Raw genomic sequence first — 115,343 nt, forward strand, 5'->3', positions numbered from 1 at the left:
GGCACCGTGGCACGCGCCGCACGACCGACTGTCCGTTCCGCTGTTCGCTCCCGAAAGCGGACTGCGGTGACGGCCATCGCCGTGCTGGCGATGGCCGTCTCCGCCTGCGGCTCCGACGATGACGAGCCCTCGGCCGACAAGCCCTCCACGCCGTCGACGTCCCCGACGAAGAACCCCAGAGAAGCCGCGGCGCGTGACGCCGCGCTCGCTGCATTCAGCGGGATGCGCACAGAGCAGACCAAGGCCTACGCCGAGGGCAGGGCCTCCGGCACCAAGCTCTCCTCGTACGCACGTGACAAGGCTCTGGCGAAGATCGAGAGTGAGCTCTTCCAGTACCGCCAGGCAGGTGTGAAGTTCACGGGGAAGCCGGCGAGCTCCCCGAAGGTCACGGCAGTCGACATCGAGCGCACTCCGCAGAAGGCCACTATCCAGGAGTGCTTCGACACGAAGAACTGGAAAGCGGTGAAGGACGGAAAGGACGTCACCAGCGAGAACCAGGTGCACCGGTACACGGTGACCGGCTCGGTGCGCACCATCGGCAAGAAGTGGTTCGTCGTCGACTACGACGTCGACAAGGAGCGCACGTGCTGACCCACCGGGCAGCCCCAGCCGTGGCCGGACTGGCCGCAGCCCTCCTTCTGACCTCAGCGGCGACCAGCTCCGCCGTTGACGAGCCTGCCCGGCCGAAGCCCACGGTGGCGCCGCCCACCGACTGCGGTGACATGTCGGTGTGCATCGGTGTGGGTGTCGGCGGCACCGAACCCCACCAGCCCCCCTCGGGCAGGGGCGGCGGGAAACCGGCTACGAGCGGGAGCGCGAAGCCGGGCAAGAAGCCCAAGTGCCAGATCTACAGCGGGGGCAGCACCAGCACGGGAAGCGACGCCGGCGGCAAGGAGGGCAAGGTCACCGTGCCCTGCAAGGACCCGGAGCTGGGCTCGTTCTCCGGCGGCTGCTACTACAAGCGCGCGACGCCCCAGCCCCCGGCCGGAGACCCGGCGTGGAAGGGCCACAAGCCCGGCGACGGCGCGATCTACCAGCGCAGCTGCCCGATGGGACCCACCTCGGTGCAGGGCTACGTATGGATGGACCAGCCCCCCGAAGCAGCAGCCGTCGACCCTGCCCAGCTCGCGCAGGAAGCCCTCGACAAGATGACCCTGCGCGGACCGGAGATCGGCATCACGCCCAAGCCCGGCGGCAGGGGAGTGGTCGGCATGCCGGTGTGGATGTGGACGCAGAAGTCCGCCGAAACCTATGGCCCGAACTCCGCCTCCGCCTCCGCCGGCGGTATCACCGTCACCGCGACCGCCAAGGTCTCAAAGATCGTCTGGAAGATGGGTGACGGCAGCACCGTCACCTGCCACACCGCAGGCACGCCCTACAAGGCGGCCTTCGGCAAGAAGGACTCGCCAGACTGCGGCCACCGCTACAAGCAGCCGTCCTCGACGACCTCGTCCGGCAAGTACCACGTCACCGCCACCGCCACGTGGGCCATCGACTGGGAGGGCGGCGGTCAGACCGGCCAGCTCACCGAGATCCGTGACAACGCCGTGGACATCAACGTCGCCGAGGTCCAGGTCCTCAACTAGCCCCACGTACCAGATTCCGAGAGGCACCTCCCGCCATGGACACCTCCGCCACGTCGGCTGTCCCCCGTCCGGCCAGCCCTGCCCGGCCCGACCTGCCCATCACCACGGCGCCGCCCGTCAAGCGGGAACGGCGCTGGTCAGTCGTCGCGTTGTGCGTGGTCCTGGCCGTGCTGTGCGCGCTGGGCGCCGCGGCCGCCGTCACCTCGGCCGGCGACCGCTCCAAGGTTGTGGCGATCGCTCGTGACGTGCCCGCCGGGCAGGCCCTGACCGCCGCGGACCTCACGGTTGCCGAGGTGTCCGCTGATTCTGCGCTGAGCCCCGTCCCGGCGGGCGACAAGGCCAGCATGATCGGCAAGCGGGCGGTGGTCGAGCTGCGCAAAGGGAGCCTGCTGACCGCCTCGCAGGTAGTAGCCGGCACAGGCTTGGGCGACGACAAACAGCAGGTCGGCGTGCAGATCAAACGTGGCCAAGCGCCCGCGGGAACCCTCGCGCCGGGAGACAAGGTGCTCGCGGTGACGACGCCCGTCCAGGGAGATGAGGACGCCAAGGACAGCGATGCCCCGCCCTCCACCATCGAGGCCACCGTGGTGGCGGTGTCCCGGCCGGACGCCTCCGGCACCGTCGTCGTCAACCTCGCCGTTGCCACCACCGACGGCCCGCTGCTGGCCACCCGTTCCACCGCCGGGCGCATCGCGCTGGTCCGTGAACCGCGGAGCAACTGATGCCCGTCACCGCCCTCGCCAGCGCCGCCTCCTGCGGCGTCACCAGCTCCGCGCTCGCCCTCACGCTCGCCTCCGCCCGCCCCAGCCTGCTCGCCGAGTGCGACCCCAAGGGCGGCACCCTGCGTGCCGGGTTCCTGCAGGGCCAAGTCAGCGCTGGATTCGGCCTCTACCACCTGGCCGCCGCCGAACGCGTCGGACGCGAGGCGATGGCCAACGCCTTCGCCTCCCACCTGTGGCCCGTCGACGAGGCCGGGCACCGCAAAATCCTGCCCGGCCTGACCGACCCTGCCCAGGCCGCCGCCCTCGACCGGACCTGGTCCTCGCTCTCCGACGTCCTGCACGTCCTGGCCCGCAGCGCTGGACACGACGTGTTCATCGACGCCGGCCGTCTCGCCGTCACCTCCGGGCGACTGCACCAGACCCTCACCCCCGCGCCGCTCATCCACCAGGCCGACCTGGTGCTGCTCGTGGTCCGCAACACCGAAGCGTCCCTGGCCCTGACCCGGCATCTCATCGACCCGCTGCGCGCCGAACTCGACGAGCACGGCACCGGGTCCTCCGCGCTCGGCCTGCTGGTCATCGAGCGCGACACCGCCCGCCGCGGCCGCGGCTACACCACCCACCAGATCGCCGATGCGCTCAAGACCCCGGTCATGGCGGCGCTGCCGTGGGACGCGCCGGTCGCCGACTTCATCTCCGAGGGCGGCACTCCGCCGCGCGGCTACGCCCGCAGCGACCTGCTGCGCCACGCCCGCACCGCGACCGAGCAGCTCGAAGCCGTCGCCCAACGCCGCCGCGTCCAGCAGGAGTTCCCCCAGCCGGCCAACCCCCAGGTGGCCAGCGTCCTGCAGCGGCTGGCCCAGAATCGCGGAGGACGCCGTGGCTGACACGCACCAGCGCCCCGGCGAGGCGCCCCAGGCCATGGGCCGCGACGAACTCGCCAGCCTCCTGACCGGAGCCCTCAGCCAGCGTTGCAGCCCGCACACCTCACCCGCGGCTCAATCGCACCCAGCGCCCGCCGTGCCGGCGGCCCCCGCCGGCCCCGGTGCCGTGCCGCGGCTGGCGGACCTGCCCGGCCAACTGCCCTGCGACTGGGACGTCATCGAGACCCTGCAGGGCGAGGTCTCTGCCGAACTGAGCAAACGCGACCCCGAGCGCACCCTGGAAGAGACCGACCGGCGCGCCCTGGCCCGCTCCCTGGCCACCACGGCCGTCGCAGGGTGGGCCGTCAAACACGCCGAGGGCAACACCCCGCTCTCCGAGGACGACGAGAAGCGCATCGCGACTGCCGTCTTCGACTCCATGTACCGCGGCGGCCGCCTGCAGTCCCTGCTCGACCAGGACGGCGTCGAGGACGTCATGGTCGACGGCACCACCGCGCATGTCGAGTACTTCGACAAGCCCCGGCGCACCCTGGAGCGGATCGCCGACTCCCACGACGAACTGATCGGGTGGGTCAACCGGATGGCCGGCCTGTCCGGTCACGGCGAGCGCTCCCTGACCCAGGCCACACCCATGGTCGGATTCCGGATGCCGGAGGGCTCCCGCGTCACCGCCTCTCTGCTGACCAGCCGCCCCTCCGTCGTCATCCGCAAGCACCGCATCAAGGACGACGGCACCGCCGACCTGGTCCGGTGGGGGGCCCTGAACCCCCTGGTCGAACGGTTCCTCATCACCTGCGTCCTCGCCCGCCTCAACATCCTGGTCGTCGGCGACATGGGCTCGGGCAAGACCACGCTGCTGCGCGCGCTGGGCCGACAGATCCCGCCCGCCGAACGGCTGGTGACCCTCGAATCCGACCGCGAGCTCTACCTGGACGAGCCCGGGCCCCACCCGGGGCCTGTCACCTTCGCCTTCGAGGCGCGCCAGTCCAACGGCGAGCGGCACGACGGCAAGGCCGCCGGCGAAGTCACCATCTCCGACATGTTCGCCACCGCCCTGCGCTACAACGCCTCGCGCGTCATCGTCGGCGAAGTCCGCTCCACCGAGATCGTGCCCATGCTGCAGGCGATGTCCGCCGGCGGCTCCGGGTCGATGTGCACCATGCACGTACGCCGCCCGCACGCCATCGTCAGCCGCCTGGTCCAGCTGTGCACGGAAGCGGGCATGGCCACCGAGGCCGCCCACCACCTCATCGCCTCCTCCGTCGACGTCGTGGTCTACCTCAGCTACCTCGATGAGACCGGCCTGGGAGGCAGGCGCCACCGCTTCGTCTCCCACATCTACGAGGTCCACGACGTCGTCGGGGAAGCCGGGCGTCCCACCACCACAGAGCTGTTCGCCCCCATTCCGGGCGAGCGGCGCGCCATCTTCCAGAACATGCCGACGTTCATCGACGACCTGGAACTCACCGGCCAGTTCGACCGCCGCTGGCTGGCCGACAACCCCAACGGAGCCTGGGGCGCGCCCCTGCAGACGGTGAGGCCGCGATGACCACCGATCAGCTCGCCCTGGTGGCGGCCTGCTGCGCGGTCCTGGCCGTACTGGCGGTCGCGGCCGCGGCCCGGGAAGCGCGCGGCCGCATCCCTGATCCGATCAAGCCCCCCTCCCGCCTGGCCGTGCGCGCCCGGCGCGCCAAGGCCGAACTGCCCGAGGCCTGGCGGAACCGGTGGCGCCACCTGGCCGCCGTGGCCGGCCTCGTCACATTGGGGGTGTGGGCCTACACGGGCTGGCCGGTGCACGGCCTGCTCGCCGGTGCCGCCGTCCTGGGCCTGCCGTTCGTGCTGCACCCCGGCGGCCCCGCCCAAGCCCGCATCGAACGGCTCGAGGCGCTGGGCCAGTGGCTCAACCACCTGGCGGGCGTGCACACCGCCGGCATCTCCCTGACCCAGACGATCCGCGCCTCCGCGAAGGCGGCCCCGGCCCCGATCGCCGCGAACGTGCAGGCCCTCGCCGAGCGGCTGCGCTCGGGCATGGACGCCCAGCTCGCCTTCGCGATGTTCGCCGACGAACTCGCCGACGGCGTCAGCGACCACGTCGTCCTGCTCTTCCAGTCCCACGCCGTCTACAAGGGCCCGGGCCTCTCCGACGCCCTGGAGGCGCTGGCGGTCACCATCCACCAGCAGGCCGCGGACGCCCGCGACGTCGAAGCCGACCGCGCCTCGGTCCGCAAATCCTCCCGCCAGGTATCCGTCGTGATCTGCGTCGTCGTCATCGGCTGCATGCTGAACACGGCGTGGTCGGGCTGGTACGCCTCGCCGCTCGGCCAGATCGTCCTGGCCGCGCTCGGCGCGGCCTTCGCCTGGACCTTGTCGTGGCTGCGACGCATCGCCCGCACCCAGCCCGACCCGCGTCTACTCGATCCGCTGCCCGCCCAGATGACCACCACGGGAGGCACGCGATGATCCCCATGAACGCGGTGCTGCCCGCAGCCGCCGCAGGCGTCCTCATCGGGCTCGCAGTCCGGGCGGCCTGGCCCGCCCGCCCGGACCTGGCCAGCGTCCTGGACCGACTCGATGCCCGCCACTACAGCACCCCCGTGCACGGCCACGCACCCACCGACGGCATCGGCACCCTCGCGCACAAGGTCGGCACCCGACTGCTGGAGGGATACGGCGTCCGGCTGCGCCTGCCCCTGAAGGACCTGAACCTGCTGCGCATCTCTCCAGCCGAACACCTCGGCCGACGCATCCTGTTCGCGCTCTACGGACTGCTGGCCCCGCAACTACTGCAGGCCATGCTCGCCCTGTCCGGCGCCTCGCTGCCCTTCGCGATCCCCGCCGCGATCTCCCTGGCACTGGGTGCGCTGCTGTGGCTGAGCCCCGGCCGCGACGTGAAGCGCGAGGCGGCCGCCGCCCGGCTGATCGTGCGCCACGCCGCCGCAAGCTACCTGGAGCGCGTCGCACTCGCCCGCATCGCGAACTCCGGCGCGGCGCAGGCCCTGACCCAGACCGCCGAGGTCGGCGACGGCTGGATCTTCCAGCGGATGCGCCAGGTCTTCGACCACGCCGAGCTCGCCGGCGTCACCGCCTGGGAGGCCCTGCGCCAGCTCGGCGACGAGCTGGACATCCCCGAACTCACCCGCCCCGCCGACACCCTGGCCCTGGCCGGGGACGGCGCCGCCGTCTACACCACCCTGCAGGCCCAGGCCCGCCAGCTGCGCATCGCACTGCTGAGCGACTCCAAGGCTCAGGCCAACGAAGCCTCCGCCGCGATGGTGCTGCCCGTGACCCTCGGCGTGATCCTCATGCTGGCGTTCGTCATGGTCCCCATCGTCAACACCATCCTCGCCAGCTGACACAACGACGAAGGAGAACAACGCCCATGGACATCCAGATGCTGACGGTGTGGATCCGCAGCCGCTACGAGCAGCTGCGCACCGCCCGCGACGCCGGGGCCACCAGCACCGAACTCGCCGTCATCGCCGGAGCCCTGCTCGTCGGCGCCGGGCTCCTCGTGGCCGCGCTGCGCACCAAGCTCGGCGAGAAGATCGGCATCATCAACGGCGGCTGAACCACCACAAGCAACCGGAACATCAGCGCGATGACAGCGAGGGGGAGTGGCGTGAGAGGGCGCACGGACCATCGCCGCCGGGCCGCCACAGCCCGACTGCGCGAGGACCGCGGCGTGGGCAGCGTCGAACTGGCCACCCTGGCCGTGGTGGTGCTGATGCTCGCCTTCACCACCATCCAGGTCGGCTTCTACTACCACGCCCGCAAAGTCGCCCAGTCCGCCGCACGCCAGGGCGTCGACACCGGCCGCCAGTTCGGCGCCACCCCGGGCGACGGCGTCGCCCAGGCCCAGCAGTACCTGGCCCGCTACGGCAACTCCGTCCGCGGCGCGCAGGTCTCCGACGCCGGCAGCAACACTCAGCAGATCCGCATCACCGTCACCGGCGAGGTCGCTACCCTCGTGCCGGGCCTGAAACTCCACGTCACCCAGCACGCCGACGGCCCCATCGAGCGCTGGACCAACCCATGACGCCCCGCCCGCGCGCACTGCTGCGCTGCCTGAGCGACGATGACCGGGGCAGCTACGCCCTGGAGACCGCCGTCCTGGCCCCGGTCCTCATCGCCATCCTCGGCCTGATGATCGCCTTCGGGCGGGTCACCGACGCCGAGGGCGCCGTCGACGCCGCCGCCCACGCGGCCGCCCGCGCCGCCTCCCTGGAACGCGACGCCGGCACCGCACAGACCCAGGCCCAAGCCGCGGTCACCCGCAGCCTGAACGGCGAGGGCATCACCTGCACCACCTCCGACATCGCCATCGACACCGCCGGATACGCCAGCGACGTCGGCGAGAGGGCCACCGTGACGGCGACCATCTCCTGCACCGCACGCCTGGACGACATCGCCCTGCCCGGACTGCCCGGCTCCAAGACCATCACCGCGTCCTGGACCAGCCCCATCGACACCTACAGGGCCAAAGGTGATGGGTTCACGGATTCTGAAGGGTCTTCAGGCGCGAACCCGGGGGGTGAGGGGCCGTGACACCAGAGTCAGGGGTCTTGGGTTCTCGAATTCCGCGACGAGCCCTCGGGGTTTGGGGTGGGCGGGGCGGTGATGGTGTCGGTGTCGGTGTAGCGCTGTGCCGCTTGGAAGCTGATGCCGAACAGGTCGGTGAGGCGGCGGGTGTCACCGTTGGTGGCCTGTGCTTCGTCGAGGTAGCGGTCTGTGCGGAGTTTCCTTGTGTTGAGTTTGGGGCCGAGCGAGAGGTAGATCCACCGGTATCCCACGTGCCCGTCGTTGTTGGCAGTGCGGAAGTGGATGAGCAGGTGGGGATTGGCTGTGTTGGGCCAGTGCAGCGTGCGGTGGTCGAGGTAGGTGGTCAGACGCTGGCGGACTGCTGGGGCCAGGGGAATGCACCGGTCGCCGATGGTGAGCCGTCCGTCGCGGATGTCGACCAGCTGCAGGTGCTGGAGCTGCAGGGATGTCAGCCCGTGGAAAGCGATCAGCGCCGTCACCAGGGCCCGTGCCGGATCGGAGGAGTTGAGGGCTTGCTTGATGTCGTCGGGGTTGAGCGGCACCGGGCTGCCCCGATGGGGCTTGTCGGTCTTGACCTGGGCGACAGGGTTTCTGAAGACGATCCGCCGTGCTTTGAGCAGGCGGAAGAGCGACCGCAGGGCCTGTCCTGCCTGGTCGCGGCGGAGCGGATCGTCTGGCAGGACACTCCGGACGTCCTGGGTGCTGATCTCCCGCAGCGACGCCTTGCCGCCGTTGACCCATGCGGCCAGGGAGGGCAGCATCCAGCACGTGTAGAGCTTGATCGTGGTCACGGTTCGTGGGCGCTGCCGGGGAGTGGTGGTGCTGCCCTCCAGCATGACGCGGAACCAGGTGCACAGTTCCTCGGACATCGGGCCGGGCAGGTCGGCGACTTGTCGTTCGAACCAGGTGGTCACGGCCGGAACGCGGTCATCCTCGAGCATGTCCGCATCCCCCAGGACCTCCAGCACACGTCTGATCGGGAGGTTCACCTCGGACAGGACGGCAACGTCGGAGGCGGTGATGGCGACGCCAGGGGTGTCCTGGAAGCCGAGCATGATGTTGACGCCGGTGCGGACGTTCCAGATGGTCTCGTGGGTCCAGCCGAATCGGGCCGCGCGTTGCCTTGTAAAGGCATCAACGGAGGCCGCGAGCCGCGGCTCGGCGGCCTGGGCCAGCCCGTGCATGCCCCGGTGGCGCAGGGTGCGGGTCATCTCGAAGAGCACCAACTGCCGGTAGGTGACAGGCGGCAGAGGTTCGATGGACACCGCCGTTTCGCGGGGGCGGCGCCCCAGGGGAGCCCCGTGGTGGGCGAAGAGGTCCGCGATGAACAACTGCTGTCCGTCGCGGTTGGTTTCCTCCAGCGTGGCCTGGGCGCGGGCACCGCGCACCAGGGCGGCCTGTTTGCGGCAGAGCCGGCAGACACGGTCCAGGTCGAGTACCGAGGTGTGTCCGCAGATGCGGCAGGGTCCGCTCACCCTGTACTTGCGGCACCAGGAGTTGCATCCCTTGCACCGCCACGTCATGTGACGGGTGGCGCCCCAGGCCAGGCAGTTGCGGCACGAATCCACCGGCGGGATGGCCGAGGGGTGACAGCGGGCGCACAGGCCAGAGGCGTAGTAGTAGTTGCGAGAGCCGCAGCGCAGGCACGGCGGTGGGGTAACGGGTCCGCCCGGCCAGCAGGTGAAGCAGTAGTCGACGCGGGCCATCGCCAGCGGTTGGATGCCGCAGACATGGCACATGGTCTTCCATGGCTTGCTCATGCGGGCGGCACCGTTCGGTGCTGGCCGAAGCGCGGTGCGACGACCGAGCTGACCACCGCTGTCTCCGGCTCTGGCGCGGTGCGGGCTGCGACCTTCTCCGGCTCGCGGATGAGCAGGTCGGTGGGTTCGCACTCCAGCACCGTGCAGATCACATCGAGATCGTCCAGACGGATGGTCGTCGGTGTGGTGGTCCACAGGGCCGACATCTTGCCCGTGCTGATCTCCAGGCCGGCTGCGGCCAGGCGGCGGCGCATCTCGGTGGACTTCCAGATGCCGCGCTCGGCGGCCTTCATCCGCAGGTTCCAGCGCATGGCCTCATCCGATCTCCTGGCCCAGGCGCGCGGCCACGCGGGCGTTGGCGCTGGTCCAGGCAAGTTCGATGTGTTCGTCGCGGACATGGATGTAGCGGGTCGTGGTGGACAGCCACTCATGCCCCAGCAGGTCCTGGATCGCCTTGAGGTCCACACCCCGCCCGTAGAGCGAGGACGCGCAGAAGTGCCGCAACCCGTGAGGTGTCAGCCTGCTCTTCCATTCCGGCAGCCACTGGGCGACAGCCTGTGTCAGGCCCGCGCGCAGGGCTTCAGTGCCCACCCGGGTGTGGCCGCCCGTGGGGGCGTGTCCCCGCTCGCTGGGGAACATCGGGGCCTCTGGGTCGGCGTAGTCGGGACCGTACTGGGGTCTCACCTCCGCCAGCCACCAGTCCATCAGGACGTTGACTTGCTCAATTCCCGGCGCCAGCCGCGTCTTGGGTCCTCGGCCCCGGCTGCCCTTGCCGTGGCGGACGTGGAGCTTGCCGTACTCTCCGAGATCCGGCCGCCAGTCACGGATGTCCAGCATGGCCGACTCGTTGATCCGCAGGCCGATGCGGCGCCACAGCGAGGCCGCCATGTAGTTGCGTGCCGCGGGAAGGTACTTGCGGGCCTCCGGAAGCGCCAGGCGCCAAGCATTGAACAGCCCGGTGACCTCCTCCTGCGACGGAGGCACCCGCACCGCTCCGTAGTCGGCATGGGCTGGCCGGTTGAACTCGTCGATCGGCTGGGACGGCACGTACCCGGTCCGAGTGTGGATCTCGCCCTGGTAGCGGGCCAGGAGGAAGTCGAAGAACCGGGCGATACAACGTGCCTTGCCATACACCGTGGCCCGTGCCTGGCGCCGGTCCTTGCGCAGGTAGGCCAAGTACCGGTCGGCATCCGAGGTCTCTGCGGTCCACACCGGGCGCCCGGTGTGGCGGATGAAGTCGAACAGCACAGACCGGTCATCCGCCAGCGAACGGTCGCTGATCCCGGCGCCGACCCCAGCGAGGAGGAACTGATCGATCAGCTCCTGCTCAAAATCCGCAAGCTCCTCAACCGTCCCGGCCTTCCGTACATCGGCCAACGAACGCACGACTGCCAGCGGCATGGCGGCCACCCCAGTTCAACGGAGAAGCGAATGAGGCAGGAATACCGCGGCCCTCTCAGAGATCCCGATGATTCTCCGAAATCCTGTCTCGGCCGAGTGAACTTGGGCTGGCCTGCTGACACAGCTCATCAGCGAGGTTCATACTCCGCCGAACTCGCGTCCCCTCGGACTCGCTGATGACCCCCCGCGCCTGGCTCACCCACCGCCGCACCGCACTCACCCAACGCGGCGAAGACGGCTCCATGTCTCTCTTCTTCGCCCTCACCAGCGTGGCCGTGCTCCTGGTGATGGGCCTGCTCGTCGACGGCGGCGGCGCGCTCAACGCGAGCAACCGGGCCACCTCACTCGCCCAGGAGGCCGCCCGCGCCGCCGGCCAGCAACTTGACCCCGGCCAGGCCATCGAAGGCACCGCGATCACCATCGACCCCGACGCCGCGCAGGCCGCCGCCCAGGACTACCTCGCCGCCGAAGGCGTCCAGGGCAACGTAGAGATCACGGACAACGGCAAGACCATGACCGTGACCGTGCACGACACCTACGACACATACTTCGCACAGATGGTCGGCAAGAGCTCCATCAGCGTGACCGGCACCGCGACCGCACATCTGCAGACCCAGGCTGGAGGCTGAGCCTGCCATGGCCCACCACACCCCCGCACCGCTGCGCACCCTCGGCGTCCTGCTGCGCGCGCTGCTCGGCCTCACCGCTCTGGTGGCCCTCGTCGCCGGGATCCCCGCCATGCTGCTGCTCTTCGGCAAGCAGCCCACCAACCTGCCCGGCGGCACCGAGTTCCTGACACAACAGGACGACGGCACCCTCTTCTTGACCGCCCTCACCTGCATTGGATGGGTGGCCTGGGCCGCGTTCACCTACTCCGCGCTCCTCGAACTCGTCGCCGTCGTAAGGCGGCGCTCCGCGCCGCGCATCCGGGGCCTGGGCGGCATGCAGTCCCTCGCCTCCTTCCTCATCGGCGGCATCGTGCTGCTCGCCCCGACCGCCACCACAGCGCCCGCCGTCGCTGTCACCGCCCCGCAGAGCACACCGCAGGAAGCCCCGCGGGCCCACGAACGACCAGGCGCGTCGGCCACTGGCGCGGCCGGGCCTCAGCACACGGTCACCGGACTCACCGAGACTCCGTGGGGCCTGGCCGAGCATTACCTCGGAAGCGGGCAGCGCTGGCGCGACATCGCCGTGCTCAACCCGAGCATCACCGAACTCGCGGCCGGTGACAGCTACTTGCCCCGTGGCGCAGACATCACCCTGCCCGCTGACGCCCGTGCCTCCGCCGCCGCGACCGCCCCCCAAACGTCCGCGGAGGCCGCGCCCGGGGCAAAGCCAGCAGCCGACACAGATACCGACGGCAACCATCAGACCGCTCCGCAGACAGAGGACACCCAGGGCGTCGACCCCGACACACGGGTGGTCGAATCCGGTGACACCCTGTGGAAGATCGCTGAGGACGAGCTCGGCGACGGCACGAAGTACGAGGAGATCTTCGAGGAGAACAGGGGTGCACCCCAGCCCGGCGGAACCACGCTCACCGATCCAGACGACATCCACGCGGGCCTGAAACTGGACATCCCCCACCCCGCCTCGCCCGACAAGCCATCCGACAAGGCCAAGCCGGGCACCCCGCCCGGCGGAGGCGACCGAGCCGAAACCGATCGCGAGTCCGCCAAGGACTCCGGCTCTGGGACGGGCGACAACGGAAAGCGAGATTCCTCGAAGGCTTCGCAGGAAGAGCACGACCGCGGGCAGCAGCCGCCGCCCACGAAGCCGGACACGGCCAAGCCCAAGAAGCCGACCGCCTCGCCGCCCGCCTCCACACACCCCTCGAAACCCGCCAGCCCCGCACCCACCGCCCCCAACGAGACGAAGCCGCGACCGGAGCAAACCACCTCCGCCGAGACGGACGACCCGGCGGTCGGCGCACGCGAGGTGGCAGGGGTCGGGATGCTGCTGGCGGGCTGCCTGATCGCCGCCGTGGGCGTCAAACGTTTGCTGCAGCGCCGCCGTCGGCGCCCGGGCGAGACGATCGCCATGCCTGCAGAACCCGCCCGTCTCGAGCAGGTCCTCGAGGCGAGCAGCGAACCGGGCAGCGTCGACCTGCTCGCCCGCGCGCTGCGCACTCTGGCCCACCACGCCGGCCAGCAGAACACGGCACTGCCCAGCGTGCGCGGTGCGCGGGTCACCTCCCGCACGGTCGAACTCCTCGTCGCCACCGACACGGTGACCGAGCCCTTGGCCCCGTTCACCGCGTCGGCGGACGGGCGGTGGACGCTGGATGAGGCGCACACCCTCCTGACCGCAGATCAGGCTCGCGAGGTGCCCGCTCCCTACCCGGGGCTGGTCACGCTGGGCGCCGAGCCGGACGGCAGTCATCTGCTCCTCAACCTGTCCGCCGCGCGCGTCCTGCTGCTCGACGGTGACGAAGACGCCGTCCGCGACACCGCCCGGGCCCTGGCCCTGGAAGCCGCCACCAGCATCTGGAGCGACCACGCCGAGATCCTCACCATCGGCCTGGGCACCGAGCTGCCCGGCCTGCTGCCCCAAGGCCGCCTGCGCGTCGTACCGCACCTGCGCGCCGCCCAGAGCGAGCTGGGCGAACTCCTCCTGGAGCACCACCAGGGCGGGTACGGCGGCGACGAGGAACCAGCGCCGCTGCCGTGGTTGCTGATCTGCTCCGCCGAGGCCACAGTCGACGGCGCCCGGCAGTTGGCCGATGCTCTCGCCGCCTCCCGCGACCTTCCCGTCGCCCTGGTGCTCCCTGCCAGTGGCGCTCGCGAGGCCTTCCCCGACGCCGTGTGCCTCACGGCCGGCGTGGACACACCACAGCACCTCGACCTCCTGGACAGCGACCTCGTCGTGCAGTCTCTGACGGAAGAGGACTACAGCGCTTTCCTCGACGTGCTGCAGACCGCAGAGGAGTCGGCACACCCAGCCGAGGGCCCCTGGCAGCTCGTGCCGCCTGTCACGCTCGATACACCGAGCGAGCCGAACCGCCCCTCGCCAGAGCCCCACTTCGCCGGCCTGGCGGCCGTCCCTGCGGCCGTTCCCGAGGCACCGTTCACGGCGCTGACCGCATCAACGACCCCGACCAGCACCTCGCCCGGATCTGTGCCCGCCTTCACGCCGGTCGCGGCGCACAAGAGCCTCGAGGCCGACCACGACGCCGACCCCCGCAGCACTGCCGAGGACGTCGCCGAGCTCGCACGCGAAGCTGCTGAACCCGCCGCCCCGGCGGGGGAGTCCGGTGAGCCGGTGGACCTGCACGCCCCGGAGATCCAGGTGCTCGGGCCGGTCACCGTCACCGGCATCAAGGCCTCCGGCCACGGCTTCAAGCTCGCCCTGCTCGCCGCCCTCCTCCACTTCAAGGACGGCTGCACCATCGACACCGCGCGCGAGGCCATGGACCCACGCAGCCCCTGGTCCAAACAGACCTTGCAGGTCCGCATCTCCGAGCTGCGCAACCGCCTGGGCTCCGACGCGGACGGCACCCTCTATCTGCCCAAGAACCGTGCCGGAACGTACCGGCTGTCACCCAAGGTCCGCTGCGACTGGGACCGCTTCCGACAGCTCGCGGAACGCGGCCTCGCCAAGGGCTCCGTGGCCGGCATCGCTGATCTGGAGGCCGCGCTCGGACTCGTCCGCGGCCGACCGTTCGGCGGCGCCGACATCACCTGGGCGGCCACACGCATACAGGAGATGCTCGTCCGCATCACCGACGTCGCCCACACCCTGGCTACCTGGCACCGCAGTACGCCCCGCCCTGACCTGGACGCCGCCCGTCGCGCCGTCCGCATCGGCCTGGACGTCGACGACAGCGCCGAACTCCTCTACCAGGACTGGATGCTCATCGAGGACCAGGCGGCCAACCGTGCGGGAGTCCGCACCGCCTACGAGACACTCAGGGACATCAACGCGTGGCTCGACGTCGGGATGGAACCGGAAACGGAGCGCATCTACGACACGATCATGAGCCGCAGCGCATGAGGTCTGCACGCACTCTGCGGCCACCACCGTGTTTGGGCGGCACCAAGGCTGCGACGGGAGATGGTGCTCAGGCAGATGGAAGGGCGCTGAGGGCGATCTGCCACGGGTAGGCGTCCAGATCGCTCCGCCGTGGTGGGTGTGCGGAACAAACCCGGAGGCGCTGCCTCCGTCATCCAGGAGCAGCGTCACCCCAGCCTCGCGCAGCGTGGCGACGCTGCTGGCCACGGCCTGTTCGGGCTGTTGCGGGCACGGCGGAAGATCCTCCAGTGCTTGATCCGTGCCCTGGCCAATCCCGTACACCGGAGGTCGTACTCGGCTCGCCGTCCCGACCGTTCCGGTACGCCAGAAGTCGTAGGGAGTCCTGTCCGGTAGTCGCAGTGAGGGAGCCTCAATCCACGATTGAATACTCCTTGTCCTCAGATTCAGCTATAAGGGGTGCCCTTCGTGCATATCCGTCGTATTGCTCCACTGATTGCGTCAGGCGTTGTTGTCAGCGCAGCCGTTGGTGGTCCTGCAAACGCCCTCGGTAGTATTGCTGACAGCAAGCCTTCTTCCGGAACTCCTGACACACCTAGGCCTGGAGCCGCCGGTGTCGGAGACACTCTCCACCCTGGGCTGGGAAACGGTGGTTATGCCGTACGTCACTATGCTCTGGCGCTGCGTTTTGACGAGGATTTGAAGAGCTATGCAGCGACTACCACTCTCCAGGGACGCGCTACTCAAAATCTATCGCGTTTCAACCTGGACTTGACTGACGTCAAGGTCAAGTCAGTCACCGTCAATGGTCGCAATGCACATTGGAAACGCGCTGCGCAGGAACTTCAGGTGACACCTTCGGGTCCTATTAGTGTCGGTCGGGATTTTACAGTAGAGGTCAAGGTTCAGGCGTCTGTGCCAGACGGAGAGCATGTTGGCCCCCGGGGCCACGCCATGGTGAGAAGTGAGGGTTTCATCCAGACGGGAGCCCAGCCTTCCTTCGCCCACCAGATTGCCGCATTCGCAGACCATCCCGCCCAAAAAGCCCCGGCGACCATCAGCATCACCGCGCCCTCCCGACTGAACTCCATCGCCAACGGCGAGCTGATATCGACGCGCCACGAGGGGAAATACACAGTACGCAGATTCGAAAGCCGGCAGAGCCTCGCACCTGAACTGATTCAGATCGGAGTGGGCCCTTTCACCGTGGTCAAGCGGCAGGGACCGGACGGAATCAAGTTGCGCCACGCCATCCCCAACGGCGAAGTCAATGAAACCATGCCGCAGATCGACAAGGTCGTGCCCGAGGCGATCCGGTTCGCCACGAAACGCCTCGGCCCCTTCCCGCTGCGCACCTACGGCATCTATGAAACACCATCTGGGGTGTTCAACACGGCAGCAGGCGGCGACGCGCTCGAGACACAGTCCCTGACCTTGATGACCAGCGGCCAAGAACGGGCCGACGAGCTAGTTGCGCACGAAGTCGTACACGAGTACTTCGGCAACAGCGTGTCCCCGCGCCAGTGGAGCGACCTATGGCTCAACGAGGGTCACGCCACATTCTACGATTGGCTGTGGACTCAGGAAAAGGGCGGCAAAGAACTGGATCAAGTCGCCAAGCAATGGTACGAACATGCCAGTGAACTCTTCCTTCGCAAGGAAGGACCCATTGCCGCCCCCAAACTCGATGGATTCGAGAACAAGGGAAGGGCCCCCTACGGGATGGGTGCGTACGTGGGGGGCGCGCTGTCGCTCTATGCCCTGAAAAAAGAGGTCGGCGACACCACGTTCCAACGCATCGAACGGGCGTGGGTGAAGCAGTACCGCGACGGTGTCGCGAGCACCGCTGACTTCATCCGTGTGGCTAGCCGCGTAGCTGAAAGAGACCTCAAACCTTTTCTGAATTCCTGGCTGTTCTCGGAAAAGCTTCCCGCGATGCCCGGCCATCCCGACTGGAAGACATCATGACCTGCTTGGTGCTGACGACTGCCGAATCTGCGCTGGACTCCGGGTGCAGGGCTGATTCATAGTCGCTGTGATCATGCGTCGCCGCAGGTCAGCGAAGCCCGAGCAGCGTGAGTGGAGTGGTGAAGAGTGGTTCCCGCCGGGTTCTAGGGCGATTCCCAGATGGTCGTGTCGCCTCGTAGGGCGAGCCGCAGCAGTGCGGCTACGGCTGGGTATGGATCTCGCGAGCGTCGATTCCTGGTACTCGGCCATGGCCACCTGCGTGGGCATGTTCGGGGTCTGCGGGATGCCGGGACGGGTCCAGCGGCTGACCATCTCCTTGCGGACGGCCATCCCGCCGTAGCCGAGGGCCTTGTGTCGGTCCGCCACACGCCGCAGGCAGTATTCAGCGGTCCAGCCTGCACGGGCAGCAGCTGGTTGAACAGGTGCCATTCCTCCAGGAGCACGCCCGCACCTCCCCCAAGACACAGGACTCAGTGTGGGGGACTCGGCGGCGGGCGGGGAGCGCCTTCCGGGCGGAAGGGGACGCGAGATCAGAAGGCAACGCTCATGAAGTACACACCACACCGGTCTACGAGGCGCCCGTCGTGATGGACGCCGGCGAGGTCGTCGAGGTGACGCTGGGCACCCAGCCCTTCGACACCGGCCGGCGACACCGAGTACAAGCTCTGATCCACCCGCCGTTGGGGACGGGCATCCAGCAACGCGCCCGGCCCCGGCTTCTGGAGGCGCGCCGGTCGACGCCGTTCTCGTGCACGGGGCGGCGGGGCTGGCGCCTTCACCGTTTTGCACGCCCCACGACGTCGAGTGTGTACGGGAGTTGAGGAAGTGCGGAGGCGGTTGCGGCCACGGTGATCGCCAGCGGACCGTCTCGCTGTGACCGCGAATCTCGTTGGATAGCCGTACCTCCTTCGGGCTCGAATCCTCGGCGAGGCACTCGGAGCATGGGAACGGCGGGTAGTCCGGGATCGGTCCGGTGTGTTGGCGATTCAGACCATGGTGCGGCCCAAGTGAAAAGCCCTGGCCGGAGGTTCGAGTCCTACATGGCCTTAGAGGTCGTTTTCTGCTGGTTCACAGGTGATGTTTGCTTCACGGATCTGCGCATGCCGAAGAGGGATGAATCGGTGCGTCTCTTGCAGTGGAACAGATTCTGCGGGATATGACAGGCAATCCGGGTGTCCCGTGAACCCCATGAAGTGCGCCCCCGGGCAGCTCTCTGCTGCTGCTCCAACCACAAGGGCGTGTTAGGAGCAAACAGACTCCGTCGATGAAAGCGACCTCTAAGGACGTCAGGCATCCCGCTCAGCCCGAGGGCCTCGCCAGTTGCACAGCCATCCGATCACCCGAATCAGTGGCTCCGTTGAAGATGCTCCGCAACCGTCACGAGTTCGTAGGCCGACAGAGTGGATACTGCCCGTGTCGCTTCAGAGAGAAGCCACCGTTGATGTAATTCTATGCCCAGCTTCCTGCCATCCGCTGATCAAAAAGGAGACGTCAATATGCTTCGACGACTGTGCCATCCGGCTGTCCGCAGCTGGCAGGCAAAGGCCGCCTGCGTTGGCGCAACCGCCTTATCCCTGACCGGTAGTTTCGCCGGCCTCGCGCACGCAAACGTTCCTGATGCCAGTGATGTCTACACCGGCTGCCGTAGCAGTTTTTTCGGCTTCGTTCGCGTCATCGATTACGAGGCCGGGGAGCGATGCATGTTCGTTGAAGATACAGTCACGTGGAACCGAACAGGCCCTGCTGGTCCCAAGGGTGACGCTGGAGAAACCGGTGCCACGGGGCCTGCTGGTCCCAAGGGTGACATTGGAGAAACCGGTGCCACGGGGCCTGCTGGTCCCAAGGGTGACATTGGAGAAACCGGTGCCACGGGGCCTGCTGGTCCCAAGGGTGACATTGGAGAAACCGGTGCCACGGGGCCTGCTGGTCCCAAGGGTGACACCGGAGCAACCGGCGCCACAGGCCCTGTCGGTCCTGTAATTCGGGCCACGCATTCCGGCGGTATTTCTGCGCCTGCTGGAGCGGTGGTTACCACTCCACCTCAGACTGTGAACTGCCCGTCCGGCACTGTCGTAGTCGGCGGCGGTGTACTTAACCCGAGCCGCTTGAGTAATTTCACGATCACCGAGGGGGACCCCAGCGGAAATGGATGGAAATCGGCGGTTCAGTTCACCGCAGTTGCTGGCCTATCTACCTTTACACCTTACGCCTTGTGTTCAAAGACCTCTTAACTTTCCACCACTCGTAGTGTTTTGAATCACCCAGGCTTTTGGTAGAACCTCCGAGGATTTCGATTCCGGCGGTCTATTTTCGAGGATCTCGGGTCGGCTGCCGGTAACGCAAGCGACCCTGCTCCTTAGTGCGTTTTCATCGACAGAGTCTGTTTGCTCCTAACACGTCCTTGTGGTGGAGCAGCAGCAGAGAGCTGCCCGGGGGGGGCGCACTTCATGGGGTTCACGCGAGACCTGGATTGCCTGTCTTATCCCGCAGAATCTGTTCCACTGCAAGAGACGCGCCGATTCATGCCTCTTCGGCATGCGCAGATCCGTGAACAAGCGTCACCTGTGAAGCATTGAGGCGTATGACGGGGAACAAACCAGCAGAAAGAGACCTCTTAGGAGGGCGAAGGCCGGCGAAGTCTTCGGACTGCTCGGCCCCAACGGCGAGGGGCAAGTGCACCACCGTGGAAATTCTGGAGGGCCACCGCATCCGGGACGCCGGCGAGATTTCGGTGCTGAGCGAGGATCCGGGCCAGGCGAGCCGGCACTGGCGGTCCTGGATCGGGATCGTCTTGCAGAACGAGGCCACTCCCGGCGTGGCCGAGACCATCCGGCACTTCGCCCGCTACTTTCCCAACCCGCGCGACCCCGACGAGGTCATCGAGTTGGTGGGGCTGGCCGATCCTCGCCGCGGATCCCGGCATGCGCGTGTCGTGCTGACTACCTACGAGACCGACCGGGACATCCTGCGTGCGGTGGAGGCGGGCGCGGCCGGGTATTTGCTCAAGGACGCCCCCGCGTGGGGAACTCGCCGACTCGGTGCACGCCGCCGCCCCGGGGGGGAGAGACGGTGCTTGCCCCGTCGGTCGCCGCGAAGGTCTTTTCCCGGCTGCGCGGCGGCGAGCCGGAGCGGTCCCAGTTGTCGAGCCGCGAGCTGGAGGTGCTCCGGCTGGCTGCCAAGGGGCACACCAACGCCGAGATCCGGGGGGGGCAGTTGTCATCAGCGATACCACGGTCAAGAGCATCTGCTGCGTGCTTTCGGCAAGCTCGGCGTCTCCGACCGCACCGCTGCGGTCACCAGTGCAGTACGGGCTGCTGACTCTGGGGGCCTGACCCACAGCCCTGGCCCCGGGCCGCGATCCCGGCCGGGGCACACGGGACCGCGAGATCCGCTGAGCCGACGGCTTGTGTCAGGAGGGGCCAGATGCGGCAGTCCAGCCTTCGACCATGGCCGACCGCGAGGCACCATAGTCCCCGTCCTTGAGCCGCAGCGGCAGGTCGGAGCGACGGTCGACGTCGAGCTTCCGGTAGACCCGGGTCAGATGCTGCTCCACCGTGCTCACTGTGATGTACAGCTTGCGCCCTATCTCCCGGTTCGTATGGCCCATGGCTGCGAGCGCCGCGACCCGCCGCTCGGCGTCACTGAGCGCCTCGGAGTTGCAGGCAGCGGTCTCGGACTCCGGGGCGGAGGGGTTGCCGGCTGCGTTGTGTGTGGACAGCAGCCGCTGGCACAGCTGCTCGGCACCGCAGTCCTGGGCGACCTGCATGGCGCGCCGCCCCATCATGCGCGCCCGGTTGAACTCCCCGAGGTGCTGGTCGGTCTGGCTGAGGTCGGCGAGCGCGAACGCCAGCTGCACCCGGTCGCCGGAATCCTGCAGCAGGTCGACGGCCTCGCGTAGCAGCAGAGGACGCTCCTTGAGGTCCTGGGCCGCGGCCAGCACGCGCAGGCTTATCCCCCGCGTCCGGGGGCCGTCTGCGCCCGACATTGCCAGTTGTTCGGTCACCAGCTCACGGGCCACTTCGCGCCTGCCCAGCCTGAGCTGGACCTGTGCGCTGGCGCTGCGCCAGGGGACCAGTGTGGGCAGGTCGAGGTTCCACTCACGCATCAGCTCGCCGCAGCGCTGGAAGTCTGCCAGCGCCGCCTGCAGCCGGTTGGTGGCCAAGTAGTGGTAGCCGCGGGCATGCAGGTACTTGAGGGCGAACCGGCTCCGGTACATGGCCCTGGGCACGACCTGCCGGATCAACTGGGCCACGCGCTCGTGCTTGCCCATCGCGGTCTGGGCGAGCATCAGCACCGCAAGTGGGTAGCCGATGGCCACACCCCAGCTGTTCGGGGACATCAGCCGCAACGCCTCACGGGCCCAGCGTTCGGCGGTGGGCAGGTCGCCCTGGCGCAGCGCGATCTCTGCGCGGGTTCCGCTGAGCAGCGCCTCCCAGGTGGTGGCGCTCCGGGCCCGTGCCTCGCCGAGGAAGACGTGGCACCACGGGGCCGCTCTTTTGGGTCGGTCGGCGTGGATGAGCGCGCACAGTGCGGATATCACCGAGGCCAGGGTGCCGTCGGAGAGGGTGCAGCTGGCGAGGACCTGTTCGGCCCAGGTGATGGCCTCCTCGTTGGGGCCGTCGGTGAGGACGGAATCGAGTGCGGCGCACGCGGTGAGCCCGGGGTGGTTCGGCACGGAGGCCGGCCCGACGCCCGGGGCGTCCGCCCCACGGTGCTCGGCGCACTGCGCGGCGGCCTTGCCGGCGAGCCGGTCGAGCATGGGTGAATGCCCCAGGTACAACCACGGCTGCAAACTCTGGAGATCGGCGACGAGCTGCGGATCGGAGTTGTCGACCGACTCATGGAGCCACTCCAGGACCTCTTGGGCTTCCTCGGTACGGCCCTGCCAGAGCAGGAACCGGGTCACCGTGATCGCGTCGGCGGCGTCGAGGTGGCCGGCGAGCAGGGCTTGGCGCAGCGGGGCGAGGTGTCTGCTGGCTGCCGAAGGCTGGATGCGCCACTGCAGCCGGGCGAGGGTCATGGTGAGCCGAGCCCGGTGCTGTTCGTCGGTGCAGCTGCGCTGAGCCAACTCCAGGCATTCAAGGGCGAAGTCCACCCGGTCCTCGGCCAGCGCCTCGCCGGAGGCATCTTGGAGGACGCTGATGGCCCACTGGCCCTGGATCTGTCCCGCGGCCACGAGGTGGTCGGCGACACCGGTCGCGGCGACACCGCTGTCATGCAGGAGCTGGGCGGCGCACAGATGCATCTGGACGCGGTCGTCCAGCGCCATGGTGTCCAGGATCGCGGTGTTCACCGCCGGGTGCCGGAACCGGCCCTTCTTGAGCAGTCCGGACCGGGTCAGGGTCTCCACGACCTGGGAGACCGGCTCAGGCTTTCTGCCGTTCAGTCGGCTGAGCATCGCGAGGGTCGACGACTCGCCCAGCATCGCGAGCCCTTGGGCGACCTCGATGGTGCTGCGGTCCCAGCGGTAGAGGTAGGCGAATACGGCCTGGCGGAACGACTCCCCCGTGAGCGGCTTGCTGGAAAGGGTGTCCGAGCCGCCGGACAGCCGGACCATGCTGTCTTCGGCCAGACCGCGCAGCAGCAGCGGGTTGCCGCCGCTGATGTCGTGGTAGACGGGGGCGAGCTGTCCAGCGGTCGTCTCGTCGAGGTGCTCGCCCAGCATGTCGGCGACACCGGCTTCGGACAGCGGTTGCAGGTTGATGCGCTGGCAGTTGGGCTGGCGCAGCAGTTCGGCGCGGAAGGCAGGGTGGGTGGGCTGGGAGACGGCCCACTCGTTGAGGATCACCAGCAGTCGGCCGGAGTTCAGCCGACGCAGCAGGCAGAGCAGGAGCTGCAGGGAGGGCCCGTCGGCGTACTGGACGTCGTCGATGCCGATGACCACGGTGCGGTCGGCGGAGAGGGTGAGCAGTGCCGCCCACAGGTCCCGGGCGAGGCGGGCGGCCGTCTGCTTCATGGTGGCCGCTTCGTGGTGGGGGGAGGGGATGACGTCCTCGTTCAGCAGGGTGTTCACCTGGTCGACGATGGGCGCGGGGAGTGCGGGATTGCAGAAGAGCTGTCCGACGACGCCGAGCGGAAGGTTCCGCTCGGCGTGTGAGCCGGTCGCCGTGAGCAGGAGAGCTCCGGAGTCGACGGCCTCCTCGGTGAACTTGTGCAGCAGTCTGGTCTTGCCGCTGGCCACGGCTCCGGTGACCAGCACGACCTGTGATTTGCCCTGGTCGCATCGCGCGAAAATATCCCGCAGGCGGCCCAATTCGTAACATCGCCCAGCGAGCAGCATCAAGATTCCCCATGCGAAAAAGACATTAAAATCCCCCTTGTAAGAGCGGGCCCACCGGGCCTGCCCTTGCCAAGTCTTTGCAACGTTTTAGTCCGTTGATTGCATGCGTCTAGCGAGTGATGGAGCATGCATGCGGACCTTCGCAAACTTATCTCATTGCGGGGCCGTGTAATTTGCGCCGCGTCGCCGAGGGGGAAATTAACGCAATGTAACGCACGGTTGAATTAGCGCTCCGTAGCGTAACCGTCCTGTCCGGAAGAAGGAACACAGAAGGTGGTTGCGTGATGTATCACGCAACCACCTTCTGCCGGGCGGTCAACGCTTCGCGGGTGCCGTTCCCTTGCTCCGGATGAGCGCCGCCACGGCCGATGGCGTCGAGTGCGTGAAGATGTCTGGCAGCTGGATGCGAGCCCCGCTCATTTCTTCGATCCGCTGCACGAGCAGCACCCCAAGGAGCGAATGGCCGCCGTGCGTGAAGAAGTTGCTGTCACCAGTGATATCACCCCGGCCGAGCACTTTCTGCCAGAGCGTGATGAGCTCAGCGACGAGTTCGTCCTCGTGATCCGCTGACGCGTTCGTCCCCACCTTGGTAACATCGAAGCGGCGCTGTGCTGCAATACGTGTCAATTCAGGGTAATCCACCTTCTGGCTGGCATTGGTCGGAAGCGCCTCCAGCACGACGAACTCCTGCGGCACACAAGCCCGCGGCAGCCGCTCGGCCGCGTAACTCCACAGCGACTCGGTCATCGCCTCACCCGCCGATGCCGACTCGACGAAGGCGACCAGTATCGCGTCCGCGCCGGTGTCGCCCACGACGACCACGGCGCACGCCAGCACCTCGGGATGACCGCCCAGCACAGCCTCCAGCTCGCCGAGTTCGATCCGCACCCCGCGCAGCTTGATCTGCCGGTCGGAGCGCCCCAGCACCTCCAGCGTGCCGTCGGCCAGCCAGCGCGCCCGGTCCCCGGTGCGGTAGAAGCGGCCGAGGGAGGCGTGCTCGCCGAAGCGCTCCGCCGTCAGCTCGGGCCGGTCGTGGTAGCCCGCGGCCACCCCGCCCCCGGCGACACACAGTTCCCCGGGCACCAGCAGCGGCAGCTCACGCCCCTCGGGGTCGGCCACGAACACCTGGGTGTCACGGATCGGCCGGCCGGCACTGACCCGCTCGATGGCGGGATCGTCCAGCAGCCCCGAGGTCGACCAGATCGTGGTCTCCGTCGGCCCGTAGACGTTCCGCAGCACACAGCCGGTGGCGATCAGGTCCCGCGCCAGCGCGGCCGGCAGCGGTTCGCCGCCGCACAGCACGTTCCGGCCCGCGAGCACTCCGCCTGCGGCCTCGAGCACCAGCCGCCAGGTGGTCGGCGTCGCCTGCACGGTGCGCACCTCGTGCCGCTCCAGCGTCGACGCCAGGACGGCGCCATCGGTGCGCGCCTCGTCCGGCGCCACCACCAGCCGCCCACCCGACACCAGCGGCAGGAACAGCTCCAGCGCCGAGATGTCGAAGGTGAACGTGGTCAGCCACAGCGTGCTCTGGCCCGCCGCGGCCGCCAGCTCGCCACGGAAGTGCTCGACCAGGTTGGCCAGGTTGCCATGGGTGAGCCGGGTGCCCTTGGGCAGACCGGTGGAGCCCGAGGTGTAGATCAGGTACGCCAGCTCGTCCGCCCCGGCGCCGATCTCCTCAGGTCCCGCCGCGGCTTCGCCGTCCGGCACCTCTTCGATGGCGGCCATCGGGGCGACGATCATCCCGGACGGGGCCGGCACGGTTACCCCGGGAGCATGCAGCACCGCCCGCGCCCCGGAATCCTCCAGTTGGTATGTGACCCGCCGCTCCGGGTGCTCGGGGTCGACCGGCAGATAGGCGGCGCCCGCGAGCCACACGCCGAACACCGCCGCCGCCAGCTCCGCGCTCCGCGAAGCCGCCACCGCCACCACATCGCCGGAGCCGATCCCGGCCTCGGTCAACTGCCGTGCGGTCCGAGTGGCCGCGTCCCACACCTGCGCGTACGTCACCGAGCGCTCGCCGTCCACCACCGCGACGGCCTCCGGCGCGGTACGCACCCGCTCGGCGAACGCGGCCGGCACGTCAGGTGCCCGCTCCGCAACCGGCTCCCCGGTCCGGTGCGCCGCCGCGATCACCTCGCGGTCGGTCCGGGACCAGACCGGGATCTCGCCGACCGGCCGGTCCAGGTCCTCGGCGACGGCCAGCAGCAGCGCCTCGTACCGCCACATCAGCAGCTCCACCTCGTCCCGGTCGAACGCCCCGGTGTGGTAGGCGGTCCGGATCCGGATGCCGTCCTCCGACGGCAGGATGAAGAACTCCAGGTCGAACTTGCTGAACCCGTTCTCGACCGTCAGAAAGCGCGCCGTCATCCCCTCGAAGTCGAACTCCGGCACCTCCACCCCGGGCACGTAGTTGAACACGTGCTGGAAGAGGGTGTTCCGCCACGAGCCGGCACGGTCCACCTCCAGCAGCAGCGAGTCGACCGGCACATCGGCGGCCGAGATCGAGTTCAGGAAGGCACTGCGGGCGGCCCGCACCAGCTTGCCGAAACCCTGGGCCGGATCGACCTTGGCGCGCACCGGGACCACGTTCACGTGGTAGCCGATGGCCGCCGCGTCCTGGGGCCCGCGGCTGTTGACCGGAGAGCCGACGACCAGGTCGGGACCGGCACCGTGCCGCGCCAGCAGCAGGTAGTACGCGGCCAGCAGGACGACCGCCTCCGGCGCCCGCAGATCCCTCTGCAGCCGCCGCACCACCTCCACCGCCTCTTCGGACAGCACGCGCACCACTGTGTCACCGACCAGGTCCGGGTGGTCACCCGCCTCCGAACCCAGCCACAGCCGCGGCTGCACCGCGTCGAAATCGCGCAGCTGCTTACGCCAGAACTTCAGGCTCCGCTCGGTCGGCTCGGGGTCCGAGGCGGCCGGGATGACCCCGCGCAGCGACTCCTCGACCTCGCTGCCGACAGCGAACGCCCGGTACGCGGCCGCGAACTCCATGAACAGCGTCGTCGTCGAGATGGTGTCGAACACCAAGTGGTGCAGAGCGACACAGAACACGTCCCCCCGGTCGCCGTGGAACAACCGGGCACGCAGCAGCGGCTCGCCGTCCATCGCGAACGGTGCGCCCACATACGCGGTGAGCACCGCGCCGAGCCCGTCACCCGCCTGCGCGTCCCCGGGCAGCTCCGCCTCGGTCAGCAGGACCTTCACACCCTCGGCGTCCAGCACCCGCTTGGACAGCCCGGCGCCCGCGCCGGTGAACACCGTACGCAGCACCTCGTGCCGGCGCACCAGGAAGGTCAGCGCGTCCTGCACGGCCGAGGGCAGCAGCCTGCCGTCGACCTCGAAGGCGAGACAGAGATTGTTCACCCCGGTGCCGGGCACGAAGCGCTCCAGCAGCCACAGCGCTTCCTCTTTGCGGCTCGCGGCTGTCATGGCCGCCGTCATGCGGTCCGGCCCAGCAGCTCGGTCACGGCCCGCGCGCACTCTTCGCTGCTCAGCAACTCGGCGTGGTGCACATCGAGCCGCAGCTCCTCGCCGACCAGACCGGCCCGCTCGGAGGCGGACACCAGGTTCAGACCGCTGGTCGGAGTGGACGAGCTGATCGCGGTGGACCGCTTCCAGCCCGGCCGCGGATCCAGCTGGGCACCGGCCACCAGATACCGGGCAAAGGAGTTGAACGCCTCGATCAGGCTCGCCCCGTGCTTGGGATCGATCCCCGCCTTGGCGAAGCCCTCGTCGCCGATCTTGCGGTACAGCCCGCTCACGGCCTCCAGCAGCATCTCGATGTCGTGGCCGTTCTCCGCGTACACCCGCTGAGCACCGGCGTGCATCCGGGCCACCTCCTCCGGCGAGAAGAACACGGAGAAGCGGTCGATGGCCCGCACGAACTGCGTATGCAGCGTCAGCGCGGTCGGCACCTCGGGGTCGAACATGACGATGACGGGCGCCTCGTCCTGCCACTCGGCGATCCCGTCGGCCAGCGCCCCGACGAAGGCCGCTCCCGCGCAGAAGCTCAGCACGGCGCGGACCCGGAGCTTGCTCTTGCGAACTCCGTCGAGCCAGCGCTCCAGGTACTCCTGGCCGGACACCCGGCCCGTCCCGCTCGCCGGCGGGAGGGTTTCCCAGACCGTCAGCGAGGGATCGAGCAGCGGAGCGAAATCGGCGAAACCGGCCTCGCCCCGGCCGGATATCGGGAAATCGGCGGCCAGCACGACGTCGCCGGAGCTGCCGTTGTTATGCACTCTCCATCCATCGAGATCCTGCATAACTCCCCTTTTCTCAATCGGGCACGGCTGCATAAGAATTGAGTAGCCAGGGTAAGGAAACGAAAAGAGCGCCCGGCACCCCTAGTGCGCCCCTGATGTCCCCCTACCTGCGCACGCGTGAGCCGTTATGGCCGCATCCCCGCACCTCAGGAGCGGACAAGGCGCCTGGCTAGGGGGCGTTCAGGGGAGTACTAGGGGTTGGTGCACAACATGGCTCCCCCTACCGTTGCCGCTGATTCTTTAAACGCGTTCTAAATGAGCGTCATCAGCTTTATATGAATGCTCGGCGGTGGGGGCTTAGGTGTCGGACGGGTCGAATGAGAAGAAGCTCCTCGACTACCTGAAGCGAGCGACGACGGACCTGCGCGAGGCGCGTAAGCGGCTCCGCGAGGTGGAGGACCGGCACCGTGAGCCGATCGCCATCGTCGGCATGGCCTGCCGCTTCCCCGGCGGCGTCAGCACCCCCGAGGACCTCTGGAAACTCCTCGCTGCGGGCGCGGACGCGACCTCCGAGTTCCCCACCAACCGCGGCTGGGACGTCGAAGGACTCTACGACCCCGACCCGGACAAGCCCGGCACCACCTACTCGATCGAGGGCGGCTTCCTGCACGACGCCGCCGACTTCGACGCGGACTTCTTCGGCATCAGCCCCCGTGAGGCGCTGGCCATGGACCCCCAGCAGCGATTGCTGCTGGAAACCTCCTGGGAAGCCTTCGAGCGGGCCGGGATCGACCCGGCCTCGATGCGCGGCAGAGCCATCGGCGTCTTCGCCGGCGTGATGTACCACGACTACGCCGCCCGCCTGCAGAGCGTGCCGGCCGACGCCGACGGCTACCTCGGCAACGGCAGCGCGGGCAGCATCGCCTCCGGCCGGGTCGCCTACACCCTCGGCCTGGAAGGCCCGGCCGTCACGGTCGACACGGCCTGCTCGTCGTCACTGGTCGCGCTGCACTGGGCGATCCAGGCACTGCGCCAGGGCGAGTGCGAGATGGCGCTCGCCGGTGGCGTCACCGTGATGTCCACCCCCGACACCTTCGTGGAGTTCAGCCGGCAGCGTGGCCTGTCGCCGGACGGCCGCTGCAAGGCGTTCGCGGCCGCCGCGGACGGCACCGGCTGGGGCGAAGGCGCCGGCATGCTGCTCGTCGAGCGGCTGTCGGATGCCCGCCGCAACGGCCACCCCGTGCTGGCCGTGGTCCGCGGGTCGGCCATCAACCAGGATGGCGCCAGCAGCGCGCTCACCGCGCCGAACGGCCCCTCGCAGCAGCGCGTCATCCGCCAGGCGTTGGCCAATGCCCGGGTCGCGGCGGCCGATGTCGACGTGGTCGAGGCGCACGGCACCGGCACCCGCCTCGGCGACCCCATCGAGGCACAGGCGCTGCTGGCGACGTATGGGCAGGAGCGGGGAGAGGACAGTGAGTCGTTGTGGCTGGGCTCGCTGAAGTCGAATCTCGGGCATACGCAGGCGGCTGCCGGTGTTGCCGGTGTGATCAAGATGGTCATGGCGATGCGTCACGGGCTGCTGCCCAAGACGCTGCACGTCGACGAGCCCACGCCGCAGGTGGACTGGACCGAGGGCGCGGTCGAGCTGCTGACCGAGGCGTGTGAGTGGCGCCAGGCTGGCGAGCGTCCGCGCAGGGCGGGCGTGTCCTCGTTCGGCATCAGCGGGACGAATGCGCATGTGATTCTGGAGCAGGCGCCGGAGGTTGGGGCTGCCGCTGCGGGCGCTGGCGTTGAGCTGCCGGTGGTGCCGTGGGTGGTGTCGGGCAAGACGCCGGAGGCGCTGGCGGCGCAGGTCGAGCGGATCCGTGAGGCCGGGTCTGGGTTGAACCCGTTGGACGTCGGGTTCTCGCTGGTGTCGGGGCGGACTTCGTTCGAGCACCGTGCGGTGGTTGTCGGTTCTGATGTGACGTCGGGCCGGGTGCTGGGTGGCAAGCTGGCGGTGCTGTTTGCGGGCCAGGGTGCGCAGCGGGTCGGGATGGGCCGTGAGCTGCGGGATGCGTTCCCGGTGTTCGCGGGGGCGTTTGATGAGGCGTGTGGCGCGCTTGGGCTTGACCCGGCGGTGCTGGATGATGCCGAGCGGCTGGACCAGACGGAGTTCACGCAGTGCGCGTTGTTCGCGGTTGAGGTGGCGTTGTTCCGGCTTGTTGAGTCGTGGGGTGTGAAGCCGGACTTCGTCGGTGGTCATTCGATCGGTGAGCTGGCTGCCGCGCATGTGGCGGGTGTGCTGTCGCTGGAGGACGCGGGCAAGCTGGTCGCCGCCCGGGGTCGCCTGATGCAGGCCCTGCCGATGGGTGGAGCGATGGTCTCGCTCCAGGCATCGGAGGACGAGGTCCGTCCGCTGCTGATCGATGGTGTGGATATCGCGGCGGTCAACGGGCCGAAGGCCGTGGTGATCTCCGGTGACGAAGAAGCGGTTCTCGCTGTCGCGGCGCGTTTTGAGAAATCGAAGCGGCTTACCGTCTCGCATGCGTTCCATTCCTTCCGTATGGAAGGGATGCTCGACGACTTCCGCAAGGTCGCGGAATCGCTGACCTTCCAGGCACCGAAGATTTCGATGACCGGGGAGGTGACCTCGGCTGAATATTGGGTGCGGCATGTCCGTGAGGCGGTCCGTTTCCACGACGAGATCCAGACCCTGCATGCCGAAGGTGTGCGGACCTTCCTGGAGCTGGGCCCCGGCGGTGTCCTGACGACGATGGCCCAGGACTGCCTGCCGGACAACGACGGCGTGGCGTTCATTCCGGCCCTCCGCGAGAACCGGTCCGAGCCGGAGGCCGTCGTCTCCGGCCTCGGCCAAGTTCACATCACCGGCAACTCCGTCGACTGGGCGGCCTTCTTCGCCGGAACCGGCGCCGCCCGCGTCGACCTGCCCACGTACGCCTTCCAGCGCCAGCACTACTGGCTCGATGCCCCGACGGTCACGGGGAATCCGTTGCTGGATGCGGGGGTGGCCGTACCGGAGGGGCATCTCTTCACCGGTCGGCTGTCGCTGCAGAGCCACCCGTGGCTGGCCGATCACGCGGTCTCCGGTGTGGTCCTGCTGCCCGGCGCCGCCTTCGTGGAGCTGGCGATCCGCGCCGGTGACACGGTCGGCTGCGACCTCCTCGAGGAGCTGACCCTGGAGGCGCCGCTGGTGCTGCCCGAGCAGGGCGAGGTGGAGCTGCGGGTCCTGGTCGCTGAACCGGACGAGACCGGGCGGCACGCGGTGAGCGTGCATGCGCGGTCCGGGGACGAGTCGTGGACGCGGCACGCCACCGGTGTGCTGACCGTCGGCGCCCCGGAGCCGGGATTCGGTCCGGGCCCGTGGCCGCCTGCCAGGGCAGAGGCCGTGCCGGTCGAGGGGCTGTACGAGCAGCTTGCCGAGGCCGGGCTGGAGTACGGGCCGGTGTTCCAGGGCCTGACGGCCGCCTGGCGCAGGGGCGACGAGGTCTTCGCTGAGGTCGTCTTGGACGAGGGTGCGGACGGCGAGTCGTTCGGGCTGCACCCGGCGCTGCTGGACTCCGCGCTGCACGCCATAGGCATAGGACTGGCCGCTGATGCCGACTCCGGGCAGGCCGAGCTGCCGTTCGCCTGGAGCGGTGTCGCGCTGCACGCGACGGGTGCCACGGCACTCCGGGTGACGGTGTCGCCGACGGACAACGGAGCTTCGCTCGCGCTGGCGGACGCCACCGGCGCCCCGGTCGCCTCCATCGATTCCCTCGTGCTGCGTCCGGTCGACGGCGAGCAGCTGCGCCGGTCCCGCTCGCAGACCGCTGACGCGCTGTACGTGCTCGACTGGGCGGCCGTGGCGCTGCCCGACGCGGCGGCGGACGCCGCTGACTTCGAGCTGCTCTCCTTCCTGCCGTCTGACGAGAGCGGCGACGCCGACCTGGTGTCGGCCGTGCACGGTGCGGCGCACCGGTTGCTGTCCTTGATCCAGGGTCGGCTGGCCGACGAGAACCGGTCCGCGACCTCGACCCTGGTGGTGCTGACCCAGGGCGCGGTGGCGGCCGGATCCGCCGTGGATTCCGCCACGGACGCCGCCGTGGATCTGGAGCATGCGGCGCTGTGGGGTCTGGTGCGTTCGGCGCAGGCCGAGAACCCCGGCCGCATCGTCCTGGTCGATCTGGACACCGACCCGGAGTCGCTGGCCGCCCTGCCGCGCGCGGTGGCCTCCGGCCAGCCGGAGCTGGCGCTGCGGGGTGGGTCCGCGCTGGTCCCGCGCCTGTCGAAGGCGGCGCTGACGACGCCGGAGCAGCCGCAGCCCTGGGGCGCAGAGGGCACGGACGGCACGGTGCTGGTGACCGGTGGCACCGGTGGTCTGGGTGCGTTGGTGGCCAGGCATCTGGTGGTCGAGCACGGGGTGCGGCATCTGCTGTTGACCAGTCGGCGCGGTCTGGACGCGCCTGGTGCGGCCGAGCTGTGCGAACAACTGGCCGGGCTGGGTGCCGAGGTGACTGTGGCGGCCTGTGATGTGGCGGACCGGGAGGCGCTGGCCGCGCTGCTGGCCGCTGTTCCCGCCGAGCGCCCGCTGAGGGGGGTGGTGCACGCCGCCGGTGTGTTGGATGACGGTGTCGTCGGTGCGCTGACCCCGGAGCGGCTGGAGACGGTCTTCCGGCCGAAGGTGGACGCTGCCTGGCATCTGCACGAGCTGACCCGGGACCTGGACCTGACGGCGTTCGTGCTGTTCTCCTCCGCGGCCGGTGTGCTCGGCAGCGCGGGGCAGGCCAACTATGCCGCCGCCAACGCCTTCCTCGACGCCCTGGCCCGGCACCGGGCCGACGCCGGGCTGCCCGCCGTCTCCCTGGCCTGGGGCGCCTGGGCCCGAGCCGGTGGCATGCTCGGTGAGCTGTCCGCTGCCGACGCCGAGCGGATGACCCGCGAGGGGTATGTGCCGCTGTCCGACGAGGACGGGCTGGCCCTCTTCGACACCGCTGTCACCGGGACCGGCGGCGCGGGCACCTCGCTGCTCGTCCCGCTGCGCCTGGACCGCGCCGCACTGGCGGCCGCCCCGGCGGGCGTGCCGCACAAACTCCGGGGGCTGCTGCGCACCCCGGTCCGGCGCGCGGCGAACGCCGGGGCGGAGGGCGGCGGCGCGCTGCACCAGCGTCTGCTGCGACTGCCGGAAGGCGAGCGTGCGGCGGAGCTGCTGGAGCTGGTGCGTACCGAGGTGGCGGCGGTGCTGGGGTACGCCGGACCGGGCGATGTGGCGGCCGGCCGCCCTTTCCAGGAGCTGGGCTTCGACTCGCTCACCGCGCTGGAGCTGCGCAACCGGCTGGGAGCCGCTGCCGGGCTGCGCCTGCCCGCGACCCTGATCTTCGACTACCCGACGCCCTTGGCCCTGGCCGACCACCTGCGGACCGAACTCCTCGGCGACGACCGGGCCCTGGCGGCGGACGCGGCTCCGGCGCGGACCGTCGACGACGAGCCGATTGTGATTGTGGGGATGGGCTGCCGGTTTCCTGGTGGGGTGTCCTCGCCGGAGGAGCTGTGGGGGCTGTTGGTCTCGGGTGGGGATGCGATCAGCGACTTTCCCTCCGACCGTGGCTGGGACATCGACGGTCTCTACGACCCTGACCCGGACAAGCCCGGCAAGACCTACTCCCGTTCGGGTGGGTTCCTGCATGACGCTGCTGACTTCGATCCGAGGTTTTTCGGTATTTCGCCGCGTGAGGCGGTGGCGATTGATCCGCAGCATCGGTTGTTGTTGGAGGCGTCGTGGGAGGCGTTGGAGCGGGCGGGGATTGATCCGGTTTCGGTGCGGGGTTCGCGGACGGGTGTGTTCGCGGGGGTGATGTATCACGACTACGGGGTGGTGGTGGATCAGGCCGCGGAGCAGGTGGAGGGTTTCCTGGGGACTGGCGGGAGTATCGCCTCCGGCCGGGTCGCCTACACCCTGGGTCTGGAGGGCCCGGCGGTGACGGTGGATACGGCGTGTTCGTCGTCGTTGGTGGGTTTGCATCTTGCGGTGCAGGCGTTGCGTCAGGGTGAGTGTGATCTGGCGTTTGCCGGTGGTGTGACGGTGATGGCGACGCCGGAGATTTTCGTCGGGTTTTCGCGGCAGCGGGGTCTGTCGGCGGATGGCCGGTGCAAGGCGTTCGCGGCGGGGGCGGATGGTACGGGCTGGGGTGAGGGTGTTGGCATGCTGCTGGTGGAGCGGCTGTCGGACGCCCGCCGTCATGGTCATCCGGTGCTGGCGGTGGTGCGTGGTTCGGCGATCAACCAGGATGGTGCGAGCAATGGCCTGACCGCGCCTAACGGCCCGTCCCAGCAGCGCGTCATCCGCCAGGCGCTGGCGAATGCGCGGGTGTCGGCGGCCGATGTGGATGTGGTCGAGGCGCACGGCACCGGCACCCCGCTGGGCGACCCGATCGAGGCGCAGGCGCTGCTGGCCACCTACGGGCAGGACCGTGGTGAGGTCGGTGACCCGTTGTGGCTGGGGTCGGTCAAGTCGAATCTGGGTCATACGCAGGCGGCGGCGGGTGTTGCTGGTGTGATCAAGATGGTCTTGGCGATGCGGCACGGTGTGCTGCCCAAGACGCTGCATGTGGATGAGCCGTCGCCGCATGTGGACTGGTCGGCGGGCGCGGTGGAGCTGCTGACCGAGGCGCGTGAATGGCCCGGATTGGAGCGTCCGCGTCGGGCGGGTGTGTCGTCGTTCGGTATCAGCGGGACGAACGCGCATGTGATCATCGAGCAGGCCCCGGAGGCCGAGGTCCCGGCCGCCGCGGCGGATGGCGGTGTCGAGCTGCCGGTGGTGCCCTGGGTGCTCTCCGGCAAGACCCCCAAGGCACTGCGGGCCCAGGCCGAGCGTCTGCACGGCGCGGTCGCCGAGCTGGACGCGACGGACGTCGGCTTCTCGCTGGCCACCGGCCGGGCCGACTTCGAGCACCGGGCCGTGATCGTCGGTGCCCGTCGGCAGGACTTCCTCCGTGGACTGGCCGCATTGGCCAAGGGCAAGCCGGTGCTGGGCACCGCGGTCGGCGTGGCCCGGGACGACGCCGGTCTCGCCGTACTCTTCACCGGCCAGGGCGCGCAGCGCGCCGGCATGGGCCGGGAACTGCACGCCACCTTCCCGGTCTTCGCGACCGCCTTCGACGAGGCATGCGCGGCCCTTGGTCTGGATGCCGAGGTGTTCGGTCAGGCGGAGCTTCTCGACCAGACCCAGCACACCCAGGCCGCGCTGTTCGCCGTCGAGGTGGCGCTGTTCCGGCTGGTCGAGTCGTGGGGCGTCAAGCCGGACTTCGTTGCCGGGCACTCCATCGGCGAGCTGGCCGCCGCCCACGTGGCCGGGGTGCTGTCGCTGGCGGACGCGGGCAAGCTGGTTGCCGCGCGCGGCCGGCTGATGCAGGCGCTGCCGACTGGTGGGGCGATGGTGTCGCTCCAGGCGAGCGAGGACGAGCTCCGTCCGCTGCTGACCGACGGCGTGGACATCGCGGCGATCAACGGCCCCAGCGCCGTGGTGCTCTCCGGCGACGAGGACGCCGTACTGGGGCTGGCCAGGCACTTCCAGTCCCTGGGCCGCAAGACCAAGCGGCTGAAGGTCTCGCACGCCTTCCACTCGTTCCGTATGGACGGCATGCTCGACGACTTCCGCCACGTTGCGGAGGGGCTGACCTTCCAGGCGCCGCGAATTCCGGTGGTCTCGAACGTCACCGGGCGTCCGGCCACCCCAGAAGAGCTGTGCTCGCCCGAGTACTGGATGCGCCATGTCCGTCAGGCCGTCCGCTTCGCCGACGGCATCCGGACCCTGCACGCCGAGGGCGTCCGCACCTTCCTGGAGCTGGGCCCGGACGCAGTGCTCACCGCCATGGCACAGGACTGCCTGCCCGACGCCGACGACGTCACCTTCGTGCCCGCGCTGCGCCGCAGCCGGCCGGAGCTTCAGACCGCCGGTGCCGCGCTGGGCCGACTCCACGTCCAGGGCGTCGCCGTGGACTGGCCGGCCTTCTTCGCGGGCACCGGCGCCCGCCGCGTTGACCTGCCCACCTACGCCTTCCAGCGCCGCCGCTACTGGCCGAACCGCTCGGCGTCGACGGGCGACGTCTCCTCCGCCGGGCTCGCCAGCACGGATCACCCGCTGCTGGGTGCGGCGGTCGCGCTGCCGGACGGATGGGTCCTCACCGGCCGGCTGTCCCTGCAGTCGCACGGCTGGCTGGCCGACCACGCGGTGCTGGGCACCGTCCTGCTGCCCGCCACCGCCTTCGTCGACCTCGCCATCGAGGCCGCCGACCGGGTCGGTTGCGAGACGCTCGACGAGCTGACGCTTGAGGCTCCGCTGGTCCTGCCGGAGCGCGGGGCGGTGCAACTGCGGGTCACCGTCGGCGAGGCCGACGACTCGGGCCGCCGCAGCCTGACCGTGCACTCCCGCCCGGAGGGCGCGGCGGAGGACCTGCCGTGGTCCCGGCACGCCTCCGGCGTCCTGGCCGCGGGCGCGAAGACGGCCGAGGAGTTGGCGGCGGCCAAGGCGCCGATGTCGGCCGAGTGGCCGCCTGCCGGGGCGGAGCCCGTACCGGTCGACGGGCTCTACGACCAGCTCGCCGAGCGGGGACTGGAGTATGGGCCGTCCTTCCAAGGGCTGACCGCCGCCTGGCGCAAGGACGGCACGACCTACGCCGAGGTGTCCCTGCCGGAGGGCGTGGAGACCGGACGGTTCGGCCTCAACCCCGCGCTGCTGGACGCCGCCCTGCATGCGCTTGAGCTCGCGGACCCCGACGCCGAGCAGGCCGAGCTCCCCTTCGCCTGGAGCGGGGTGACCCTGCACGCCTCCGGCGCCACGGCGCTGCGGGTCACCGTCCGGGCCGCCGCCGACGGCAACGGGATGTCCCTCGACCTCGCCGACGCCGCCGGAGCCCCGGTCGCCTCCGTCGACTCGCTGCTGCTGCGGCAGGTCACACGCGACCAGCTCGGTGGCGCACGGGTGGGCGACTCGCTGTTCCGGCTGGAGTGGACCGCGCTGGACGTAACCCCGGGCGCCGCTGCGGCGGCCGCCGACGCGGCCTCCGGTACGGCGGACGCGGGCGCGGCGGACGGCACCGCGCGCTGGGTCGTGCTCGGTGCCGACGACGCACCCCTGCCGACGCGGCTCCGTCAGGCCGACGCGCAGGTGGAGACGTACGCCGACCTCGACGCGCTCAGCGCGCGCGGCGGTCGGCTGCCTGGCCTCGTCCTGGCGCCCTGCCTGCCCGTCGCCGACGGGACGGCCCCGGTGCACAGCGAGACGCATCGGGTGCTCGGCCTGCTCCAGGCATGGCTGGACGCGGAGGAGTTCGCCTCCTCCCGGCTGGCGGTGGTGACCGACTCCGCGACCCTGGCGCACGCCGCGATCGGCGGCCTGGTGCGCTCCGCGCAGTCCGAACACCCGGACCGCTTCCTCCTCATCGAGCTGGACGAGTCGGCCGAGTCCTGCCGGGCACTGCCGGCTGCGATCGCCTCCGGTGAGCCGCAGCTCGCGGTGCGCCGGGGTACCGTCTCCGTCCCCCGGCTCGCGCGGGCTGCCGCCGCGGCCGGGGCGGGCCAGGCGCGGCCCTGGGGCGCGGATGGCACGGACGGCGCGGATGGCACGGTTCTGGTGACCGGTGGCACCGGTGGTCTGGGTGCGCTGGTGGCCAGGCATCTGGTGGCCGAGCACGGGGTGCGGCATCTGCTGTTGACCAGCAGGCGCGGTATGGACGCACCTGGTGCGGCCGAGCTGCGCGAGGAACTCGCCGGGCTGGGTGCCGAGGTGACCATCGCGGCCTGCGATGTGGCCGACCGGGGCGCGCTGGCGGCTCTGCTGGCCTCCGTCCCTGCCGAACAGCCGCTGACCGGTGTGGTGCACGCGGCCGGTGTGCTGGACGACGGCCTGCTCGGCTCGTTGACGCCGGAGCGGATGGACACGGTCCTGCGCCCCAAGGCGGACGCGGCCTGGCATCTGCACGAGCTGACCCGCGACCTGGACCTGACGGCGTTCGTGCTGTTCTCCTCCGCCGCCGGGGTGCTGGGCAACCTCGGCCAGGCCAACTACGCGGCCGCCAACGCCTTCCTGGACGCTCTGGCGGCGCACCGCCGGGCCGCCGGGCTGGCCGGCGTCTCGCTGGCCTGGGGCCTGTGGCAGCGGGACGGCGGCATGGCCGGTGAGCTGAACCAGGCGGACATCGACCGGATGACGCGGGAGGGATTCGCCCCGCTGTCCGACGAGGAGGGCCTGGCCCTGCTCGACGCCGCCGTCCGGATCGGCTCTGCCGGAACCGTCGACGCCGCCGATGGCGTCGCCGTGCTGGTACCGATCCATCTGAACACCCGGGCCCTGGCAGCTGCCGGGGGCGAGGTGCCCTCGATGCTGCGCGGCCTGGTGCGGGCCCCGGCACGGCGTGCGGCGACGGGCGCCGGCACCGGCTCCGGTGCGGCCGGTTCGGGCGCGCTGGGTCAGACGCTGCTGGCGCTGCCGGAACCGGAGCGCAAGGCGGCCCTAGTCGACCTGGTGCGCGGACACGTCGCCGCGGTGCTCGACTACGAGTCGGCCGCCGATGTGGACCCGCTGCGGTCGTTCAGCGACATCGGCTTCGACTCGCTCACCGGCGTCGAGCTCCGCAACCGGCTCAGCGCGGCCACCGAGCTGCGGCTGTCTGCGGGGCTGGTCTTCGACTACCCGACGGCGGACGCGCTCGCCGACCATCTGCGAGCGGAGATTCTCGGCGACGAGCAGGCACCGGCCGAGGTCGCGGTGCCGGTCCGGTCCACCGAGGACGATCCGATCGCCATCGTCGGCATGAGCTGCCAGTACCCGGGCGGGGTGTCCTCGCCGGAGGAGCTGTGGCAGCTGCTGGTCACCGGCGGCGACGCGATCAGCGACTTCCCCACGGACCGCGGCTGGGACATCGAAACGCTCTACCACCCGGACCCCGACCACCGGGGCACCACCTACACCCGGTCGGGCGGATTCCTGCACGACGCGGCCGAGTTCGACCCGTCCTTCTTCGGCATCAGCCCGCGTGAGGCGGCGGCCATGGACCCGCAGCACCGCCTGCTGCTGGAGGCGTCCTGGGAGGCGTTCGAACGGGCCGGGATCGACCCGGTGTCGGTGCGCGGCAGCCGCACTGGTGTGTTCGCCGGTGTGATGTACAACGACTACGACTTCCTGGTGCAGCAGGCCGGCGACCGGGTGGACGGATTCCTCGGGACCGGCGGCAGCATCGCCTCCGGCCGGGTCGCCTACACCCTGGGTCTGGAGGGCCCGGCGGTGACGGTCGACACGGCCTGCTCGTCGTCGCTGGTCGCGCTGCACTGGGCGATCCAGGCGCTGCGGCAGGGCGAGTGCGAGATGGCACTCGTCGGTGGCGTCACCGTCATGGCGACGCCGGAGACGTTCATCGACTTCTCCCGGCAGCGCGGCTTGGCCGGGGACGGCCGGTGCAAGGCGTTCGCCGGTGCGGCGGATGGTACGGGTTGGGGCGAGGGTGTCGGCATGCTGCTCGTCGAGCGGCTGTCGGATGCCCGTCGTAATGGCCATCAGGTGCTGGCGGTGGTGCGGGGTTCGGCGATCAACCAGGACGGCGCGAGCAACGGTCTGACCGCGCCCAACGGTCCTTCCCAGCAGCGGGTGATCCGTCAGGCGCTGGCCGGGGCGGGGCTCGCGACCGCCGATGTGGACGCGGTGGAGGCGCATGGCACCGGGACCCGGCTGGGCGACCCGATCGAGGCACAGGCGCTGTTGGCCACGTATGGCCAGGACCGAGAGAGTGAGCCCTTGTGGCTCGGGTCGATCAAGTCGAACCTGGGCCATACGCAGGCGGCGGCTGGAGTTGCCGGTGTGATCAAGATGGTCATGGCGATGCGGCACGGCGTGCTGCCGAAGACCCTGCACGTCGATGAGCCGTCGCCGCAGGTGGAGTGGTCGGCGGGTGCGGTTGAGCTGCTGTCCGAGGCGCGTGAGTGGCGTCAGGCTGGCGAGCGTCCGCGCCGGGCGGGTGTGTCCTCGTTCGGCATCAGCGGGACGAATGCGCATGTGATTCTGGAGCAGGCGCCGGAGGTTGATGTCCCTGTTGAGGGCGGTGTCGAGCTGCCGGTGGTGCCCTGGGTGGTCTCCGCAAAGAGCGAGGCTGCGCTGAGCTCTCAGGTCGAGCGGGTGCGGCGCGCGGCTGCCGATCTGAACCCGGTGGATGTCGGGTTCTCGCTGGCGACCGGTCGGGCGTCGTTCGAGCACCGGGCGGTCGTTGTCGGGTCCGATGTGACGTCGGGCCGGGTGTTGGGCGGCAAGCTCGCGGTGCTCTTCACCGGCCAGGGTGCGCAGCGGGTCGGGATGGGCCGGGAGTTGCGGGATGCGTTCCCGGTGTTCGCGTCGGCTTTCGGTGAGGCGTGTGCGGCACTGGGGTTGGACCCGGCGGTGCTGGACGATGCCGGGAAGCTGGACCAGACGGAGTTCACTCAGGCCGCGCTGTTCGCGGTCGAGGTCGCCCTGTTCCGGCTCGTCGAGTCGTGGGGTGTGCGCCCGGACTTCGTCGGTGGTCACTCGATCGGTGAGCTGGCTGCCGCGCACGTCGCCGGGGTGCTGTCGCTGGCGGACGCGGCCAAGCTGGTCGCCGCGCGCGGCCGCCTGATGCAGGCCCTCCCGACCGGTGGGGCGATGGTCTCGCTCCAGGCGTCCGAGGGGGAGGTGCTGCCGCTCCTCACCGATCGCGTGGACATCGCGGCCGTCAACGGCCCCAACGCTGTGGTGATCTCCGGCGACGAAGACGCGGTTCTCGCTGTCGCTGGGCAGTTCGCGACGTCCAAGAGGCTGACGGTCTCGCACGCCTTCCACTCCTTCCGTATGGACGGGATGCTGGCCGACTTCCGCAAGGTCGCCGAGTCGCTGACCTTCAACCCGCCGCGCATCGCGATGACGGGGGAGGTGACGTCGCCGGAGTACTGGGTGCGGCATGTCCGTGAGGCCGTCCGCTTCCACGACGAGATCCAGAGCCTCCACGCCGAAGGCGTCCGTACTTTCCTGGAGTTGGGCCCCGGCGGCGTCCTGACGGCGATGGCGCAGGACTGCCTGCCCGACGCCGAGGACGTCGCTTTCATCCCGGCCCTGCGCAAGAACCGGCCCGAGCCGGAGGCCGTCGTCTCGGCTCTCGGTCGAGTCCACGTCACCGGCAACTCCGTCGACTGGCCCGCATTCTTCACGGGTACGGGCGCAGCCCGCGTCGATCTGCCCACGTACGCCTTCCAGCACGACCGCTACTGGTTGGACACGTCTCCCGCTTCGGGGGCCGGGCTGCTCGGGACCGCGATCGCGGTGCCGGAGGGGCATCTCTTTACCGGACAGCTGTCGTTGCAGAGCCACCCGTGGCTGGCCGATCACGCCGTGTCGGGCGTGGTCCTGCTGCCCGGCACCGTCTTCGTGGAGCTGGCGATCCGCGCCGGTGACGAGGTCGGTTGCGACCTCCTCGAGGAGCTGACGCTGGAGGCGCCGCTGGTGCTGCCCGAGCGGGGCGCGGTGGAGCTGCGGGTCCTGGTCGGAGAGCGGGATGAGACGGGACGGCGTCCGCTGAGTGTGCACGCGCAGTTCGGGAACGAGTCGTGGACGCGGCACGCCACCGGTGTGCTGGCCGCCGACGCCCCCGCTCCGGTCTTCGACCTCACGGCCTGGCCGCCGGCCGGTGCCGAGACCATCGCGGTCGACGGGCTCTACGACCGGCTCGCCGGGCTCGGGCTCGACTACGGGCCGGTCTTCCAGGGCCTGACCGCCGCCTGGCGCAAGGGCGACGAGGTGTTCGCCGAGGTCGCCCTGGACGAGGGCACGGGCGGCGAGTCGTTCGGACTGCACCCGGCGCTGCTGGACGCCACGCTGCACGCCATCGGGCTCGGTGACTTCGTCGAGGACGACGGCCGGGCGCTGCTGCCCTTCGCCTGGAGCGGAGTCGCACTGCACGCCACCGGGGCCGAGACGGTCCGGGTCAAGGTCTCAGCCGCTGCGGGCGGGGTGTCGCTCGTGATCGCCGACGGGACGGGTGCGCCGGTCGCTCTCGTCGGGACCCTGGCACTGCGGCCCCTTGTGCAGGACCAACTGGTCGCGGCCAGGGACACCCTGCGCGACGCGCTGTTCCGGACCGAGTGGCAGCCGGTGCCGCAGGACCGGTCGCCGGCCACCACGGCGGCCACCGCCACCGAGAAGTGGGCCGTGCTGGAGGGCGACGACCTTGCCGCTCTGACCGGAGCGGACGCAGTGCCGGGGCTGGTGCTGCTGCCGCTGTCCGCCCCCGACCAGGACCGTGACGCCTGTGAGGCCCGCGACCTGGCCGCGGCCACCCGTCACGTGGCGGGCCGGGTACTCGGCCTGATCCAGCAGTGGCTGGCCGAGGAGCGGTTCGCGGCGTCCCGACTGGTGGTGGCGACCCGTGGGGCCGTCGCGACCAGCGCCGAAGCCGATGTCGCGAATCCGGCGCACGCCGCCGTATGGGGGCTGCTGCGCGCCGCGCAGGAGGAGCACCCGGACCGCTTCCTCCTGGTCGACCTGGACACCAACGAGGACCAGCTGCCGGAGGACGTACTCGGTGCGCTTGCCGCCGACGCGGTAGACGGCGGGGAGCGAGAGCTGGCGCTGCGGGACGGTGAGTTGCTGGCGCCGCGCCTGGTCAAGGCCGCCCAACTTGCCGCCTCGGACCGTGGTCCGGACCAGGGCCAGGACCAGGACCGGGCGACCGTCTGGGACGCCGCCGGGACGGTGCTGATCACCGGTGGCACCGGTGGGCTGGGCCGGATCGTGGCCCGTCACCTGGTGGCCGAGCACGGGGTGCGGCATCTGCTGCTGACCAGCCGGCGCGGTATGGACGCACCTGGTGCGGCCGAGCTGTGCGAACAACTCGCCGGGCTGGGTGCCGAGGTGACCGTCGCGGCCTGTGACGTGGCGGACCGTGAGGCACTGGCCGCACTGCTGGGATCGGTACCCGCCGAGCGCCCGCTGACCGGTGTCGTCCATGCCGCCGGTGTGCTGGACGACGGGGTCATCGGCGCCCTGACCCCGGAGCGGCTGGACACTGTTTTCCGGCCCAAGGTGGATGCCGCGCTGCATCTGCACGAGCTGACCCGGGACCTGGACCTGACGGCGTTTGTGCTGTTCTCCTCGGCGGCCGGGGTGTTCGGTACGCCGGGGCAGGCCAACTACGCGGCGGCCAACGCCTTCCTGGACGCGCTGGTCCAGCACCGCAACGCGGCCGGCCTGCCGGGCGTTTCCCTGGCCTGGGGTCCGTGGGCGCAGCAGGACGGCGGCGGTATGGCCGACGGGCTCGCCGACGCCGACCTGCGCCGTATGTCCCGCTCGGGGGTGCTGCCGGTGTCGGCCGAGGACGGCCTGGTGCTGTTCGACCGGACGGCGGGGGCGCGTGGCGTCGTCGTCCCGGTGCCGCTGGACACCCGGGCCCTGGCCGGTGCGGGGGCGGTGGCGCCGCTGTTCCGCGGGCTGGTGCGTACCACCGCGCGTCGGTCCGCGCGGACCGGCACCAGGGAGACCGGCGAGCAGCTGAAGCAGCGGCTGGCGGCCCTGCCCACGCTGGAGCAGGAGCGGGTACTGCTCGACCTGGTCTGGGGGCACGCGGCGTCGGTGCTCGGCCACGCCGACCTGACCGCCGTCGGATCCGACCGCGCCTTCAGCGAGCTCGGCTTCGACTCGCTGACAGCGGTCGAGTTCCGCAACGGACTCCAGATCGCAACCGGGCTGCGGCTGCCCGCCACGCTGATCTTCGACTACGCGACCTCGCGCGCCCTCGCCGAGTATGTGCGCGCCGCACTGGTGCCGGCGCAGGACGCGGGCGGCACGGCGGACGAGGACGAGATCCGCCGGGCGCTGGCCGCAATTCCGCTGAACCGCCTGCGGGACGCGGGCCTGATGGATGCCCTGCTGGAGCTGGCGGGGATCCGTGTCCAGGGCCCGGACCCGGCCGCCGCCGACGAGGCGGGCGAGCCGGACTCGATCGACTCGATGGATGCCGAGCGCCTGATGCGGATGGCGCTCGGAGAGTCCGACTTCTGAAGACGCGAGAGGTAAGAACGCAACGATGAGCGCACCTGACGAACGACTCGTTGAGGCACTTCGCGCGTCACTCAAGGAGACCGAGTGGCTCCGGGAGCAGAACCGGAAGCTCACCGCCGAATCGCGCGAGCCGATTGTGATTGTGGGGATGGGCTGCCGGTTTCCTGGTGGGGTGTCCTCGCCGGAGGAGCTGTGGGGGCTGTTGGTCTCGGGTGGGGATGCGATCAGCGACTTTCCCTCCGACCGTGGCTGGGACATCGACGGTCTCTACGACCCTGACCCGGACAAGCCCGGCAAGACCTACTCCCGTTCGGGTGGGTTCCTGCATGACGCTGCTGACTTCGATCCGAGGTTTTTCGGTATTTCGCCGCGTGAGGCGGTGGCGATTGATCCGCAGCATCGGTTGTTGTTGGAGGCGTCGTGGGAGGCGTTGGAGCGGGCGGGGATTGATCCGGTTTCGGTGCGGGGTTCGCGGACGGGTGTGTTCGCGGGGGTGATGTATCACGACTACGGGGTGGTGGTGGATCAGGCCGCGGAGCAGGTGGAGGGTTTCCTGGGGACTGGCGGGAGTATCGCCTCCGGCCGGGTCGCCTACACCCTGGGTCTGGAGGGCCCGGCGGTGACGGTGGATACGGCGTGTTCGTCGTCGTTGGTGGGTTTGCATCTTGCGGTGCAGGCGTTGCGTCAGGGTGAGTGTGATCTGGCGTTTGCCGGTGGTGTGACGGTGATGGCGACGCCGGAGATTTTCGTCGGGTTTTCGCGGCAGCGGGGTCTGTCGGCGGATGGCCGGTGCAAGGCGTTCGCGGCGGGGGCGGATGGTACGGGCTGGGGTGAGGGTGTTGGCATGCTGCTGGTGGAGCGGCTGTCGGACGCCCGCCGTCATGGTCATCCGGTGCTGGCGGTGGTGCGTGGTTCGGCGATCAACCAGGATGGTGCGAGCAATGGCCTGACCGCGCCTAACGGCCCGTCCCAGCAGCGCGTCATCCGCCAGGCGCTGGCGAATGCGCGGGTGTCGGCGGCCGATGTGGATGTGGTCGAGGCGCACGGCACCGGCACCCCGCTGGGCGACCCGATCGAGGCGCAGGCGCTGCTGGCCACCTACGGGCAGGACCGTGGTGAGGTCGGTGACCCGTTGTGGCTGGGGTCGGTCAAGTCGAATCTGGGTCATACGCAGGCGGCGGCGGGTGTTGCTGGTGTGATCAAGATGGTCTTGGCGATGCGGCACGGTGTGCTGCCCAAGACGCTGCATGTGGATGAGCCGTCGCCGCATGTGGACTGGTCGGCGGGCGCGGTGGAGCTGCTGACCGAGGCGCGTGAATGGCCCGGATTGGAGCGTCCGCGTCGGGCGGGTGTGTCGTCGTTCGGTATCAGCGGGACGAACGCGCATGTGATCATCGAGCAGGCCCCGGAGGCCGAGGTCCCGGCCGCCGCGGCGGATGGCGGTGTCGAGCTGCCGGTGGTGCCCTGGGTGCTCTCCGGCAAGACCCCCAAGGCACTGCGGGCCCAGGCCGAGCAGGTCCGCGAGGCAGCAGCCGGGCTGAACCCGCTGGATGTCGGCTTCTCCCTGGCCACCGGCCGGGCCGCCCTGGACCACCGGACCGTGATCGTGGGCTCCGAGGTCGTGTCCGGGCGCGCGGTCGAGGGCCGACTGGCGGTGCTGTTCACCGGCCAGGGTGCGCAGCGGGTCGGCATGGGCCGGGAGTTGCGGGACGCCTTTCCGGTCTTTGCGACGGCGTTTGATGAGGCGTGTGGCGCGCTTGGGCTTGACCCGGCGGTGCTGGACGATGCCGGGAAGCTGCACCAGACGGAGTTCACGCAGGCAGCGTTGTTCGCCGTTGAGGTGGCGCTGTTCCGGCTCGTTGAGTCGTGGGGTGTGCGCCCGGACTTCGTCGGTGGTCACTCGATCGGTGCGCTGGCTGCCGCGCACGTCGCCGGGGTGCTGTCGCTGGCGGACGCGGGCAAGCTGGTGGCGGCCCGGGGCCGGTTGATGCAGGCGCTGCCGACGGGCGGGGCGATGGTCTCGCTGCAGGCATCGGAGGATGAGGTCCGTCCGTTGCTGATCGACGGGGTGGATATCGCGGCGGTCAACGGCCCGCGCGCTGTGGTGATTTCCGGTGACGAAGACGCGGTTCTCGCTGTCGCTGGGCAGTTTGCGACGTCCAAGCGGCTGACGGTCTCGCATGCGTTCCATTCCTTCCGTATGGGCGGGATGCTGGCCGACTTCCGGAAGGTGGCGGAGTCGCTGACCTTCAACCCGCCGCGCATCGCGATGACTGGGGAGGTGACGTCGCCGGAGTACTGGGTGCGGCATGTCCGTGAGGCCGTCCGCTTCCACGACGAGATCCAGAGCCTCCACGCCGAAGGCGTCCGCACCTTCCTGGAGCTGGGCCCCGGCGGCGTCCTCACCGCCATGGCCCAGGACTGCCTGCCCGACGCCGACGACGCGGCGTTCGTCCCCGCGCTGCGCAAGGACCGGACGGAACCGCAAACGGTGGTCTCCGCCCTGGGCCGGGTGCATGTCCACGGCGGCACCGTCGACTGGGCCGCGTTCTTCGCCGGGACCGGCGCGCAGCGCGTCGATCTGCCCACCTATCCCTTCCAGCACCAGCGCTTCTGGCCGCGCGGCTCGGCGGTCACCGGGGACGTGGCCGGGCTGGGCCTGGGCTCCGCCGAACACCCGCTGCTCGGCGCGGCTGTCGCGCTGCCGGACTCCGACGGCTTCATGTTCACCGGCCGGCTCTCCCGCCAGACCCATGAATGGCTGGCGGATCACGCGGTGGCGGGCACGGTACTGGTGCCGGGCACCGGGCTCGTGGAGCTGGCGATCCGCGCCGGCGACCAGGTCGGCTGCGACCTGCTCGACGAACTAAGCCTGGAGGCGCCGCTGCCCCTGCCCGAGCGGGGCGGCGTACAGCTGCGGGTCACCGTCGGCGAGGCGGACGGATCGGCGCGCCGCGAGGTGCGGATCTACTCGCGCCCCGACGGCGCCCCGGCGGAGAACCCGTGGACCCGGCACGCCTCGGGCACACTGACGGCCGGCGATACGGCGGCGGCTTCGGCAGCGGATCTCACCGATCTCACACAGTGGCCGCCGACCGACGCCGAGGCCCTCGCCACCGACGGCCTGTACGACCAACTGGCCGCCATCGGGCTGGAGTACGGGCCGGTGTTCCGGGGGCTGCGGGCCGCCTGGCGCAGCGGCTCGGAGGTGTACGCGGAGATCGCGCTCCCGGGTGACGCGGAGCGCGAGGCAGCCGCCTTCGGGCTGCATCCCGCGGCCCTGGACGCCGCGCTGCACGCGATCGGCCTGGGCGACTTCGTCGCGGACGACGGCCGTCCCCGGCTGCCGTTCTCCTGGTCGGGCGTGGCGCTGCACAGCGTCGGAGCGGCGCAGCTGCGGGTGCGGATCTCGCCGCGCGGTACGGGCGAGGTGTCGCTGGCCGTCGCCGACGGCACCGGCGCACCGGTCGCCACCATCGACTCCCTGGCGCTGCGTCCCCTCGACACCGGTCAGCTCGCCGACGCCGCCTCCGCCCAGCAGGACTCGCTGTTCCGGCTGGACTGGGTGACGGTCGCGGCCACGGACGCCGGCCCTGCCGGAGACGAGGCCGGTGCCGGTCAGCCGGCCGACCGGTGGGCCGTGCTGGGCTCCGATGGCCTCGGCGCAGCCGGTGCGCTGGCGAACGCGGGCATCGAGGCCGAACTGTGGGCGGACCTGGCGGCGCCCGCGGCCGAGGTGCCGGACGTGGTGCTGGTGCCGTGCTCCCCGGGCGACGCGGCGTCGCAGGTCAGCGCCGGGCAGGCGCACGAGGCGGCGGCCCGCGCGCTGGGACTGGTGCAGCGCTGGCTGGCCGAGGAGCGATTCGCGGCCACACGTCTGGTGCTGGTGACGCGGCGGGCGGTGGCGGCAGACGCCGCCGAGTCCCCGGCCGATCTGGCGCATGCCGCCGTCTGGGGCCTGGTGCGGTCGGCGCAGTCGGAGAACCCCGAGCGGCTGGTGCTCGTCGACGTCGACGGCTCGGCCGAGTCCTGGCACGCGCTGCCGTCCGCCCTCCGATCCGGTGAGCCGCAGCTGGCGCTCCGGTCCGGCGAGATCCGCGTCCCCCGGCTGGCCCGCGCCGGCTCCGGCGCCGCGCTGACGCCCCCGGCGGACACGGACGCCTGGCGACTGGACTTCGTCGGCAAGGGCACGCTGGACGGGCTGTGCTTCGTGCCGAACGAGCAGGCGACCGCACCGCTTCAGCCCGGGCAGGTGCGGGTTGCGGTGCGGGCGGCCGGCCTGAACTTCCGCGATGTGCTCAACGTTCTGGACATGTACCCGGGCGATGCCGGGCTGCTGGGCCTTGAGGGCGCCGGTGTCGTCGTCGAGGTCGGCGAGGGCGTCACCGATCTGGCCCCCGGCGACCGGGTGATGGGCATGCTGTCCGGATCCTTCGGCCCGCTCACCGTCACCGACCGGCGGCTGCTGGCGCGGATGCCGAAGGGCTGGACGTTCGCCGAGGCGGCGGCGGCCCCGGTGGTGTTCCTGACGGTGTACTACGCGCTGGTTGACCTGGCCGGGCTGAAGTCCGGTGAGTCGGTGCTGGTGCAGGCGGCCGCGGGTGGTGTCGGTATGGCCGCGGTGCAGCTGGCCCGGCATCTGGGCGCGGAGGTCTTCGGCACGGCCAGCCAGGGCAAGTGGGCCACACTGCGCGAACTGGGCCTGGACGAGGCGCACATCGCCTCCTCGCGGACCCTGGACTTCGAGGCGGAGTTCCTGACCGCCACCTCGGGCCGTGGCCTGGATGTGGTCCTGGACTCCCTGGCCGGGGAGTTCGTGGACGCCTCGCTGCGGCTGCTGCCGCGTGGCGGCCGCTTCGTGGAGATGGGCAAGACCGACATCCGTGACGCCGACGAGGTCGCCGCGGCGCACCCCGGTGTCGCGTACCAGGCGTTCGACGTGATGGACGCCGGACCGGACCGCATCCAGCAGATGCTCGGCGAGTTGCTGGAGCTGTTCGACAGCGGCGTGCTGCGGCCGCTGCCGGTCACCGCCTGGGATGTGCGGCGGGCGCCGGAGGCGTTCCGCCACCTCGGTCAGGCCAGGCATGTGGGCAAGGTCGTGCTCACCGTGCCGAGGGCCTGGGATGCCGACGGCACGGTGCTGGTGACCGGTGGCACCGGCGGACTCGGCCGGATCGTGGCCCGCCACCTGGTGGCCGAGCACGGGGTGCGGCATCTGCTGCTGACCAGCCGGCGCGGTATGGACGCACCTGGTGCGGCCGAGCTGTGCGAACAACTCGCCGCGCAGGGCGCCGAGGTGACCATCGCGGCCTGCGATGTGGCCGACCGGGAAGCGCTGGCCGCGCTGCTGGCCTCCGTCCCCGCTGCGCTCCCGCTGACCGGTGTGGTGCACGCCGCCGGTGTGCTGGACGACGGAACGATCGACTCCCTCACCCCGGCGCAGCTGGCGAGGGTGTTCCGCCCGAAGGTCGATGCCGCGCTCCATCTGCACGAGCTGACGGCCGGGCTGGACCTGTCGGCGTTCGTGCTGTTCTCCTCGGCGGCCGGAGTCTTCGGCAACCCGGGCCAGGCCAACTACGCAGCGGCCAACGCCTTCCTGGACACCCTCGTCCAGCACCGGCGTACCGCGGGGCTTCCCGCCACCTCCCTGGCATGGGGCGCCTGGGCGCAGGACACCGGCATGACGGGCGAGCTGACCGCCGCCGACCTGGAGCGCCTGGTCCGCTCCGGCACCCCGGCGCTCTCCGTGGCCGACGGCCTCGCACTGTTCGACGCCGCGCACCGCACGCCGGAGCCGGCGCTGGTGCCGATGCACCTGGACACCGCGGCCATGACCGCGCAGGGCGACGATGTCCCGGCCCTGCTCAGCGGGTTGGTGCGAGCCAAGCCCCGGCGGGCGGCCGCGGGCGGCGCCGCCGCCGTGGACGGGCTGCGGCAGCGCCTGGCCGGGCTCGGCCCGGCCGAGCGGGAGCGCCTGCTCCTGGAACTGATCCAGTCCAACGTCGCCGCCGTCCTCGGCTACGCCGGGGCGGATGCGGTGGAGGTGGATCGTTCGTTCAAGGAGATCGGTTTCGACTCGCTGACCGCGGTGGAGCTGCGGAACCGGATGAACGCGGTCACCGGGCTGCGGCTGCCGGCGACCCTGGTCTTCGACTACCCCACGCCCGCCGCGCTCACCGCCCATCTGCGCGAGGAGCTGGTGGGCGGCGAGGAAGCGGAGGCCCTGCTCCCGGCGGCCGGTGGCCGTGCCCCCCTGGACGACGATCCGATCGTGATCGTGGGGATGAGCTGTCGCTTCCCGGGTGGGGTGTCCTCGCCGGAGGAGCTGTGGCGGCTGCTGGTCGAGGGTGGGGACGCGATGTCGACGTTCCCGCTGGATCGTGGCTGGGATGTGGCGTCGCTGTACGACCCGGAGGGCAGCCGTCCGGGGACCTCGTACACCCGTGACGGCGGATTCCTGCACGAGGCGGCCGAGTTCGACCCGGCGTTCTTCGGGATCAGCCCGCGTGAGGCGCTGGCGATGGACCCGCAGCAGCGGCTGCTGCTGGAGGCATCGTGGGAGGCATTCGAACGGGCCGGGATCGACCCGGGAACCCTGCGCGGCAGCCGTACCGGCGTTTACGCCGGTGTGATCTACCACGACTACGGCGCGCGGCTCGGCTCGTCCGTGCCGGACGGAGTGGAAGGCTTCCTGGGGACGGGTACGTCGGCCGGTGTGCTCTCCGGTCGGGTGTCGTACACCCTGGGTCTGGAGGGCCCGGCGGTCACCGTCGACACTGCGTGCTCGTCGTCGCTGGTCGCCCTGCATCTGGCAATGCAGGCGCTGCGGGCGGGCGAGTGCGAGATGGCGCTGGCCGGTGGTGTGACCGTGATGTCGACCCCGAACACCTTCATCGACTTCTCCCGGCAGCGCGGCTTGGCGGGGGACGGCCGGTGCAAGGCGTTCGCCGGTGCGGCGGACGGTACCGGTTGGGGCGAGGGTGTCGGCATGCTCGTCGTCGAGCGGCTCTCCGATGCCCGGCGCAACGGCCACCAGGTGCTGGCGGTGGTGCGGGGTTCGGCGATCAACCAGGACGGTGCCAGCAATGGCCTGACCGCGCCGAACGGCCCGTCTCAGCAGCGGGTGATCCGTCAGGCGCTGGCCGGGGCGGGGCTCTCGACCGCCGATGTGGACGCGGTGGAGGCGCACGGCACCGGCACCCGGCTGGGCGACCCGATCGAGGCCCAGGCCCTGCTGGCGACGTACGGCCAGGAGCGGGGCGAGGCCGGTGACCCGTTGTGGCTGGGCTCGATCAAGTCGAACATCGGGCACACGCAGGCGGCTGCTGGTGTTGCCGGTGTGATCAAGATGGTCATGGCGATGCGGCACGGGCTGCTGCCCAAGACCCTGCACGTGGACGAGCCCACGCCGCATGTGGAGTGGGATGCGGGGGCCGTGGAGCTGGTCACGGAGGCGCGTGAGTGGCCGCAGCGGGAGCAGCAGCCCCGTCGTGCGGGTGTCTCGTCCTTCGGCTTCAGCGGGACCAACGCCCATGTGATTCTGGAGCAGGTGCCGGAGGTTGATGTCCCCGTTGAGGGCGGTGTCGAGCTTCCGGTGGTGCCGTGGGTGGTGTCGGGCAAGACGCCAGAGGCGCTGGCGGCGCAGGTCGAGCGCGTGCGTCGAGCGGCTGCCGACCTCGACCCGGTGGATGTCGGGTTCTCGCTGGCGACGAGCCGGGCGTCGTTCGAGCACCGGGCGGTGGTTGTCGGGTCCGATGTGGCATCGGGGCGGGTGCTGGGCGGCAAGCTGGCGGTGCTGTTTACGGGTCAGGGTGCGCAGCGGGTTGGTATGGGCCGTGAGCTGTATGCGGCCTTTCCGGTGTTCGCGGCGGCGTTTGATGAGGCGTGTGGCGCGCTCGGGCTTGACCCGGCGGTGCTGGATGACGCCGAGCGGCTGGACCAGACGGAGTTCACGCAGGCAGCGTTGTTCGCCGTTGAGGTGGCGCTGTTCCGGCTCGTTGAGTCGTGGGGTGTGCGCCCGGACTTCGTCGGTGGTCACTCGATCGGTGCGCTGGCTGCCGCGCACGTCGCCGGGGTGCTGTCGCTGGCGGACGCGGGCAAGCTGGTGGCGGCCCGGGGCCGGTTGATGCAGGCGCTGCCGACGGGCGGGGCGATGGTCTCGCTGCAGGCGTCGGAGGATGAGGTCCGTCCGTTGCTGATCGACGGGGTGGCTATCGCGGCGGTCAACGGCCCGCGCGCCGTGGTGATTTCCGGTGACGAGGATGCCGTCCTGTCCGTGGCGGCTGGTTTCGAGCGGACCAAGAGGCTGACGGTCTCGCATGCGTTTCATTCCTCGCGGATGGACGGGATGCTCGACGAGTTCCGCAAGGTGGCGGAGTCGCTGACCTTCCAGGCCCCGCAGATTCCGATGACCGGGGATGTGACGTCGCCGGAGTACTGGGTGCGGCATGTCCGTGAGGCGGTCCGCTTCCGCGACGAGATCCAGAGCCTGCATGCCGAAGGGGTGCGGTCCTTCCTGGAGCTGGGCCCCGGCGGTGTCCTGACGGCGATGGCGCAGGACTGCCTGCCCGACGCCGACCCGGAGTCGGTGGCGTTCATTCCGGCCCTCGTCAAGAATCGGCCCGAGCCGGAGGCTGTCGTCTCCGCTCTCGGCCGGCTCCACGTCACCGGCAACTCCGTCGACTGGGCCGCATTCTTCGCGGGTACGGGCGCGGCGCGCGTCGATCTGCCCACGTACGCCTTCCAGCGCCAGCACTACTGGCTGGAGGCGGCGCCGAGCCAGGGCACGGGCCTGGCGGCCCAGGACCCCTGGCGCTACCGGACCGTGTGGTCCCGGCTGGTGGAGGGCACGCCGCGCGCGTTGTCCGGGGTGTGGCTGGTGGTCGCGCCCGCCGGATGCGACGGCGACGGCTGGGTCGAGCGTTCGGCTCTCGCCCTCGGCGAGGCGGGTGCGCAGGCCCTGACCGTGGAACTCCGTGCGGGTGACCGGCAGGCGGTCACCGAGCAACTGCGGGCGGCTCTCGACGAGCGGTCGGTGGACATCGCGTCTGTGACCGGGGTCCTCTCTTGGGCGAGCGGTTCCGCCGCACTGCCCGTGGTGCCGCTGGTACAGGCGCTCGGTGACGCGGGTGTGCGCGGGCGGCTGTGGCTGGCCACGCGGGGCGCGGTCTCGGTCGGCGGCGCCGACCGGGTCGACGAACCTGAGCAGGCGCAGCTGTGGGGTCTCGGCCGGGTCGTGGGCTTCGAGCACCCGGAGCGCTGGGGCGGTCTGGTCGATGTGCCCGAGGCCGTGGCGGATCGTGCCGTGTCCCGCCTGATCGGGGTACTGGCCGGATCGGCCGATGAGAACCAGGTCGCCGTACGCGAGGCGGGCCTCTTTGTACCGCGGCTGGTGCGTGCCCGGCTCAACCCGGAGGCGGGGGAGTGGGAGCCGCGCGGCACCGTGCTGCTCATCGGCGGCACCGGGGCCACCGGCGCGCGGACGGCCCGCATGCTGGCCGAACGCGGCGCCGAGCACCTGGTCACCGTCACCTCCGCCGAGGCGGCCGACCGCGAGGCGCTTGCCGGACTGCTGTCCGGGCTGCCCGGGGAGCACCCACTGACTGCAGTGGTCCTCGCCGACGAGTCCGACGCTCCACAGGAGTTCGACGCGTCCGACGAGCGGGTTGGATCCGAAGGGCCAGACGCTGCGGGCGCCCGGTCCGGGCTGCTGGACTCGGTCGACGCCGAGGCGTTCGACCGGGCGGTCCGCACCCGGGTCGCGGCAGCCGTCAACGCGCATGAACTCACCGCGCACCTCGACCTGTCCGCGTTCGTCCTGTGCTCCTCGATCGTCGGCACGCTGGGCGGGCCCGGTCAGGGCGGCGAGGCGGCGGTGAGCGCCTGCTGGGACGCTCTCGCACGGCACCGCCGCGACCGTGGTCTCCCGGCGGCGTCCATCGCCTGGGGCCCATGGGACGGCGAAGCCACCGGCGAATCTGCCCACGAAGGCATGGGCGAGGCTGCCGGTGCGAACGGCACCGGCGGGGACGACTACCGTGGCGGGCTGCGGGGCCTCCCGGCGTCGGCCATCGCGGCGGTCGCCGAGGTCCTGTCGGACGGCGAGCCGAGCGTCGCCGTCGCCGACATCGACTGGGCCCGCCTGCTGGACGGCGTCGCCGCAGCCGGATCCCACCCCTTCTTCCGCGAGATCCCCGAGGTCCAGCGGATCGAGGCGGAGCGGGCCGAGCAGGCACGCGCGGGCGCCGAAGCCCTGGCGCGGCAGCTGTCCGGCCTTCCGGCGGCCGAGCAGACCGCCGTGTTGCTGGACCTGGTGCGGCTGCAGGCCGCGACCGTGCTCCGGCACGCCGGTCCGGAGGCCGTCGAACCCGAACGGGCCTTCACCGAGCTCGGCTTCGACTCCCTCACCGCCGTCGAACTGCACGGCCGGATCGCCCGCATCACTGGCCTGCGGCTGCCCACCACGCTGGTGTTCGACTACCCGACCCCGGTCGCTCTCGTCACCCGGCTGCGCGAGGAACTCGTCCCCGACGCGGCGACCGCCAGCCGTCTCCAGGCTGAACTCGACCGGCTGGAGGCCGCGATCTCGGCGATGGACCACGAGGAGCTGGTGAGCATCCGGGCCGCCGAGCGGCTCAGCGCGCTGCTGGCCAAGTGCACGCGCGGAACGCAGGACGACACCGACGGGGGCGTCGCGGACAAGCTGCAGGACGCGACGGTGGCTGAGGTCTTCGACTTCATCGACAACGAGCTGGGGCTCTCCGAGATATGACCACGACGAACGACCGCAACAACTCGAAGGCTGAGTCGATGAACGATCAGCAGAAGCTGCTTGACTACCTCAAGCGGGTCACCAACGACCTGCACCAGACGCGCCGCCGGCTGCGTGAGGTCGAGACGGCCCTGCCCGAGCCGATCGCCATCGTCGGCATGAGCTGTCGCTACCCCGGCGGCGTCCGCTCGCCCGAGGAGCTGTGGGACCTCGTCGCGTCGGACGGCGACGGGATCTCAGAGTTCCCCCGCGACCGTGGCTGGGACGTCGACGCGCTGTACGACCCGACGGGTGCTAAGCCCAATACCTCGTACACCCGCGAAGGCGGCTTCCTGCACGACGCCGGTGACTTCGACCCGGCGTTCTTCGAGGTCAACCCGCGCGAGGCGCTGGCGATGGACCCGCAGCAGCGGCTGCTGCTGGAGGCGTCCTGGGAGGCCCTGGAGCGGGCGGGCGTCGACATCGCCGCGCTGCGCGGCAGCCAGACCGGTGTGTTCGCGGGCGTCGCCTACCACGACTACGCGACCTTCCTGGCCACCGCCAACCCCGAGGGCATCGAGGGCTATTTCGGCACCGGAACGTCGAGCAGTGTCGCCTCCGGCCGGGTCAGCTACGTCTTCGGACTCGAAGGCCCCGCGGTCACCATCGACACCGCCTGCTCCTCTTCGCTGGTCGCCCTGCACCTCGCGGTGCAGGCGCTGCGGCAGGGTGAGTGCACCCTGGCCCTCGCCGGTGGCGCCACCGTGATGGCCACCCCGGCCACCTTCGTCGACTTCGCCCGGCAGGGCGGCCTCGCCCCCGACGGCCGGTGCAAGGCGTTCGCCGGTGCGGCGGACGGCACCGGCTGGGCCGAGGGCGTCGGCATGCTGCTGCTGGAGAAGCTGTCGGACGCGCGTCGCAACGGCCACCAGGTGCTGGCCGTCATCCGCGGCTCGGCGATCAATCAGGACGGCGCCAGCAACGGCCTCACCGCGCCCAACGGTCCGTCCCAACAGCGCGTCATCCGGCAGGCCCTGACCGGCGCCGGGCTGGCCGCCGGCGACATCGACGTGGTCGAGGCGCACGGCACCGGCACCACGCTGGGTGACCCGATCGAGGCCCAGGCGCTGCTGGCCACTTACGGGCAGAACCGGCCCGAGGACCGCGATCCGCTCTGGCTCGGCTCGCTGAAGTCCAACATCGGACACGCGCAGGCCGCCGCCGGCGTCGGTGGCGTGATCAAGATGGTCATGGCGATGCGGCAGGGCGTGCTGCCCAGGACGCTGCACGTGGACGAGGCCACGCCGCATGTCGAGTGGTCGGCGGGCGCGGTCGAGCTCCTGACCAAGGCCCGTCAGTGGCCGTCGAGCGCCGAACGCCCCCGGCGTGCGGGCGTCTCGTCGTTCGGCTTCAGCGGCACCAATGCGCATGTGATTCTGGAGCAGGCGCCGGAGGCCGAGGCTGCCGCTGCGGATGGTGGTGTCGAGCTGCCGGTGGTGCCGTGGGTGCTGTCCGGCAAGACGCCGGAGGCGCTGGCCGCGCGGGTCGAGCAGGTGCGCGAGGCTGCCGCCGGGCTGAACCCGCTGGACGTCGGGTCCACCCTGGCGCAGCGGATGGCCTTCGAGCACCGCGCCGTCGCCCTCGACGGTGACCTCACCCGACTGGTCGCGGGGCGGGTGCTGGGCGGCAAGCTGGCCGTGCTCTTTACGGGGCAGGGTGCGCAGCGGGTCGGGATGGGCCGTGAGCTGTATGCGGCCTTCCCGGTGTTCGCGGCGGCGTTTGATGAGGCGTGTGGCGCGCTGGGGTTGGATGCGGCGGTGCTGGATGACGCTGAGCGGTTGGACCAGACGGAGTTCACGCAGTGCGCGTTGTTCGCGGTTGAGGTGGCGTTGTTCCGGCTCGTTGAGTCGTGGGGTGTGCGCCCGGACTTTGTCGGTGGTCATTCGATCGGTGCGCTGGCTGCGGCGCATGTGGCCGGGGTGCTGTCGCTGGAGGATGCGGGCAAGCTGGTGGCGGCCCGGGGCCGGTTGATGCAGGCGCTGCCGACGGGCGGGGCGATGGTCTCGCTGCAGGCGTCGGAGGATGAGGTCCGTCCGTTGCTGATCGACGGGGTGGATATCGCGGCGGTCAACGGCCCGCGCGCTGTGGTGATTTCCGGTGACGAAGACGCGGTTCTCGCTGTCGCTGGGCAGTTTGCGACGTCCAAGCGGCTGACGGTCTCGCATGCGTTCCATTCCTTCCGTATGGGCGGGATGCTGGCCGACTTCCGGAAGGTGGCGGAGTCGCTGACCTTCAACCCGCCGCGCATCGCGATGACGGGGGAGGTGACGTCGCCGGAGTACTGGGTGCGGCATGTCCGTGAGGCCGTCCGCTTCCACGACGAGATCCAGAGCCTCCACGCCGAAGGCGTCCGCACCTTCCTGGAGCTGGGCCCCGGCGGCGTCCTCACCGCCATGGCCCAGGACTGCCTGCCCGACGCCGACCCGGAGTCGGTGGTCTTCGTCCCAGCCTTGCGGAAGAACGAGGCCGAGGCCCGGTCCATCGTCTCCGCCCTGGCTCAGCTGCACGTCCACGGCAGTGACGTCGACTGGGCGGCCTTCTTCGCCGGGACCGGCGCTCAGCGCGTCGACCTGCCCACGTACCCGTTCCAGCGGCAGCGCTACTGGCCGCGCGGCACGATCTCCGCCGCCGACGCGGGCGGGCTCGGCCTCGGCTCGGCCGATCACCCGCTGCTCGGTGCGGCCGTGGTGCTGGCCGGATCGGGCGGCCACATCTTCACCGGCCGGCTCTCCCTGCACACCCACCCGTGGCTGGCAGACCACGCGGTGATGGGCTCGGCCGTGCTGCCGGGGACCGCGTTCGTGGAGCTGGCGATCCGGGCGGGCGACCAGGTCGGCTGTGACACGGTCGAGGAGCTGACCCTGGAGGCGCCGCTGGTGCTGCCCGAGCGGGGCGGCGTCCAGGTGCAGCTGGCGGTCGGCGAGCCGGACGCGTCCGGCCGCCGCGAGGTGACCGTCTACTCCCGGCGCGAGGACGAGGCCGTCGACCAGCCCTGGACCCGGCACGCCACCGGCGTGCTGGCCACTGCCGGGCAGGCCGCCGACTTCCGGATGGCGGTCTGGCCGCCGGCCGGTGCCGAGGCCGTGGAGGTCGACGGCCTCTACGAGCGGCTGGCCGGGACCGGTCTGCAGTACGGGCCGCTCTTCCAGGGGCTGCGTGCCGCCTGGCGCCTGGGCGACGAGGTGTATGCCGAGGTGGTCCTGCCGGAGTCCGCGCACGACGGCGCGGACTCCGATGCCGCCGCGTTCGGCCTGCACCCGGCGGTGCTCGACGCGGCGCTGCACTCCCTGGCGTTCGCCGGTGGCGGTGAGCCCGATGGGGCCCGGCTGCCCTTCGCCTGGAGCGGGGTGACGTTGCATGCCTCGGGTGCGTCGGCGCTACGCGTCCGGGTCTCGCCCGCCGGGGCCGACGGCGTCCGGCTGGCCATCGCCGATGGCACCGGCGCCCCGGTGGTCTCGGTCGAATCGCTGGTGCTGCGCACCATCTCGGCCGACCAGCTGAACGCCGCGGCGGCCCACCACGAGTCGCTGTTCCGCCTCGACTGGGCCGCGCTCCCGGCGGCTGCCCGCGAGGGCGGGGCCGAGCAGAGCTGGGCGCTGCTCACCGACGACCGGTTCCGGGTCGAGGTCGCGGGTGCCGCGGCTGGCGCCACCTCCGCTTACCCGGACCTGGACGCGCTGGCGGAGGCGGTCGCCTCCGGTACCGCCCTGCCGGACGCGGTGCTGGTGGCCTGCGGCCCGGTGCCCGGGTCCGCGAACGACCCGACGGCGGACGGCGCGACGGCACACGACGGGCCGGCACACGAGGCGACGGTGCGCGAGGCGACGGCACGGGCGCTGGACCTGGTGCAGCGGTGGCTGGCCGAGGACCGGTTCGCCTCCTCCCGTCTGGTGCTGGTGACCCGGGGCGCGGTCGCGGTCGAATCGACCGAGGACGTGTCCGACCTGGCGCACGCTGCCGTGTGGGGTCTGGTGCGCTCCGCCCAGTCCGAGAACCCGGACCGGGTCGTCCTGATCGACGTCGATGGCCCGGCGGAAGCAGACGACGCGAGCCTGCTGCGGGTGCCCGCCGCCGCGCTGGCCTGGGGGTCCCCCGGGACGGAGTCTGGGGGAGGGGAGCCTCAGCTCGCGGTGCGCGGCGAGCGGCTGCTCGTCGCCCGCCTCGCCCGGGTTGCCACCGACGCCGTGCTGGCGACCCCGGCCGGGGCACTCGCCTGGCGGCTGGATGCCGCCGAGAAGGGCACCTTCGAGAACCTGCAACTGATCCCGGCACCGGAGGCCACCGCGCCGCTGAAGGCCGGTGAGGTCCGGATCGCGGTGCGGGCGGCCGGCCTGAACTTCCGCGATGTGCTCAACGTCCTGGGTATGTACCCGGGCGATGCCGGTCTGCTCGGCTTCGAGGGCGCCGGTGTCGTCCTGGAGGTCGGCGAGGGCGTCACCGACCTGGCACCGGGCGACCGGGTGCTGGGCATGGTGTCGACCGCGGCCTTCGGCCCCACCGCGATCGCCGACCGGCGGCTGCTGGCGCGGATGCCGCGGGGCTGGACGTTCGCCGAGGCCGCCGCGGCCCCGGTGGTGTTCCTGACGGCCTACTACGCGCTGGTGGACCTGGCCGGGCTGAAGTCCGGCGAGTCCGTGCTGGTGCACGCGGCGGCGGGCGGTGTCGGCTCGGCCGCGGTGCAACTGGCCCGCCACCTGGGCGCGGAGGTTTTCGGCACGGCCAGCCAGGGCAAGTGGCACCGGCTGCGCGAACTCGGCCTGGATGAGGCACACATTGCCTCCTCCCGCACCCTCGACTTCGAGGCCGACTTCCTCGCCGCGACCTCCGGCCGAGGCGTGGATGCCGTACTCGACTCGCTGGCCAGGGAGTTCGTGGACGCCTCGCTGCGGCTGCTGCCGCGCGGCGGCCGCTTTGTCGAGATGGGCAAGACCGACATCCGTGACGCCGACCAGGTCGCCGCGGCGCACCCCGGTGTCTCGTACCAGGCGTTCGATGTCACCGATGCCGGACCGGACCGCATCCAGGAGATCCTGACCGAGCTGCTCGGCCTCTTCGAGAGCGGCGCGCTGCGTCCGCTGCCGGTCACCGCCTGGGACGTGCGGCGGGCGCCGGAGGCGTTCCGCTACCTGGGCCAGGCGAAGAACATCGGCAAGATCGTGCTCACCGTCCCCAGGAGCTGGGACGCCGATGGCACGGTGCTGGTGAGCGGCGCGACCGGTGCGCTGGGCGCGCTGGTGGCCCGTCATCTGGTGGCCGAGCACGGGGTGCGGCATCTGCTGCTGACCAGCAGGCGCGGCCTGGGAGCGCCTGGTGCCGCCGAGCTGCGCGACGAACTCGCCGCGGCCGGCGCCCAGGTGACTATCGCCGCCTGTGATGTGGCGGACCGGGAGGCGCTGACCGCGCTGCTGGCCTCCGTGCCCGCCGAGCACCCGCTGAGCGGCGTGGTGCACACCGCCGGTGTGATCGATGACGGCATCATCGACGCGCTGACCCCGGAGCGGCTGACGACGGTCTTCCGGCCGAAGGTCGACGCCGCGCTCAACCTCCACGAACTGACCGCAGGGCTGGACCTGTCGGCGTTCGTGCTGTTCTCCTCGGCGGCCGGCACCCTCGGCAACCCGGGACAGGGCAACTACTCGGCCGCCAACGCCTTCCTCGACGCGCTGGCACACCAGCGCCGCCGGGCCGGACTCCCCGGCGCCTCCCTCGCCTGGGGCCCCTGGGCCGAGGCGGAGGGCATGTCCGGCGGCCTCAGCGACGCCGACCTGGGCCGCATGGCACGCGAGGGCTTCGCGCCGCTGTCCGGCGAGGACGGGCTGGCGCTGTTCGACACGGCGCAGATCGTCGCCGAAGCCCTCACCCTGCCGATGCACCTGGACACCGCGGTCCTGGCGCCGCACGCCGACGAGGTGCCGCCGATCCTGCGCGGACTGGTCCGCGCGCCCCGCAGGCGGGCCGCCGAATCCGGTGCGGCCACGGCCGATTCGCTGACCGAGCGGCTCGCCGCCCTGCCGGAGTCCGAGCGCGACGGCGCGCTGCTGGACCTGGTGCGCGAGCAGGTCGCGGTCGTCCTCGGCCATGCCGGGGCGGATGCGGTGGAGGTGGATCGTTCGTTCAAGGAGATCGGTTTCGACTCGCTGACCGCGGTGGAGCTGCGGAACCGGATGAACGCGGTCACCGGGCTGCGGCTGCCGGCGACCCTGGTCTTCGACTACCCCACGCCCGCCGAGCTCATGGCGTACATACGCGAGGAGCTGGCCGGCGACCTGGCCAAGGCGGCGACCGCGGTCCAGATCACCGCGACCGCCGACGACGATCCGATCGTGATCGTGGGGATGAGCTGTCGCTTCCCGGGTGGGGTGTCCTCGCCGGAGGAGCTGTGGCGGCTGCTGGTGGAGGGTGGGGACGCGATGTCGACGTTCCCGCTGGATCGTGGCTGGGATGTGGCGTCGCTGTACGACCCGGAGGGCAGCCGTCCGGGGACCTCGTACACCCGTGACGGCGGATTCCTGCACGAGGCGGCCGAGTTCGACCCGTCCTTCTTCGGGATCAGCCCGCGTGAGGCGCTGGCGATGGACCCGCAGCAGCGGCTGCTGCTGGAGGCATCGTGGGAGGCGTTCGAACGGGCCGGGATCGACCCGGGAACCCTGCGCGGCAGCCGTACCGGCGTCTACGCGGGCGTGATCTACCACGACTACGGCACCCGGCTGACCTCGGTGCCGGACGGCGTCGAGGCGTTCCTGGGGACGGGCACCTCCGCCAGTGTCCTCTCCGGGCGCGTCTCGTACACCCTGGGTCTGGAGGGCCCGGCGGTCACCGTCGACACCGCGTGCTCGTCGTCGCTGGTCGCGCTGCATCTGGCGGTGCAGGCGCTGCGGCAGGGCGAGTGCTCGCTCGCCCTCGCGGGCGGCGTCACCGTCATGGCGACGCCCAACGCGTTCGTCGACTTTTCCCGGCAGCGGGGCCTGGCCGGGGACGGTCGGTGCAAGGCGTTCGCCGGTGCGGCGGATGGCACCGGTTGGGGTGAGGGTGTCGGCATGCTCGTCGTGGAGCGGTTGTCGGACGCGCGGCGTAATGGTCATCAGGTGCTGGCGGTGGTGCGGGGTTCGGCGATCAACCAGGACGGCGCGAGCAATGGCCTGACCGCCCCCAACGGTCCGTCCCAGCAGCGGGTGATCCGTCAGGCGCTGGCCGGGGCGGGGCTCTCGACCGCCGATGTGGACGCGGTGGAGGCGCACGGCACCGGCACCCGGCTGGGCGACCCGATCGAGGCCCAGGCCCTGCTGGCGACGTATGGCCAGGAGCGGGGCGAGGCCGGTGACCCGTTGTGGCTGGGCTCGATCAAGTCGAACATCGGGCACACGCAGGCGGCTGCTGGTGTTGCCGGTGTGATCAAGATGGTCATGGCGATGCGGCACGGGCTGCTGCCCAAGACCCTGCATGTGGACGAGCCCACGCCGCATGTGGAGTGGTCGGCTGGGGCCGTGGAGCTGGTCACGGAGGCGCGTGAGTGGCCGCAGCGGGAGCAGCAGCCCCGGCGCGCGGGTGTCTCGTCGTTCGGCTTCAGCGGGACGAATGCCCATGTGATTCTGGAGCAGGTGCCGGAGGTTGATGTCCCCGTTGAGGGCGGTGTCGAGCTTCCGGTGGTGCCGTGGATGGTCTCCGCAAAGAGCGAGGCTGCGCTGACGGCGCAGGTCGAGCGGGTGCGTGAGGCCGGAGCGGACCTGAACCCGGTGGATGTCGGGTTCTCGCTGGCGATCGGTCGGGCGTCGTTCGAGCACCGGGCGGTGGTTGTCGGTTCTGATGTGACGTCGGGCCGGGTGCTCGGTGGCAAGCTTGCGGTGCTCTTTACGGGCCAGGGTGCGCAGCGGGTCGGGATGGGCCGGGAGTTGCGGGATGCGTTCCCGGTGTTCGCGTCGGCTTTCGGTGAGGCGTGTGCGGCACTGGGGTTGGACCCGGCGGTGCTGGACGACGCCGAGCTGCTGGACCAGACGGAGTTCACGCAGTGCGCGCTGTTCGCGGTCGAGGTGGCGCTGTTCCGCCTGGTCGAGTCGTGGGGTGTGAAGCCGGACTTCGTCGGTGGTCATTCGATTGGTGAGCTGGTTGCGGCGCATGTGGCCGGGGTGCTGTCGCTGGCGGACGCGGGCAAGCTGGTCGCCGCGCGCGGCCGGTTGATGCAGTCCCTGCCGACAGGCGGGGCGATGGTCTCGCTCCAGGCATCGGAGGACGAGGTCCGTCCGCTGCTGATCGACGGCGTGAATATCGCGGCGGTCAACGGGCCGAAAGCCGTGGTGATCTCCGGTGACGAGGACGCTGTCGCCGCTGTCGCCGGGCTGTTCGCGACGTCCAAGAGGCTGACGGTCTCGCACGCCTTCCACTCTTTCCGGATGGACGGGATGCTGGCCGACTTCCGGAAGGTGGCGGAGTCGCTGACGTTCAACCCGCCGCGCATCGCGATGACTGGGGAGGTGACGTCGCCGGAGTACTGGGTGCGGCATGTCCGTGAGGCCGTCCGCTTCCACGACGAGATCCAGACCCTGCATGCCGAAGGTGTGCGGACCTTCCTGGAGCTGGGCCCCGGCGGTGTCCTGACGGCGATGGCCCAGGACTGCCTGCCCGAGAGCGAAGACGCGGCCTTCATTCCGGCCCTGCGCAAGAACCGGTCCGAGCCGGAGGCCGTCGTCTCCGGCCTCGGCCAAGTTCACATCACCGGCAACTCCGTCGACTGGGCGGCCTTCTTCGCCGGAACCGGCGCCGCCCGCGTCGACCTGCCCACGTACGCCTTCCAGCGCCAGCACTACTGGCTGGCCTCCGCGGGTCCCGCGGTCGGGGATCTGGCGGCGGTGGGCCTCGGCGCGGCCGAGCATCCCTTCCTCGGCGCGACGGTCGCGCTGCCGGACTCGGACACGTCGCTGCTGACCGGCCGGGTGTCGGTGGACGCGCAGCCGTGGCTGGCCGACCATGTCGTCGCCGGGGCCGTACTCGTCCCGGGCACGGCGCTGATCGAGCTGGCGATCCGGGCCGGTGACCAGGTCGGTTGCGGCACGGTCGAAGAGCTGACGCTTCAGGCTCCGCTGGTGCTGCCCGAGCACGGGGGCGTGCAGCTGCGCGTCTCGATCGGCGCGGCCGACGCGCGGGCCCGCCGTGCCGTGGACATCTACTCGCGTGCCGAGGGCGCGCCGGACGACGCCCCATGGGTGTGTCATGCCTCGGGTGCGGTGGCGCCGGGGGCTCCGGCAGCCGCGGACGCCGGGCTGGCGGTCTGGCCGCCGGAGGGTGCGGCCCCTGTCCCGGTCGAGGACCTCTATGCCCGGCTCGCCGCGAACGGGCTGGAGTACGGGCCGGTGTTCCAGGGGCTGAATGCCGCCTGGCGCCGGGACGGTGAGGTCTTCGCCGAGGTGGGGCTGGACGAGGCCGCGGAGGCGGGCGCGTTCAGTCTGCACCCCGCGCTGCTGGACGCCGCGCTTCACGCGCTCGCGCTCGGCGACTTCGTGGCGGACGACGGCCGTGCCCGGCTGCCGTTCGCCTGGTCCGGGGTCACCCTGCACGCCACCGGCGCCACCGTGCTGCGGGTCCGGGTCACCCGGTCCGGCGGCGAGAGCGTGGCGCTGGCCATCGCCGACGGCACCGGCGAGGCGGTCGCCACTGTCGACTCGCTCGCCGTGCGGCCGATCGCGGCCGACCAGCTGGAGCAGACGGACAACACCTACCGCGACTCGCTGTTCCGGGTCGACTGGGCGACGGTGACGCCGCCCGGTGGGGCGGACGCCGCGCAGGACGCGGGCCGTTGGGTGTTCCTGGGCCAGGACGTGCCCGACCTGGCGGCGCTCGCCGCCGCCGTCGAAGCGGGCGAGGCCGTTCCCGATGTCGTGGTGGCGCCCTGCGGGTCTGCCGCGGGTGAGAGTGTGCCCGACGCGGCCAGGGCGGCCGCGCATGCCACGCTGGACCTGGTCCAGAGCTGGCTGGGACACGACGGCTTCGCCGGCGCGCGACTGGTGGTGCTGACCCGTGAGGCGTTTGCGGATCCGGCGCTCGCGGCGGTGTGGGGCCTGGTGCGCTCCGCGCAGTCGGAGCACCCGGGGCGGATCGTGCTGGCCGATGTGGACGGGCACCAGGAGTCCCTGGCGGCGCTGGCCGCCGCGGTCGGCAGTGGTGCGGAGCACCAACTGTCGATCCGCGAAGGCGTGGTGCGGGCGCCGCGTCTGGCGCGGGTCAGCCGCTCCGCGGAGCCGGCGGCCGCGCGCTGGGACGGCGAGGGCACGGTGCTCATCACCGGCGGCACCGGTGCGCTGGGCGCGCTGGTGGCCCGTCATCTGGTGGCCGAGCACGGCGTACGGCATCTGCTGCTGACCAGCCGCCGGGGCCTGGACGCCCCGGGCGCGGCCGAGCTGCGCGAGGAACTCGCGGGCCTGGGCGCCCAGATGACCGTGGCGGCCTGTGATGTGGCGGACCGGGAGGCGCTGGCCGCGCTGCTGGCCTCCGTGCCCGCCGAGCATCCGCTGACCGGTGTCGTACATACCGCGGGTGTGCTGGACGACCGCACGATCGACTCGCTGACCCCGGAGCGTATCGACCGGGTCTTCCGGCCCAAGGTGGACGCGGCCTGGCATCTGCACGAGCTGACCCGCGACCTGGACCTGACCGCGTTCGTGCTGTTCTCCTCCGCGTCCGGTGTCTTCGGCAGCGCCGGACAGGGCAACTACGCGGCGGCCAACGGCTTCCTGGACGCGCTGGCCGAGCTGCGCGCGGCATCCGGCCTGTCGGCCACCTCGCTGGCCTGGGGCCTGTGGGCGCCGTCCGCCGGGCTGTCCGGTGGCATGGCCGAGAGCCTGGACGAGGCCGACCTGGCCAGGATGGCGCGGGGCGGCGTGCTGGCGCTGTCCGCGCGGGACGGCCTGGCGCTGTTCGACCTTGCGGGCTCGGTGGCCGGGGCCGCGCTGCTGCCGGTGAGCCTGGATCTGCCGGTGCTGCGCGCCGCGGCGGGTTCCGGCGCGCTGCCTCCGCTGCTGCGCGGTCTGGTCCGTACGACGGTACGGCGCGTCGCCGACGGCGGCAGGGCGGACACTCTCCGCCAGCGGCTGCTGGCCGTCGGCGAGGGTGAGCGCGCGGCGCTCCTGCTCGACCTGGTGCGCGATGAGGTGGCGGCCGTCCTCGGCCACGCCTCGGGCGTGGTGATCGAGGCGGAGCGGGCATTCAACGAGATCGGCTTCGACTCGCTGACCGCCGTGGAGCTGCGCAACCGCCTGGGCGAGGCGACCGGGCTGCGGCTGCCCGCCACGCTGGTCTTCGACTACCCGACTCCGGCGGCCATTGCCGGCTATCTGGGGGAGGAGTTGCTCGGCGGCGGCGTGGAGGCATCGGCGTCCGTGACGCGCCGGGCCTCGGCCGCGGTGGACGGCGACCCGATCGCCATCGTCGGCATGGCCTGCCGCTACCCGGGCGGGGTCGGCTCGCCCGAGCAGCTGTGGTCGCTGGTGGCGTCCGCAGGCGACGCGATCTCCGGCTTCCCGACCAATCGCGGCTGGGACCTGGAGGACCTGTACGACCCGGACCCGGACAAGCCGGGCAAGAGCTACGCCCGGGAGGGCGGCTTCCTGCACCAGGCCGCCGAGTTCGACCCGGCGTTCTTCGGGATCAGCCCGCGCGAGGCGACGGCGATGGACCCGCAGCAGCGGCTGCTGCTGGAAGCGGTGTGGGAGGCGTTCGAGCGGGCCGGGATCGACCCGTCCTCGGCGCGCGGCAGCCGCACCGGCGTCTTCGCGGGCTCGATGTACCACGACTACGCGACGCAGCTGGGCGGTTCGGTGCCCGAGGGCGTGGACGGCTTCGTGGGCACCGGCACCGCCGGCAGTGTGGTCTCCGGCCGGGTGAGTTACGTCTTCGGTCTTGAGGGCCCGGCCGTCACCATCGACACGGCCTGCTCGTCGTCCCTGGTGGCGCTGCACATGGCGGTACAGGCGCTGCGGGCCGGCGAGTGCGACATGGCCCTGGCCGGTGGTGTGACCGTGATGGCCACCCCGGGCACGTTCATCGACTTCTCCAGGCAGCGTGGGTTGGCGCGGGATGGCCGGTGTAAGGCGTTTGCCGCGTCGGCGGATGGCACCGGCTGGGCCGAGGGTGTCGGCATGCTGCTGGTCGAGCGGTTGTCGGACGCGCGGCGTAACGGTCATCAGGTGCTGGCGGTGGTGCGGGGTTCGGCGGTCAACCAGGACGGTGCCAGCAACGGTCTGACCGCGCCGAATGGTCCCTCGCAGCAGCGGGTGATCCGGCAGGCGCTGGTCGGCGCTGGGCTGACCGCGACGGACGTGGACGCCGTGGAGGCGCACGGCACGGGGACAATGCTGGGCGACCCGATCGAGGCGCAGGCGCTGTTGGCCACCTACGGTCAGGGGCGTGAGGACGCGGAGCCGTTGTGGCTGGGGTCGTTGAAGTCGAATATCGGGCATAGCCAGGCGGCCGCCGGTGTCGGTGGTGTGATCAAGATGGTCATGGCGATGCGGCACGGGCTGCTGCCCAAGACCCTGCACGTCGAGGAGCCGACCCCGCACGTCGACTGGTCGGCGGGCGCCGTCGAGCTGCTGACCAAGGCCCGCAACTGGCCGCAGACCGGCCGTCCGCGCCGCGCCGCGGTGTCCTCGTTCGGCTTCAGCGGCACCAACGCCCATGTGATCCTGGAGCACGCGCCGGTCGAGGAGCCCGCCGCACCGCAGGCCGCCACCGAGGCGCCGGTGGTGCCCTGGGCGCTCTCGGCCAGGAGCCAGCCGGCGCTGCGTGCGCAGGCCCAGCGGCTGCTGGCCCACCTCCAGCAGCAGCCCGGCACCGCGCCGGTGGACATCGCGGGCTCGCTGGCGCTCGGCCGGACCGCCTTCGAGCACCGGGCCGTCGTGGTGGGCGCCGAGCGGGACGACCTGCTCGCGGGCCTGACCGCGCTGGCGAGGGGTGAGTCGGCGCCGAACCTCGTGGAGGGCGTCGCCGGGGCCGCGGGGAAGGCCGCGTTCCTCTTCCCGGGCCAGGGCTCGCAGTGGACCGGCATGGCGCTCGAGCTGTTCGACTCCTCACCGGTCTTCGCGCAGCGGCTGGGTGAATGCGCTGCCGCGCTGGAACCGTTCACCGACTGGTCGCTGATGGACGTGCTGCGCGGCGCGGCGGGGGTTCCCGCCTTCGACCGGGTCGATGTAGTGCAGCCCGTGCTGTTCGCGGTGATGGTCTCGCTGGCAGAGGTGTGGCGCTCGCTGGGCATCGAGCCGGGCGTGGTCGTCGGCCACAGCCAGGGTGAGATCGCCGCCGCCTGTGTGGCCGGGGCGCTGTCGCTGCAGGACGCGGCGCGTGTGGTGGCGCTGCGCAGCCAGGCGATCGGCGTGCTCTCCGGCCGCGGCGGCATGCTGTCCGTCGCACTGCCCGAGGAGCAGGCCGCGGCCAGGCTGGAGCGCTGGGGCGGGCGGCTCTCGGTCGCCGCCGTCAACGGCTCCGCCTCCGTCGTCATCTCCGGCGACTCCGCGGCGCTGGACGAACTGGCCGCAGAGTGCACCGCCGAGGAGATCCGCAACCGCCGGATCGCCGTCGACTACGCCTCGCACTCCGCGCACGTGGAGGAGATCGAGGAGCGGCTGCTGGAGCTGCTCGCGCCGATCGAGCCGCGCCGCTCCCGAATACCCTTCTACTCCACGGTGGACGGGGAGTTCATCGACACCGAGCGGCTGGACGCCGCCTACTGGTACCGGAACCTGCGGCAGACCGTCCGGTTCGCGAACGCCATCCACGACCTCGCAGGACAAGGCTTCGGCACCTTCGTCGAGTCCAGCCCCCACCCGGTGCTGACGCTGGGAGTGCAGCAGACGCTGGACGAGACCGGCAGCGACGCCGTCGTGGTGGGCTCGCTGCACCGCGGCGACGGCGGCCGCGGCCGGCTGCTGACCTCGCTGGCCGAGGCATACGTCCGCGGCGCCACGCCCGACTGGGCCGCGGTGTTCGACGGGACTCCAGCCGCCCGCGTCGACCTGCCCACCTACGCCTTCCAGCGGCAGCGCTACTGGCTGACCGGCAGCGCCGCCGGCGGCGGCAACGCGGCCTCGATCGGCCTGGGCAGCACCGGGCACCCGCTGCTGGGCGCCGCGGTGGCGCTGCCCGACTCGGAGGCGCTGCTGCTGGCCGGCCGGGTCGGCGTGGACACCCACCCGTGGCTGGCGGACCACGCCGTGATGGGCACCGTGCTGCTGCCTGGGGCCGCGCTGGTGGAGCTGGCGCTCCAGGCGGGCGCCCAGGCCGGCTGCGGTGCGGTGACCGAACTGACCCTTCAGGCGCCGCTGGTGCTGCCCGAGGCGGGCGGCGTCCAGCTGCGCGTCTCGGTCGGTGAGCCGGACGCCGGCGGGAACCGCTCGGTGCTGATCCACTCCCGCCGGGAGGACGCTGCGGCCGAGCAGAGCTGGACCCGGCACGCGGCCGGCACGCTGGCCGAGGCCGGACCCGAGGCCGTCAGCGACGAGACGGCGCAGAGCTGGCCGCCGCTGGGCGCCGAACCGGTGGACGTCACCGCCCTCTACGACGAACTGGCCACGGCCGGCCTGGAGTACGGGCCGACCTTCCAGGGCGTACGGGCCGCCTGGCGCGCCGACGACGAGGTCTTCGCCGCGGTCGCCCTGCCTGAGGACACCGAGGCGGAAGCGTTCGGGCTGCACCCGGCGCTGCTGGACGCCGCGCTGCACGCGATCGGCCTGGGCCGGTTCGTGGACCCGGCCGGGGCGGGCGGCGACGGCGTGCCGCTGCCGTTCGCCTGGTCCGGGGTCTCGCTGCACGCCGCCCCCGGCGCCAGGACGCTGCGGGTGCGGCTCTCCGCGGCCGGGACCGAAGCGGTACGGGTGCGCGTCGCCGACGCCGAGGGCACCCCGGTCGCCTCGGTGGACTCGCTCGCCGTGCGCAGGATCTCGGCCGAGCAGCTGGCGGCCGCGGGCGGCACGGGGACCGAATCGCTGTTCCGCCTGGAGTGGCTGCCGGAGCCGGTCACCTCCGGCACCCCGGCCGCCGACTGGGCGGTCCTCGGTGAGGACCCGCTGAAGATCGGTGCCGCACTGAGCGGTGCGGGCGTGCCCGTCGGCACGGCCGGTGACCTGGACGGCCTGGCCGCCCTCGGCGGCACCGTGCCGGACCTGGTCGTCGCCTGCCCCGTCGGGCCGACCGGGACCGCGGACCAGGCCGCCGCGGCCCGCGAGGCGGTGCACTGCACGCTCCGGCTGGTGCGCGACTGGCTGGCCGACGACCGGTTCACCGCCTCCCGGCTGGTGATCGTCACCAGCGGCGCAGTCGCCACCGGGCAGGCCGACGAGACCGCGCCCGACCCGGCACAGGCCGCCGTGTGGGGCCTGGTGCGCTCCGCGCAGTCGGAGAACCCCGGCCGCCTGGTGCTGGTGGACCTCGACGGCCACGACGCCTCGCTGCGCGCCTTCGCCGGCGCCGTGGCAGGCGGCGAGGACCAGCTGGCGATCCGTGCCGAGGCGGCGTTCATGCCCCGCCTGGCCCGGGCAGCCGTGTCGGCCGGATCCACACCGGGCACCGAGTGGGGCCCGGAGGGCACGGTGCTCGTCACCGGCGGCACCGGCACCCTCGGCGCGACCGTCGTCCGCCACCTGGTCACCGCCCGCGGCGTCCGGCACCTGCTGCTGACCAGCCGCCGCGGTCTGGACGCCCCCGGCGCCGCCGAGCTGCGGGAGGAACTGGCCGCACTCGGCGCGCAGGTGACGATCGCCGCATGCGATGCCGCCGACCGGGACGCGCTGGCCGCCGTACTGGCCGCCATCCCCGCCGCCCACCCGCTGACCGCCGTGGTGCACGCCGCGGGCGTCCTCGACGACGGCGTGATCGGGACGCTCACTGCCGACCAGGTCGACCGGGTGCTGCGCCCGAAGACAGACGCGGCCTGGCATCTGCACGAGCTGACCGCGGGGCTGGACCTCGCCGGCTTCGTGCTGTTCTCCTCCGCGGCCGGCGTCTTCGGCGGCCCGGGCCAGGCCAACTACGCGGCGGCCAACGCCTTCCTGGACGCCCTGGCCTGGCAGCGCCGCGCGGCCGGGCTCCCGGCCACCTCGCTTGCCTGGGGCCTGTGGGAGGAGGCCAGCGGCATGACCGGCCACCTGGGCGACGGCGACGTACGACGCCTGTCGCGCGGCGGGGTCGCGGCGCTCACCTCCGAGGAGGGTCTGGCACTGCTCGACACCGCCCAGGCCATGGACGAGGCCGTCCTGGTCCCGGTCCGGCTGGACCTGCCTGGCTTGCGCGAACTGGCCCGCACCGACGCCCTGCCGCCCCTGCTGCGCGGCCTGGTCCGCAACCCCGCCCGGCGCGCGGCGGATGCCGCGGACGCCTTCCGGGAGCGCCTGGCGGCCACCCCGGAGGCGGAACATCCCGCCCTGCTGCTGGACCTGGTGCGATCCCAGGTCGCCTCGGTGCTCGGCCACTCCTCCGCGGACGCGGTTGAGCCTGACCGGGCGTTCCGCGAGGTCGGCTTCGACTCGTTGACGGCGGTGCAGCTGCGCAACCGGCTGACCGCGGCGACCGGGTTGCGGCTGCCCGCGACGCTGGTTTTCGACCACCCGACGCCGACCGCGATCGCCGAGCTGCTGGGCGCCGAACTCGCCTCCGACACGGCCGGCGAGGAGCAGGCCGTCCAGTCGCTGATCGCCGGGATCGACGGCCTGGAGTGGGCCCTGTCCGGCCTGGCGGAGGGCGGTGACGGACGGGAGCGGATCGCCGTCCGGCTGAACGCCCTGCTGGCCAAGGTGACCGCCGCGCCCGCAACCGAAGACGGTGCGGAAGGCGACACGGTCAGGGAAAAGATCGAATCCGCGACCGACGACGAGATCTTCGATCTCCTCGACGGCTTCGGAATCAACTGAGAAGAGACGACGAGAACATGGCCATGTCCAACGAGGACAAGCTCCGCGGGTACCTGAAGAAGGCAGCCGCCGACCTGCACGAGTACCGGCAGCGGCTGAACGATGCCGAGTCCAAGGCCCGAGAGCCGATCGCCATCGTCGGCATGGCTTGCCGCTTCCCCGGTGGGATCGACGGCCCCGAGCGGCTCTGGGAGCTGCTCGAGGCCGGTGGGGACGCGATAGCCCCGTTCCCGGCCGACCGCGGCTGGGACCTGGAAGGGCTGTGGGACCCGCACCGGGAGCGGCGCGGTACCTCCTATGTGCGCGAGGGCGGCTTCGTCGACGACGCGGCCGGCTTCGACCCGTCCTTCTTCGGCATCAGCCCGCGTGAGGCGCTGGCGATGGACCCGCAGCAGCGGCTGCTGCTGGAGACCTCCTGGGAGGTGTTCGAGCGCGCCGGTATCGACCCGGGAACCCTGCGCGGCAGCCGCACCGGCGTCTTCGCCGGTGTGATGTACAAGGAGTACGCCTCGGATGTGCGGGCCGTGCCCGAGGGCATCGAGGCGTTCCTGGGCACCGGCACCTCCAGCAGTGTCCTGCCCGGCCGGCTGAGTTACGTCTTCGGCCTGGAGGGCCCGGCCGTCACGGTGGACACCGCGTGCTCGTCGTCGCTGGTGACCCTGCACCTCGCGGCCCAGTCGCTGCGGCAGGGCGAGTGCGAGATGGCGCTGGCCGGCGGTGTCTCGGTGATGGTGACCCCCAACACCTTCATTGACTTCAGCCGGCAGCAGGCGCTCGCCGCGGACGGCCGCTGCAAGCCGTTCGCGGCCGCCGCTGACGGCACCGGACTCGCCGAAGGCGTGGGCGTCCTGCTCCTGGAGCGGCTGTCGGACGCCCAGCGCAACGGCCACCAGGTGCTGGCCGTGGTCCGCGGCTCGGCTGTCAACCAGGACGGCGCCAGCAATGGCCTCACCGCGCCCAACGGACCCTCCCAGCAGCGGGTGATCCGTCAGGCCCTGGCCAACGCCCGGCTGGAGCCCGGCGACGTGGACGCGGTCGAGGCGCACGGCACCGGTACCACGCTGGGCGACCCGATCGAAGCCCAGGCCCTGCTGGCGACGTACGGCCAGGGCCGTGGCGAGGGCGGCGAGCCGCTGTGGCTGGGCTCGCTGAAGTCCAATCTCGGTCACACACAGGCGGCTGCCGGTGTTGCCGGTGTGATCAAGATGGTCATGGCGATGCGTCACGGGCTGCTGCCCAAGACGCTGCATGTGGACGAGCCGTCGCCGCAGGTGGACTGGTCGGCGGGTGCGGTTGAGCTGCTGTCCGAGGCGCGTGAGTGGCGTCAGGCTGGCGAGCGTCCGCGCCGGGCGGGTGTGTCCTCGTTCGGCATCAGCGGGACGAATGCGCATGTGATTCTGGAGCAGGCGCCGGAGGTTGATGTCCCTGTTGAGGGCGGTGTCGAGCTGCCGGTGGTGCCCTGGGTGGTCTCCGCAAAGAGCGAGGCTGCGCTGGCGGCGCAGGTCGAGCGGGTGCGCCGAGCGGCTGCCGACCTCGACCCGGTGGATGTCGGCTTCTCGCTGGCGACCGGTCGGGCGTCGTTCGAGCACCGGGCGGTCGTTGTCGGGTCCGATGTGACGTCGGGGCGGGTGTTGGGCGGCAAGCTCGCGGTGCTCTTCACCGGCCAGGGTGCGCAGCGGGTCGGGATGGGGCGTGAGCTGCGGGATGCGTTCCCGGTGTTCGCGTCGGCTTTCGGTGAGGCGTGTGCGGCACTGGGGTTGGACCCGGCGGTGCTGGACGATGCCGGGAAGCTGGACCAGACGGAGTTCACTCAGGCCGCGCTGTTCGCGGTCGAGGTCGCCCTGTTCCGGCTCGTCGAGTCGTGGGGTGTGCGCCCGGACTTCGTCGGTGGTCACTCGATCGGTGAGCTGGCTGCCGCGCACGTCGCCGGGGTGCTGTCGCTGGCGGACGCGGCCAAGCTGGTCGCCGCGCGCGGCCGCCTGATGCAGGCCCTCCCGACCGGTGGGGCGATGGTCTCGCTCCAGGCGTCCGAGGGGGAGGTGCTGCCGCTCCTCACCGATCGCGTGGACATCGCGGCCGTCAACGGCCCCAACGCTGTGGTGATCTCCGGCGACGAGGACGCCGTCCTCGCTGTCGCCGCGCGCTTTGAGAAGACCAAGCGCCTCACGGTCTCGCACGCCTTCCACTCCTTCCGGATGGGCGGGATGCTGGCCGGCTTCCGCAAGGTGGCGGAGTCGCTGACCTTCCAGGCCCCGCAGATTCCGATGACCGGGGATGTGACCTCCCCCGAGCACTGGGTGCGGCATGTCCGTGAGGCGGTCCGCCTCCACGACGAGATCCAGACCCTCCACGCCGAGGGCGTCCGCACCTTCCTGGAACTGGGCCCGGGCGGTGTCCTGACCGCGATGGCCCAGGACTGCCTGCCCGAGAGCGAAGATGTGGCCTTCATTCCGGCCCTGCGGAAGAACCGGTCCGAGCCGGAGGCCGTGGTCTCCGCGCTCGGCCGGGTCCACGTCACCGGCAACTCCGTCGACTGGGCAGCCTTCTTCGCCGGGACCGGTGCCGCCCGCGTCGACCTGCCCACGTACGCCTTCCAGCACGAGCGCTACTGGCTGGACGGGGACCGCGAGAGGTTGCTGGACCCCGGTGTCGCACTGCCCGAGGGGTATCTCTTCACCGGCCGGGTCGGTCTGAAGACGCACCCGTGGCTGGCCGACCACGCCGTCTCGGGCGTAGTGCTGCTCCCCGGCACCGCCTTCGTGGAGCTGGTGATCCGGGCCGCCGACGAGGTGGGCTGCGATCTTCTCGACGAACTGACGCTGGAGGCGCCGCTGGTCCTGCCCGAGCAGGGCGCGGTGCAGCTGCGGGTGCTGGTCGGGGACCCGGACGAGGCCGGGCGGCGCGAGGTCAGCGTGCACGCGCGGTTCGAGGACGAGCCGTGGACCCGGCATGCCACTGGTGTGCTGGCGGTCGGCGCCCCGGCGCCGGACTTCGACCTCACCGCGTGGCCTCCGGCCGGTGCCGAGGCGGTTGCCGTCGACGGGCTCTACGAGCGGTTCGCCGAGCTGGGGATCGACTACGGTCCGGTGTTCCAGGGCCTGACGGCCGCTTGGCGCAAGGGTGATGAGGCCTTCGCCGAGGTCGCCCTGCCTGAGGACACCGAGGTGGAAGCGTTCGGGCTGCACCCGGCGCTGCTGGACTCTGCGCTGCACGCCATCGTGCTGGCCGGTCCCGGCCTCGGCCGGGGTGACGACACGGCCGTCCGGCTGCCGTTCTCGTGGGGCGGGGTCTCGCTGCTGGCGACGGGCGCCAGGACGCTGCGGGTGCGGGTGTCCGCCCGGGGCGAGGGGGCATCGCTCGCCATCGCGGACGGCGCTGGATCCCCGGTCGCCTCGGTCGGCACACTCGCGCTGCGTGCGGTGGACGCGGCACAACTGGCCGCGGCCCGGCCGGGCGGGAACGATCCGCTGTTCCGCGTGGACTGGGTCGCGGCGCCGATCACGTCCACCGGGGGTGGGACCGAGTCCGCCGAGAGCTGGGCGCTGTTGGCGACCGAGGGCCCTCCCGTGGACCGGCGTTACGAGGACCTGGCGGCCTTGCGGGACGATGTCGCCGCGGGCGCGCCGGTGCCCGAGGTGGTGATCGCCGAGTGCGGAACCGGGCGCGCGCCGAGCGGTGACGTACCCGGCGACGCCCGTGCCGCCGCCGAGCGGGCGCTGGCGCTCATTCAGGGCTGGCTGCACGATGAGCAGTTCGTGGACTCGCGTCTGGTGCTGGTAACCCGCCCGGACGACCTGGCCGCGAGCACCGTCCGGGGCCTGGTCCGCTCGGCTCAGTCGGAGAACCCGGGCCACTTCGTGCTGGCGGAGGTCGACGCGGGTGACCGGTCGCCGGGCGCCCTGATCGCGGCCGTCGCGGCGGGTGAGGAGTCCGAGGTCGCCGTCCGCGAGGGCGCGGTGTACGTGCCGCGGCTGGCGCGGGCCGCGCGGCCCACCGAGGCCACCGCGCCGCGCTGGGGGAGTGACGGCACGGTGCTGGTGACCGGTGGCACCGGTGGTCTGGGTGCGTTGGTGGCCCGTCATCTGGTGGTCGAGCACGGGGTGCGGCATCTGCTGTTGACCAGTCGGCGCGGTCTGGCCGCACCTGGTGCGGCCGAGCTGTGCGAACAACTGGCCGGGCTGGGTGCCGAGGTGACTGTGGCGGCCTGTGATGTGGCGGACCGGGAGGCGCTGGCCGCGCTGCTGGCCGCTGTTCCCGCCGAGCGCCCGCTGAGGGGGGTGGTGCACGCCGCCGGTGTGTTGGATGACGGTGTCGTCGGTGCGCTGACCCCGGAGCGGCTGGAGACGGTCTTCCGGCCGAAGGTGGACGCTGCCTGGCATCTGCACGAGCTGACCCGGGACCTGGACCTGACGGCGTTCGTGCTGTTCTCCTCCGCGTCCGGTGTGCTCGGCAGCGCGGGGCAGGCCAACTATGCCGCCGCCAACGCCTTCCTCGACGCCCTGGCCCGGCACCGGGCCGACGCCGGGCTGCCCGCCGTCTCCCTGGCCTGGGGGCTGTGGGAGCAGACCGATGGCATGGGCCGGCTGGACGACGCCGACCTGGCCCGGATGGGCCGGGGCGGGGTGCGGGCCCTGGTGCCCGGGCAGGCGCTGGCCCTCTTCGACGCCGCGTCGGCCATGAACGATCCAGTGCTGGTGCCCATCCGGCTGGACCTTGGCGCCCTGGCCGGGGCGGCGGGCGAGGTGCCGCCGCTGCTGCGCGGCCTGGTGCGCGCCCCGGTCCGCCGGGCCCGGGCCGCCTCGGGTGGCACCTCCGCGCTGGGCGAGCGGCTGGTCCGGGCGACCGAGGCCGAGCGAGCCGAGATCCTGCTGGACCTGGTCCGTGGTGAGGTGGCGGCCGTCCTGGGGTACAGCTACGGCGCCGAGGTGGAACCGGAGCGGGCGTTCCGGGAGCTGGGCTTCGACTCGCTGACCGCGGTGGAACTGCGTAACCGGCTGATCGCCGAAACCGGGCTGCGGCTTCCGGTGACCCTGGTCTTCGACTACCCGAACGCGGCGGCCATCGCCCGGTTCCTCGGCGAGGAGCTGGGGGGAGCCGCCGTGCGGGCCGGTGCGGCGGCGGTGCGGCCCGCGGCGGCCGGCCGGACGGACGAGGACGACCCGATCGTGATCGTCGGCATGAGCTGCCGCTACCCGGGCGGGGTCGCCTCCCCCGAGCAGCTGTGGGACCTGGTCGCCTCCGGGACGGACGCGGTGTCGGCGTTCCCCACCGACCGTGGCTGGGAGCTGGAGCGGCTCTACGACCCCGACCCGGACAAGCGGGGCACCAGCTATGTGCGCGCGGGCGGGTTCCTGCACGAGGCAGCCGAGTTCGACCCGGGCTTCTTCGGCATCAGCCCGCGTGAGGCGCTGGCGATGGATCCGCAGCAGCGGCTGCTGCTGGAGACTTCCTGGGAGGTGTTCGAGCGGGCCGGGATCGATCCGGCCTCGGTGCGCGGCAGCCACACCGGCGTCTTCGCGGGCTCGATGTACCACGACTACGCGACCGGGCTGCGCTCGATTCCGGAGGGTGTGGACGGCTTCCTGGGCACCGGCACCGCCGGCAGCGTGGTGTCGGGTCGGCTGAGTTACGTCTTCGGTCTGGAGGGCCCGGCGGTGACGGTGGACACCGCCTGCTCCTCCTCGCTGGTGGCGCTCCATCTTGCGGTGCAGGCGCTGCGGGCCGGTGAGTGCGATCTGGCGCTGGCCGGTGGCGCGACGGTGATGGCCACCCCGGTGTCGTTCATCGAGTTCTCCCGGCAGCGCGGGCTGGCCACCGACGGGCGGTGCAAGGCGTTCGCCGCGTCGGCGGATGGCACCGGCTGGGCCGAGGGCGCCGGCATGCTGCTGGTCGAGCGGCTGTCCGACGCGCGCCGCAATGGCCACCCGGTGCTGGCGGTGGTGCGCGGCTCGGCGGTGAACCAGGACGGTGCGAGCAACGGCCTGACCGCGCCCAACGGCCCGTCCCAACAGCGGGTCATCCGGCAGGCGCTCAACGCCGCCGGGCTGGTGCCGGGCGACGTGGACGCGGTCGAGGCGCACGGCACCGGCACCACGCTGGGTGACCCGATCGAGGCGCAGGCGCTGCTGGCCACCTACGGGCAGGACCGTGAGAGCGGAGAGCCGCTGTGGCTGGGGTCGCTGAAGTCGAACGTCGGTCACACGCAGGCGGCGGCCGGTGTCGGCGGTGTGATCAAGATGGTCATGGCGATGCGGCACGGGGTGCTGCCCAAAACCCTGCACGTGGACGAGCCGTCGCCGCATGTGGAGTGGTCGGCCGGGGCCGTGGAGCTGCTGACCGAGGCGCGCCCGTGGCCGGAGCGCGACCGTCCGCCCAGGTCGGCGGTGTCGTCCTTCGGGTTCAGCGGGACCAACGCCCATGTGGTCCTGGAGCAGGCCCCCGAGCCGGCTCCGGAGTCCGAGCCCGGGGCCGGGGCCGATCCTGGTGCCGAGCCGGCGGTGGCCGAGTTTCCGGTGGTGCCGTGGGTGCTCTCCGGTAAGACCCCGGAGGCGCTGAACGCCCAGATCGAGCAGGTGCGCCAGGCCGCCTCCTGGCTGGACCCGGTGGACGTCGGCTTCACCCTGGCGACCGCGCGCACCGCCTTCGACCACCGGGCTGTGGCGCTCGGCGGTGACCTGGAACGGCTGGAGACCGGGTGGGCGTTCAGCGACAAGCTCGCCGTGTTCTTCACCGGGCAGGGTGCGCAGCGGGCCGGGATGGGCCGGGAACTGCGCGCGTCCTTCCCGGTCTTCGCCGCCGCCTTCGACGAGGCCTGCGCCGCGCTCGGGCTCGACAGCGACGTCTTCGAGGACCCCACGCTGCTGGACCGGACTCAGTACACGCAAAGCGCGCTGTTCGCGGTCGAGGTGGCGCTGTTCCGGCTGGTCGAGTCCTGGGGGGTGCGGCCGGACTTCGTCGCGGGGCACTCCGTCGGTGAGCTGACCGCCGCCCATGTGGCCGGGGTGCTGTCGCTGGCGGGCGCGGGCAAGCTCGTGGCGGCCCGCGGACGGCTGATGCAGGCGCTGCCTTCCGGCGGCGCGATGGTCTCCCTCCAGGCCGCCGAGGACGAGGTCCGGCCGCTGCTGAATGAGCGGGTGGACATCGCCGCGATCAACGGCCCGAACGCGGTCGTGGTCTCCGGTGACGAGGACGCGGTCTGCGAGATCGCCGGCCACTTCGAGGCACTGGGGCACAAGACCAAGCGGCTGCGCGTCTCGCACGCCTTCCACTCGCCGCGGATGGACGCGATGCTGGGCGACTTCCGCGAGGTCGCCGAGTCGCTGACCTTCCACGCCCCGCGCATCCCGATGGTCTCCAACGTCACCGGGGCGCTCGCGGACGCCGACGAGCTGTGCTCGGCGGAGTACTGGGTGCGGCATGTGCGGCAGGCGGTGCGGTTCAACGACGGCGTGAAGGCGCTGTACTGGGCGGGGGCGCGCACTTTCCTGGAGCTCGGCCCGGACGGGGTGCTCACCGCGATGGCCCAGGACTGCCTGCCGCTCGCCAAGGGAGTGACGTTCGTGCCGGCGCAGCGGCGGGACCGGACCGAGGCCCATGCGGTCGTCACCGCGCTGGGGCGGCTTCATGTGACGGGCACCGCCGTGGACTGGGCGGCGTTCTTCGCGGGCAGTGGCGCGCGCCGTGTCGACCTGCCCACCTACCCCTTCCAGCGGCGTCGTTTCTGGCTGGAGTCGGGGGCGACCTGGGGTGGGGAGCCGGCGGCCGCGGCCGATCCGGCGGACGCGGAGTTCTGGGCGGTGGTGGAGCGCGGCGACCTCGATGCGCTCAGCGACACCCTGGATGCCGCCGGCGAGTCGCGTCAGGCGCTGGCCGCGGCGCTGCCGCTGCTGGCCACCTGGCGGAAGCGCCGGGCCGAGAGCGCCGGCGCGGACGCATCCGGGATCGAGGAGCTGCTCGGCGCGTACGGCAAGGGGGAGGTCGCTGACGGGGACGGCGGGTTCATGGCGCGGCTGGCCGGGTTGCCCGACTCCGAGCGGGAGGACGAGCTGTGCGGGATGGTGCTGGACCAGACGGCCGCGGTGCTCGGGCACGCCTCGCCCGACGACATCGAGGAGAACGCCGACTTCATGGACCTCGGCTTCACCTCGCTGCACGCCGTGGAGCTGCGGAACCGGCTGGAGCAGATCACCGGTCTGGAGCTGCCCGCGGCGCTGATCTACGAGAGCCCGACGCCCCGCGAGATGGCCGTCTTCATCCTGGAGGAGCTGGAGGAGCTGGAGGAGCTGGAGGAGTAGGCGGAAGAGCCGTACGACGACTGAGCTGACGGACGCGGGCGGGCCCGGGCCGGTGGAGACCGGCCCGGGCCCGCCCGGGCCGTCGGCCGTTGCCCGTCCGCCGTCCGTCCGTCGCGCTAACCCAGGGAGCCCAGGAAGTCCTCCATGACCTCCAGGAAGCGCTCCGGCTCCTCCAGGTGCGGCATGTGGCTGGACTCCTCGAAGATCTCCCAGCGCACATCTGGGATGGAGTCGTAGAACGGCTGCACCGTCGTCGGGGTGGCCTCGTCGTAGCGGCCGCTGATCAGCAGTGTCGGCGCCTCGACGGCCGGGAGGCGGTCCACCACTGACCAGTCGCTCAGGGTGCCGATGACATGGAAGTCGTTGGGGCCGTTCATGGTGTGGTAAACGGTCGGGTCGCCGGCCAGCGCGAGGAACGTGGTCGCCAGCTCCGGCGGCACCGGGTCGACCCGGCACACGAACCGCTGGTAGTAGGCGAACATCGCCTGCTGGTACTCCTGGCTGTGATACGTGCCCGCCGCCTCGTGGCGGTTGAGCGCCTCCTGGGTCTCCGGCGGCAGTTCGCCGCGCAGCCGCAGCGCCTCCGCGCGCCACATCGGCATCGACGCCGGGGAGTCGGCGATGATCAGCCCGCGCAGCCCGGCGGGCTGCCGTACGGCGTGTTCCGCGCCGAGCATGCCGCCCCAGGACTGGCCGAAGAAGACATAGTCGTCGGCTATGTCCAGCTGCTGGAGCAAGTTGTCCAGCTCGTCCAGGAAGAGGTCGACGGTCCAGAAGTCGGCGCCGCGGTCCGGCAGATGGGTCGAGCCGCCGTTGCCGAGCTGGTCGTAGTGGACGACCGGCCAGCCCTGCTCGGCGAGCGCGGTGAGCGCCAGCAGGTAGTCGTGTGTGCTGCCCGGGCCGCCGTGCGCGACGACCAGCGGCGGGTTGCCACTGTCCAGTTCACCGGTGACCCGGTACCAGGTCCGGTAATCGCCGAACGGAACGGTCCCCTTGGCACTCTCAGATGCGAACAACCTGCTGACACCCCGTCCGGAAGGCACTGGTCATGGCTGAAGGTCATGGCGTACGCCATAAACGAGTTGCAACGTATCAAGGCGTTGCCGCCACTTTGCCCGGACTTCCCCGATAGGGGCTGAATCCGGGCCGGTAGGGGGTACCGCGCCGTTCCCCCCTCCTCCACCCTTTGGCTGGGAAGGTCGGAGCAGACGGCGGGATACTGGTGAGTACGGCATTTGTGTTTCCTGGAATGGGACCGAACCGCTTCGCTGATATGGCGAAGTTCATGTTGGTCAATCCAGTGGCGCGGAGACTTTTCGCAGAAGCTGACGAAGCCGTCGGCTATTCCGTCGTGGACCGATTCCGCGCCTCCGGCGATGACTACTCCGAGGCCGCCCAGGTCGCGTTCTTCGTCAACTGTGTCGCGCTGGCCGAATGGGCGCGGGACACCCTGGGCGAGGAGCCCGAGGTGTGCGCCGGGCCCAGCTTCGGTCTGAAGTCGATGACCGCCTTCGCCGGCGCGCTGCCCTTCTCCGACGCCGCCCGGCTGACCTCCCGGCTGGCCCGCTGCACCGCCGAGTACTTCGCCGCCGAGCACACAGACCTGGTGACGCTCTCCTTCGTGCGCGCGCCCCAGGAGAAGCTGGAGCCGGTGCTCGCGGAGCTGACCGGGCGCGGCGAGTGGTACGACTTCTCGTGCTATCTCGACAACGGCTTCCACATGCTCACGCTGAGCGGCGGTTGTGTTGAGTGGCTGGAACAGCGGATCAGGTCGATCGGCGGCCTTCCGCTGTACACGATGCGGCCGCCGATGCATTCGTCGGCATTCACCGCACTGCGCCAGAAGGCACTCGACGAGGTCATCGCCGATTTCACGTTCCAGGACCCGAGGCTTCCGGTCGTCGCCGATTCCGACGGCTCGGTGGTGCGTGGCGCGGACGAGGTCCGCACCCTGCTGCTGGACGGTTTCATATCCCCGGTCCGCTGGCCCGCCGTCGTGGAAACGCTGAAGAACATGTCCGTCACCAAGGTGTGTGTCGCCGGCCCGGACAGCCTCTTCGGCCGTCTTGAGTGCACCGTTTCGAATTTCGAGGTTCTGGCAGCCGATCCGCGGCTCGCGATGCGGCCGCGCAAGTAACCGAGAACCAGGAGAAGGGAAATCCCGTGTGGGACCAGCAGTTTGAGGAAATGCTCCGCAAGAGCCTGCCGTTCCTCCCCGCCGACGAGCCGATGCTCCCGGACCTCGACCTTCGCGATTACGGCCTGGACTCGCTCGGCATCGTCGAGCTCCTCATGTCCCTGGAGGCCGGTTACGACGTCAAGTTCGTCGACGACGCGCTGACCGTGGAGACCTTCTCCACCCCCGGCGTGCTGTGGAAGACCCTCTGCGTCCTCCGCGACGGCGACGACTCCCTGCCCGCCGCCTGATGGAGAACACGCTGCACGGACGGTTCCTGCGGGGCCTGGCCGTGGCCGGCGACCGGGACGCGTTCCGGGTCGCCGGCCACGGCGTGACATACGCCCAGGCGCACCGCAAGGCGCTCGCCTGGGCCGGTGAGCTGCACGCCGCGGCCGGCGGCCGCCCCCGCGCGGTCGGCGTCCTGGCCAGCAAGAACGAGACGGCCTACATCGGCACCCTGGCCGCCCTGTACGCGGGCGCCGCGGTCGTACCACTGCACCCCGGCTTCCCGGCCGCCCGCACCCGGCAGGCGCTGACCGCGGCCGGAGTCTCGGCGATCGTCACCGACGAGCGGAGCGCCGGTCTGCTGCCCGCCATCCTGGAGCCCGGACCGGACCTGCCCGTCCTGGTGCCCGAACGCGGCGTCCGCCCCGAACTCGCCCTGGAGCAGCCGCTGCCCGCCGACCCGCGGGACACCGCCTACGTGCTGTTCACCTCCGGCTCGACCGGCCGGTCCAAGGGCGTGCCGATCTCGCACGGGGCCACCGCGCACTACTTCCGCACCCTCGACGCGCGCTACGACTTCACGCCCGAGGACGTCTTCTCGCAGACGTTCGACCTGACCTTCGACTGCGCGATGTTCGACCTGTTCTGCGCCTGGGGTGCCGGAGCGTGCGTGGTGCCGGTGCCCGCGCAGGCGTACCGGGCATTCCCGGAGTTCGTCGCCGAGCAGCGCATGACCGTCTGGTTCTCCACCCCCAGCAGCATCGCGCTGCTGCGCAAGACCGGCGCGCTGGAGTCCGGCGCCCTGCCCGGCCTGCGCTGGAGCCTGTTCGCGGGCGAGCCGCTGCGCGCCGAGGACGCCCAGGAGTGGCTGCGCGCCGCGCCCGGCTCCACTCTGGAGAACCTCTACGGCCCCACCGAGTTGACCATCACCTGCACCACCCACCGCTGGTCGCCGCAGACCTCGCCGGACCGCTGCGTCAACGGCGTGGTGCCCATCGGCCCGGTCTACGACGGCCTGGACCACATCCTGCTGGGCCCGGACGGCGAGCCGAGCGGTGACGAAGGCGAACTGTGCGTCGCAGGCCCGCAGATGTGTGCCGGATACCTCGACCCGAACGACAACCACGGGCGCTTCCTGGAGCGCGACTCCCGCACCTGGTACCGCACCGGCGACCGGGTGCGCCGCTTCGCCGACGGCGAGCTGGCCTACCTGGGACGGATCGACGACCAGGTCCAGGTGCAGGGCTGGCGGGTCGAGCTGTCCGAGATCAGCCACGCGGTGCGCGCCTGCCCTGGCATCGAGGAGGCGGCCACCGTAGTCGCCCCGCTCGCCGCCGACGACGAACTCGTCGTCTTCTACACAGGGCGGCCCGCCACCCCGGTGGAACTGGCCCGGGCGCTGCGGTCCCTGCTCCCGCAGAACCTCATCCCACGACACTTCCAGCACTTGGACGAACTGCCGTTGAACGCGAACCGGAAGATCGACCGGGTCGGCCTGCGGTCCCGCGCGATGGAGGTGTTCGCCCCCGGCGCCCGCATGCTGCATGAGCTCCTCGACGAGCGGGTGGCCGCCACGCCCGACGCCCCCGCCGTGCGGGACGCCTGGGAATCGTGGACCTACCGCGAACTGGCCGGGCAGAGCCGCGCCTTCACGCACTGGCTGGCCGGCCAGGGGGTGGCCCGCGGCGACCGGATCCTGGTCCAGCTGCCGAACCGGCGCGAACTGGTCGCCATGCTCTACGGCTGCGCCCGCCTGGGCGTGGCCATGGTGCCGCTCAACCCCGCCATGAAGGAATTCCACCTGCGCTCGGTCATCGCGGACAGCGAGCCAAGGCTCGCCGTCGCCGAGGCGCCGGCGGTGGACGCGCTGCGCGAGCTGAGCGGTCTGCCGGTGCACGGCGTCGACACGCTGTGGACGGAGATCGTCGAGCCCGGCAGCGCCGACGACACCGCGGCCGCGGAGTCCCAGGCGGCCCCCACCGACCTGGGCGTGCTCATCTACACCTCGGGCTCCACCGCCGCGCCGAAGGCGGTCATGTGCCCGCAGGCCCAGATGACCTTCGCCGCCCGCGCCATCCAGGAGGAGCTCGGCTACCGCGCGGACGACGTGGTCGACTGCCGGCTGCCGCTCTCCTTCGACTACGGCCTGTTCCAGATCCTGCTGTCCGGCCTGGCCGGGGCCGAGCTGGTGCTGGCCGGCGGGACCGACATCAAGCTGCTCAGCGAGATCCGGGAGTACGGCGCGACCGTCTTCCCGGCCGTCCCCTCACTGGCCCAGATGCTCCTCCGGCTCGCCGAGCGCGACCCGGGCGAGACCCGGCTGCGGCTGTTCACCAACACCGGGGCCGCGCTCCAGCAGACGACCATCGACGGGCTGCGCCGGGCATTCCCCGGCGCAAGCGTGGCGCGGATGTTCGGCACCACCGAGTGCAAGCGCATCTCGATCATGCCCCCGCACCTGGAGCACGAGCGTCCCGACTCGGTCGGCCGTCCGCTGCCCGGCACCCGGGTGGCCGTGCTGGATGAGAACGGGGTGGCGCTGCCGCCCGGCGAGGTCGGCGAGATCACGGTGACCGGGCTGCATGTGATGGCCGGCTACTGGCGGGCGCCCGAGCTGACCGCCCGGACCTTCCGGCGGGACGAGCGCACCGGCGAGGTGCGGCTGCACACCGGCGATTACGGCTCGCTGGACGCCGACGGCTTCGTGTACTTCGAGGGCCGACGCGATGACATGTTCAAGCGCAAAGGCACCCGGATGTCCACCACCGAGATCGAGGCCGCGGCCATGGACATCCCCGGGGTGCGGGCGGCGGCGGTGCTGGCCCCGACCGAGGACGGGGATCTGGCCCTGTGCGTGGTCGGCGACGTGCGGCAGCCGGTGGTCCTCAAGGAGCTGTCCCAGCGGCTGGAGCCCGCGAAGATCCCGGCGATCTGCCTGGTGCTGGACGAGCTCCCGCTCACCGCCAACGGCAAGAACGAGAAGAAGCGGCTGGCCGTGCTGGTCGACCAGGCACTGCGCGGCGACGCGACGGGAAACGGCGGGGGTTCCAAGTGAGTCGGCGCAAGGAGCTGGTGCGGCGATACGGTTCGCCGCTTTACGTCTACGACCTGGACCGAGTGCGCGCCGCCCGGCAGGACCTGCGGGCCGCGCTGCCGCCGCAGTTCACCCTCTTCTACTCGCTGAAGGCCAATCCGCACCCGGAGATTGCCCGGGCGCTGGGCGAGGGGGACGGGGCATGCCGTGCCGAGGTCTGCTCCACCGGTGAGCTGAACTCCGCCCTGGAAGCCGGCTTCCAGGCCGCGGAGATCCTCTACGGCGGCCCGGGCAAGACCACGGCCGAGCTGGACCACGCGATCCGGTCCGGGGTGCGGCACTTCTCCGTGGAGTCGATCGGCGACCTGCGCCGGGTCGGCGCCGTGGCCACCGCCCACGGCGCCGTCGCCGACTGCCTGCTGCGGGTCAACAACGAGTCGGCCAGCGCCACCACCAGCATCCGGATGACCGGAACCCCCTCCCAGTTCGGCGTCGACGGCGAGACCCTCGCCGACAGCGTCGAGGAGCTGCGGAGTGTGCCCGGCACCCGGATCGTGGGCGCCCACTTCTTCCCGCTGAGCAACGCCCGCGACGAGGAGAGCCTGATCTCCGAGTTCCGGCAGAGCATCGAGGCCGCCGCCCGGATGCGCGACGAACTCGGCCTGCCCATGCGCTTCCTCGACATCGGCGGCGGATTCGCCGCCCCGTACGCCCAGCCGGGCGAACGCCCCCGGTACCCCAAGCTGCGCGGGGAGCTGCAGCAGACCCTCGATGCGCACTTCCCCGAGTGGCGCGAGGGCGAGATGAAGATCGCCTGCGAGTCCGGCCGCTACCTCGTCGGGGACAGCGGGGAACTACTGACCACGGTCACCAACATCAAGACCAGCCGGGGCCGGAAGTTCGTCATCCTCGACGCCGGCATCAACACCTTCGGCGGCATGGCGGGCCTCGGCCGTCTGCTCCCGCTGTCCATCACGGTGGACACCGACCACGAGGGTGGAGACGAGACCGGGGAGGACGAGCCGTCGGCCGCCGAACCGGCCACCCTGGTCGGCCCGCTGTGCACCCCGGGCGACATCCTCGGCCGCAACGTCAGCGTGCCGGAGCTCGCCGAGGGTGACCTGATCGCCATCCCCAACGCCGGTGCGTACGGCGCCACCGCCAGCCTGCTCCACTTCCTCAGCCGCCCATCCCCCGCCGAAGTCCTCCTCTCCGGCGAGGAGGTCGTCTCCGCGACGAGGCTGGAGACGGCCCGTACCCGCCTCACGGAGTAGGCCCCACACACCGGGCTGCCCGGTGACAGATCCCACGAGAAAATGAACGAACGAATGGGCGGAATGCGCGGATGAGCCTCCTCGACCTGGTGACCGAGACGGCGGTGGCGGTCCTGCGCACGGCGGGCCGTGACGTCCCCGAGCCCGCCGCGGTACGTAGCGGGCGCACCTTCCTGGACCTGGGCTTCGACTCGCTGGCCGCCGTCGACATGCACAAGCGGCTTGGTGCGGCCCTAGGCCTGGAACTGCCCGTCACGATCACCTTCGACCACCCCACCCCCACCGCGCTCGCCCGCTACCTGCACGCCCGGCTTCACGGCGGCCCCGCCGAAGCGGAGGCCATGCGCACCGCGCGGCCCGGCCGCGCCGACGACGAGCCAATCGTGATCGTGGCCATGGCCTGCCGCTACCCCGGCGGCGTCGGCTCGCCCGAGGAGCTGTGGCAGCTGGTCGCCGACGGCCAGGACGCGATCTCCGGGCTGCCCACAGACCGCGGCTGGGACCTCGCCGGGCTCTATGACGAGGACCCGGACAAGCCCGGCACGACCTATGTGCGCGAGGGCGGCTTCCTGCACCAGGCGGCCTGGTTCGACGCCGAGTTCTTCGGGATCAGCCCGCGCGAGGCGACCGCGATGGACCCGCAGCAGCGGCTGCTGCTGGAAGCGGTGTGGGAGGCGTTCGAGCGGGCCGGGATCGACCCGGCCGCGGTGCGCGGCACCGGTACCGGGGTGTTCATCGGCGCCGAGCCGCAGGAGTACGGGCCCCGGCTGCACGAAGCACCGGAGGGCCTGGAGGGCTATCTGCTCACCGGCAACGCCACCAGCGTCGTCTCCGGCCGCGTCGCCTACGCCCTGGGCCTGGAGGGCCCGACCCTGACCGTGGACACCGCCTGCTCCGGCTCGCTGGTCGCCCTGCACCTGGCGGTGCAGTCTCTGCGGGCGGGCGAGTGCGACCTGGCCCTGGCCGGTGGTGTCGCGGTGATGTCCAGTCCGGGCACGTTCACCGCGTTCAGCAGGCAGCGTGGGTTGGCGCGGGATGGCCGGTGTAAGGCGTTTGCCGCGTCGGCGGATGGCACCGGCTGGGCCGAGGGTGTCGGCATGCTGCTGGTCGAGCGGTTGTCGGATGCCCGTCGTCATGGTCATCAGGTGCTGGCGGTGGTGCGTGGTTCGGCGGTCAACCAGGACGGTGCGAGCAACGGTCTGACCGCGCCGAATGGTCCCTCGCAGCAGCGGGTGATCCGGCAGGCGCTGGTCGACGCCGGGCTGGCCTCGGGTGAGGTCGATGTGGTGGAGGCGCACGGCACGGGGACGATGCTGGGCGACCCGATCGAGGCGCAGGCGCTGTTGGCCACCTACGGTCAGGGGCGTGGGGATGCCGAGCCGTTGTGGCTGGGGTCGTTGAAGTCGAATATCGGGCATAGCCAGGCGGCCGCCGGTGTGGGTGGTGTGATCAAGATGGTCATGGCGATGCGGCACGGGCTGCTGCCCAAGACCCTGCACGTGGAGGAGCCGACCCCGCACGTCGATTGGTCGGCGGGCGCCGTCGAGCTGCTGACCAAGGCCCGCGATTGGTCCTCGGACGCCGACCGGCCGCGCCGCGCTGGTGTCTCGTCCTTCGGTATCAGCGGCACCAACGCCCATGTGATCCTGGAGCACGCGCCCGAGCCCGAGGCCCCCGCAGAAGCCACTGCCGAGACCCCCGCCCAAACCCCTGCCGAGGCCGAAGCCCCGGCCGTCGACGAGGCCGAGGCGCCTCGCACACCGGTGCCGTGGGCGGTCTCCGGCAGGACCCCCGAGGCGCTGTCCGCGCAGATCGAGCGGCTCCGCGAGGCGGCCGACGGGCTGGACCCGGTGGACGTCGGCCACGCCCTGGCGGTCCGGACCGCGTTCGAACACCGGGCGGTCGCGCTCGACGGCGACCTGGACCGGCCGGTGACCGGTCGGGCGCTGGGCCACAAGCTCGCCGTGCTGTTCACCGGTCAGGGCTCCCAGCGGCTCGGCATGGGCCGTGAGCTGTACGCGGCGTTCCCAGCGTTCGCCAAGGCGCTCGACGACGCCTGCGGCCACCTCGACCTCCAGCTCGACACCCCGCTGCGCGAGGTGCTGTTCGCCCCGGAGGGCTCGCCCGAGGCGGCCCTGCTGGACCAGACGATGTACGCCCAGACCGCCCTGTTCGCCGTCGAGGTGGCGCTGTTCCGGCTGGTCGAGTCCTGGGGCGTGCGGCCGGACTTCGTCGCCGGTCACTCGGTCGGCGAGCTGTCCGCCGCGCACGTCGCCGGGGTGCTGTCGCTGGAGGACGCCGCCATGCTGGTGGCGGCTCGTGGACGGCTGATGCAGGAGCTGCCCGGCGGCGGCGCCATGGTCTCGCTCCAGGCGAGCGAGGACGAGGTCCGGCCGCTGCTGACCGACGGGGTGGACATCGCGGCCGTCAACGGCCCCCGCGCCGTGGTGATCTCCGGTGACGACGACGCCGTTCAGCGGATCGCGGAACGTTTCGAGAAGGCGAAGCGGCTCAACGTCTCGCACGCCTTCCACTCGCCGCACATGGACGCCATGCTCGAGAAGTTCGCCCGGATCGCGGAGATCCTCGACTACGCGCCGCCGCGCATCCCGGTCGTCTCCCACCTCACCGGCGAGCAGGCCACCGACGAGGAGCTGTGCTCGCCCGACACTTGGGTCCGGCATGTGCGGCAGGCCGTCCGCTTCCACGATGGCATCCGCCTGCTGGAGCGGCAGGGCGTGCGCACCTTCCTCGAACTCGGCCCGGACGGCGTGCTCTCGGCGATGGCCTCGACCTGCCTGACCGACCCGGATGCCTCCGCGCTGATCCCGGCGCTCCGCCGCGACCGCCCGGAGACCACCGCGCTGACCGGCGCGCTCGCGGCCGTCCATGTGCAGGGCGCGGACGTGGACTGGGCGGCGTTCCTCGCCGCGCGCCACCCCGGCCGGGCCCCGCGCCGGGTCGAGCTGCCGACGTACGCCTTCCAGCGGCAGCGCTACTGGCTGAACGCCCCGGCCGCCACCGGCGACGCCTCCGGATTCGGCCTGGTCCCCGCCGGACACCCGCTGCTGGGCGCCGAGCTGAGCCTTGCCGAATCCGGCGAACTGGTGCTGGTCGGCAGCCTCTCCCTGAACACCCACCCCTGGCTGGCCGACCACGCCGTCTCCGGCACGGTGCTGCTGCCGGGCACCGCCTTCGTGGAGCTGGCGATCCAGGCCGGAGACCGCGCCGGATGCGAGCTGCTGGAGGAACTCACCCTCCAGGCACCGCTGCTGATACCGGACCGGGGTGCGGCCCAGGTCCAGCTGGCCGTCACCGAGCCCGACGCCTCCGGCCGCCGCACGCTGACGATCCACTCCCGGCCCGCGAACGACGGCTTCGAGCAGCCCTGGACCAAGCACGCCTCCGGGGTGCTGGCCACGGCCGGCGCGCGGAGCACCGCACCCGCCTTCGACCTGTCAGTGTGGCCGCCGCGGGACGCGACCGCCTACCCGGGCATGAACGGCTTCTACGACCGGCTGGCGGAGCAGGGCTACGGTTACGGCCCCGCCTTCCAGGGGCTGCGGGCGGCGTGGCGGCGCGGCGAGGAGGTCTTCGCCGAGGTCACCCTCCCCGAGGACGCGGAGGCGGAGGCGTTCGGACTGCACCCGGCCCTGCTGGACGCGGCACTGCACGCCATCGGGCTGGACGACGAGTCCGGCCCCGAGCTGCCGTTCGCCTGGAGCGGCGTCACCCTGCACGCCGTCGGCGCCCGCACGCTGCGGGTCCGGGTGTACCCGGGCGAGGCCGGCGGACACACCCTGGAGCTCGCCGACGCCACCGGCGCCCCGGTGGCCACGGTGGAGTCGCTGGTGCTGCGGCCGGTGTCGGCGGACCTCGCCGCCCAGTCCGCGAGCGGCGGCCTCCATGAGTCGCTGTTCCGGCTGGAGTGGACCGCCCTGCCGGGCACGGGCGCGGCCGTAGGCGCGAGCGCGGGCGCGGCGGCCGAGCGCTTCACCGTCCTCGGCGAGGGCGGCCCCGCGCACCGCGACCTGGCCTCGCTCGGCGCAGCGATCACCGCCGGCGCCGCCGTCCCCGACACAGTCGTTGTCCCCCTCGACGCCTGCCGTACGGACGACCCCGCCCCGGCCGCCGTCCGGGCCGCGCTCCGGCAGGCCCTGGAACTGGTCCAACAGTGGCTCGCCGACGAGCGGTTCACCGCCTCCCGCCTCGTCCTGCTGCTGAAGGGCGGTCACGACCTGGCCCGCGCCGCGGCATGCGGTCTGGTGCGCTCGGCGCAGGAGGAGCACCCCGACCGGCTGGTGCTCCTCGACGTGGACCAGACGCCGGAATCCTGGCAGGCGCTGCCGGCCGCGCTCGGCTCGCGCGAGCCGGAGATCGCGATCCGCGACGGCGCCGTGTCCGTCCCCCGCCTGACCCGCGTCCCGGTCTCCGCGGCTGACTCCTTGGCAGACGGCACCGGGGCCGGCGCTCGACCCTGGGCGGCAGACGGCACCGTCCTCATCACTGGCGGCACCGGCGGCCTCGGCGCCGTCCTCGCCCGCCACCTGGTCGCCGAGCACGGCGTACGCCGCCTGCTGCTGGCCAGCCGGCGCGGACCGGACGCGCCCGGCGCGGCCGCGCTGACCGCCGAACTCGCCCAGCTGGGCGCCGAGGTCACCGTCGCCGCCTGCGACGCGGCCGACCGGGGCACCCTGGCGGCACTGCTCGCCGGCATCCCCGCCGAGCACCCGCTGACCGCGGTCGTGCACACCGCGGGCGTGCTCGACGACGGCGTGGTCACCGCGCTGACCCCGGACCGGCTGGACGCGGTGCTCCGGCCCAAGGCGGACGCGGCCTGGCACCTCCATGAGCTCACCCGCGACCTGGACCTGGCGGCCTTCGTCCTCTTCTCCTCCTCCGCCGCCACCCTGGACGGCGGCGGCCAGGGCAACTACGCCGCAGCCAACGCCTTCCTCGACGCGCTCGCCCGCCACCGCCGCTCGGCCGGGTTGCCCGCCGTGGCGCTGGCCTGGTCTCTGTGGGCCGAGAGCAGTGGCATGGCCGGGCAGCTGGACGAGGCGGACCTGCGGCGAGTGGCACGCTCCGGCCTGCCCGCGCTGACCACCGCGGAGGGCCTGGCGCTGTTCGACGCCGCGCTCGCTGCCGGCGAAGCGGCCCTGCTGCCGATGCGGATGGACCCGGCGGCGCTGCGCACCAGGGCGGGCGGCGTGCCGTCCGTGCTGCGCGGCCTGGTGCGGGTGCCGGACCGCCAGGCGGCCCGTACCGAGGCGGCGACCGGCCCGGGCGGCTCGCTGCGCGCCACCCTGGAGGCGCTGCCGGAGGCCGACCGCGGACCGGCGCTACTGGACCTGGTCCGCACCGAGGTCGCCACTGTCCTCGGTCACAGCGGCCCAGAGGCCATCGAGGCCGAACGCGCCTTCAACGCCGTCGGCTTCGACTCCCTCGCCGCCGTCGAGCTGCGCAACCGGCTGAACGCGGCCACCGGCCTGCGGCTGCCCGCCACCCTGACCTTCGACTACCCGACCGCCGTGGCGCTCGCCGAGCACCTGGGCGAGACCGTCCTGGGCACCACCGGACCTGGAGGCGGACCGGCCGCGCCCGTCGCCGCCCGGACGGCAGTGGACGACGAGCCCATCGCCATCGTGGCCATGAGCTGTCGCTACCCGGGCGGGGTCGCCTCGCCGGAGGAGCTGTGGCAGCTGGTCGCGGCGGGACAGGACGGCATCACGCGGTTCCCGGACGACCGCGGCTGGGACATCGACACGCTCTACGACCCGGACCCGGACAAGCCCGGCACGACCTACTCGATCGAGGGCGGCTTCCTGCACGACGCCGCCGAGTTCGACGCGGACTTCTTCGGCATCAGCCCGCGTGAGGCGCTGGCGATGGACCCGCAGCAGCGGCTGCTGCTGGAGACCTCCTGGGAGGCGTTCGAGCGCGCCGGTATCGACCCGGCCTCGGTGCGCGGCAGAGCCATCGGTGTCTTCGCCGGCGTGATGTACCACGACTTCGGCGCCCGTCTGCGGCACATTCCCGAGGGACTTGAGGGGTACGTCGGGAACGGCAGCCTGGGCAGTGTGGTCTCCGGCCGGGTCGCCTACGCGCTCGGCCTCGAAGGCCCCGCGGTCACCGTGGACACTGCCTGTTCGTCGTCGCTGGTCGCGCTGCACTGGGCGATCCAGGCACTGCGGCAGGGCGAGTGCGAGATGGCCCTCGCCGGTGGCGTCACCGTGATGACCACCCCAGACACCTTCACTGACTTCTCCCGCCAGCGCGGCCTGGCCCGCGACGGCCGGTGCAAGGCATTCGCGGCCGCCGCGGACGGCACCGGCTGGGGCGAGGGCGTCGGCCTGCTGCTGGTCGAGCGGTTGTCGGACGCGCGTCGTCACGGTCATCCGGTGCTGGCGGTGGTCCGTGGCTCGGCCGTCAACCAGGACGGCGCGAGCAACGGTCTGACCGCGCCGAACGGTCCGTCCCAGCAACGGGTGATCAGCCAGGCGCTGGCCGGAGCGGGCCTGGCACCGGCTGATGTGGACGCGGTGGAGGCCCATGGCACCGGCACCCGCCTCGGCGACCCAATCGAGGCGCAGGCGCTGCTGGCGACGTACGGCCAGGAGCGGGGCGAGGGCGGCGAGCCGCTGTGGCTGGGCTCGATCAAGTCGAACCTGGGCCACACGCAGGCGGCCGCCGGCGTCGGTGGTGTGATCAAGATGGTCATGGCGATGCGGCACGGCGTGCTGCCGAAGACGCTGCATGTGGATGAGCCCACGCCGCAGGTGGACTGGTCGGCCGGAGCGGTGGAGCTGCTGACCGAGCGGCGTGAGTGGCCGCAGCGGGAGCAGCAGCCCCGTCGTGCGGGTGTCTCGTCCTTCGGTATCAGTGGGACGAATGCGCATGTGATTCTGGAGCAGGCGCCGGAGGTCGAGGCTGCCGCTGCGGATGGCGGTGTCGAGCTGCCGGTGGTGCCGTGGGTGGTGTCCGCGAAGACCGAGTCCGCGCTGAGCGCTCAGGTCGAGCGGGTGCGTGAGGCCGGGGCGGACCTGAACCCGGTGGATGTCGGCTTCTCGCTGGCGACCGGTCGGGCGTCGTTCGAGCACCGGGCGGTCGTTGTCGGTTCCGATGTCGTCTCGGGCCGGGTGCTCGATGGCAAGCTGGCGGTGCTGTTCACGGGGCAGGGTACGCAGCGGGTCGGGATGGGGCGTGAGCTGCGGGACGCGTTCCCGGTGTTCGCGTCGGCTTTCGGTGAGGCGTGTGCGGCACTGGGGTTGGACCCGGCGGTGCTGGACGATGCCGGGAAGCTGGACCAGACGGAGTTCACTCAGGCCGCGCTGTTCGCGGTCGAGGTCGCCCTGTTCCGGCTCGTCGAGTCGTGGGGTGTGCGCCCGGACTTCGTCGGTGGTCACTCGATCGGTGAGCTGGCTGCCGCGCACGTCGCCGGGGTGCTGTCGCTGGCGGACGCGGCCAAGCTGGTCGCCGCGCGCGGCCGGTTGATGCAGGCCCTCCCGACCGGTGGGGCGATGGTCTCCCTTCAGGCTGGCGAGGACGAGGTTCGTCCGCTGCTGACCGATGGTGTGGACGTCGCGGCGGTCAACGGCCCGCGCGCCGTGGTGATCTCCGGTGACGAGGACGCTGTCGCCGCCGTCGCCGCGCAGTTCGCGACGTCGAAGCGGCTGACGGTCTCGCATGCGTTCCATTCCTTCCGGATGGACGGGATGCTGGCTGGCTTCCGCAAGGTGGCGGAGTCGCTGGCCTTCCACGCACCACAGATCGCGATGACTGGGGAGGTGACGTCGCCGGAGTACTGGGTGCGGCATGTCCGTGAGGCCGTCCGCTTCCACGACGAGATCCAGAGCCTCCACGCCGAGGGCGTCCGTACTTTCCTGGAGTTGGGCCCCGGCGGTGTCCTGACGGCGATGGCGCAGGACTGCCTGCCCGACGCCGAGGGCGTGGCGTTCGTCCCGGCCCTCCGCAAGAACCGCCCGGAGCCCGAGGCCGTCGTCTCGGCCCTCGGCCGGGTCCACATCACCGGCAACTCCGTCGACTGGCCCGCGTTCTTCGCGGGTACGGGCGCAGCCCGCGTCGATCTGCCCACGTACGCCTTCCAGCGCCAGCACTACTGGCTGAGCGCCACCCTCGACGCCGACGATGTGGTGCTGGGTGACGCCATCGCGGTGCCGGAGGGCTACCTCTTCACCGGGCGGCTGTCGTTGCAGAGCCACCCGTGGCTGGCCGATCACGCCGTGTCGGGCGTGGTCCTGCTGCCCGGCGCCGCCTTCGTCGACCTGGCCATCCGCGTCGGCGATCAGGTCGGTTGCGATGTGCTCGAGGAGCTGATGCTGGAGGCGCCGCTGGTGCTGCCCGAGCGGGGCGCGGTGGAGCTGCGGGTCCTGGTCGGAGAGCGGGATGAGACGGGACGGCGTCCGCTGAGTGTGCACGCGCAGTTCGGGGACGAGTCGTGGACGCGGCATGCCACCGGGGCACTGGCCACTGGGGCCCCGGCCCCGGACTTCGACCTCACGGCCTGGCCGCCGGCCGGTGCCGAGACCATCGCGGTCGACGGGCTCTACGACCAATTCGCCGGGCTCGGGCTCGACTACGGGCCGGTCTTCCAGGGCCTGACCGCCGCCTGGCGCAAGGGTGAGGACGTCTACGCCGAGGTCTCCGTCCCCAAGGGCACGGACGTCGCTGCCTTCGGCCTCCACCCGGCGCTGCTGGACGCGGCCCTGCACGCGATCGGGCTGGGCGGTGATGCGGACTCCGAGCAGGCCGAGCTGCCGTTCGCCTGGAGCGGGGTGGCGCTGTACGCGACGGGAGCGGGAGCCCTGCGGGTGAAGCTCTCGGCGACCGAGAACGGGACGTCGCTGGCCATCGCGGACGCGACCGGGTCGCCCGTCGCCGCCGTCGCGTCCCTCGCCCTGCGACCCGTGGCGGCCGAAGGGATCGCGAGCGCCCGCGAGGTCACGCACGAGGCGTTGTTCCAGGTCGAGTGGACCGCGTTGCCGGTTGCCGACACAGCTGCCGGGACCGGCTTCGGGCAGGAGGTCTGGGCGCTGCTGGGCGGTGACGGCCTGCACCTGGGCGAGCTGGCGAAGGCGTCCGGTGTGCGGATCGAGCAGTACCCGGATCTGGCGGCGCTGGCGGCATCGGGCCGTGTCCCGGAGGCCGTTCTGGCCCCCTGCACGGTCGAGCCCGGTCAGAGTGGCGCGGACCGCGAGCTGGTGAGCAGGGTCCGGGTGGCGTCGTACCGGGCGCTGGATCTGGTCCGGTCCTGGCTGGCCGACGAGCGGTTCGCCGCTTCCCGTCTGGCCGTGGTGACCAGCGGCGCGGTGGCCACGGCCGCTGACGACGATGTGGACGATCTGGCGACCGCCCCGGTGTGGGGCCTGCTGCGGGCGGCGCAGGCCGAGCACCCGGGCAGGTTGGTGCTGGTCGATGTGGAGTCCGGCGGTGCGGAGTCCGGCGGCGCGCTGGTCGCCGCGCTCGGCTCCGGCGAGCCCGAGGTGGCGCTGCGTGAGGGTGCGGTGCTGGTGCCCCGGCTGGCCCGTTCCACGGCTGCGGCTGCGGCTGCGGCTGCGGCTGAGGGCGGGGCAGCGGCCGAGGGCGCGGCGCCCAGGTGGAATCCGGACGGCACGGTGCTCGTCACCGGCGGCACCGGTGGTCTGGGCGCCCGTGTCGCCCGCCATCTGGCCGTGGAGCACGGGGTGCGGCATCTGCTGCTCGCCAGTCGGCGGGGCCCCGATGCCCAGGGCGCGGCCGCACTGCGGGAGGAACTGACCGCGCTCGGCGCCGAGGTGACCCTCGCCGCCTGTGACGCGGCCGACCGTGAGGCGCTGGCCGCGCTGCTGGCATCCGTCCCCGCCGAGCACCCGGTGAGCGGTGTGGTGCACACCGCCGGTCTGCTGGACGACGGGGTGATCGACGCGCTGACCCCGGAGCGGCTGGACGCCGTGTTCCGGCCGAAGGTGGACGCCGCGTGGAACCTGCACGCGCTCACCGTCGAGCTGGACCTGCGTCTCGACGCGTTCGTGCTGTTCTCCTCGGCCGCCGGCACCTTCGACGGCGCCGGGCAGGGCAACTACGCGGCGGCCAATGTGTTCCTGGACGCGCTGGCCCAGCACCGCCGGGCGCAGGGTCTGCCGGCCGTCTCGCTTGCCTGGGGCCTGTGGGGCGGGGACAGCGGGATGGGGGCGCAGCTCAACGCCGCCGACCTGCGGCGGCTGTCCCGGTCCGGGATGCTTCCGCTGGCCGAGGCGGAGGGCATGGCGCTCCTCGACGCGGCGGTGCGCCAGACCGGCACCGCCCGGCTGGTCCCGATGCGGCTCGATCTGGCCGCCGTACGGGCCGCCGCCGGGGAGGACGGGGTGGCCGCTCTGCTGCGGGGGCTGGTGCGGGTGCCCGCCCGCCGGGCCGCACGCCCCGGGGCGGCGCCGGAGCCGACGGGCACCTTCGCCTCGCGGATGGCCGCGCTGCCGGACGAGGAGCGGACGGCCGAGCTGCTGCACCTGGTGCGTACCCATGTCGCCGTGGTGCTGGGCCACCCGGGACCGGAGGCGGTGGAACCGGGACGCGGATTCGGTGAGTTGGGCGTCGACTCGCTGGCGGCGGTTGAGCTGCGCAACCGGCTGGGCGGGGCGACCGGCCTGCGGCTGCCGGCCACGCTGATCTTCGACTATCCGACGTCGGAGGCGATCGCCGGTTTCCTCGGCAGCAAGGTGGCGCCGGTGGCCGCGTTGCGGCCGATGTCGCTGGAGGAGCAGTTGGCGGCGCTGGAGACGGTGGTGGCGGGCGCGAGCCCGGACGCCGATGAGCACGCCCGGATCTCGGAGCGGCTGCGTGTTCTGACCTCGGCCTGGCTGGAGCTGCGCCGGGAGGAGGCGGGCGAGCAGGGGCCGGAGCTGGACTCGGTCACCACCGACGAGCTGTTCGACATCCTCGACGACGAGCTGGAGACGTCGTAGGGAGCACAACGGCCGGCCCAGATTCCCGGGGCCGGCCGTTGTGCCGTTGACCGCTGCTGTTGAGGCTCAGCCCATCATCGGGGCTGCCTGGTAGATGTTGTCGTAGAAGGACTGGTAGCGGGCCCGCGAGGCGTCGTCGACCGCTGTGCTGCGCGGCCGGGGCTTGGCGACCCGGCCGGCCGACCGCTTCGCCCAGTCCTCGGCGTCGTCGAGGGCGAGGAAGGTGCCCAGGCGGGTGAGTTCACCCTCCGGGTCCTGGAGCAGGTCCTCGTAGGCGATGCGCAGCGCGCGGTCCTCGGGCAGGCCGTGCAGCGCGTCGTCGGTCTTCCGGGCCATCATCGCCTGGAGGGCGATGAGGTTCATCATGGACACCTCGCTGCCCGCCCGGTAGTCGAGCACCTCGGGGGTGAGGTTCTCCGGCAGCAGGTGCTCCAGGTCCGGCGGCACCTGCGCGCCCGGCGGACGGGAGCCCTTGACGAACGGGTCGAAGCCGCAGCGCTGCCGGAAGCCCACGCTCAGATCGGCCATCAGGAACATCGAGTGGTTCGTCATCGACAGGGCGACGTCCACGATGTCCCGGGTGAGGTGGACGATCCGCACCCCCGGGAACATCTCCAGCAGCTCGGAGACGTACAGGCCGGAGGCGGCGGACTTCTCCACCCAGCGCGGCTTGCCGCCATAGGTGGCCAGCAGTGCGAACAGTCGGCGGTAGTGGGCGCCGAGCGCTTGCGTGGGGAACTCCGGGACCAGGCCGGCCAGTTCCTCCAGCAGCTTGTCCGGGTCGTCGCTGATCGCGGGCAGCGTGAAGCCGAGCAGCCCGGACAGCTCCGGCGGCGTCTGGTGGCGGCTGAGGTCGTAGCGGACCTCCTTGGGCACCCGGCCCAGACGGACCACGGTGTTCATGGACAGCCAGGGTTCGGTCACCAGCTCCCAGAATCGCCGGCCGGTCATGACCTCCTGCACCATGCCGGCCTGGTACTGGGAGCCGAAGAACTCCAGCAGCGGCACCATGGTGGAGTGCTCGGCGAGCAGGTCCGACACCAAGGTCGAGCCACAGCGGCCGCTGCACACGATGATGGTGCCCGGATCGGTGCCCGGTTCGATTTGATCGGTGGACATCACTTCGTCACTTTCCCATTCATCGCGTCGACGTCTTCAGCGCGTCGACGTCAAACCGGCTGTGGTGGAAACGATGTGGTCGGAGATGAGATTGACGATCTCCGATTGGTGATCGGTGAGATAGAAGTGGCCGCCTTCGAACACCTGCAACTCGAAGTGGCCTGTGGTGTGGTCGGCCCAGGCCCGTACTTCGGCGAGCGAGGCTTTCGGGTCGTCCAGTCCGACCAGCGCATATACCGGGAAGTTCAGCTTCGGCCCGGGTTCGTACCGATAGATCTCGATGGCCTTGTAGTCGCCTCTGAGTGCGGGCATGATCATCCGCAGGAGTTCCTCGTCGCCGAGGAGCGCGGAGTCGGTGCCGTTGAGCATCTGGAGTTCGGCCACGATGCGGTCGTCCGGGCCCTGGTGGACGGTCTCGTCGCGGTGCGTGGACGGCGCCCGGCGGCCGGAGACGAACAGGCCCAGCGGGGCGATACCCACCAGTTCCATCCGGGCGGCGACCTCGAATGCCAGCGTCGCGCCCATGCTGTGCCCGAAGAGGGTGAGCGGGCGGTCGGCCCACGGGCGCAGCGCCGTGAAGATCTGGTCGGCGAGTTCCGGAATGTTCTCGACCGGCTTCTCGGCTCTCCGGTCCTGCCGTCCGGGGTACTGCAGCGCCAGCACTTCCGTCGAGGGCGACATCGCCTCGGAGACCGGGTGGTAGTAGCTCGCCGAGCCGCCGGCGTGCGGGAAGCAGACCAGACGGGCTTTGGGATCCGGCGACGGGTGGAACCGGCGTATCCAGGCAGTGCTGGCCGCGGGTTTTCCTGACATGGGGGGCGCTGTCCTTCCCGAGCGAAACACCAGCGTCGTTTCGGGGCGCGAATTCGGCCGAAGATATTCAGCGAGCGCTGGCCGTCGTCCATTTATAGTCGAATGAAACGGTCTCACCATGCTCCGAAATGACCAACCCCTATTGCGCCCCTAAAACACCCCTAGCCCCTGGTGGAAAACTCCACCATCTGCTGCGGCATCTCGTTTTCTGCATGTTTTATCCAGAGGATCGTTTACCATTCCGGTAGGCAATTAGCAGGTGCCGTCGGCGTCGTGCGAATTATTCGAAAAGTTTGGGGGCGGAGTGGACGTGTCCGAGGTTCCCGCAATAGCGGCGGACGATGACCACTGGCTGGCACGGGCCGTGGCCCGCGGCGCCGGGCGACTGCTGCTGGCCGTGCGCGAGGAGAGGCTGCTCGGCGGCGCCGCGCTGGGACGAGCCGGGGACGCCCTGGCCCACGCGTGGATCGCCCGGGTGCTCGCCGAGCACCGCCCCGGCGACGCGCTGCTGTCGGAGGAGTCCACCGCGGACCCCGCCCGGCTGACGCACCGCAGGGTATGGGTGGTCGACCCGCTGGACGGCACCCGCGAATACTCCTCCGGCCGCGCCGACTGGGCCGTGCACCTCGCTCTCGCCGTGGACGGCGTGCCCCAGGCGGCGGCGGTCTGCCTGCCCGTCGAGGGCGCCACCTACACCACCGGGTCACCTGCCGCATCACCCCCCTGGTCTCCGCCATCGCCTTCACACCCCGCCACCCCCGGACCCCTATCGATCGCGGTCAGCCGCAGCCGCCCGCCCGCCGTTGCGACGGCGGTGGCCGAGAGCCAGGGCGCGCGGCTGGTCCCGATGGGGTCGGTGGGCGTGAAGGCGATGGCGGTGCTGCGCGGCACGGTCGATGCCTATCTGCACGCCGGCGGGCAGTACGAGTGGGACTCCGCCGCCCCGGCCGCCGTGGCGGCCGCCGCCGGGCTGCACGTCTCCCGGCTGGACGGTTCGCCGCTGCGCTACAGCCGCCCCGACCCGTACGTGCCGGACTTGCTGATATGCCGTCAGGAGATCGCGGAGCGACTGCTGGAGGCGATCGCCGCCGAATCCGCAGGGCACGCGGAGGAGACGTGATGAGGACGGAAGAGACCGGCTCGGTGCCGGCGCCCGGGCTCAGCCACCTGGAGCGGCTGGAGGCGGAGAGCATCCACATCATGCGGGAGGCGGTCGCCGACAGCGAACGTCCGGTGATGCTCTACTCGATGGGCAAGGACAGCTCGGTCATGCTGCACCTCGCCCTCAAGGCGTTCTATCCCGGCAAGCCGCCCTTCCCGCTGCTGCACGTGGACACCACGTGGAAGTTCCGCGAGATGATCGCGTTCCGGGACCGGGCCGCCGCGGAGCTGGGCATGGACCTGCTGGTCCACCAGAACCCCGAGTGCCTTGAGCTGGACATCAACCCCTTCACCCACGGCTCCGCGGTGCACACCGACTTGTGGAAGACCGCCGGGCTCAAGCAGGCGCTGGAAGCTCACGGCTTCGACCTGGCCTTCGGCGGTGCCCGCCGGGACGAGGAGAAGTCCCGCGCCAAGGAGCGGATCTTCTCCCTACGCTCCGCCCAGCACCGCTGGGATCCCAAGTGCCAGCGCCCCGAGCTGTGGCAGCTGTACAACGCCCGTACCGGGCCGGGGGAGAGCGTCCGGGTGTTCCCGCTGTCCAACTGGACCGAACTGGACATCTGGCTCTACATCCACCTGGAGAAGATCCCCGTCGTACCTCTGTACCTGGCTGCCCGCCGCCCGGTGGTGGAGCGTGACGGGACGCTGATCATGGTGGACGACGACCGGATGCCGCTGCGGCCCGGCGAGCGGCCGATGATGCGCGACGTCCGCTTCCGCACCCTGGGCTGCTACCCGCTCACCGGCGCGGTGGAGTCCACCGCGGACACCCTCCCGGCGGTGATCCGCGAAATGCTGCTCAGCACCACCTCCGAGCGGCAGGGCCGCATGATCGACCACGATGCCTCGGCCTCCATGGAGCGCAAGAAGCAGGAGGGCTACTTCTGATGGTCAACACCACGAAGCTGGTGCCCGAGGACATCGAGGACTACCTGCGCGGGCACGAACGCAAGGGCCTGCTGCGGCTGATCACCTGCGGCAGCGTCGACGACGGCAAGAGCACCCTGATCGGCAGGCTGCTCTACCAGTCGCACCTGATCTTCGAGGACCAGCTGGCCGCGCTCCAGGCCGACTCCGCGCGCTCCGGAACCAGCGACGGCGAGCTGGACCTCGCCCTGCTGGTGGACGGGCTGGCCGCCGAGCGGGAGCAGGGCATCACCATCGACGTCGCCTACCGCCTCTTTGCCACCGACAAGCGGAAGTTCATCGTCGCCGACACCCCCGGGCACGAGCAGTACACCCGGAACATGGTCACCGGAGCCTCCACCGCGGACATCGCGGTGATCCTGGTGGACGCGCGCAAGGGCGTCCTCACCCAGACCCGCCGCCACAGCTACCTGGTCTCCCTGCTCGGCATCCGCACCGTCGTGCTCGCCGTCAACAAGCTGGACCTGGTGGACTACTCGGCCGAGGTCTTCGCCCGGATCGAGTCGGACTTCCGCGAGTTCGCCGGGGCCATCGGCCTGACCGACATCACCTGCATCCCCACTTCCGCGCTGCACGGCGAGAACATCACCGCGCCCAGCGCCCACATGCCGTGGTACTCCGGCCCGACCCTGCTCCACCACCTGGAGACGGTCACACCGGCGGGCGGCGGCGACACCGAGCCGGACGGCGCCGGCTTCCGGCTCCCGGTGAGTTACGTCAACCGCCCGCACTCCGACTTCCGCGGCTTCTCCGGCACGGTCGTCGGCGGCACTCTGCGCCCCGGGGACCGCGTCCAGGTCCTCCCGGCCGGCACCGACAGCCGCATCGCGCGGGTGGTCACCTGGGACGGCGACCTGGAGGCGGCCGTCACCGGCCAGGCGGTCACCCTCACCCTCACCGACGAGATCGACGCCAGCCGGGGCGACCTGCTGTGCTCCGCGGACAGCCCGGCCCAGGTCGGCGACCGCTTCGAGGCCCATCTGGTGTGGATGGCGGAGCAGCCGATGCTCCCCGGCCGCCCCTACCTGGCCAAGATCGGCACCAGGACGGTCGGCGCCACGGTCACCCAGCTCCGGCACACCGTGGACGTCAACACCCTGGAGCGCGCCGCCGCCGGAGCGCTGGAGCTCAACGGGATCGGGCTGTGCGAGATCGCCTTCGACCAGCCCGTCGCCTTCGACCCGTACCTGGACAACCGGCACACCGGCGGCTTCATCGTCATCGACCGGCTGACCAACACCACGGTGGGCGCCGGACTGCTGCGCTCCGCCTCGCGCCGGGCCCAGGACGTGCACTGGCAGGCCGTGGACATCGACAAGGCCGCGCGCACCGCCCTCAGCGGCCACCGGCCCTGCGTGGTCTGGCTGACCGGCCTGTCCGGCGCGGGCAAGTCCACCATCGCCAACCTGCTGGAGAAGCGCCTGCACAGCCTGGGCAAGCGCACCTACCTGCTGGACGGCGACAACGTCCGGCACGGGCTCAACCGCGACCTCGGGTTCAGCGAGGCGGACCGGGTGGAGAACATCCGCCGGGTGGCCGAGGTCGCCCGGCTGATGGTCGACGCCGGTCTGATCGTGCTGGTCTCCTTCATCTCGCCGTTCCGCGCGGAACGCGAGATGGCCCGCGAGCTGGTGGCGGAGGGGGAGTTCTGCGAGGTCTTCGTGGACACCCCGCTCGCGGTCGCCGAGGAACGCGACCCCAAGGGGCTCTACCGCAAGGCGCGCCGCGGCGAACTGCCGGACTTCACCGGCATCGACTCGCCCTACGAGGCGCCCGAGCGGCCGGATGTACGCGTCGACACCACCGAGTGCTCCCCCGAGGAGGCGGTCGAGGCGATCGTGGCGCAGCTGACCGCGATGGGCCTCTTGCGCTGACCAGGGGCCCACAGGCCATTCCCCCCACCCCCATAAGAGCGGCGCGGCCGGTGAGATCACCGGCCGCGCCGCTCAACCATGCCCGTGCTCAGCCAGCGCGGGCCGCAGTCCGGCCAGCCGGGTCCGGTCCAGCGGCGCGGGCCGCCGGTCCAGCCGTGCGTCCAGCAGCGCGGCCGCCTCGGCGTGGTGGCCGGCCGCGGTGAGGGTGAACAGCAGCGTCTCCTCGATGACATCGCGCTGTGCCGCGCTGCCGCCGAGCGCCGCCAGCCGGGGCCGCAGGGCCCACAGCACCGGCAGCGCGCCGGCCCAGGCCCCGTCCACCACCGCGGCCAGCGCGGTGCACAGCGGGGAGACGACCTCGCGGAAGACCGGCAGCGCGTGCCTCTCCGCGGTGCCGCGCAGCCGCGCCAGGCCGGCCAGGTCCTCGGCCGCCGCCAGCGCCAGTGCGCAGTGCAGCGCGGCGAACGCCGTCGGCGGCTCCTCCAGCCACCCCTCGGGGGCGTGCTCCAGCAACTGGTCGGCGGGCTGCGGGCCCTCCCAGGACCGGGTCATCCGGCAGCGCCACAGCAGGGCCCCGGAGTCCACCAGCGCCCGGGTACCGGTGACCGACGGCGGGGCCAGCTGGTCCAGGTAGCGGCTGCGCACCGCCTCGCTCTGACCGGTCATCAGCTCGTGCAGGGCGGCGTGCCAGCAGAAGTGCGCCCGGTTGTTGGCCTGCGGCCCCTGCACCCGGATCCACTCGTCCAGCCACGCCAGCCCCTCGGCGTGCTGCCCGGTCTCGTAGAAGACATGGGCGCGGGCGTGCACCGCGTGGCCGGAGGAGGGCACGGCCGCCAGCGCGCGGGCGGCCAGCGCCTCGGCCTCCTCCCAGCGCTCCTGCTCCTGCCGGACGAACGCCAGCTGCCCCTGGTACCACCAGTCGTCCCCGTACGCCGGGGCCAGCCCCTCCACCAGCTGCCAGGTCTGCTCGCCGCAGGTCACCCCGCCGAAGGCGATGGTGGGCACCGCCAGGCTCACCGCGAGCGCGTCCCGGGGGTGCTCCTCGATATGCCGCAGCAGCGCGGTGTCGCCCTGGGCGCGGGTGCTGTCGACCCGGGCGGCGACCGCGGCGACGAAGCTCCGCTCCCGCTCGTCCGCGCCCCGGCGCACCCCCTCCGCCGCGGCCGCGAGCGCCTCCGGTACGTCCACCCGGGCACCCCACTCGTGGCCGAGCAGGGCGAGCGCCGCGTGCCCGACGGCGAAGTGGGGGTCGAGGCGGACCGCCTCGGCGATTGGCCCCTCCGCGCCAGACGCCACCCGCAGGATCCGGTCGAGCCCCTCCTTGTATGCCGCCGCCGCCTCGGGGGTGGTGCTCAGCCGCAGACCATGATGGTCCGTTGGTCTACGGCGGGACATCGGCTGATTCCCGGATCTCACCGAGGTCACCACTGCCGCGGCGACCTCGGTGGCCTGGGCGCGGATCTCCGGGATCGCGGTGGACTCCCACAGTGAGCCGCGGCGGATGGCGCCGAGCGTCCACAGCGGGGCGGCGGGCTCTCCGTTCGCAGCGAGGACCCGGCCGTCGGCGCTGGTCGCCAGGCCTAGGCCCAGCGGCCCGGGGACGGCCAGCCCCGCTGCGAACAGCGCGGTGGTCAGCGAGTCCGCTGCCCGGCGCGGATCGGCCTGCGGGCCGGTGCAGTTGACGACCGCACCGACGGTGAACCGCCGCCCGTCGGTGAGCGTGACACACAGCCCGCCGCTCCCGGTCACGTACGCGTCGGCCACCTCCCCGGCGCTCACCGTGAGCCGCCCGGCTTCCCGCGCCTTGGCGAGCCGGGCTGCGGTGACCGGCGGCATCCGGTGCCGATGGACATCCCACAGGCGTGCGTGCGTGCGCAGAAATCTGGCCTGGTCCTGCTCCGGCAGCCCTTGCCACAGCGCGGCGGTCAGTGGACGCAGCCCGTCCAGGGCGGGCCGCCAGTCCCCGTGGCTGCGCCGGGTGCGGGCCAGGTGGCGCAGCACCGCGCCGCGTATCTGGTCCAGGCCGACGTGACCGGTGAGGCCGCGCGGGACCACGGGCGCCGCCGGGGCAGTGGCGTGCGGCTGAGGAAGCTGCCCGGTGCGGGAGACCGCGTGCACGGTGCGGCCCGGCCGGTCGACGGACATCGCCACATCCACCATGGTCAATCCGGTGCCGACGAGCAGGACGTCCGCGTTGTCCGCGATCCGGTCGAGAGCCCCGGGCGCCCAGGGGTCCGCGATGAAGGCATCCGCATGACGGAGTGCGGGCGGCGCCCAGTCGGCGGACGGGGGATGGTTGCCAGTGGCCAGCACTGCTGCGTCCGCAGTGAGCGTACGGCCGGAGGCCAGTGTGAGCGTCAGCCCGTCTCCGTGCGCGACATCGAGCACGCGGTCCCGCATCCGGACGACTCGCCCCGGCCCGCCGACCGAGCGGGCGGCGAGGTGATCGGCGAGGTAGGCGCCGAAGAGGTGGCGCGGAACGAACCGGCCGGGCTCGGCCAAATGGCCGGCGTGGGCGCGCAGCCAGCGCAGGAAGTCGTCCGGGTCATCGGTCTGTGCACTCATCCGCCCGGCCGGCACGTTCAGCAGGTGGTGTTCGCCCGGCGTGGAGTAGGCAATGCCACGGCCCGTCGTCTCTGCCGGATCGATGAGCCGGATCTCAAGAGGCCGACCGCGGTCGGCCGCTGCCTCCAGCAAGCGGGCTGTGGTGAGCACTCCTGCGGCCCCGGCGCCGACGATCGCGACGTGACAGTTCGGTTCTCCATCAGTCATTGATGAGGTACCCCCAGGTCAACCCGTATGTCTACTTTTCAGTAGACAAAGTTGTCAGTGGCCTCAAGCTACGGACGGAAAGCCCGCTGGACTGCCCCGCGCTACCCTTAGCGACCCCCTATGCCGCCCGGATCCGTCGGCTCAAGGGGGGCTCGGCGCAAAGGATCCCGGACGCTCTCGCGGGCGCTGGTACATCGAGTGCGGACCGGACACGGCTGGCAGCACTGGCCCTTGGCGAACCGCGCCACGATCAGGGGTGCCGCGGCAGGTGACGATGTCGCGTAGGGGCCGTGCCCCCGTACGGGCGGACCTGTCCGCGGACCATCCGCACGGCGGCGGGGGCGCAGGGCCCATGGCGAATGCAGTGCGCATGCTGGCGAGGACGTCTGGGGGGCGGCTGTAAAGCGTTCCGGAGGAACCCCGATGCTCGCCGCCCTCCCCGTAGGTGTCGTGTTTCCTAGATCGCCAGCGCTCTTCGACCGAGTTCGTTTGAGACGACGGCTCGGCTCGTTCGGACAGACAGGCTTGGAGGACGGGCGGGGCTCGGACCCGTGAACTCACGGCGCGGCGGGGGCTGGCGCCTGCACCGTTTGGCACGCCCCACGACGTCGAGTGCGTACGGGGAGTTGAGGAACGACGAGGTGGAGCGCGGGGTGGTAAGGCGGCTCCGGCAGCGACCGGCCGCCTGCCTCGCCTGCATGGACGCGACCGGTCGCCGAGTGACCCTAGAAAGCTTCCCTGACCGCATTTGATCGGTGGATGTCCAGACCCAGCCGACAGGCGTGCCAGGGCTCTGCTTTGCAGCATCACCTTCTGCAGCGACCTGCGCCACTTCTCCATCATCGGACGCCTCGACAACAGGCAGCACGGCACGGCGCAGCCGCACGGAACAGGTTCCTGTGGATGACCTCGGCTGTCAGTGCCCTCTGGGATGCTCACCGGCATGGATGAGCTGATGCGGCGTCGTGTCTATGGCAGCGACCACGACGATCCCGACCCGGGCCCGCAGCCGGGGCGCGCGTATCGCGAGCTGGTCGGCGGACCGCTGGATGGCCTCCTGGTCGATGTCACCGGTTGGAGCGAGGAGGAGCTCGCCGAGGGCGCATTGTTGATCACCGAGATCGGTGCGTACGGGCCGGGCGGGCGAGCCGAGTACGGGCCCCGCGATGACACGGTCGCTGGTGTGTGGGACTGGCGGGGCGACACCCCGTGACCGGGCCGCGTCCGCGTGCCCTGCGGGGGTTCGGTCCGCCCACGTACCACACATGGGCGGACCGTTGTCCCTGGTCGATAGTGGGAGCCAGTCCGATGCGAGGGAACCATGCGCGGCATGCACGACGGCGTCCGCGAGCGTGGCAGGCGGACCTAGCTGGCGGCAAGGCAATTTGGGACGTCGGTACGGCAACTTCCCCGCGTGCGGGGAAGTGAACGGAGCCGACCGAGTCTGCGCCGTCCGCGACCGTCGAGAAGCGGTGCTGCGGCCCGTTTCTGACCGGACGTCGCGTTCGGCACGGTTGGGGCCCTTGTCCCACGCCCAGGCACCGGTCACTCCACGCTTCGCACGAGTTGAAGCGATGGGACAGCGGCGCATCAACTTCCAATGCGGCGCAGCCAGGCGGTCTCACCGGCCTCGCACAGCCCGACCTCCACCAGATAGTCGGCCAGCTTCTCCTGGACGGCCTCCCCCTTCAGCAGTTGCTCGGACCGTCGGCGTACTTCTCCGAGCAGAGAACCGCGACGTCGCCGCAGCGCAGTTCCTCGGCGAGGTAGGTGAAGACCATCGCCTCGAAGTGCTTGCGGACGAACTGCCCGGTGTGACTCTTGTCGACTACCACCTTGCGCCAGTTCTGGGTGGCGAAGGAGTTGTCCACTTCCTGGCCCTCCTCGTCGTGCCCGAAGCCGACAAGAGCTTCAACATCTCCTGGTGAGGCTTATGAATAACCCTCCAGGGCCACGCTGGGCGCCGTGTTCTCAGCGGCACTGTTTCCAGGCGAAGTGGTAAATGGTGTTCACACTGCCGTCGGTGGAGTCCATGGCCATGAGGCTGACGGGATCTGACGCGCCGTTCCGTGTGGTGACGCGCAACTCGGTGTTGATGTTGAAGTTGCGTTCTGCCCCGCAGGGGGCGTAGACGAGCGCGCCCACTGCTACCTGATCGGAGACTTGCCAGTTCTGGTCGCGCGGTCCGGTGAACCGGTGCGTGCTCCGGACCGTTTGCGGCAACCCCTGGAAGTAGTAGCCGGCTTGCTGTACGCCTGTAGCCCAGCGCGAAAGGCTGGCGTAACCGCGGTAATCGGCGCGGGCGATCGCGTAGGTGTATCCCTGCGGTACCTGCACTCGTAAAGCGATCTGACAGTTCTTACGCGCGTCGACGGGTCTGCTGTTACCGCCGGCCTGGGCTAGGTATTCGCTGTAGGTCACGGTGAACGCCGTGCTGTCTGGCGAGACAGCCACTGCTGCGGAACCTGGCCGGCAACCGGTCCCGTTGACGCTCGCAACGCTTATCGTGATACGTCCGGGTGGAACATCGCTGACGGGAACCGCGGAAGCAGGCGACGCTGCCACTCCGGCGGTAAGCAAGGACATCGCGGCGGTTACCGTGCTGAGGGCACTGAGCATGCTCATCCTCCCCATAACCCCCCTTGCTCGAGATGAGTCAAGGAGATAATGAGGACATCGAACACGGCAGTCCGTATGCACCGCCACAGGCTTTTTGGACATTCTCTTTTGTGTGCCTGTCTGGGAACAGGACGGGACCGGGATGTGCGAGAGCGTTTGCCTGTCGGTCTCGCCTATCACGATGGAGCGGCGGGCGGGTGCTGCGGAGCGCGCCCGCCGTGAGGTGGGCTGGGTAATATCCCGTCGGTGAACGCCGCGCAACCCCAGCTCACTAGGTGAAATGCGAATTAACCATCGGCGATGGAATTTCAGCCACTCGGAGGCTGGGGGTTGACTAGTGATCCCTCCACTTGATTGGCTCCGCTATGCCCTACTCGTTCACATGGGAGAGAATGCTTCCGGCAGGATGTGGACGTCGCTCATCGAGCCGGATTAGGGCATTACCATGGCCGATCAATTGAAAGGTGACCTACTTTGAGTAAGGCATGTCTGCCAGGAGCGGTCGCGATCCTCCTCTCTCTTGCTTCGATGAGTCCCGCTCAGGCCTCATCATCGGGTGATATACCGCCTGACGGGATTGTCTTTGACATCGCTTCAGTGAACGGCAGCGGCTGTCCCCCTGGGAGTTCGGCCATCGTGCTGTCCCCGGACAGAACCGCCCTTACTGTGACCTATAGCCAGTACACAGCTATGGCCGGTGGCAGTTCAAGCCCTACGGACTTCAGAAAAAACTGCCAGCTGAATTTGCGAGTGCACGTACCGCAAGGGCATACCTATGCGATCGCGTCTGCCGACTACCGCGGGTTTGCGCATCTTGAGCCTGGTGCGTCTGGCGTTCAGAAGGCCAGCTATTATTTCCAGGGATCTCCGCAGACCACCCAGGCGGAGCACAATTTCCGGGGGCCGTATGATGACAGCTGGCAGGCGAGTGATACCACTGGTGTCGCATCGCTGGTCTGGGCACCTTGCGGAGAGAAGAGAAACTTCAATATCAATACCGAAATTCGCGTCAATAAAGGAACATCAAATCCCGCGTTGACGAGTTTCATGGCCATGGACTCCACCGATGTCAGTGTCAGCACGGTATACAGACTGGCCTGGAAGCGTTGCCCATAACTCCGGCAGGCTGCAGGGCTTCGGCGTAGTCACATGATTTCCGGTTCGTGATGGTCTGCCGGCTCGGCAGGGTCCCGTCAAGGTGGCAGGCACGGTTGCAAGGATCATGGAGCTCTAGACGCCCCGTGACCGGCCTGGAAGACCGTGCCTGCCGGCGCATCATCGTCGATCCTGCCTGCCCTTGACCAACTCCGTGAGCATGCCGATGAGGTCCCGCGCCTGCCGGGGCGGCTGGCCGAGGTGCTTCACCCGCGAGATCTGCGCGATGTGCGGCATGCCCCGCAACGAGGCTCCGGTTGGAGTAGGTGACCGTCCAAGTCACCCTGCTGAACCGGAGCCTCGACGTGCCGGCGTGTCAAAGTCGGCGGCCGACCGCATCACCCGACCGCCTCGGGCCGTCGCTCGCGCTCCCTCCCGCGAGCGGTTCCGCAAGGACACGGCCCTGATCGTGGGCACCCTGGCCCCCCGCGACTACACAGTCACCGAGCAGTCGAAGAACCACCACTTTTCAGCCGTCGCCGACACCACCCGCCCTCGACACGCCCCGGAACGGCACCCGCCGACCGGGGCGCCACTGTGTCCGGGGGACGCATGAGGACGCTGAGGAGGCGGAGGGGGGACGCACCTGCCAGCGTGCGGCGTCCCCACCGGGCCCCGCCCACGTCGCAGCAACGCATGCCCCGCGCGCCATGGAGGACGAAGGGGACGCTTCCCACTCCCTCCCCCCCCAGTCCTGAGCAGAGAAGGAAAGGAGGGGGGCAGAGGGGACGCCGGTAACAACTTCCCCACCGGCCTCCGGCCGCGAGGGGAAGTGGCACGACGCGACCGGTCGCGCCTCGCGCCCGGGCGTGCGCGAATAGTTGCAGCCCTCTGACAGAGGAACCGGTTCCGCCCCGCCCCGCGCGCGTGGGGAACGATCCGTCGCCCGCGCGACCGGTCGAACCCCACCCACGCGCGCGAGTCAGTTGCGCGTCGCTCTCGGCGGATCGGTCGCCGTCGAGAACACCTTCCTGATGATCAAGTGGCCCGGCCGCAACTTCCCTGTGCCCTGGCACCATTCCGAGGTTGGACGACGTCGCGCAGGGCGATGACGACAGGCAGGCGTTCAAGGACTGGGCTGAGCGGCAGGGGTGCATCATCGTCGAGTGCGGCCTGCACAACGAATCCCAGAGTGGGAGCGAGCCTGCGGAGGCGCCCGGCGCGGCTTCCGGGCCAGTTCTGGACGTGGAGAGTACGTTCTTGACGGTCAAACGGGCTCTGGACCTGCCAGACCCGTGCGACTCCCGGTGCTGCGGGAGAGGCGCACTCGCGGGCTTGGCGAGTCGGCATACAAACATCTGCGTGACCGGGCATGGCAAACACGCTGCCTGGCGTGCCTCTACAACTGCGCCGTTGGCGCCCTGGCCACCTCACCGGGCACCGGTCGGCACGAGCGTGAACCAGAAGGCGGGAGGGAAAGGGCATATGACGTTGCATCAAATCCACGCAGGGCCGGAGTGGGTGCGTGCGGCCCGCTCGGTGCACGGGATGGAGCCCTCGTCGGCCGGAACGACAACCACCGAGGTACCGCCTGCTGACCAGCACACCGATATGCCTCGTCAAAAGCGCGCCCCGGTTGTGTACGTCCCCGCGATCAGCCACCCAGCCGAGGGACATTCACGTACCGCAAAACGGCAGGGCCTGCGCTACGCCCACGAACTTCTACGACCTGTCGATGGACGGAGCGATCCCGAGGGCGAGAATGAGGCCCCGGACGGGCAGATCTGGGGAGGCTCCCGATCGCAGGTCGCGAGGCGGCCTGCCGCGTCGCGGTAATAGTTCTGCGCGACGATCTGTCGCAGAGCCTGGACACGAGGGCCGAACACACGGCCCACCCCGTGTCGGTGGAGGTGCTCCAGCAGCCGGATGGAGTCATTGCCGGTGGTGTTGATCCTGGTCTTGGGCCGGTTGGGTTCTTGCTCGGGTGGGCCGGACGGCCGTAGCGGTGTCCCCACTCCTCGTCGACCAGGCCGGCAGCAGGATGTGGGCGGTGGTGGTCCGACACCGGGAATGCCATCGAGCCTCTCGACGAGCGAGGGCCCGGGGCGTGTGTGTTCCTCCGGCCCCGGCAGGTCCTGAACAGCGGCGGTGATCTGCTCGTCCAGTCGCGCGATCTGCCCGGTGAGGTGGTCGACCTGTTGAGCAGTGTCGGGCAGAGGAAGCTGTGGTGGTCCTCGAACTACCCGGTCAGAGCGTCGGCCAGAGCGGTCTTGTTGCGGACCAGATTGCCGCGGGCCAGATCGGCGAGGACGCGAGGGCTGCGTTCGCCGGCGATGAGGGCGGCGAGCATGTCCCGGCCGGAGGCGCCGAACAGGTCGGTGAGCTTGGCCAGCCTGACCGTATCCAGCTTGTCCGTCGGCTTCCAGTACACGCCGGTGGCCTCCATCACCACCCGGGTGACACCCCGGCAGACCAGACGATCCCCCAGTTCCAGAAGCGCGGTAGTGGTCGACGGGACGTTCCACACCTCCTGTACTCGACGCCCCGTCCGGGTCCCATGGGGCAGGCACATACACACCATCCCCGACGCCTTCGCGACATCAATCGCCGCGACCCTCTCCACCAAGTCCTCTGCTGTGCCGAGCTCTTGTGTCTCCGGCATTGTCCTCACCTCGCTTCCACTTGGATGCCGACCAGTCGGCGGCTGCCCGTGGAGCGGTAGGGGACATCGAAACGCTGAACGGCGTGCTCAATGCAACAGTGCACGGCCCCTTAGGCCATCTCCGGCGTCAGACTGTGGTGCGGGATCCACCCCCAAGGTGCTACCGACGTCGACGGACAGCCGCCGACCCAATTTTCGCGCCGGGGCAAGGCGTCACACAGAGATACGCAAACTGTGGTGGAAGCCGCGATCGTCCAGCCAAGGCGTGAAGTCGGCCCGGACCGCGGTCCAGGCCTTGCGGCCGGGCCGTTTCTCCGGACCGCTTCCCGCACCCGCCGTGCGCCTCTCAACGCAATGGGCGCTCCACGAGTCCCATGAAACTTATGAGGGTTGTCTTCAAGCCCTGCACCACGTCCGCGACACCACCTTCACCGAGCACACCTCACAAGTACGCACCGGCAACGCGCCCCGCGCGATGGCCACCTGGCGCAACCCCCGCCATCGGAGCCCTCCGAACAGCCGGAACGAAGAACACCGCACCCCCCACCACCGCACCCCCACCACCCCCTCACACTCCTTAGCCTCAGATGATCACAAACCGGACGACACACAACCACGCCGGAGCCCTGGCGTGCCTGCTGATCATGCTGCCGCACCGAAAGACTCCAAGACCCCGACAGAGTCAAGCTAGGGGACCACTGTCCGAGAATTTCGGGGCGACTCACATCTCACATGTCCCGCCGAGGTGACAACACCCCCGAAACGATTATCGCTAAACCTGATCATTCCGGACCCAACGACATCCACTCAACCTGACAGTGCCTGCCGGATGTTTACCGGGATCCGGCTTGGAAAATATGCCTCGTGAGTGCCGAACCGGCTTCGTGCCAGTCCACTTACATGAGTGTTCCCTTTTTTGCCGCCGGTGATTCTGTAGATCGGGGAGGTCGATTCGATGAAGAGGTTATTTCCCGAGCATTCCCTGTCGATGGACGGGGCGAAGCTGGAAGAAGTTTATGACTACCCGAAGCATCTTCAGCATTGTTGGGTGCAGGTAAATTTCGTGTCCAGCATAGACGGAGCAGCCACTGCAGACGGATATTCTGGTTGCCTCTCTAGCCCGGCTGATCGCAACATCCTGGCACTGGCCAGAGACCTGGCGGACGTTATTGTGGCAGGGATTACCACTGCCATCGTTGGCGAATACCAGAAGATCCGGGTGGATCCGACACGGAGAGAAAGGTTGGGTCTGTCACCCCAGCCGCCGATTGCTATGATCACCAATAGTTGTTCTCTGGGCCCTGGCTCGCCTCAAATTGTGGATGCACCCGTGACGCCCATTGTGATCACCTGCCGCAACGCCCCATCAATGGCGCAAAGAGACCTAATCGCCGCCGGCGTAGATCTGGTGGTGGTTGGAGAAGAGGCGGTCGATTTACACAGTGCGCTCAGGGCACTGGAAGAACGAGGTATGAAGAGAGTCGACTGTGAAGGTGGGCCCACTCTATTCGGTTCGTTGATCAACGAAGACCTGGTAGATGCGCTGTGCCTCACCCTGGCGCCATTCATCGTCGGAGGTAACGATGGGAGGATATCCGCCCACCAGATGTCGGCACAGCTACGGCCTATGTCACTGGATTCGGTACTGGAAGCGGAAGGATCGCTCTTTGTGAAGTATCGACGCCAGCGTCGGGCTAACTCATCACCTGATGTCCAGCTCACGGAGGGAATGTGATGAGCGTTCTGGGCACCGACAGCTGCGTAGACGACCTCGAATTACCGCAGGCCCTAAATGTGGCACCCGCTCCTGTCTACCGGGACATGGAAGCGGCCACGAGAGCGGCCCACGCCTTACTTGCGGCACTTGGAGTGGGACTCGACTCGGAATCCCTCAAGGACACGCCCCAGCGCCTTGCCAAGGCGCTTTCCGAGCTGCTGACACCGCGCGGATTCAACGCCACAACATTTCCAAATGATGAAGGCTACCGTCAGCTCGTCATACAGTGTGGCATTCCGTTTCGGTCTGTTTGCGAACATCATATGCTCGCATTCACAGGCGTCGCACACGTCGGTTATCTGCCCGGTGACCGGATCTTGGGCCTTTCTAAGCTGGCCCGGTTGGTGGAGCACTTCGCCTGTCGCCCACAGGTTCAAGAGCGCATGACCCAGCAGATCGCGGACTGGCTCCAAGAGACACTCTCTCCGCAAGGAGTGGGAGTGGTCGTCACCGCCCAGCACTCGTGCATTTCTCTGCGCGGAGCTCTAGTGCACGGATCACATACGGTCACCTCCGCTCTGCATGGGCTGCTATTGGAGAGTGTCAACGCACGGCAGGAGTTCATGACACTCATCGGGATGTGCCGCGGAGACAGCCAGTGATCTATGACGACCTGTCTACCCTCGGAATCGGGTCCGCAGTCGGCCGTCTGATGACAACTGAGGATGCGGTCATGGCACCCGCTCAGACGACGAACTGGCCCACGGGACCGCCACTTCCTCTGCCGCCGCCAACATCAGCCCATATCCTCGGCGGCTACTTCTGCGCCCGCCACACGCTGCAATAGCAAAACAGACAGTTCTGTCTCCGCTCAACCGGCGCTTCCTGGCGCTCGTACCGGCCTTCCTCCGCATCGTCACACCCTCGTGACCAGCACATATTAGGTCGCCCTCTCCACAGCTCACCAACCGCCAAAACAGTTACCGAAGATCTGAGTCTGAAATAATGACTTCGGAAAGCTGAGGGATTATCGAAAACTTCTACATCAATCGAGTGTAGAACGTCAGATTCGCGAGCCCATTTGGGTTCCCCTTTGCAGGATTGAGTACTAGAAAGGAGCGCTTAGGTTAGCCTGGAGCTCAGGGTAACAAGCGATCGAGAGGAATCCTAAATGAGGTCTCAACGTCACATCCAAGGCGCCCTTGTGGCATCTCTAGCAGCGGCACTTGTTGGGTCTGCGGGAGCCGTAACCAGTGTGTCATCCACACCAATGGATACCGATCGGACTCTGATGACTTGTACGTATAAATCACAGGCGACGGCTAAATCACAGACGACGGACGACTCATCGGCGGTGGAGGATCATCCTCAGGATCTCACCATTGTTGGAATCTCCACTCCTGGAAGCTGTACTACGAAAGGCTTTACGGCGCCTTCCGGAATTGAGGTGCCTCGTCCCATTAAGTCCGACGAATACTCTGCCCATAGTTACAGTGCGGTAGAGTACAGTGATATCGTATGCGATGGTACGTCGACAGGTTCAGGCACCGTCACTAACGTCATCAATG

General features: G+C 70.9%; 42 protein-coding genes and 5 pseudogenes. 33 read left to right on the top strand and 14 right to left on the bottom strand.

All coding sequences use genetic code 11. The features are described 5' to 3' along the window. Positions 1-66: 66 nt before the first annotated feature. The 10 genes from AC0KTA_RS41110 to AC0KTA_RS41155 are packed head-to-tail and all read left to right on the top strand — an operon-like array spanning position 67 to position 7,737. Complete coding sequence (locus tag AC0KTA_RS41110) at positions 67-591, top strand: hypothetical protein (protein ID WP_481057055.1); 525 nt, start codon at positions 67-69, stop codon at positions 589-591. Continuing rightward, a complete protein-coding gene (locus AC0KTA_RS41115) occupies positions 585-1,586 on the top strand; it encodes an ATP/GTP-binding protein (RefSeq protein ID WP_481057056.1) in 1,002 nt (333 codons plus the stop codon). The genes AC0KTA_RS41110 and AC0KTA_RS41115 overlap by 7 nt, the downstream gene beginning before the upstream one ends. A 35-nt stretch (positions 1,587-1,621) precedes the next feature. Further along, complete coding sequence (locus AC0KTA_RS41120; protein WP_481057057.1) at positions 1,622-2,308, top strand: SAF domain-containing protein; 687 nt, start codon at positions 1,622-1,624, stop codon at positions 2,306-2,308. Continuing rightward, positions 2,308-3,195, top strand: coding sequence for a MinD/ParA family ATP-binding protein (locus tag AC0KTA_RS41125; protein ID WP_481057058.1), 888 nt, complete (start codon positions 2,308-2,310; stop codon positions 3,193-3,195). Before AC0KTA_RS41120 ends, AC0KTA_RS41125 begins: the two co-directional genes overlap by 1 nt. Continuing rightward, the gene (locus AC0KTA_RS41130; RefSeq protein ID WP_481057059.1) at positions 3,188-4,741 is read left to right on the top strand and encodes a TadA family conjugal transfer-associated ATPase; all 1,554 of its coding nucleotides are present in this window, start codon (positions 3,188-3,190) and stop codon (positions 4,739-4,741) included. The genes AC0KTA_RS41125 and AC0KTA_RS41130 overlap by 8 nt, the downstream gene beginning before the upstream one ends. After that, on the top strand, positions 4,738-5,652 hold the full coding sequence (locus tag AC0KTA_RS41135) for a type II secretion system F family protein (protein ID WP_481057060.1): 915 nt from the start codon (positions 4,738-4,740) through the stop codon (positions 5,650-5,652). Before AC0KTA_RS41130 ends, AC0KTA_RS41135 begins: the two co-directional genes overlap by 4 nt. Then, the gene (locus AC0KTA_RS41140) at positions 5,649-6,545 is read left to right on the top strand and encodes a type II secretion system F family protein (protein WP_481057061.1); all 897 of its coding nucleotides are present in this window, start codon (positions 5,649-5,651) and stop codon (positions 6,543-6,545) included. The genes AC0KTA_RS41135 and AC0KTA_RS41140 overlap by 4 nt, the downstream gene beginning before the upstream one ends. A 26-nt stretch (positions 6,546-6,571) precedes the next feature. Further along, complete coding sequence (locus tag AC0KTA_RS41145; protein WP_481057062.1) at positions 6,572-6,760, top strand: hypothetical protein; 189 nt, start codon at positions 6,572-6,574, stop codon at positions 6,758-6,760. 51 nt (positions 6,761-6,811) lie between these two features. After that, on the top strand, positions 6,812-7,228 hold the full coding sequence (locus AC0KTA_RS41150) for a TadE family protein (RefSeq protein ID WP_481057063.1): 417 nt from the start codon (positions 6,812-6,814) through the stop codon (positions 7,226-7,228). Further along, positions 7,225-7,737 (top strand): TadE/TadG family type IV pilus assembly protein, encoded by a 513-nt coding sequence (locus tag AC0KTA_RS41155; protein WP_481057064.1) that lies wholly within the window; start codon positions 7,225-7,227, stop codon positions 7,735-7,737. Before AC0KTA_RS41150 ends, AC0KTA_RS41155 begins: the two co-directional genes overlap by 4 nt. Before the next feature lie 8 nt (positions 7,738-7,745). On the opposite strand, the gene AC0KTA_RS41160 is transcribed toward AC0KTA_RS41155, so the two are convergent. From AC0KTA_RS41160 to AC0KTA_RS41170, 3 genes are read right to left on the bottom strand one after another with little or no spacing between them, the layout of a single operon-like run. Continuing rightward, positions 7,746-9,491 carry a hypothetical protein gene (locus tag AC0KTA_RS41160; protein ID WP_481057065.1) on the bottom strand — a complete coding sequence of 582 codons (1,746 nt, stop codon included), beginning with the start codon at positions 9,489-9,491 and terminating at the stop codon, positions 7,746-7,748. Continuing rightward, positions 9,488-9,802: a helix-turn-helix domain-containing protein gene (locus tag AC0KTA_RS41165; RefSeq protein ID WP_481057066.1), complete on the bottom strand. Its 315-nt coding sequence runs from the start codon at positions 9,800-9,802 to the stop codon at positions 9,488-9,490. The genes AC0KTA_RS41160 and AC0KTA_RS41165 overlap by 4 nt, the downstream gene beginning before the upstream one ends. Positions 9,803-9,806: 4 nt before the next feature. Beyond that, a complete protein-coding gene (locus tag AC0KTA_RS41170; RefSeq protein ID WP_481057067.1) occupies positions 9,807-10,892 on the bottom strand; it encodes a tyrosine-type recombinase/integrase in 1,086 nt (361 codons plus the stop codon). A gap of 176 nt (positions 10,893-11,068) precedes the next feature. Between AC0KTA_RS41170 and AC0KTA_RS41175 the strand changes: the two genes are divergently transcribed. From AC0KTA_RS41175 to AC0KTA_RS41200, 6 genes and pseudogenes are all read left to right on the top strand, one after another. Then, positions 11,069-11,521: a TadE/TadG family type IV pilus assembly protein gene (locus tag AC0KTA_RS41175; RefSeq protein WP_481057068.1), complete on the top strand. Its 453-nt coding sequence runs from the start codon at positions 11,069-11,071 to the stop codon at positions 11,519-11,521. Positions 11,522-11,528: 7 nt separating this feature from the next. Next, positions 11,529-14,885, top strand: coding sequence for a hypothetical protein (locus AC0KTA_RS41180; RefSeq protein WP_481057069.1), 3,357 nt, complete (start codon positions 11,529-11,531; stop codon positions 14,883-14,885). A gap of 444 nt (positions 14,886-15,329) precedes the next feature. After that, positions 15,330-16,829, top strand: a complete 1,500-nt coding sequence (locus AC0KTA_RS41185) for a M1 family metallopeptidase (RefSeq protein ID WP_481057070.1) — start codon at positions 15,330-15,332, stop codon at positions 16,827-16,829. Between the two features lie 473 nt (positions 16,830-17,302). Further along, positions 17,303-17,650: a lasso RiPP family leader peptide-containing protein gene (locus tag AC0KTA_RS41190; protein ID WP_481057206.1), complete on the top strand. Its 348-nt coding sequence runs from the start codon at positions 17,303-17,305 to the stop codon at positions 17,648-17,650. A 1,750-nt stretch (positions 17,651-19,400) separates the two neighbouring features. Continuing rightward, a pseudogene (locus tag AC0KTA_RS41195) lies at positions 19,401-19,740 on the top strand (ATP-binding cassette domain-containing protein); the annotation flags it as partial. Between the two features lie 18 nt (positions 19,741-19,758). After that, positions 19,759-20,139 (top strand): annotated as a pseudogene (locus tag AC0KTA_RS41200) (LuxR C-terminal-related transcriptional regulator); the annotation flags it as partial. 99 nt (positions 20,140-20,238) lie between these two features. Here the strand turns inward: AC0KTA_RS41200 and AC0KTA_RS41205 are convergent. The 3 genes from AC0KTA_RS41205 to AC0KTA_RS41215 form a co-directional block, all read right to left on the bottom strand. Beyond that, positions 20,239-23,109, bottom strand: coding sequence for a helix-turn-helix transcriptional regulator (locus AC0KTA_RS41205; protein WP_481057071.1), 2,871 nt, complete (start codon positions 23,107-23,109; stop codon positions 20,239-20,241). Between the two features lie 315 nt (positions 23,110-23,424). Further along, a complete protein-coding gene (locus AC0KTA_RS41210; RefSeq protein ID WP_481057072.1) occupies positions 23,425-26,544 on the bottom strand; it encodes a non-ribosomal peptide synthetase in 3,120 nt (1,039 codons plus the stop codon). A gap of 8 nt (positions 26,545-26,552) precedes the next feature. After that, positions 26,553-27,353, bottom strand: coding sequence for a hypothetical protein (locus AC0KTA_RS41215; RefSeq protein ID WP_481057073.1), 801 nt, complete (start codon positions 27,351-27,353; stop codon positions 26,553-26,555). A 340-nt stretch (positions 27,354-27,693) separates the two neighbouring features. Here AC0KTA_RS41215 and AC0KTA_RS41220 point away from each other — a divergent pair. The 4 genes and pseudogenes from AC0KTA_RS41220 to AC0KTA_RS41235 form a co-directional block, all read left to right on the top strand. Further along, positions 27,694-43,347, top strand: a pseudogene (locus tag AC0KTA_RS41220) (SDR family NAD(P)-dependent oxidoreductase); the annotation flags it as partial. 25 nt (positions 43,348-43,372) lie between these two features. Then, positions 43,373-54,121 (top strand): SDR family NAD(P)-dependent oxidoreductase, encoded by a 10,749-nt coding sequence (locus tag AC0KTA_RS41225; RefSeq protein ID WP_481057074.1) that lies wholly within the window; start codon positions 43,373-43,375, stop codon positions 54,119-54,121. A 38-nt stretch (positions 54,122-54,159) separates the two neighbouring features. After that, a complete protein-coding gene (locus tag AC0KTA_RS41230) occupies positions 54,160-71,046 on the top strand; it encodes an SDR family NAD(P)-dependent oxidoreductase (protein ID WP_481057207.1) in 16,887 nt (5,628 codons plus the stop codon). A 23-nt stretch (positions 71,047-71,069) separates the two neighbouring features. Continuing rightward, positions 71,070-79,340, top strand: a complete 8,271-nt coding sequence (locus AC0KTA_RS41235) for a type I polyketide synthase (protein WP_481057208.1) — start codon at positions 71,070-71,072, stop codon at positions 79,338-79,340. Between the two features lie 116 nt (positions 79,341-79,456). Here the strand turns inward: AC0KTA_RS41235 and AC0KTA_RS41240 are convergent, their stop codons facing one another. Further along, positions 79,457-80,356 (bottom strand): proline iminopeptidase-family hydrolase, encoded by a 900-nt coding sequence (locus tag AC0KTA_RS41240; RefSeq protein WP_481057075.1) that lies wholly within the window; start codon positions 80,354-80,356, stop codon positions 79,457-79,459. 233 nt (positions 80,357-80,589) lie between these two features. On the opposite strand from AC0KTA_RS41240, the gene AC0KTA_RS41245 reads away from it, so the two are divergent. From AC0KTA_RS41245 to AC0KTA_RS41265, 5 genes are all read left to right on the top strand, one after another. After that, the gene (locus tag AC0KTA_RS41245; protein ID WP_481057076.1) at positions 80,590-81,477 is read left to right on the top strand and encodes an ACP S-malonyltransferase; all 888 of its coding nucleotides are present in this window, start codon (positions 80,590-80,592) and stop codon (positions 81,475-81,477) included. A 26-nt stretch (positions 81,478-81,503) separates the two neighbouring features. Further along, positions 81,504-81,767 (top strand): phosphopantetheine-binding protein, encoded by a 264-nt coding sequence (locus tag AC0KTA_RS41250; protein ID WP_481057077.1) that lies wholly within the window; start codon positions 81,504-81,506, stop codon positions 81,765-81,767. After that, positions 81,767-84,799 (top strand): AMP-binding protein, encoded by a 3,033-nt coding sequence (locus tag AC0KTA_RS41255; protein WP_481057078.1) that lies wholly within the window; start codon positions 81,767-81,769, stop codon positions 84,797-84,799. The genes AC0KTA_RS41250 and AC0KTA_RS41255 overlap by 1 nt, the downstream gene beginning before the upstream one ends. Further along, positions 84,796-86,052 (top strand): type III PLP-dependent enzyme domain-containing protein, encoded by a 1,257-nt coding sequence (locus AC0KTA_RS41260; RefSeq protein WP_481057079.1) that lies wholly within the window; start codon positions 84,796-84,798, stop codon positions 86,050-86,052. The genes AC0KTA_RS41255 and AC0KTA_RS41260 overlap by 4 nt, the downstream gene beginning before the upstream one ends. 104 nt (positions 86,053-86,156) lie before the next feature. Next, the gene (locus AC0KTA_RS41265) at positions 86,157-97,013 is read left to right on the top strand and encodes a type I polyketide synthase (protein WP_481057209.1); all 10,857 of its coding nucleotides are present in this window, start codon (positions 86,157-86,159) and stop codon (positions 97,011-97,013) included. A gap of 66 nt (positions 97,014-97,079) precedes the next feature. On the opposite strand, the gene AC0KTA_RS41270 is transcribed toward AC0KTA_RS41265, so the two are convergent. Then, the gene (locus AC0KTA_RS41270) at positions 97,080-98,132 is read right to left on the bottom strand and encodes a sulfotransferase family protein (protein WP_481057080.1); all 1,053 of its coding nucleotides are present in this window, start codon (positions 98,130-98,132) and stop codon (positions 97,080-97,082) included. 36 nt (positions 98,133-98,168) lie between these two features. Further along, positions 98,169-98,945 (bottom strand): thioesterase II family protein, encoded by a 777-nt coding sequence (locus tag AC0KTA_RS41275; RefSeq protein WP_481057081.1) that lies wholly within the window; start codon positions 98,943-98,945, stop codon positions 98,169-98,171. Between the two features lie 310 nt (positions 98,946-99,255). Between AC0KTA_RS41275 and AC0KTA_RS41280 the strand changes: the two genes are divergently transcribed. From AC0KTA_RS41280 to cysN, 3 genes are read left to right on the top strand one after another with little or no spacing between them, the layout of a single operon-like run. Continuing rightward, a complete protein-coding gene (locus AC0KTA_RS41280) occupies positions 99,256-100,065 on the top strand; it encodes a 3'(2'),5'-bisphosphate nucleotidase CysQ (protein ID WP_481057082.1) in 810 nt (269 codons plus the stop codon). Beyond that, positions 100,065-100,997 (top strand): sulfate adenylyltransferase subunit CysD, encoded by a 933-nt coding sequence (gene cysD / locus AC0KTA_RS41285; protein ID WP_481057083.1) that lies wholly within the window; start codon positions 100,065-100,067, stop codon positions 100,995-100,997. Before AC0KTA_RS41280 ends, cysD begins: the two co-directional genes overlap by 1 nt. Next, entirely contained in the window at positions 100,997-102,910 is a 1,914-nt protein-coding gene (cysN, locus tag AC0KTA_RS41290; RefSeq protein WP_481057084.1) for a sulfate adenylyltransferase subunit CysN, read from the top strand. Before cysD ends, cysN begins: the two co-directional genes overlap by 1 nt. A 72-nt stretch (positions 102,911-102,982) precedes the next feature. Here the strand turns inward: cysN and AC0KTA_RS41295 are convergent, their stop codons facing one another. Next, positions 102,983-104,746: a tetratricopeptide repeat protein gene (locus AC0KTA_RS41295; RefSeq protein ID WP_481057220.1), complete on the bottom strand. Its 1,764-nt coding sequence runs from the start codon at positions 104,744-104,746 to the stop codon at positions 102,983-102,985. Positions 104,747-105,055: 309 nt separating this feature from the next. Continuing rightward, positions 105,056-105,682 (bottom strand): annotated as a pseudogene (locus AC0KTA_RS41300) (FAD/NAD(P)-binding protein); the annotation flags it as partial. 943 nt (positions 105,683-106,625) lie between these two features. Between AC0KTA_RS41300 and AC0KTA_RS41305 the strand changes: the two are divergent. Beyond that, positions 106,626-106,895 carry a hypothetical protein gene (locus tag AC0KTA_RS41305; RefSeq protein ID WP_481057085.1) on the top strand — a complete coding sequence of 90 codons (270 nt, stop codon included), beginning with the start codon at positions 106,626-106,628 and terminating at the stop codon, positions 106,893-106,895. A 475-nt stretch (positions 106,896-107,370) separates the two neighbouring features. On the opposite strand, the gene AC0KTA_RS41310 is transcribed toward AC0KTA_RS41305, so the two are convergent. Together AC0KTA_RS41310 and AC0KTA_RS41315 are read right to left on the bottom strand one after the other, a co-directional pair. Beyond that, positions 107,371-107,553, bottom strand: coding sequence for a hypothetical protein (locus tag AC0KTA_RS41310; protein ID WP_481057086.1), 183 nt, complete (start codon positions 107,551-107,553; stop codon positions 107,371-107,373). Positions 107,554-107,653: 100 nt separating this feature from the next. Then, complete coding sequence (locus AC0KTA_RS41315) at positions 107,654-108,301, bottom strand: DUF4360 domain-containing protein (RefSeq protein WP_481057087.1); 648 nt, start codon at positions 108,299-108,301, stop codon at positions 107,654-107,656. Between the two features lie 528 nt (positions 108,302-108,829). Here AC0KTA_RS41315 and AC0KTA_RS41320 point away from each other — a divergent pair. Both AC0KTA_RS41320 and AC0KTA_RS41325 read left to right on the top strand, forming a co-directional pair. Next, positions 108,830-109,417, top strand: coding sequence for a DUF4360 domain-containing protein (locus AC0KTA_RS41320; RefSeq protein WP_481057088.1), 588 nt, complete (start codon positions 108,830-108,832; stop codon positions 109,415-109,417). A gap of 349 nt (positions 109,418-109,766) precedes the next feature. After that, positions 109,767-109,928 (top strand): annotated as a pseudogene (locus AC0KTA_RS41325) (IS5/IS1182 family transposase); the annotation flags it as partial. 1,707 nt (positions 109,929-111,635) lie between these two features. Here the strand turns inward: AC0KTA_RS41325 and AC0KTA_RS41330 are convergent. Then, entirely contained in the window at positions 111,636-112,058 is a 423-nt protein-coding gene (locus AC0KTA_RS41330; protein ID WP_481057089.1) for a hypothetical protein, read from the bottom strand. Positions 112,059-113,013: 955 nt separating this feature from the next. Here AC0KTA_RS41330 and AC0KTA_RS41335 point away from each other — a divergent pair. Both AC0KTA_RS41335 and folE read left to right on the top strand, forming a co-directional pair. Further along, entirely contained in the window at positions 113,014-113,793 is a 780-nt protein-coding gene (locus AC0KTA_RS41335; protein WP_481057090.1) for a pyrimidine reductase family protein, read from the top strand. 86 nt (positions 113,794-113,879) lie between these two features. Further along, complete coding sequence (gene folE / locus AC0KTA_RS41340) at positions 113,880-114,437, top strand: GTP cyclohydrolase I (RefSeq protein ID WP_481057210.1); 558 nt, start codon at positions 113,880-113,882, stop codon at positions 114,435-114,437. Positions 114,438-115,343 lie beyond the last annotated feature (906 nt).

Source organism: Streptomyces sp. Y309, from assembly GCF_056712025.1.

Bases quoted from the DNA above. Each gene is read 5' to 3' on its own strand.
- AC0KTA_RS41255 (WP_481057078.1), top strand. From the start codon at position 81,767: ATGGAGAACACGCTGCACGGACGGTTCCTGCGGGGCCTGGCCGTGGCC.
- AC0KTA_RS41275 (WP_481057081.1), bottom strand. From the start codon at position 98,945: ATGTCAGGAAAACCCGCGGCCAGCACTGCCTGGATACGCCGGTTCCAC.
- AC0KTA_RS41295 (WP_481057220.1), bottom strand. From the start codon at position 104,746: ATGCCGCCGGTCACCGCAGCCCGGCTCGCCAAGGCGCGGGAAGCCGGG.
- AC0KTA_RS41210 (WP_481057072.1), bottom strand. From the start codon at position 26,544: ATGACAGCCGCGAGCCGCAAAGAGGAAGCGCTGTGGCTGCTGGAGCGC.
- AC0KTA_RS41160 (WP_481057065.1), bottom strand. From the start codon at position 9,491: ATGAGCAAGCCATGGAAGACCATGTGCCATGTCTGCGGCATCCAACCG.
- AC0KTA_RS41145 (WP_481057062.1), top strand. From the start codon at position 6,572: ATGGACATCCAGATGCTGACGGTGTGGATCCGCAGCCGCTACGAGCAG.
- AC0KTA_RS41170 (WP_481057067.1), bottom strand. From the start codon at position 10,892: ATGCCGCTGGCAGTCGTGCGTTCGTTGGCCGATGTACGGAAGGCCGGG.
- cysN (WP_481057084.1), top strand. From the start codon at position 100,997: ATGGTCAACACCACGAAGCTGGTGCCCGAGGACATCGAGGACTACCTG.
- AC0KTA_RS41235 (WP_481057208.1), top strand. From the start codon at position 71,070: ATGTCCAACGAGGACAAGCTCCGCGGGTACCTGAAGAAGGCAGCCGCC.
- AC0KTA_RS41330 (WP_481057089.1), bottom strand. From the start codon at position 112,058: ATGCCGGAGACACAAGAGCTCGGCACAGCAGAGGACTTGGTGGAGAGG.
- AC0KTA_RS41205 (WP_481057071.1), bottom strand. From the start codon at position 23,109: ATGCTGCTCGCTGGGCGATGTTACGAATTGGGCCGCCTGCGGGATATT.
- AC0KTA_RS41175 (WP_481057068.1), top strand. From the start codon at position 11,069: ATGACCCCCCGCGCCTGGCTCACCCACCGCCGCACCGCACTCACCCAA.
- AC0KTA_RS41315 (WP_481057087.1), bottom strand. From the start codon at position 108,301: ATGCTCAGTGCCCTCAGCACGGTAACCGCCGCGATGTCCTTGCTTACC.
- AC0KTA_RS41230 (WP_481057207.1), top strand. From the start codon at position 54,160: ATGAACGATCAGCAGAAGCTGCTTGACTACCTCAAGCGGGTCACCAAC.
- cysD (WP_481057083.1), top strand. From the start codon at position 100,065: ATGAGGACGGAAGAGACCGGCTCGGTGCCGGCGCCCGGGCTCAGCCAC.
- AC0KTA_RS41155 (WP_481057064.1), top strand. From the start codon at position 7,225: ATGACGCCCCGCCCGCGCGCACTGCTGCGCTGCCTGAGCGACGATGAC.
- AC0KTA_RS41270 (WP_481057080.1), bottom strand. From the start codon at position 98,132: ATGTCCACCGATCAAATCGAACCGGGCACCGATCCGGGCACCATCATC.
- AC0KTA_RS41140 (WP_481057061.1), top strand. From the start codon at position 5,649: ATGATCCCCATGAACGCGGTGCTGCCCGCAGCCGCCGCAGGCGTCCTC.
- AC0KTA_RS41320 (WP_481057088.1), top strand. From the start codon at position 108,830: ATGAGTCCCGCTCAGGCCTCATCATCGGGTGATATACCGCCTGACGGG.
- AC0KTA_RS41335 (WP_481057090.1), top strand. From the start codon at position 113,014: ATGAAGAGGTTATTTCCCGAGCATTCCCTGTCGATGGACGGGGCGAAG.
- AC0KTA_RS41120 (WP_481057057.1), top strand. From the start codon at position 1,622: ATGGACACCTCCGCCACGTCGGCTGTCCCCCGTCCGGCCAGCCCTGCC.
- AC0KTA_RS41305 (WP_481057085.1), top strand. From the start codon at position 106,626: ATGGATGAGCTGATGCGGCGTCGTGTCTATGGCAGCGACCACGACGAT.
- folE (WP_481057210.1), top strand. From the start codon at position 113,880: ATGGAAGCGGCCACGAGAGCGGCCCACGCCTTACTTGCGGCACTTGGA.
- AC0KTA_RS41165 (WP_481057066.1), bottom strand. From the start codon at position 9,802: ATGCGCTGGAACCTGCGGATGAAGGCCGCCGAGCGCGGCATCTGGAAG.
- AC0KTA_RS41135 (WP_481057060.1), top strand. From the start codon at position 4,738: ATGACCACCGATCAGCTCGCCCTGGTGGCGGCCTGCTGCGCGGTCCTG.
- AC0KTA_RS41245 (WP_481057076.1), top strand. From the start codon at position 80,590: ATGGGACCGAACCGCTTCGCTGATATGGCGAAGTTCATGTTGGTCAAT.
- AC0KTA_RS41125 (WP_481057058.1), top strand. From the start codon at position 2,308: ATGCCCGTCACCGCCCTCGCCAGCGCCGCCTCCTGCGGCGTCACCAGC.
- AC0KTA_RS41180 (WP_481057069.1), top strand. From the start codon at position 11,529: ATGGCCCACCACACCCCCGCACCGCTGCGCACCCTCGGCGTCCTGCTG.
- AC0KTA_RS41225 (WP_481057074.1), top strand. From the start codon at position 43,373: ATGAGCGCACCTGACGAACGACTCGTTGAGGCACTTCGCGCGTCACTC.